The sequence below is a fragment of the Neisseria sp. HMSC070H10 genome (assembly GCF_001837635.1).
Lineage (GTDB): Bacteria > Pseudomonadota > Gammaproteobacteria > Burkholderiales > Neisseriaceae > Neisseria > Neisseria subflava_A.
In genome coordinates this window covers 10,547-125,889 of record NZ_KV833385.1, presented here as the reverse complement: position 1 = coordinate 125,889, position 115,343 = coordinate 10,547, and the positions used below count along the sequence as shown (strand labels likewise).

Sequence of the window (115,343 nt, the reverse complement as noted above, 5' to 3'; positions counted from 1 at the left end):
TTTGTATTCTGAGTAAATATTTGATCAGGAGAACTAATTATTTCATCATACATAGCACTTAAGCATAAACGCAACATTATTAATTCATCATTATATTTTTCTTTGAAATTTAAAATTTCTTCAATAGGTATAGATCTTTGTGGAATAGGAATAGCTTTATATAGTTCAAATTCAATCGTCCTTTGAAGAGTTTTCCTTATGTTTTTAGAAGCTTTAAAAGACAAATCTTTATGTAATTGTTGCAAACTCCAGAGATACTCTGTACCTTTATGATTATAATTATTAAAAATTTCTTCTTGAATATTCAAGAAGAAATCTTCATTTACCGAATAACTTCCTGTTAACCATACTTCTTCAATTGTTAGAATTTTTTCATTTTGAAGTAAATTAACATCATCTATATTGGAATAACTCATATAGAACATATTATTATTAGGTAAAATGATTTTATCCCAAAAAAAACAGTGCCATTCTAATTTCCTGTTCTAAATCAACTCCACCTCCAATGATCGTATTACCATTAACCTCGACAGGAGGTGCCATAATAATTCCACGCTTCTTCACTTCTTATCTCCAATATTTAACTCAAAGAGTAACAAATTTTGAATATTTAGATATAAAATCCATATTTGCAATAAATAAAAATAACATAAAAATACTGTATAACTATAATATACTCCCTTCTCTAAGTAAAATCATAACAACAGAAATAAAAATGCACAGGCCGTCTGAAAAATACTTTCAGACGGCCTGTGCATTTTTATTTCTCTTTACCGCAAGTTAAAACGACCTCACCAGCGACAAACCGACTTCGTTTTGTTTGTAGCTGTACAGCCAGTCGGTGTTGCCGTTGACGCGGCGGTGTTTATAGCTGAGGACGGGCTTAAGGTCGGCAAATTTCCAGCGGTCAGCGCCTATGCTGAGGCGGTAGGTTTGTTCTTTGTCGCTGCGGCGTTGTTCGAGGACGGCATTCTCTTCCCTATGGCTGCGGATACCGAAAGTCGCAGAAATCGAAGCATCGAAACCGGCTTCAAACATTTTTGCCGCACCCAGCCGTGCGGAAATTTGGCGATAGCTGTCCACAGGGTCTTTCGTTTTGCGTTGTTGCCAGTCTATGCCGCCGTAGAGCATCAGGTCGCTACGAGGGAAATAAGACAAGGTGTTGTAAACGGAGAGGAGGCTGCCGTCGAGCAAACGGGTTTTGTCTGCATAAGAAAGATGTTTCCACTCGGCTTCGGTGTTCCACGTCCAACTGCCCTTGTCGAGGTTCCATTCGCTGCGCACGCCATAGGCGCGGTTGAAGGTTTTGCCGCCGCTGCCGTTCCATTCGACGAGCGGGGCGAGGGCAACGGTGTGGCGGTGGTTTTCAAACTGGTAGCCTGCGCTGAGGTTGAGCGTGTGTTCGTTGAAGTCTTTATGGTCGCGGTAGAAGCGGCCGTAGCCGAGCGCGCGGGCGGCGATGCCGTGGTGTCCTTTAATCTGCCAGCGGCGGACGGCGGCGGCTTCGTATTTGATGCCGTTGGCGGAAATGGGTTTGTCGCCGGAAAATTCTTCCCAGCATTCGCCGTCGATTTCGGTTTTACACCACACTTTGCCGCTGCCTTCATTGATGTTGCTGTTGTGGACGGCACCGACGGAAAGGCTGCCCTTCCAGCTTTGACGTTGGTTCAAAGCATCTTGGAAATGGGTGATGTTTTCTTTGACGGCTTCGGGCAAGTCTTCGTTTTGAAGGCGTGCAAATTCAGAAGAGGCTTCGCGGTTCAGACGGCCTTCAAAAAGCAGGCGTGCGTAATCAAGCCGTCCGCGTGTGAAGTCGGGGTGGCGTTGCAGCAGGGTTTCGTATTCTTGTTTGGCTATTTTCCACTTGCCTTCGCCTCGTGCAAGAGAAGCACGGGCAAACGAAGCAATATCGGGATCGTATTCGCTTTGCTGGCTATGACGCTCCAGCAGAGGGCGAACGGTTTGCCAATCGCTGCGGTTGACGGCATTAAACAGTGCCTCGCCTTGGTCGGTTTCTGAGTCGCTCTTGGCTGTCTGCCCGGTATGCTGAGCAGAAATATCGAGATGATATTCGCGCACTTTTTGTTCCTGCTCCTGCATGGTTTGGCGGGTATCCTGCCACAAGCGTTGCGCGGTACGGTCGTCTGAAAAATCAGAACGCGGGGCGGCAAGGACGGGAGCAGAAAGAAGCAGAATCAGGCAGGCAGACGGTTTGTACATGGGATCGGCTTTCCGGTCGCAAGTTTCAGACGACCTTGAGAAATTTGGAGGCAAGTGTTTAAAAAAGCCTGCGGATGGCAGGCTTTATTTTACTTAAAGACGGATTTTAGCGTTTTACGCCGCCGTATGCCGTATCCAGATTGCGGTCAGTCTTAAATTTGGCAACACCAGCCAACGCGCTTGCACCGTTGCCGAAGAAGTGGCCTTCGGTTTTACCGAAGTGGCCGTTGGCGCGAGCATAGCCTTCAAATGATGCGCTGGATGGCTTGATGCGGGAATGGATGTCCATCTGTACAGCGTTATTTTTCATAGAACCGGTCAAGACACGTTGACCGAAGTCTGCGCGCAAAGTACCAACCATCGGGTTGTTGCCGGTGTAGTTGTTGATGCCTTTAACTGCGTAGTTGGCTACACCGGATACAGGCATAGAGGTAGCACGTTTGTCGCCGGAGTAGAAAACGCCGCGGTTAGAGCCTTTAGCGTATTCTTTGCCGACCCACTCGCCGTAGTATACTTCAGAGTCACCGCTCTTAATGGTGTTGAACGCATAGCGACCGAGGTTTTGATGGGTGTATGCGTCGTTAACCTGTACGGTTTTCACGCCGTTGCGGTCTGCATTGCCGGGCATACGGTTTACGTTGGTGTAGTACACGCCTGAACGGTAGGCAGCGTGTTTCATCACTTTTTCGCCTTCGGCTTCAGATGCAGGCTTGCCCCATTTTTTGCCGTATTTGTAGTTTTGGTAACCATAATCAAATGGGTTGTAGTAATTGTTGGCGGCAAATGCGCCTGCACTGAACAAAACAGCCAAAACAGCAGCGGTGGTTTTTTGCAGATTCAGTTTCATTGAACACTCCTTGAGGTAAAACGATGGTGGGGAAAATTATGTTTCGTTGTGAGTAGAACATATCGTTATGTGAGGAGGTCTTTTTGTTCTGCAAAGCATTTTATAGGGGAAGTGTTAGCATAGAATTAGTAAATGTCCTAACAATCCCCTATAAAGCGAAATTCTTTATTTTTAATTCGATACAGCCTGTATTACCTACCCAACAATGGCAAAGAATATATTGAAACTGCCTGCCCGATACACCATAATGACCCTATAAATACCCGGAAAAAAGGTTAACGCCATGTGCCAACTGCTCGGCATGAATTGCAACACTCCCACAGACATCATGTTTTCTTTTGAAGGCTTCCGCCGTCGTGGCGGCATTACCGACCACCACGCCGACGGCTTCGGTATCGGCTTTTTTGAAGGCAAAGGCGTGCGCTTGTTTCACGACGACAAGCCCAGCGCCAACTCGCCCGTTGCCGACTTGGTACGCGCCTACCAAATCAAATCTGAAAACGTTATCGCCCATATCCGCAAGGCCTCACAAGGCCAGACCTCATTGGCGAACACTCATCCCTTCATGCGCGAGATGTGGGGCGAATATTGGCTGTTTGCCCACAACGGCCATTTGATTGATTTTTTCCCCGAGCAGGGCGAGTACTACCATGCCGTTGGTTCAACCGATTCCGAACGCGCGTTCTGTTTTATTCTCAACCGCCTGCGCAGCCGCTTTGCCACCAAGCCCGAACCTGAAGTTTTGTTTGATGCCATCGCCGGCCTGACCCATGAAATCCGCCGCTATGGCTTGTTTAATTTCGTGATGTCCAACGGCGACTGCCTGTTTGCCCACGCCAGCACCTTGCTGCACTACATCGTGCGCAAAGCCCCGTTTGGCAAAGCACGCCTGCTGGACGATGATGTGATGGTCGATTTTTCAGAAGTGACCACACCGAACGATAAAGTTTCCGTCATCGCCACCCTGCCCCTGACGCGTGATGAAACTTGGTCGCAATTGGCAGTCAATGAATTGGTGATGTTTCAAGACGGCGATATCGTCCGCAGCGACCGTCCCGAGAATCCGGTTTATATGAGTGCGGAAGAAGGTTTGGAAATCGCCCGTGCCGTCGGCGTATCGGTTTAACGGTTGATTGACTGAAAAACTCAAGGCCGTCTGAAAGGCTCAACTTCTCTCAAGGTGCCCTTTCAGACGGCCTTTTTATACTTAATCCATAGTCAAAGCGTTTACTATACGAAAATAGCGCAATCCGCTACAATAATAGGTCACAAACAATAAATTCAATTGCTTAGCGACCTTGCCGAGCGTATGACAAGGAAACCCGATGAAGTGCCCGTTTTGCCAACACCCCAATACACAAGTAGCCGACTCGCGATGGCTGGAAGACACCAACAGCATCCGTCGCCGTCGCAAATGCTTGGAATGCGGACAACGCTTCAGCACCTTTGAAACCGTTGAAATGCGGATGCCGCAAGTCATCAAATCCAACGGCACACGGGTTCCCTTCAATCCACACAAACTGCAAACCAGCCTTGAGCGCGCGCTGCACAAACGCCCTGTCACACAAGAACAAATCGATGAAACCGTTGCCCTTATCGAGCAACGCCTCTACCGTTTGGGCAAAAAAGAAGTCGCTTCGCGCATCGTCGGAGAAATGGCGATGGAAGAGCTGGCAAAAATCGACCAAGTCGCTTATGTCCGCTTCGCGTCCGTCTATAAAAGCTTTAAAGACGTTTCCGAATTCACCCAAGTCATTGCCGAATGCAAAGCCAAATAAGGTCGTCTGAAACCATGTTTTCCGCACTTGATACCCAAATGATGCAAACCGCCCTCGAGCTGGCCAAGCTTGGGCGGTTTTCTACTTCCCCAAATCCCCGCGTCGGTTGCGTGATTGCACATGGCGCCCAAATCATCGGACAAGGTTTCCACGTCAAAGCAGGCGAGCCGCACGCTGAAGTTCACGCCTTGAGGCAGGCCCAAGCGGCGGCAAAAGGCGCAACAGCCTATGTCACGCTGGAACCTTGCAGCCATTACGGCCGCACACCCCCATGTGCCGAAGCGCTGGTTCATTCCGGCGTAACGCGCGTGGTCGCCGCCATGACCGACCCTAACCCATTGGTCGCAGGCAAAGGCTTATCCATGCTGGAAGCCGCCGGAATCCGTACAGAAAGCGGTTTGTTGGAAGCTCAGGCGCGCGAACTCAACCGCGGTTTCCTGTCGCGTATCGAACGCGGCAGACCATTTATCCGCCTCAAATGCGCCGCCAGTTTGGACGGTAAAACCGCCCTTTCAGACGGCCGCAGCTTTTGGATTACCGGCAAAGCAGCGCGCGAAGACGTACAAATTCTCCGCGCCGAAAGTTGCGCCGTTTTGACCGGTATCGGTACCGTACTTGCCGACAACCCGAAGCTCAACGTCCGCAGCTTCCCCACTCTGCGCCAACCTGCGCGTATCGTCTTGGACAGCCGACTGCAAATCCCTTTGGACTGCCACCTCGTTACCGATACCAACAGCCCGACCGTTATCGTTACCCTTTCCTCAGACGAACAACGTTTGCAGGCTCTAAGTGCATTTGAACATATCCGTATCATCAGGCCGTCTGAACACATCAACGGCCGCATCAATCTTCTTTCCCTCATGCCGCAACTGGCAGAGCTTGGCTTTGGCGAAGTTCTGGTAGAAGCCGGCTCAACACTTGCTTCAGCCTTCCTGAAGGATGACTTGGTGGATGAAATCGTCCTCTACCAAGCGCCGAAACTGTTAGGCGCAGGCAAACCTCTTTTCTCCCTCCCTGAAAATCCGGCCGCCATACTTTCAGACGGCCCTTGGCAAAGTCAATCGGTAGAAATCATCGGGCAGGACATTAAATGGATTCTCCGGAAAAAATCCATCTAATTGCCCAACTTAATAATTAAACCATTTCAATAGAATCCATATATCATTTATGTAGTAATAAATGTGCTTTTTTCGTCAATATATTACAATGACTATAACGTATTCCAATTTAAAACTTTGACTTGAGTTAACTATCCTCAAGCTGATTGTCTACAAATTTTCCTTTTTTTCATCACGAAAGAATGCATTATTAAGATAAGTTAAACCATGAAAATTTATTAAAAGTTTTTATTCTAGAAGGGTTTTAAACGGCATAAACGGTGGTTTAATTTCATGAACCATGCATTTGACAAAGAGATATTTAAAATTAAAACATTTAGTTGAGTGTAATTTCTAAAAATTCAATATTCAAAAATACCTTTTTCATACCTTACAGGCCGTCTGAACGACCGTTAAACTTTTTTGATTGAGACGAATCAGATAAGTGCTTATGATTCCGTCTAATGTAATTATAAGTATGGTTTTAAGGCTTCACACGATACGGCAGCCGGCTATGGCTATGCGGTTGCAGCAAACAACTCAGGCTTCGGGAAAACACTCCCGATTTACTCATTCATTAAACGAAAGACATCATGAAAAACGTTACGATACAAAAATTTGCCGATAAGACCGCAAAAATCGGCATCGTTGGCTTAGGCTACGTCGGTTTACCACTGATGTTGCGCTATGTGGATATCGGTTACCAAGTTTTGGGGTTCGACATTGACACCAACAAAGTCGACAAGCTCAACAAAGGCGAAAGCTACATTGAGCATATCCCTTCCGACAAAATTGCCGCTGCTTCCAACAGCCTGTTTGAAGCAACGACCGACTTCTCCCGCATTGGCGAAGTAGAAGCCGTCATTTTGTGCGTACCGACTCCGCTGAACAAATACCGTGAGCCGGACATGAGCTTTGTGATTGACACTACCGATGCGGTAAAACCTTACCTGCGCGCCGGTCAAGTGCTGTCTTTAGAATCCACCACCTACCCCGGTACTACCGAAGAAGAATTGCTGCCGCGCATGGAAGAAGGCGGCTTGAAAGTCGGTCAAGACGTGTTCTTAGTTTACTCTCCTGAGCGCGAAGACCCGGGTAACCCTAACTTTGAAACCCGTACCATTCCAAAAGTCATCGGCGGCCATACCCCTGCTTGTTTGGAAGTCGGCCTTGCACTGTACCAACCTGCCATCGATAAAGTTGTTCCAGTAAGCTCCACCAAAGCAGCCGAGCTGACCAAACTTTTGGAAAACATCCACCGCGCCGTAAACATCGGCCTGGTGAACGAGATGAAAATCGTTGCCGACAAAATGGGCATCGACATTCACGAAGTCATCAATGCCGCTGCAACCAAACCGTTCGGCTTCGTTGCTTATTACCCAGGTCCAGGCTTGGGTGGCCACTGTATCCCTATCGACCCGTTCTACCTGACTTGGAAAGCACGCGAATACGGCGTAAACACCCGCTTCATCGAGCTTGCCGGCGAAGTAAACTCCCACATGCCTGACTACGTTATCGAAAAAGTCGGCCTGGCTTTGAATAACCACAACCGTTCTATCAAAGACAGCAAAATCTTGGTATTGGGTATCGCCTACAAGAAAAACGTGGACGATATGCGCGAAAGCCCGTCTGTGGAAGTTATGGACCGCCTGCACAAACTGGGCGCAGTGGTTTCCTACTCTGACCCACACGTTCCAGAGTTCCCGCACATCCCCGGCCACCACTACTTCGACCTGAAGAGCGAAGCGCTGACCCCTGAAACTGTCGCTCAATACGATTGCGTAGTTCTGACCACCGATCACGACAAATTCGACTATGACATGATCACCGAACATGCCAAGCTGATTGTCGATACACGCGGCAAATTCCCAGTGAAAAATCCTAAAGTCATCAAAGCATAATCTTGCTTCAGACGCGTCCGGCTGCCTCCGGTTTCCCCAACTGGGACGGCGGCCGGTTTCCCAAGGCCATTTGTTTTTTCAGACGGCCTTGGCAAACCGGCAACGGTAACAACACATACCTTACGAAAAACGCTCAGCTCGAACTTCTGGCCGTCTGAAAACAAATAATATGAACGCGAAAAAAATCCTCGGCTACGCATTGGGCCCGCTAGGAAGCGCCGCCTTTGGCCTGCTTTCCCTGCCGCTCATCTCATGGTACTTCCCTGCGGAAGACATCGGCCGTATCGTACTCTTGCAGACCATTGCCGGACTGAGCATTCTGCTCTTGGGCTTGGGGCTGGACCAATCCTATATTCGCGACTATTACGCCGTTAAAGACAAGGCTGCGCTGTTCAAATCCGTTTTTTTATCGCCATTGATTCTGACTGTGACGGTTGTGGTTTTAGTGTTGCTGATAAACGCATCATGGCCGTCTGAAATCATTTTCGACATCCCCAGTGCGAATTTGGGGATTCTCTTCCTGATTTTCTTGGCCACCACGCTGATTATCCGTTTTTTAGCCTTGATTTTGCGGATGAAAGAGCAGGCATTGGCTTTTTCCGTCAGCCAGCTTGCGCCGAAATTCTTGATTTTGGTGTTGGTTTTTGCCGTGATTGCTTCCGGCTTGCCTACCAATACTACTTCGCTGGTTTTTACCTACACCGCAGCCCAAGTGCTGACCGTTGTACTGTTGATATATCAGCTGCGCCGAGACCTGCAAGCCGCTTCCCATGCGAAATGGTCGTCCGAGCTGCATCGGGACGGCCTGCGCTACGGCCTGCCGCTGGCATTCGGCAACTTGGCCTATTGGGGCCTGACTTCGATTGACCGCTTTGTCCTCAAAGACATCTCGGGTTTGGACGAATTGGGCATTTATTCGATGGCAGTCAGCTTTGGTGCCGTCGCCCTGATTTTCCAAAGTGTGTTTTCCACCATTTGGGCACCTTTGGTGTTCAAATGGGTAGAAGAAAAAACCAATCTGGACAAAATCGGCGATATCACGCTTTCCATGACCGTCCTCATCAGCGCAATGATTTGCCTCATTGGGATTTTCTCGCCGATGGTGACTTGGATACTGCCGGAAAAATACACGCAGGTTCAATTTATCCTGCTCTCGTGTATGCTCTTTCCCCTGTTTTACACGCTGACCGAAGTCAGCGGCATCGGTTTGAACGTCGTCCGCTCGACTTGGCTGATTACTGTCATCAACATCGTTGCCTTTATCGCCAATACCGCCCTGCTCTATCTGCTGGTACCGAAATTTGGTGCAAAAGGTGCGGCTATGGCCAGCGCAACGGCTTTTTGGCTGTTTTTCATCTTTAAAACCGAATTCTCTTCACGCCTGTGGCAACCTTTGCCGCGCCTGAAGATCTATACCAATTCAACGCTCTGCCTGATGATCTGCCTTGCCTATACTTGGCTGGGTACGCGCGACAACTACATCTGGTTTGCGCTGGCATGGGCAGTCGGGCTGGGTTTCCTGTTCCTAAAATACAAACAAGCACTATTTGCCGCGACCGAAAAAATCAAAGCCAAATTAAACCGTTCGGCAAAATAGCCAACCTGAGATTCATGTCTCTACGATAACAACAGAACGACTATGAAAATAAAACGTCTAAATTTATACACTTACATCCTATACATTATGTTTACAGCTTATATGCTGGGGCCGGCGCTGTCTTTTAAAATCGGCGTACCGCGCATCGATAATCCTTTATCGTTGTTGTTCGTATTGATTGGCCTTGCCGTATTCTTTTTGGAGGGCAAGCATATTCCGCGCAAAATTTTTGTCATGCTCTGCGCCCTGGCCGCCATGTGTATTTGGCCGGCCATCCACATGGGCATTACATCGCTGATACCGACTCAATACATGGACATCTTGTTTTTTATGGCGGTGCCGGTTTTTTTCTACTTGTTTTACCAAGTGCTTATGCGCGCTGAAAATCCATTGGGCGTTATTCAGAAGTTTTTATTGGTCTTTGCCCTTTATGTTGCCATTCCACCATTTGTGGAATTGATTACCGGCATTCAGTTTGTCAGTGCCAGTGATGAACTGGCCATTAAAGAAGGTTCGCTCAAAGGGCTGTTTTTCAATCCCAACAACCTTGCTGCCACTGCCGTTTGCCTCGCACCCGCCATCCTATTTTTCTTTCAACTGCAAGGACGCAAACACAAAGAGAAACTACTGGGCTGGGGATTATATTTACTACTAGGTATGGCCATTTTTGTTTGCGTATCACGCACAGCTATTGCCTGCTACCTTTTGATTTCACTCATTTATATAGCTTATCGTAAAAATGGTTTTATTACCGTTATTGCCACAGGACTGCTCGCGTTAACATTATCGATGATTCCATCCCGTGTCATCGCGGAATTTTTGCTGTCACTTAACGGCAACCCTTTTCTTGAACGTTTTTCCAGCCGCGTGTACCTTTTTCTATTCGATTTAGACAGCGACAACTCTGTGTCCTACCGTCAGGAGATTTACAACTATTTTTGGAATAATCCGCCCCTGTTGCTAACCGGCTACGGACCAAAAAATTTTCGCGACTATTTTGGCGGCCACTTGAGTAACAGCCTGGGTTTTGAAAATCCGCACAGTTTCATCATCGAACTGTATTTGGGTTTCGGCATAATTTCCCTGCTCGGTTTTATTGCATTTGTAGCGTTTTATTTCCTCTACACTACCTCAAGCCGTGCACTAACCAACAAATCACGCGTACTGGCTTGGGTAACTTTGGGCATTTTCTTGTTGGCAGGTTTTATTCCGTCCACCATTTTGCGTATGCCCTTCATCTGGCTACCCTGCCTGCTGATTTACATTTACAGCACATTTGTCGCATCCAAATTACAAAATCAGGCCGCTTACACATATAGCTATACCCCATCTAAAACAAAGGGAATATCATGAAAATCACCCTGACTACCTCCATGTCCGGCCTCGGTGGCACTGAAAACGCCACTTTCCGCCTTGGTCGCCTGCTCAAACAACGCGGACACGATATCGTATTGGCCTCTTCAGACGGCCCTTTGATTCAGGAAGCGCAAGCATTGGGCATCCGTTGGCAGCCGATTGATTTTTACCAAGGTGGTCTTTTGGGTTACGTCAAAGGCATGTTTGCCTATATGAAACTGCTGAAAAAAGAGAAGCCCGATGTGATTCACTGCCAAATGGCGCGTATCGTTCCAGCCTGTGCCATTGCAGCCAAGCTCGCTTCGCCGAAAACCAAAGTGTTCTACCACGCGCGCGGCCTTGATCCGGAAACTTATCCAAAAATCGCCAAGCTTTTCGACAAGCTGGGCGTGTACATCATCGGCAACTGCAAACACGAACGTGAAAAACTCATCCGTTACGGTTTCCCTGCCAACCGCATCACCTACACCTACAACGCCCTGCACAAAGTAGATTTCGTTCCTGAAAAAACAGTCAAAGACTATGTCCAACTGGGTACGCTTTCCCGTTTGGACACCGTCCGCGCCGTGCATCTGATGTTGGATATTTTGAAGAAAATGGTTGACCGTGGTATGCCTGTACGCCTCAACGTTGCAGGTATCGGCGAAGAAATGGACAACCTCAAAACCCAAGCCAAACGTTTAGGCATTGAAGACAAAGTCACCTTCCTCGGCGGCGTCCGCGACTTGACCGGCTACTTCAAAGAAGTCGATATTTTGGTGAACACGCCGCATTGCGTAGGCGACCACGGAGCAGGTGTCGGCAACAATATTTTGGAAGCCGGCCTTTACGACACGCCTGTCGTAACCTACAACATGGCGGGCATTTCGGAAATGGTCATTACCGGCCAAACCGGCTACTGCATTCCTTTCGGCGATGACGAAGCATTTATCGAAGCCGTCGATACACTCATCAAGCGTCCAGAGTTGCGCGGTCAAATGGGTAAAGCCCTGCACAAACACGTCGAAACCTTATGCTCCGACGACGAAATCTACCGCACCACCATGGCTGCGTACGAAATGTAAGGCTGTCTGAAACATGAATATTACCATCGTCGCCCCTTATTGCTCACTGCCGTCCGAGCCGCATTTCAACCGCTTCTGGTATCTTGCCGAGCTGTTGTCTCAGTCGCATGACGTGTTACTGATTACCAGCAACTTCAAGCACTATAACAAATCTTTCAGACGGCCCGAAGATGCCGAGGCCGCCTCACAAGGCCGTCTGAAAGTCATGCTGTTGGAAGAAAGCGGATACAGCAAAAACGTGTCTTTAGGACGCTTGGCCAGCCATCACCACTTCGTCAAACATTTTGAAAAATGGTTGGAAAACTGCCGTCCGGGCGAACAAGACGTCGTCTTTTCCGCCTATCCGCTGATTGCCACCAACCTGCTGTTGGGCAAACACAAAGCGCGTTTGGGTTACAAACTAATTGTCGATGTGCAGGACGTATGGCCGGAGTCTTTCTCCTCAGTCGTACCTTTTTTGAAAAAAGTACCGCACAACCTGCTGCCCTTTGCTTCACGCGCCAACCAAGCCTACCGCTACGCCGACGCGCTGGTTGCCGTATCGCAGACTTATCTCGACCGTGCCAAAGAAGCCAATCCGAATGTACCTGGCGAAGTCGTCTATATCGGTGCTGACTTTCCCAAACTCGATGCCGCGCCTGCCAAAGATTTTGGTGACGACAAAACCCGCTTTTTCTACTTGGGCACGCTCAGTTACAGCTATGACGTGGAAACCGTGTGCAAAGGCGTTCTCAAGCTGTTGGACGCCGGCGAAAACGTCGAGTTGCACATCATGGGCGGCGGCCCTGATTTGGACAGGCTCAAACAATACGCCTGCGACGACATCAAGTTTTACGGCTACATTCCCTATGCCGAAATGATGTCGGTTGCCAAGGGCTGCGACATTGCCATCAACGCCATCCAGTCCTATTCAATGGCATCGATTACCAACAAACTCTCCGACTATATGGCTTTGCAAAAACCGATTCTGAACAGCCAGGTCAACGACGAAGTTGCCAAAGTCCTTACCCTGCTGCCGCATGCGAACTACCGTTCCGGCGATGTGGACGGTTTCGTTCAAGCCGCCAAAGATATTTTGAAGCGCAAAAACGATCCTGTTCAGTCCGAAGAAATCGTCCGCCGTTTCAAGCGCGACGTTGCCTATCAAAAAATCGTCAACCTGATTGAAAGATTAGCTCATGAATAAATTTTTCAAACGCCTGTTTGACATTGTCGCCTCCGCTTCAGGACTGATTATCCTGTCGCCTGTGTTTTTGATTTCGGTGTACCTCATCCGCAAAAACCTAGGCTCGCCCGTGTTCTTCATCCAAGAGCGGCCGGGCAAAGATGGCAAGCCGTTTAAAATGATTAAATTCCGCTCCATGTGCGATGCAATCGACAAAGACGGCAACCCACTACCGGACAGCGAACGCCTGACTGATTTCGGCAAAAAATTACGTGCCACCAGTTTGGACGAACTTCCTGAATTATGGAATGTCTTAAAAGGTGAGATGAGTCTAGTTGGCCCTCGTCCGCTGCTGATGCACTACCTGCCGTTGTACAACGACTTCCAAAACCGCCGCCACGAAATGAAACCAGGCGTGACCGGTTGGGCTCAAGTCAATGGCCGCAACGCCATTTCATGGGATGAAAAATTCGCCCACGATGTTTGGTACATCGACAACTTTAGCTTTTGGCTGGATATCAAAATTTTGTTCCTGACAGTTAAAAAAGTCTTCGTCAAAGAAGGCATCTCAGCCGAAGGGGAAGCCACAATGCCTTATTTCACGGGTAACAAAACTGATGAAAAAAAATAATATACTGATTCTGTCGGCAGGTCGCCGTGTCGAATTGGTGCAGGACTTTCAAACCGAAGCCGCACGTTTTTCAGACGGCATCGGCGTTTTTGCCACTGACCTCAACCCCCACATGTCTTCTGCCTGCCATGTTGCCGACCGCGCTTTCAGCGTGCCGCGCATCGATGTAGCCGAATACATTGACAGCATTTTCGAGCTGGCCAAACAACACGACATCGGTCTGATTGTGCCAACCATCGATACCGAGCTGCTCAAACTGGCCGAAGTACGTGACCGTTTTGAAGCTGAAGGAATACATATTGTCATTTCCGATGCAAAGTTGATTACCCTGTGCCGCGACAAGCGCCTGACCTCAGGCCTATTTGCACAATACAGCATCCGTTCCCCTGAAATTTACGAACGGGACCACCTGGTTTTCCCATGTTTTGCCAAGCCTTATGACGGCAGCCGCGCCATCGGTGCGAAAAAAATCAACACACCGGCTGATTTGACTGTCGACATTACCGAAGACCCGAAAATGATGTTCACCCAATACATCGATATCGAGAATACTTTCTCCGAATTTACCGTTGATATGTATTACGACCGTCAAGGCCGTCTGAAATGCGCCATTCCTCGCGAACGTTTGGAAGTGCGCACCGGCGAAGTCAGCAAAGGTGCAACCCGACGCAATGCCCTGTATGAAGAGCTGGTTGAAAAAATGGCCGTATTGGAAGGCGCACGCGGCTGCATTACCGCGCAATTCTTCGTCAGCAAAACCGACAGCACGACCTACGGCGTGGAAATCAACCCTCGTTTCGGCGGCGGTTTCCCGCTGACTTACGCCGCAGGCGGCAACTATCCGGGCTGGCTGATTCAAGAATACATCGGCGGCCAAGACATCCCTTTCTCCGACGACTGGGAAAACAATTTAATCATGCTTCGTTATGATGCTAAGATTTTGGTAAGAGAACATGATTAAACCGGAAGAATCCGTCATCGTCTTCGATCTTGACGATACGCTTTACTCTGAGTACGACTACAAATGCTCCGGAATACAGGCAGTTGTAGGGACAATTACGTCGCTTTACCCGCAATACAATGTCGACGTACTAAATGAAATTGCAGACAATAAAAGTAAAGACTGGCTCGAAAATTTGTGTCATCATTGCAAATTAAACGAACTAGAGAAACAATCACTTTTGTGGCAATATCGACTACACCGGCCTGTTATCCGACCCTATGTCGAACCGTCTTTTTTACGTAAGCTGATGCGCCCTTTTGTCGCACGCGCCCTGATTACAGACGGTCGCAGTCTGACACAGCGTTTGAAAATACAGGCCTTGGGTTTGACCGATTTGTTTGACGACATTTTGATTTCGGAAGCCATACAATCGGAAAAACCCGACGATAAGCGTTTTGTCTTCCTGCAAAACAAATATCCGGCTGCAAAACGTTTCATCTACATCGGCGACAACATCAAAAAAGATTTTGTCGCACCCAACAAACTGGGTTGGCTCTCCATAGGCATCATGCCTAAGCCGCACAATATTCATCAAGCCGATCCCGAGCAATACGGTCGTGAATACCAGCCCACCCTTTGGATAAACACCCTGGAAGAATTGGCTACACTGACAACTTCCGCCACCGAAAAAGCAAATGCATAAGGGACATTTCTCCATGAAAATCTTATTTATGGGTCGTAAACAGGTTTCCGCCAACCTGCTTCGTTTTTTGACCAAACAAGACCATATCGAAATCGTCGGTGTCTTGACCGACAGCCATCTGCAAGGCTCGCCGACCACGGCTGCCGCGCAGGAATTGGGCTTGCCCCTGTACACCTTCGATACGGCTTTGGAAGCAATGCGAGAAGGCCGTCTGAAATACGATTTGGGCTTGTCTGTCCTTTACTGGCGCAAGCTGCGTGATGAATTCCTGAGCATTCCGACTTTAGGCACGATCAACTTCCACCCTGCGCTGTTGCCCGAATACAAAGGCACAGGCGGCTACAACCTGGCCATCATGGACGAGCTGAACGAATGGGGCAATACCGCCCACTACGTCGATGCTTCCATCGATACCGGCGAAATCATCGAAGTGGATCGTTTCCCTATCGAAGCTGAAACAGAAACCGCCCAATCTCTCGAACGCAAAACCATGCAGGCATTGGAAGATTTCGCGCGACGCATCATCACCCGCGCCATCGAGTCAAAAACCAAATTGCCGACTACGCCAAACATCGGTGGCCGCTACGTCAGCCGTGATGAGATGGAAGCCATGAAGCAAATCCGCGACGGCGACGATGTGGAGAAAAAAATCCGTGCGTTTTGGTTCCCGCCTTACGACGGCGCATACGTCGAAATCAAAGGTCAGAAATACACCCTGATCAACCGCCAATTGCTGGAAGAAATCGCCCCCAAAGGCTCAACCAGTCTTTTTGCAGGAAAAACAAATGCTTAATACATCACTCTCCCCATGGCCAAGCTTTACTCAAGAAGAAGCCGATGCCGTTTCCAAAGTCCTGCTGTCCAACAAAGTCAACTACTGGACAGGTACGGAATGTCGCGAATTTGAAAAAGAATTTGCCGCCTTTGTCGGCACGCAATACGCCGTCGCCCTTTCCAACGGTACGTTGGCTTTGGACGTAGCCCTCAAAGCAATGGGCATTGGCCAAGGCGATGATGTGATTGTCACTTCGCGCACTTTCTTGGCTTCCGCATCCTGCATCGTGACCGCCGGCGCAAATCCGGTGTTCGCCGATGTCGATTTGAACAGCCAAAACATCAGCGCCGAAACCATCAAAGCCGCTTTGACGCCAAACACCAAAGCCATCATCGTGGTTCACCTTGCCGGCATGCCTGCCGAAATGGACGACATCATGGCTTTGGCAAAAGAACATAACTTGTGGGTTATCGAAGACTGCGCCCAAGCGCACGGTGCGAAATACAAAGGCAAATCCGTCGGCTCTATCGGCCACGTCGGCGCTTGGTCGTTCTGCCAAGACAAAATCATGACCACCGGCGGCGAAGGCGGCATGGTCACCACCAACGACAAAGAGCTGTGGAGCAAAATGTGGTCATACAAAGACCACGGCAAAAGCTACGATGCCGTGTACAACCGTGAACACGCACCCGGTTTCCGCTGGTTGCACGAAAGCTTCGGCACCAACTGGCGCATGTTGGAAATGCAGGCTGTCATCGGCCGCATCCAGCTCAAACGCATGCCCGAATGGACGGCCCGCCGTCAAGCGCACGCCGCCAAACTGGCTGAAAGCTTGGGCAAATTTGCCAGCATCCGTTTGTTTGAAGTAGCCGATTACATCGAACACGCGCAATACAAGTTCTACGTTTTCGTCAAACCCGAACACCTCAAAGAAGGCTGGACACGCGACCGCATCGTGAACGAACTGAACGCGCGCAAAGTCCCATGCTATCAAGGCAGCTGCTCCGAAGTGTATTTGGAAAAAGCCTTCGACGACACGCCTTGGCGTCCGAAAGAGCGTTTGAAAAACGCTGTCGAGTTGGGCGACACCAGCCTGATGTTCTTGGTGCACCCAACCCTGACCGATGAAGAAATTGCGTTCTGCAAAGAAAACATCGAAGCCGTATTGACTGAAGCCACGTCATAATCATTTTCAGACGGCCTGCAACTTCAGGCCGTCTGAAAAAATAAAACAGCCTGCTTCAAACAATCCGTACCAAGCCACATTACAACACTCAGACACAAGAAATATAAAATGAACTTGGAAACCCTGCTGGCTCTGCCGCGCAACCTTAAAAAAACCTTCTTCGTCATCCACGATATCTTGATGATATTCGTGGCGTTTTGGTTTGCCCAAAGCCTCAAAGTGCAATATTCCGACGAATGGTTGAGTATCGCCAACTGGCTGGCTTTCGGCAGCACCGCTGTGCTGACCATCATCCTTTTCATCCGTATTGGCCTCTATCGCGCCGTAACACGCTTCGTCAGCATCCGCGTCCTGACCGCCGCCGCATTCGGCAGCATCATTTCAGCGGTCTTGTTCTGCCTGACCACCCTGATTTTTGAGCAAAAACTACACCTTGCCCTGCCTATCGTCTATTTCTTGGTCTTGGTGGTCGGCGTGACCAGCTCGCGCATGATCCTGCGCGCTATTCTGACCGACCATCACCGTAAACAGATGACCCCCGTCATCATCTACGGCGCAGGCCAATCCGGCCGCCAGTTGTTGGAAGCCATCAAACAGGTTAACGAATATTCGGCCATCGCCTTTGTCGATGACAACCCAAAAATCCAACGTACCGTCATCTATGACCTTGCCGTCTACAACCCCAACGAAATCCCGATGCTGATCAGCCGTTACGGCGTCCGCAAAATTCTGCTGGCGATTCCAAGTTCTACGCCTGAAGAACGCAAAGACATCATTCGCCGCCTCGAAGCATACAAATGCGAAGTCCTGACCATTCCGGGCATGAAGGATTTGGTGGACGGCAAAATCAACGTCAGCTCATTGAAAAAAATCTCTGTGGTCGATTTGCTCGGCCGCGCCCCTGTGACACCGCGCCCTGAATTAATGAGTGCCGACATCAGCGACAAAGTCGTGATGGTGACCGGCGCAGGCGGCTCTATCGGCTCCGAACTTTGCCGTCAGATTCTCAACTGCCGTCCGACCAAACTGCTGTTGTTTGAATTGTCCGAATTTGCCCTATACAGCATAGACAAAGAATTGCGCGAAACCCAAGCCGCGCAAGGCAGCCAAGTCGAAGTCGTACCGCTTTTGGGTTCGGTTCAAAACAAAGAACGCCTTAGCAGCATCATGAAGGCCTATCACGTCGACACCGTTTATCATGCCGCGGCCTACAAACACGTCCCTATGGTCGAGTTCAACACCATCGAAGGCATTCAAAACAACGTGTTCGGCACACTCTGCTGCGGACAGGCTGCCGTAGATGCGGGCGTTTCCACCTTTGTTTTGATTTCCACCGACAAAGCCGTCCGTCCGACCAACACCATGGGCGCCAGCAAACGCATGGCCGAACTCTGCCTGCAAGCGCTTGCCGCCGAGCCGGAGCAAAAAACACGCTTCTGCATGGTGCGTTTCGGCAATGTATTGGGTTCGTCCGGCTCCGTTGTCCCCGTATTTGAAAAACAAATTGCCGAAGGCGGCCCGATTACCCTGACCCACCAAGACATTACCCGCTACTTCATGACGATTCCCGAAGCGGCGCAACTGGTTATCCAAGCCGGCGCAATGGGTAAAGGTGGCGACGTATTCGTCCTCGACATGGGTGAATCCGTAAAAATCATCGACCTTGCCCGTCAAATGATTGTCCTCAGCGGCCTCAAAGTGAAAGACGAGCAACACCCACACGGCGACATCGAAATCAAGATTACCGGCCTGCGCCCGGGCGAGAAACTTTATGAAGAACTGCTCATCGGTGATGAGGTGCAAAAAACCACTCATCCCCGTATTATGACCGCCAGTGAAGTAATGCTTCCATGGACGCAATTATCTGACATACTGTCGGAACTCGAAACTGCTTGTCTCCAAAGCGACCAAAACAGCCTGCGCCAGCTTCTGTTACGCGCACCGACAGGCTTCGTACCTAAAGACGGTATCTGCGACTTGGTTTGGCAACAAAACAATAATGCCGTCTGAACATTTTCAGACAGCCCAGACACCATCCCGCAAGGACTACTACATGAAAAAAACACTCTCCCTGCTTACTCTATTAGCACTGACTGCCTGTAACAGCACGACAGTCATTCCTGGTTCAACCATCAAAACCAGAACCAAAACCATTGTTTACACCGATACCGACACCGCAGCCGATACCAACCTCGACAGCCGCGTTGCCGTTTACCCCATTACGCCCAATCTGATTGAAAAAATGCGCAAGCCGCCTGTACTTTCCCAAAACAACAAAGGTTTGGAGCAAAGCAAAAGTGCTTACCGCTACCGCATCGGCAGCGGCGACGTCCTCAATATCATGGTTTGGGCGCACTCCGACCTCAACTCCCCTATCCAGCAAAGCAACCCGCAAACCAACCAAGTCAGCCGCGGTGCCTGGGTAGATGAGGGCGGTTACATCACTTACCCATTGGCAGGCAAAATTCAAGCCAAAGGCAAAACTTTGGACGAATTGCAAAATACCCTAACCAACCTTCTGAAACGCTACATCAAAAATCCTCAAGTAGCCATCAACGTTACCGAATTCCGTTCGCAACGTATTTCAGTATCCGGTGCCATCAGCCAAGCAGGTCAGCTGCCGATTACCAATATCCCGATGACCATTTTGGATGCCATCAACCAAGCAGGCGGCGTCACCCAAAGTGCCGACACCCAACACATCAAATGGACGCACAACGGCGTCGACCGCACCCTCTCCCTGCAAGACATGCTGCAATACGGTGATATGTCGCAAAACCATCTTCTCAGCCATGGCGACATCGTTTACGTTCCTAACAGCAGCAACAACAAAATCTACATCATGGGTGAAGTCGGCAAACAAGCCACTCTGCCGATCGGCAATCACGGCCTCAACCTGACCCAAGCGCTCGGCGAAGTCGGCGGCATGAACCAAAACTATGCTGATGCAACCGGCGTATTCGTGATCCGCCGCGCACCAGAAGATGCGGCCAAACCTATCCACATCTATCAGCTCAACCTGAAAGATGCGACTTCTTACGCACTGGGCAGCGAATTCAAACTGCGTTCGGAAGATACCGTTTACGTTACCGCCGCCCCGGTTACCCGTTGGAACCGCGTAATGTCACAAATTACCAACTCCATCAGCAACGTCAACACCCTCGACAATACATTTAAATAAACAGTGGTTCCTGCTGTCAGACCCTTGTTTGACAGCAGGATACAAAATTACGCACAATCCAAACCAATTACATAAACGGCATACAAAAGCCGTACACACCACACAAACGGAAAAGCAGTATCTTATAGTCTGACTCACGCTTTTTTCAGACCATAAACCGAAAACAATATCATGTACCACAACATACTCATCGTCTGCCTAGGCAACATCTGCCGCTCCCCTACAGCAGAGCGGATCATGCAGAAAAAACTACCCGGCCATCAAATCAGCAGCGCCGGCATAAAAGCACTGGCAGGGAAGGATGCCGATTTCCAAGCCATTAAAACCGCACTCAAACACGGCGTTATCGTTGCAGGCCATACGGCACGCCAGCTGACCGCCCAAATGTGCGAGCAGGCCGATTTGATTCTTGTGATGGAGCCCAGTCAAATCGATATGGTGGCCGACATCCATTCGCCGGCACGCAGCAAAACCATGCTGTTTGCCCAATGGTTACCTAAAAAAACCGTACCTGACCCATACAAACAAAGCAGCGAAATGTTTGAAGCCGTTTTTGAACAGCTCAATGCTGCCGCAGACACTTGGAAAACCAAACTAAACGGAAAAACTCAACCGGTATAAAACCGGCATGAACAAGAAAGCAAGCAATGAAAAAAACGACCTACATACCTTACAGCGCAGACAACGACGACATCGACTTCGGCCAACAGCTGCGCGTAATTTGGACAAATAAATACAAAATCCTCGCTGCCCTGCTTGCAGGCGGCGTTCTTGGCGCAGCCTTCAGCTTGGCATCCACTCCGCAATACCGTGCCGATGCTATGCTGGAAATTGAAACGCGACAAAACCAAATCCTGACCGAAATCAACAGCATCTTCAACAACCAAACCACGCCGTCTGAAGCAGAAGTCGAGCTGGTTCAATCACGCTTGGTGCTGGGTAAAACCGTCGATGACCTTCAGCTTGACCAAGAAGTCAAAGCCAAATACACACCCGTTATCGGCAGCCTGATGCACAATATCAGCGGCGACCCCGATCCTAAATTGACCGTCGGCAGCTTTACCGTACAAGACGAATGGTTCAACAAAACCTTCACGCTGACCGCCAAAAGCAACAAGGCCTATACCCTTACCCTGCCTGACAAACGCGTCGTCGAAGGCAAGGTCGGCGTGCCTCTGAAAATCAACAATCACACCATCCTCAAAATCGATCAAATATTGGCCAATCCGGGTCAAGAATTTGCGTTGACCAAGTTCTCCCGCATCAGTGCGATCGAAAACATCCAAAACAAACTGGCTGTTATCAGCAAAGGTAAAACCAGCCCCATCATCAACCTTGCCTTTACCGGCACCGACCCTAAACGTACCAGCGTCATCCTCAACAGCATTGCCGACAACTACGTTGCGCAAAACCGTGAACGCGACGTCCAAGTTGCATCCAGCGGTTTGGCCTTCATCAGCGAAGAATTGCCACGCTTGAAAGAAACCTTGCAAGACGCTGAAAACAAACTCAATGCCTACCGCCAACAATCAGGCTCTCTCGACATTCCACTCGAGTCCAAAGGCGCATTGGAAAGCCTGACCAGCATCGAAACCCAAATTACCCTGCTCAAAACCGAAGAAGCAGGCTTAGCCGAGCTGTACACGCCGGAACACCCTTCCTATAAAGCCGTATTGGACAAACTTGCCGTTCTCGAGCGCGCTAAAAACAAAATTAATCAACAAATTGCCGAGTTACCGAATACCCAACAAGAAGTTATCCGCCTGACCCGCGACGTAGAAACCAACCAGGCTACCTACGTCCAACTGTTGAGCAAACAACAAGAACTCAACATCATGAAAGCCAGTGCGCAAGGTAATGTACGCATCGTCGATTATGCCTATGTTCCTGAAAACCCTGTTGCCCCGCGCAAAGCCGTCATCACACTCCTGAGCGCACTTGCCGCAGGTTCATTGACCGCTTTGTGGCTCATGATCGGCAACCGCATGAAAAACGGCATTACGTCATCTGCAGAAATCGAAAACCTCAATTTGGAAGTCGTCGCTCTTGTTCCGCACTCCAAAACCCAGCAAAAACGCGACTTCTTCAAAAGCAAATTCAAGAAAACCGGCGGCCGTTCCAACTATCTGCTGGCCAGTGAAGACCGCGCCGATACTGCCGTCGAAGCCATCCGCGCCCTACGCACCAATATCTACTTCTCCATGCTGGACGCGCCTAACAACATCCTCATGATTACCGGTGCCGCGCCTGAAGCAGGTAAATCCTTTATCTCCGCCAACCTCGCCACCGTAATGGCGCAGTCAGGCAAACGCGTTCTGCTTATCGATACCGATATGCGCAAAGGCTACCTCGACCGACTCTTCGGCCTTACCCCCGAGTTCGGCTTGTCTGACATCCTCAACGGCAAAGCGGCTCCGGCCAAAGCCGTACAAGAGACCGGCATTGAAAACCTCCACCTCATCAGCAGCGGCAGCTATCCTAGCAATCCGTCCGAGCTTTTGATGGACAAACGTTTCAACGAGTTGCTCACCCACGCGCGCCAACGCTACGATTACGTCATCTTGGACACGCCGCCCGTATTGGCCGTGACCGACGCCGTCATCATCGGCCAACATGCAGGCACCGTCCTGATGATCAGCCGTTATGCGCACACGCGTGTACGAGAGCTTGAGGCCAGCGTCGAACGCCTCAAACAAAACCACATCAACATCAAAGGTGTCGTCCTCAACGGCATGAAGCACGAAGCCAACAACAGCTACGACTACTACGCCTACGATGCCTACCATTCCGGTAACAATAAATCATAAACCGAAGCAGGCCGTCTGAACTTTCAGACGGCCTAAGGCTTTTTAAACGGCACAAAAAATTTTTCACAAACGCCGCCCTTGCACCCCAAAGCCGTTTGTTTTAAAGTAAGCCCCGTTCCCATATGGAAGAGAAACATGAAAATTACCGTCATCGGCGCAGGTTCGTGGGGTACAGCTCTCGCGTTGCACTTTGCGCACCACAACAATGAAGTTACCCTTTGGACACGCAATCCCGACCAAATCCGCACCCTGCAAGCAGATCGCGAAAACAAACGCGGCCTGCCCGGCTTCCCTTTCCCTGAGTCCCTGACCGCTCATGCCGATTTGGGCGAAGCGCTGAAAGACAGCCAACTTGCCCTGATCGTGACCTCCGTAGCCGGACTCAGAAGCAGCGCCGAGCTGCTCAAACAGCATAACGCCGCCGATATTCCCGTTCTCGCCGCCTGCAAAGGTTTTGAACAAGATACCGGCCTTCTGACTTTCCAAGTACTGAAAGAAGTCCTGCCTAACAATAAAAAAATCGGCGTTCTCTCAGGTCCGAGCTTTGCCCAAGAACTTGCAGCCCAACTGCCTTGCGCCGTCGTGCTTGCTTCCGAAAACAAAGACTGGGTGGAGGAAACCACTGCCCAACTGAACACCAACGTGATGCGTCTGTACGGCAGCACCGACGTCATCGGCGTCGCTGTGGGCGGTGCCGTTAAAAACGTCATGGCGATTGCCACCGGCCTTTCAGACGGCCTCGAATACGGCCTCAATGCACGCGCAGCCTTAGTAACACGCGGCCTTGCCGAAATCACCCGCCTTGCCATCGCCATGGGCGCACAACCCAAAACCATGATGGGCTTGGCAGGCATCGGCGACCTTATCCTGACCTGTACCGGCGCACTCTCGCGCAACCGCCGCGTCGGCCTCGGCCTCGCAGAAGGCAAAGAGTTGCATCAAGTGCTTGTCGAAATCGGCCACGTTTCCGAAGGCGTCAGCACCATTGAAGAAGTCTTCAACACCGCCGCCAAATACCAAATCGATATGCCTATCACTCAAACCCTGCTGCAACTCATCCGCAAAGAAATGACGCCGCAGCAAGTCGTTGAACGACTGATGGAACGAAGCGCGCGCTTCGAGTAAACGGTCGCACCGTCTGCCATTCAGACGGCCTGACGCACAATATGACGGCCATAAGGCCGTCTGAAGGGAAACACATGAACCAATCACTGAACAATCTGGAAATCAACGTTTACCAACTTGTCCAAAAATTTGAAACGCTGGTTTCAGAAAACCGCCGTCTCAACGAGGAAATCGACAGACTCAAACTCGAGCAAGAGCAACAAAAACGCCAACACGATGCGGCCATTGACGAACTCAGCGAAGCCTTGCTGGTTCAAGTCGGCAAACTCAAAGAAGACCTGCAAAGCAAAATTGACAACCTGACTGCCGAAAAAGAAAACTACCGCAACACGCTGGCCCAAAGTGCAGACCAAATCCGCAGCCTCATTGCCCGACTGCCCCAAGAAACACAACAATAAAAGGATGCCCCGTGAGTATCGAACAAGTCAATCTCGACATCATGAATGTCAACTTCACCATCAACACGCCGAGTGAAGAAAAAGCCACCCTCCTGCAAGCCGTTGAAATGCTAAACAAAAAAAGCGATGCGATTAAAGAAAGTGGCCGCATCGTCGGCACAGACAAAATCGTCGTCATGGCAGCCCTCAACGTCGTACACGACCTCTTAAAAACCACCCTCAACGACGATTTGGCAATCGGTGAATTTGAGCGTAGAATAACCGACATGAACAACGCGTGCCAAAAAGCACTGGCGCGCTTGGAGTAAAACTGATTTTCCCCTTTTCCCTGCGGTGTTCGCGAAGGCATACATTCCTTTGAACCAATACGTTCGCTTTAGGTTGCCGGGAGCTGTAGTGGGCGCGAGTGTCCGTTTATCGGACGCACCCGAAACTACCCGAGGTGACCGCCTTGTCAGCAAGGTTCAAGCGGATTCAGCCTAAACGGCACTCGTGGGGATTCCCTAAAAAAGCCATACCGACAGGTGTGGCTTTTCCCTTTCCAAGTAAAGACTTTCGTAAAGATTTCCGGCCGTCTGAAAAAACCGCATATTCATGCATCAAACACGTTCGATTAAGATTGACAAAAACCAATCTCCTCTTTAAAATCCATAACTTTCTATATATATCTGGATTCCAACCATGAAAACCTTCTCTGCAAAACCCCACGAGGTGAAGCGCGAATGGTTCGTCATTGACGCAGAAGACAAAGTTCTGGGTCGTGTCGCAGCCGAAGTCGCACACCGTCTGCGCGGCAAACACAAACCCGAATACACCCCTCACGTTGATACCGGCGATTACATCATCGTCATCAACGCAGACAAACTGCGCGTGACCGGTGCTAAATTCGAAGACAAAAAATACTTCCGTCACTCTGGTTTCCCAGGCGGCATCTACGAGCGCACTTTCCGCGAAATGCAAGAGCAATTCCCAGGCCGCGCTTTGGAACAAGCCGTAAAAGGTATGTTGCCTAAAGGTCCTCTGGGCTACGCCATGATCAAAAAACTGAAAGTGTACGCCGGCGCCGAACACGGCCACGCTGCACAACAACCTAAAGTTTTGGAACTGAAATAATAAGGACACGACATGAACGGTAAATACTACTACGGCACAGGCCGCCGCAAAAGTTCAGTGGCTCGTGTATTCTTGACTAAAGGTACCGGCCAAATCATCGTAAACGGCCGTCCCGTTGACGAATTTTTCGCACGTGAAACCAGCCGCATGGTTGTACGTCAACCTCTGGTTCTGACTGAAAATGCCGAATCTTTCGACATCAAAGTTAACGTAACCGGTGGTGGCGAAACTGGTCAATCCGGCGCCATCCGTCACGGCATCACCCGTGCACTGATCGACTTCGATGCAGCTCTGAAACCAGCCCTGTCTCAAGCAGGCTTCGTTACTCGCGATGCTCGTGAAGTTGAACGTAAAAAACCTGGTTTGCGCAAAGCACGTCGCGCAAAACAATTCTCCAAACGTTAATACGTTTTCAGAATCGAATCAAAAAGCCTTGCTTTGCAAGGCTTTTTTCATTTATCAAACAATAATCCAATATCCCCGCAATATATGATGAAAACCCTGCTCCACTACGCCAAATCATTGCTTCAGGCTGTGATTCTCTTCATCTTCTTATCCCTGATTGTCGACTGGGTGCGCAAGCCTGACCAACCTTTGCAGTCGGCAGCACAAACACTGACTTTAACCAATGGTCAAACCACTTCCCTCCAATCCTTCAGCCAAAATCGGGTTGCCGTCGTTTATTTTTGGGGCAGCTGGTGTCGTATTTGTTCATACACATCATCAACCATAGAAAAACTGCACCAAGACAATATCCCAACATTGGGCGTAGCCTTGCGCTCCGGAAGTGACGCGGACATTACCCACCATATGCAACAAAACAATCTATCCTTTCCAAACTTCAACGATTCAGACGGCCTGATGGCTCAAAAATGGAACATAGCCGTCACACCAACCATTATCATATTAAAAGATGGCAAAATGATTCATCACACATCCGGACTTTCCAGTTATATCGGATTAAAAATCAGAATTTACTTGGCAAATATCTTCAGCTAAATTCATTGAAAATCCACTAAAAATAGGAAATCTAAAGAATAATTTCACCTGAATACATTCAAACAATTCAATTTCATAAATAAATAAACTATCTCTTTCCCAATAACATATCATTTTGTTGAGATTATAAAGAAAATAGACTAAGATATAACCATAAGAACAATTGGAAACATTATTATCAAAACAAACTGTTAGAGATTCTCATCTAATATCGTGGCAGTGATGCTTTTGTTCCCATAGACCCGGCTGCCGATGGCAGCCTTAAAACAGCAATATTCGCCTTTATCAATCTACCTCACGCTTCAACGGTTTGATTTTTGATAACACCGGAGACTTAGTAATGCCCAACCAATCTAAACATGCATCTATCAATATCGGTCTGATTCAGGCACGGGAAGCATTGATGACCCAATTCCGCCCTATTCTGAACCAAGCCAATATTACTGACCAGCAATGGCGTATCATCCGGCTCTTAGCGGAAAACGGCACACTCGACTTTCAAGATTTGGCCAATCAGGCCTGCATCCTTCGCCCCAGCCTGACCGGCATTCTGACTCGCCTGGAAAAAGCAGGTTTGGCCGTTCGCCTGAAGCCTTCCAACGACCAACGCCGTGTTTATCTGAAACTAACGCCCGAAGGTGAGAAACTCTATGAATCCATCGGTGCATTGGTTGACGAACGCTACGATGCGATTGAAAAAGTTCTGTCCAAAGAAAAAATGGCACAACTCAAAGAACTCTTGGCAGAGCTGGCAAAAATCGAACAGGCATTAAAATAAAGAAAGTCGGATGACAGACTCAACACACACACTCAAGGGACCATTTCGAGATGCCATGGCCTCCTGTGCCGCCGGCGTACACGTTATCACGACAGACGGCGAAACGGGACGCTATGGCATTACTATGACTGCCGTAACTGCCATTACCGATGAGCCGCCGACGGTCATGCTGTGCATCAACCGCCAATCCGCCATCATTCCCATCCTGCAAGGCAACCGTGACTTGTGCATCAACACGCTCAACGACAGCCAACAGGATGTTGCTGAACACTTTGCCGGACTGACCGACCTCTCGCCCGAAGAACGCTTCGAATACCATATTTGGCACAGGGGACAAACCGGACAGCTTGAAGTCGAAGGTGCGCTGGCGCACCTGCACGGCAGCATTGTCGATCAACGCGAAATCGGCACGCATTACGTCTTTTTCGTTCAGCTCAACGAAATCCGCAATACCGACACGCAGGCACCGGCATTGCTGTATTTTCGTAGGCAATTCAAATCTTTGGCATAAATAAAGGTCTCAGGCCGTCTGAAACATCGGTTTCATTTTTTCAGACGGCCTGAGACTTTTTCTGTTTCACACATTATAGGCACACCCATGAAAGCAATGATATTGGCCGCCGGTCGCGGCGAACGCATGCGCCCGCTGACCGACCACACGCCAAAACCCTTACTCGAAGTGGCAGGCATGCCGCTTATCGGCTGGCACTTACGCCGCCTGCGGAAGGCCGGCTTTACTGAAATCGTCATCAACCATGCCTGGCTTGGCCAGCAAATCGAAGACACCTTGAAAGACGGTTCGGACTACGGCGTGCGCATTGCCTATTCTCCAGAACTCGCCGGAGGCCTGGAAACCGCCGGTGGCATTGCCACCGCCCTGCCTCTTTTGGGCGACGAGCCGTTTTTGGTCGTCAATGGCGATGTGTTGACTGACATTGATTTCCAAGCTGCACGACTGGCTGCCCAGCGTATGCAGGAACACAACCTTCTCGCCCATTTGTGGCTGGTGGACAATCCGCCCCATCACCCCGAAGGCGACTTCGGCCTGCTTTCAGACGGCCTGGTATCCGCCTCATCCTCAGACGGCCAAGCCCTAACTTTCAGCGGCGTGGGCGTTTATCATCCCGCACTTTTCAAAGATACCCCGGCGCATCAGGCTGCCAAACTTGCCCCTCTGTTACGTCAGGCCATGAGCCAAAGCCAAATCAGCGGCGAACACCACAACGGCCTTTGGTTGGACGTCGGCACAGTCGAACGCCTGCAAGAAGCCGACCGTATTGCCCAAAGCTGGTAAAACAAAAGGGACGTATCCGATACATCCCTTTCAATATCAAAGGCCGTCTGAAAATATTGGTCAACCCATTTTTCAGACGGCCTCAATCTATCATCAAGCTTTAGCCAATTTCTTTTCTTTCTTCATTCCCAACAAGCCATTGACAATCATCACGCACAATCCCGACCAAATCAGGCCATAGCCGATCAATGCGCCTTTTTGCACCGGCTCACCCAGCCATACAATCGACACAATAAAAAGCAATACAGGCTCCAAATAGCTCAACATGCCGAACACCGCAACCTGCAACAACTGACTCGCCTTCAAATTCAAATGCATAGATATTGCGCTATTGAAGCCTAGCAACACAATAAAGAAAATTAAAACCGGTTTGGCCGCAATCATCGCCGGCGTATCCGTTGCAAATATAATATACGCCAACGCAAATGGCGTAATCATCATCAAATCAAAAGTCAGACCGATTAAAGAAGGCACACCCAGTTTTCGGCGTGGCAGATAATAAAACGGATAGGTGCCGAACACCCATACAGTCGTCCACGAAAACGCACCCGACCGTACCAATTCACATGCCACGCCTGCACACGCCAACGCAACGGCAACCGTCTGCAATCGGTTTAAACGCTCTTTAAACCAAATCCGTCCACCCAGCATCATCGCCAAAGGAAACAGGAAATAACCCATGGCGATGTTTACCCCTTCCCCGTTGACCGGCCCCCAGACAAACAGCCACAACTGGCTGGCAAATATCGGCGTCGGCAATACAATCAATAGCCACCGCTTCCAATCGCGGCCGATATTGCTCGCAAACCGCGCCGCCGCCCGCCAACCGTTGACCATCGTCATCAGCACGCATAAAGCCGACAACATCGCCACCATACGCCACGCGAAAATTTCTGTGCCACTCATCGGCTGCATCCATACGCCGTACAGAAACAGCATGGCAAACAACACATTGGACGTTATGGCCGCCAGCAAACCTTTGGATAAATTCGTCATTTCAGACGGCCTTCCTCAATAAATCAATATTGATATTGTAAAGAAAATGTGTGAAAAAATTTCTCATATTTTTTTATATTACAACGATAATTTTTCTATTATGATTAAAAAATCAAAAAATATTACATTCAAAGGCCGTCTGAAATGGAGCTGGACAAACTCGACCGCAATATCCTCACCATTCTCCAAACACGTGCAGACATTCCGCTGAAAGAATTGGCCGCACAAGTGCATTCGTCGATTGCCACTTGCCAGCGGCGCATCAAAAACCTGACCGAACAAGGCGTCATCCTCCGCCAAGCCGCCATCGTCTCGCCGCAGGCAGTCGGTTTGAACATTAGCGTCTTTGTCCAAGTTGACCTCGAACGCCAGTACCATGATGTGCAAGAAGCATTTGAACGCAGTATGCAGCGCGAGCCGCAAGTTGTCGGGTGTTATGAAATTTCCGGCAATTATGATTTCTTGCTGTTGGTGCATTGCACCGATATGCCCGCTTATCACGCCTTCACGCGCCGCGTGCTCACTTCCGTCAACAGAGTACGCAATTTCAAAAGCCAATTTGTAATGAATTTCGCGAAAACGGAAACCAAAATCGAAATTCCGGGATAACCGGTATTCCTTTGTTTACAAAGAGACTTCACAACATAAATCCATTTAGTTAAATGGCCGTCTGAAAACCCTGTCTTTAGGTTTTCAGACGGCCTTTCATTGCACCGAAACAGTCTAATTATCAACCCTGCTTCACAATATCCGACAGCGGCCAGCGCGGTTTGACATTGAATGCGCCGACAGCCTGACGCTCGGCAAGACGCATCGCACCGGCAAAGGCAATCATTGCGCCGTTGTCGGTACAGTATGCCATCGGCGGGAAATAAACATTGATTTTTTCTTCCTGCGGTTTGGGTTTGCCTTTTTCAGACGGCACTTTGACGGTTAAGCGCGAAAATTCATCGCGCAGTTTCCAGTTTGCACCCACGCCGCCGGCAACCACCAAAGTTCTGAAGCCGGTATCCAACAACGCTTTTTTGGCTTTGGCCGCCAATACGTCAACTACCGCATCTTGGAAAGCGCGGCAAATGTCGTTGCGTGTTTGTTCCGAAATTTCATCGCTTCCGGTTTCAGCACAGACTTTTTCGACAGCGGTCAAAACGGCTGTTTTCAAACCGGAAAAGCTCATCTGCAAATCGTGCGAATGGAGCATGGGGCGTGGGAATGTGAAGGCATCAGGCGTACCGAGTTTGGCCAGCTCGGATAATTTGGCACCGCCGGGATAAGGCAGGCCCAAGAGCTTGGCTGTTTTATCAAATGCCTCGCCTGCCGCATCATCCACACTTTCACCCAGCAAGGTGTAATCGCCGATACCGCGTACAGCCATAAATTGCGTATGTCCGCCCGACACCAGCAAAGCAACAAATGGAAATTCAGGCTTGTCGTCTGCCAACAAGGGCGAGAGCAAATGGCCTTCAAGATGGTGAACAGGGATAACGGGCTTGCCGATGGCAAATGCCAAGGCATTGGCGAAGCCTGAACCAGCCAGCAATGCGCCGCCCAAGCCCGGGCCTTGCGTAAAGGCAACCGCGTCAATATCGGCATAGCCAACGCCGGCTTCCTTCAAGCAACCTTGCGTCAACGGCACGACACGGCGGATATGGTCGCGGCTGGCCAACTCGGGGACAACGCCGCCGTATTCGGCATGCATCGCCATCTGTGTGTGCAAATGATGCGCCAACAAGCCGCGCTCAGTATCGTAGAGCGCAACGCCGGTTTCGTCGCAAGATGATTCAATTCCTAATACCAACATGGTTTGAGGCCGTCTGAAAAAATGATTAAAAACGATTCAGACGGCGTTTTCTCCGAAAACGGAAAAAGGCCGTCTGAAATAAAGTGTGGGATAGGCTGCTTACAAAGTGCCGTAAGAATGCAGGCCGCTCAAGAACATATTCACGCCGATAAAGGCAAAGGCGGTAATGATCAGGCCGATGACCGCCCACCAAGCCAACACTTTGCCGCGCCAGCCTGCCACCAGCCGCAAATGCAACCAGACCGCGTAATTCAGCCAAACGATGAATGCCCAAGTTTCTTTCGGGTCCCAGCTCCAATAGCGGCCCCACGCGTCAGCCGCCCACAATGCGCCGAGAATGGTGGCAATCGTGAAGAACAGGAAACCGACGGCAATCGCTTTGTACATCACTTCTTCAATGACTTGCGAGTGCGGCAGCCATGATTTTTTGCCTGCATCTTCTTTTCTGAGTGCCAGCAGTTCGGCAATACCCAACATGGCGGCGATACAGAATGCGCCGTAGCCGATAAAGTTGGCCGGAACGTGGATTTTCATCCACCAAGACTGCAAAGCAGGGATCAGCGGCTGGATGGTATGCGCCTCGCGTGAAACGCTGTACCACAAGACAAATCCGACCACAATCGCCATAAAGCTGAACACGAAGCCGCCCAGTTTTTGTACGGCAAAACGACCTTCGTAATAGAGGTACATCAGCGCCGTAATAACCAAGAACAAGATGAATACTTCGTAAAGGTTGGAGACCGGAATATGGCCGGCATCGGGACGCAGCAGATAGCTTTCATGCCAGCGCACCAGCAAACCGACAAAGCCCGCCATCGCGGAAACCCACGCAAACACGGTACCCATGCCCAAAAGCGTATTGGACGGCACATTTTTGCGCACCGCCGCTATCGCGCCGACGATATAGGCAAACAAGGCAAAGAACACAAACGCGCATTGCCACATAATCGCCGACTGGCTGCTTAACAGGTATTTGAGCAGGAAACCGTCTGCGCGTTTGATGTCGCCGCCATACAAATCAACGGCCAAATACGCCAAGCACACGCCCAAAGGGATAAACCAGCGCATCGGTTTGAAAAACCAACCCAGAAAAACGGCAATACCGGCACTCACCCACAAAATTACCATTTCGTAGATGTCCATATGCAGACCAGCCTGGGTTTGGGCAATAAACGCACCGACTGCAATCAGCAGCGCGAATGCCCAGTCGAAAAGGTTGAGGTTTCGGATAAATGATTTGTGTGTCAGAAGCTCATGCTCGGGCAAGGCCTGATGTTTGTTATTCATGGTTCAAATCCTTGGCAAGCTGCTGCAATTGCCGTGTGTGTTGCGGAAATTCTTTCTGCAAGTCGCGTTCGTTGCGGCTGGAAGACATGGCAAAACGGATACGGCCGTCTGAAAACAGCAGCCAAGCACGTTTTTCACGAATATAGAACATAAACACCGTACCCAACACCAGCAATACCGAACCCAAATACACCAAGAATGCGCCCGGCGAACGGGTCATCTGCAGGCCGGAAGAGCGTACTTCGGTAAAACTTTCCAGTTGCAGCAGCATCGGCGCGGGATATTCGGTCAAACCGGTGTAAGCATCCATTGCATGCAGCAGGAAGCGGTTGCGTTTTTCATCTTGCGGCCAAACCGGCAGATTGTATGTGCTGATCGTATCTTCCAGAGCGGCATTCATCACGCCATAGAGCATCTCATAGAAATAGCCCTGCATTTTTTCCTGCTGCTCTTTCGGAATGTTGGTGGTAACAAATTCGTCCAAAGCCAAATAGCCGCCTTTGGCAAAAATCGACAAGGTGTTTTCCGCCGCCGCCATGAATTGCTCACGGATTTCGGCAGGCGCGCCTTTAACGGCGTTGGCAATGGTTTTACGGCGTGCCGCATCGTCTTTCAGATATTGACGCAAAGCCATAAAGGTGTCGATTTGGCCGTTTTTATCCATCGGAATACGCAACCAGCGGTATTGCTGCGCCAAGCCGCTGCGTGTGCCGGTAATGAAGAAATAGTCTTCATCTTGTTTTACCGGCAACATGTAATTTTTATATTCGACAGCCTGCCCTGCTTTGTCGCGGATGCGGTAAACGATAGACGGGCCGATGTTGGTGTATTTTTTTCCTTCTTGACGGACAGAGCGAACATCGTTGATGGCGGATTTCAGGTTTTGCTCTTTTTCAGACGGCTCGCTCATGTCTTCGACGTTCATCGAAGTAAACTGGTCGAATTCCAGTTTATAAGAGGTCTTGCCCAAATCCAGCGGAAACTCGCGCATGGAAGTTGCTTTGAGTTTGACCGGAGTGCGGTCGGCATCAGCCAGATTCCAGGCTTTAAACGTCAAGTCAGAGCCGCCGTCGGCAAAACTTGCCTGATAAACCGTAATACCGTGCAGCGTCAAAGGATGGTTGACGCGGATAGTGTGTTCGCTGACTTTTCCGGTCGCCTTGTCCGTTACTTCCAAGTCGCTGGCAAAATCACGCGGCATACCGGTATCGTAAAAGTCGATATGGAATTTCTTTAATTTGACCGAAAACGGCAGGTCTTGCACCAGCATGCCGTTATCCGCATTGAGAAACACCACATCCGCGCTCTGCCCTTCCGCGATATTGACATTACCCCTAAACGACAGGTTGGATTCACCCAACACGCTTTCGGGCTTAAAGTCTTTGGCGTAAACCGCAGTATTGTCCGGCATGACTTGGCCGGTGAGCATGCCGATTTTCAGCAGGATATTGCTGTCTATCAAACCGCCCAAACAAATCACAATCAGCGCGGCATGGGCAAAGATATAGCCCCATTTGTTCATCGCGCCTTTTTTCGCCGCCACCAAAACCGAACCGTCTTCACGCGTAACGGTTTTGCAGCCGTAGCCTTGTACTTCCAAATACCGTTGCGCGACTTCGGGCGTCACCTGTCCGTCTAAAACGATGGAATGGCGCATTGCCGCCAATGATTTTTCCTTCGCGTTTTCACGAAAGGAACGAATCTCGCGCAAAAACGGCGGAACATTGCGAATCAGGCACAATCCGGTGGAAATCACCAAAAACATCATGATGATAACGAACCACGCCGAGGCGTACACGTCGTACAGGCCCAAAAAGCCGAAAATGTGCGACCAAAACGGGCCGAATTTCACCAAATAATCGACTTGTGGCTGGTTTTGCTGCAAGACCGTACCGATAATCGAAGCCACGCCCAGCAGGCTGAGCAGAGCAACGGCAAAGCGCATGGAGCTGAAAAAGGCAAACCATGGTCTACGGATAAGTGGGACGGATGATGAAGATTTACTCATGTTTCAACTGTCGGCTTTGAACAACCCAATCAATCGGGCTACGATGGACGTTATGATGCGAAAGGAAGAATACTGCATATTGTAGTCAAAATCTTGCTGTCGCTATTTGAAAAAACCAATCAGGCTTATCGACATATATTGGCTAAGGCCGTCTGAAGGGTTTTCAGACGGCCTGTATCAATAAGCTCGTTTCAAAACGAAATTAGTGCAAACCTTGGATGAAGTTGGCTACTGCGTTCAACTCTTCTTCGCTCAGGCGGTTGGCAATATCGGCCATGATGGCGTTTTTGCGTTGGCCGGATTGGTAAGCTTTCATTTGCTCGACAACGTAAGCTTTGTGCTGGCCGCCCAGACGAGGATAGGCTTGGATTTCAGTACCGCCGCCAGGGATACCTGCGCCGCTAGGACCGTGGCAAGACATACATGCCGGCAGTTTTTTAGCGCTCAGGCCGCCGCGATAGATTTTCGCGCCCAGCTCTGGGTTTTCTTTAGGATTGGCTTCGCCCGGTTTGCCTTGTTGTTTGGCATAGTAGGCGGCAGCGTCGCGGATGTCTTGTTCGGACAAGTTCATCACCATCGGTTTCATCACGCCGGCAGCACCGTGGGTACGGGTACCGTCTTTGATGGCCATGGTTTGACCGTAGGTGTAGGCCGCGGCCTGACCTGCCAGTTTAGGATAAGTTGCGATACCGCTGTTACCATCGGCTGCGTGACACGCCGCACAGATAGTAGTCGCTACCTGTTTGCCTTTTTCAGCATCTGCTTTAGGGGCAGCGGAAACCGCACCGGCAGCCAATACCAAGGCCAATAAAGTCAATCGTTTCATGGAGTGCTCCTGATTACAGCATTGCGTACCGCGTCAATGCCTTTTTTATACTCAAATACCGGGGAATTTTCCCGATTAAAACCGATAATTCTATAAACGTGCTATTCTATACCAAGTTTACATTAAATTACTACTCAAATTACCAAACTGCTGCAACATAAATGCCCGATACAAATTATGATGTTGCAGTTTTGTTTCCATGCAAGGAAATGCTGATGAACCTTTTTCAAAACGCCAAATTTTTTACTACGGTCAACCATCTGAAAGACCTGCCCAACACGCCGGCCGAGATTGCCTTTGTCGGCCGAAGCAATGCCGGCAAATCCAGCGCCATCAATACTTTAACCAATCATGTGCGTCTTGCCTACGTTTCCAAAACACCGGGCCGCACCCAACACATCAATTTCTTTGAGCTGGAAAACGGCAATTTCATGGTCGACTTGCCCGGCTACGGCTACGCGCAAGTACCGGAGGCCATTCGTGCGCACTGGGTCAAACTCTTGGGCGACTACCTGCAACAACGCCGCCAACTGATCGGCCTGATTTTGATTATGGACTCGCGCCATCCGCTCAAAGCTTTAGACATTCAAATGCTGGACTTCTTCCACATCACCGGCCGTCCTGTGCATATCCTGCTGTCAAAAGCAGACAAGCTGTCTAAAAACGACCAGATTAAAACTTTGGCGGCGGTTAAAAAATCACTCAAACCCTACACCGAGCGCCAAAAAATCAGCGTTCAACTGTTCTCCAGCCTGAAAAAGCAAGGCATGGACGAAGTCAATCAAGTGGTCGGCTCATGGTTTGACGCGCATCGCGAAGAAATCGAAAATCTTGCGGGCGAAACATCGCCTGAGTGATTGTAAAACAAGGCGGAATGAGATGAGTTGACCAACCGCAAATCTTATTCCGTCATTTGTTTTCCATAATGCCGTTTTCTATCTAACTTTCAAAGGGTATGTATACGCATACCCTTTTTTATTGCGTTTTTTTTTATTTTCTTATCGCAAACTAAAAACAACGACGTATCAGTGAAAATTCTTAAAAAGCATGGTGTTATTCAACTAAACCTTTTTCAGACGGCCTTTGCACCATCTTCGCCATCAGTCCAACCTGCTTCTTTCAATTTCCGCTGTTGCGCGTCATATTGGGCTTTTTCCACCCAATACATTGTCTGAATACAGGCATCACCACATTCGCTGCCGCAACATTCCCACGACTCGGGGCGGACAGGTTCGTCTAAAAGCGGTTCGCCCAAGATGGCTTCGGCTTTATTCTTCAGGGTCGTATCCATCGGCAATTTCCAAGCGTGCGCCGTCAAACTCAATCACTTCGCCGCCGCGTATTTTGGCGGTCTTACGGGTTTCGGTTTCGCCGTTGCGCAACACCAGCCCTTCGGCGATAAATGCTTTTGCCTGTCCGCCGCTTTCGGCAAGGCCGGCCAATTTCAATAAGTCGCACAACGCGATGTATTCGTTGTCTTCAAGATAGACAGTTGCTTCCATCATTTAATCCTTTTCAATAATGGCGATATTTTAACATGGCCGTCTGAAAGAAAGCCCCCTTCTGTTTTATTTGCTTTATCCAACCCCATTACATTTGGTTTTCAGACGGCCTTTAACTGCCAACCCTGCTACAATACGCCTTTTATTGTTCACGCCGATTTTGCCATGACCGAGCCGACCTACATCCCCCTGCGCCTGCATACCGAATTCTCGATTACCGACGGTATGGTGCGGATTAAAAAACTGATTGCCAAAGCGCAGGAATACGGTTTGCCTGCTTTGGGCATCAGCGATTTGATGAACGAATTCGGCTTGGTGAAATTCTATAAAGCCTGCCGCGGTGCAGGGATTAAGCCCATCGGCGCGGCGGACGTGTGGATAGGCAATCCGAATGCGCCCGACAAGCCGTTTCGCGCCATGCTGATTATCCGCAACGATGCGGGCTATCTGCGCTTGAGCGAGCTTTTGACGGAGGCCTATGTCGGCAAAGACCGCAATATCCATCATGCGGAACTCAACCCCGAATGGCTGGCAAACGGCGACAACAGCGGCTTGATTTGTTTGAGCGGCGCGCATTACGGCGAAGTGGGCGTGAATCTATTGAACGGCAATGAAGAAGCGGCGCGGGCGGCAGCGTTGAAGTATGCGGCGTGGTTTCCCGATGCGTTTTATTTAGAGTTGCAACGCCTGCCCGAACGCCCCGAATGGGAGGCTTGCGTTTCCGGCAGCGTGAAGCTGGCGGAGGAACTGGGTTTGCCGGTAGTGGCGACGCATCCGACCCAGTTTATGAGCAGCGACGATTTCAACGCGCACGAGGCGCGGGTGTGCATCGCGGGCGGTTGGGTGCTGACGGACAAGAAACGTCCGCGCGATTTCACGCCGAGCCAGTTTTTCATTCCGCCGGAAACGATGCTGGAGCGTTTCTCCGATTTGCCTGAAGCCCTCGAAAACACAGTAGAAATTGCCAAACGCTGCAATCTGCACATCACATTGGGCAAAAACTTCCTGCCGCTCTTCCCTACTCCAGACGGCCTGTCGCTGGATGATTATTTGATCAAGCTCTCCAACGAAGGCTTGCAAGAACGCATGGTTCAGCTTTATCCCGACGAGGCGGAGCGTGCGGCAAAAATGCCGGAATATCAGGAACGTTTGGATTTTGAGTTGAACATCATCATCCAGATGAAATTCCCCGGCTATTTCCTTATCGTACAAGACTTTATCAACTGGGCGAAAACACACGGCTGTCCGGTAGGACCGGGTCGTGGCTCGGGTGCAGGTTCGCTGGTGGCGTATTCATTGAAGATTACCGACCTTGATCCGCTCAAATACGCGCTGCTGTTCGAGCGTTTCTTAAACCCTGAACGCGTCTCCATGCCCGACTTCGACGTGGATTTCTGTCAAGCAAACCGTGGCCGTGTGATTGAATATGTGCGCGAGAAATACGGCGCGGAGGCGGTCAGCCAGATTGTCACCTTCGGCACGATGTCGTCCAAAGCGGTCATCCGCGACGTGGGACGCGTGCTGGAACTGCCGTTCATGCTGTGCGACAAACTGTCCAAGCTGATTCCGTTAGAAGCCAACAAACCCCTGAGTTTGGAAAAAGCCATGGAGGCCGAACCGCAAATTCAGGAATTAATCGAAGCGGAAGAAGCAGACGAACTGATTACGCTGGCGAAAAAGCTGGAAGATTTGACACGCGGTTTGGGTATGCACGCAGGCGGCGTGTTGATTGCACCGGGCAAGATTTCCGATTACAGCCCCGTGTATCAAGCGGACGAATCCGCCTCGCCCGTATCCATGTACGACAAGGGCGACGTGGAAGACGTGGGTTTGGTGAAATTCGACTTTTTGGGTCTGCGCAACTTAACCATTATCGAAATGGCGCAGAACAACATCAAAAACACCACCGGCGATATCGTCGATGTTGGCAAGATTCCGCTTGACGACCAGGCCGCCTACCAAATCTTCCGCGATGCGAACACCACCGCCGTCTTCCAGTTCGAGTCGACCGGCATGAAAAAAATGCTGAAAACGGCGCACACGACCAAGTTTGAAGAACTCATCGCCTTCGTATCGCTCTACCGCCCCGGCCCGATGGACAACATCCCCGACTTCGTCGCGCGTATGAAGGGACAGGAATTCCAATACATCCACCCGCTGCTCGAAGGCATCCTTGCGCCGACTTACGGGATTATGGTGTATCAGGAACAAGTGATGCAGGCGGCGCAGATTATCGGCGGCTACTCACTCGGTGGTGCAGACTTGTTGCGCCGCGCCATGGGTAAGAAAAAACCCGAAGAAATGGTGAAACACCGCGAAATCTTCGCTGAAGGCGCGGCCAAACAAGGGATTTCGCGCGAAAAATCCGACGAAATCTTTAACTACATGGAAAAATTCGCCGGCTACGGTTTCAACAAATCCCACGCCGCTGCCTACGCCCTGATTTCCTACCAGACTGCATGGCTCAAAGCGCACTACCCCGCCGAATTTATGGCGGCAACCATGTCGTCTGAATTGGACAACACCGACCAACTCAAGCATTTCTACGACGACTGCCGCGCCAACGGTATCGAGTTCCTGCCGCCCGACATCAACGAATCCGACTACCGCTTCACGCCGTATCCGAACATGAAAATCCGCTACGCACTCGGCGCGATTAAAGGCACGGGTGAAGCAGCCGTCGAATCCATCATCGCCGCGCGGCAAAGCGGCGGCAAGTTTACCGGCCTCTTGGACTTCTGCGAGCGCGTCGGCAAAGAGCACATGAACCGCCGCACCCTCGAAGCCCTGATACGCGGCGGCGCGTTCGACAGCATCGAACCCAACCGCGCCATGCTCTTGGCGAACATTGACCTTGCCATGAACAACGCCGACCAAAAAGCCGCCAACGCCAATCAGGGCGGACTTTTCGACATGATGGAAGACGCCATCGAACCGGTGCAACTCGTTGACGTGCCCATGTGGAGTGAGTCGGAAAAACTCGCCGAAGAAAAAACCGTCATCGGCTTTTATCTGTCCGGACACCCGTTCGGCCCATATGCCCAAGAAGTCCGCCAAATCGCCCCGACCAAATTAGGCCGTCTGAAACCGCAAGACAGCGTGCGCCTCGCTGGGTTCGTGACCGCCGTGCGCACCATGATGGGCAAGCGCGGCAAAATCGCCTTCGTCAGCCTTGAAGATTTGAGCGGTCTGGTGGAAATCATGGTCAGCGGCCACACGCTGGAAAACTGCGCCGACTACCTCAAGTCCGACCAAGTGCTGATTATCGAATCCAAAGTCAGCCGTGACGACTACGGCGGCGGCGATGGGCTGCGCATCATGGCCAACCAAGTCATGACACTGCAAATGGCGCGCGAACGCTACGCCCGCAGCCTCAGCCTCGCCCTCTCCCCCGGCCACGACATCGCACACCTCGCCGCAATCCTTACCGCCCACCGCCTGCCCGACACGTCGCACATCCCGCTGCAACTGTCGTACAGCAACGGCAAAGCATCAGGCAAATTGAAAATTGCACCCAAATGGATGGTAACGCCAAGCACCGCCTTGTTTGACGAACTGGAAACATTGCTCGGCAGCAGGGCAGTTCGTGTGAATTGGTAACACTAAAGGCCGTCTGAAACTATACGTTCAGACGGCCTTTAATTTAAAAAGCGCTTTAAAAACATAAATCAAATACGGATTGAGGCTTTCAGACGACCTTATTGTATAGAGAGATTATCTGAAAAGTTTATTGCAAGAGACTTTGGCTAATAGGAAAAGATAGCCCACAAAAAAAGGGGGGGGAAAATACACCCCCTTTTTCTATAGAAGCCCCATATCAAAGGCCGTCTGAAAAACAGTTTTATTTAACGATTTCAACCGGGCCGTGGTCGTCGCAGTGATCTCCGTGTTGGTGATGCAGACGGCCGTTGACGATGTAGTCGACGTGATCGCCGTGCGGTACAGCTTCGTGGCCGCAACCTTCGCCGTGAACGTGGCCGTGGCAGGTGTCAACCGGATGGCAGCCGTCAGGGTTGGTTTCATTGACGCTCAGGGCGTGCTCGTCGTAGTGGCCGTTGTGTTCATGGTGCAGGTGACCGTCGTGCAGATAATCGACGTGGCCTTCATGTTTGATGGCAGTGTGGCCGCAGTTTGCGCCGTGAACGTGGTCATGATGTTCGTGGGTTTTACAGGTCATTTTTCTCTCCTAATGTTCAGTGAATAGCAATCTTTCTCGATTGATTTTTTCATCTTATCTTTTTTTGATGCAAACGTAAAAAAATTTACAGTTATTAATATATTGTTACGATATATCATCTATTGATATATCAGCCTATTTTGTTTTTCAGACGGCCTTTTATTTATCATTCATTTATTTTCAGTGGGTAATTTAACCCTTTCCGCCTATGCTGAATATCGAATTTTTCAGCCGTAACGGGTAATATTGAAACCAAGGGATAAATCCTTCAAACAAACAGGTACTGCAATGGGAAAACAAGCCAGACTTTATATGGTTCGCAGCACGCAAGGTGCGCTTTATGACGTATTTTTCGAGCGCGGTGTGGCGGCGTTGGCCTGGCCTATGCTGGCCGAAGCGGCGGCAAAAGGCTTTGGCCGTGAGGAGCTGACGGATATTTACCGTTCGGCCGTGCCGGATGTGAAGTTGAGAACGGCGCAATCGGGCGCGGCTCAGGTGTGGCGGTTTGTCAACGAGTTGGCCGATGAAGATGCCGTACTGACCTACTCGCCTGCCCTGCGCCGTTATCGGGTCGGCAGGATTACGGGCGGCGCGGTGCATTGTCCGCAATGGGACGATGAAAAAATGTCGCTGGTGCGGCCGGTTGAGTGGCTGGGCGAAGTGTGCCGCGACGATTTGAGTGCGGCGGTGCAACGGGCTTTGGGCAGCGTAGCGACTTTGTTTGCGGTATCGGAGGCGTGTGCGGCAGAAATTTTTGAACGCGTGGGTTTTCAGACGGCCTAAGAAGGGAAAGGAAACAGGATTATGTGGAACACCATGCATGAATGGCTGAACGCTTTGCCTGTCAGTGAAGAAATCATCAAATCGGCATTGATGTCGGTATTGATGATTGTGGCCGTCATTGCCGGGCGCAGCATTTTGCTCTCGGCGCATTTTCGCAGCCATCCGGATTTGAGCATTGAAAACAAACGCCGCTCGCTGGTGTTCAGCCGTAACGTAACCATGCTGCTGATCCTGCTCGGGCTGGCGATGATTTGGGCGGCGCAGATTCAAACTTTGGCCTTGTCGATGTTTGCAGTGGCCGCGGCGATTGTGGTGGCAACCAAAGAGCTGATTATGTGTTTGTCCGGCAGCATCCTGCGCTCGGTAACCAAACAATACTCCATCGGCGACTACATCGAAATCAACGGCCTGCGCGGACGGGTGGTCGATATCAATATGCTGAACACGCTGATGATGCAAATCGGCCCTAATCCGTTGATCGGCCAGCTTTCCGGCAAAACACTCTCGTTTCCCAACAGCCTGCTTTTGAGCCATACCGTGCGCCGCGACAATATTTTGGGCAATTATGTGATTCATACGGTGGAAATCCCCGTGCCGATTCATTTGGATTCGGACGAAATCATAGGCCGTCTGAAAGCTGTGCTTGAGCCGTTGTGCGCGGCCTATGTTCCCGTTATCCAACAATATTTGGAAAACGTTCAAGCGCAAAAACTCTTTATTACCCCCGCCGCCCAGCCGCGCGTGTCCCGCGTGCCGCACGATGACAAGGTGTACCACATCATCGTACGCTTCGCCTCCCCCGTTTCCAAACGGCTGGAAATACAACAGGCCGTCTTAGACGAATTTTTGCGCACGCAATACCGACTGATCAACCAAACAAAATAGTACGGTGTGTTTATTGATACAATCAAATCCCTTACAATAATAAAGTTCACAATCAACAATAAGGAAAAGTCATGTTGCCCGAATCAGCCCTTGCCGAAATGTACCCCGTCATTATGACCCCCAGCCATGACGGCAAATATTTCCACAACTACACCCTCTCGCTTCTGAACATCGTCCACACCAACGCCTCCCTCGGCCTGCCGCTGCAAGTAATGATGCAGCGCGGCGAAAGCCTGATTACGCGCGCGCGCAACAACTGCGTGGCCAAATTTTTGGAAAACAAAGAATGGACGCATTTATTCTGGATTGACTCCGACATCGGCTTCTCTCCCGACTCATTCTACCGCCTGCTCTTGGCCGATAAAGACGTTGTGGCCGGCGTTTATCCGCTCAAACGCGAAAACTGGCCCCAAGCAGGCCTTCCTGCCGGCATGACCCAAGCCGATTTCGAGCGCATGTACACTTCTTACACCGTCAATACCAACGACAAAAATGAAAACGGCGAAATCGTCCTGAAAGTCGATGAAGAAGGCTTTATGAAGGTTCATGACGCGCCAACCGGCTTCATGGTTATCAAACGCAGCGTATTTGAAAAAATGATAGAGGCTTATCCCGAGTTGAACTACGTCTCCGACAGCGACTACAGCCCGGAAAACAAAGGCCTGCACTACCGTTTCTTCGACTGCATGGTCGATCCCGAAAGCAAACGCTACCTGTCCGAAGACTACACCTTCTGCCACCTCTGGCGTCAAATCGGCGGCGAAGTGTACGTCGACGTACAATCTAACCTGACCCACCAAGGCGCAAAAGTGTATCGCGGCTCGTTTGCCGAATCCCTGCAAACCAATGTTGCCAATGCCGTATTTGCCCCGAAAGGCACACCAATGCGCCTCGAACTGGCTGCGCCATTGCACGCCAATCCGCGCGGCGCAGAATAAAATTGGCCGACAGGCAGACAAGACACTTTAATTCTATCTGTCTGCCACCATATAACGCCTATCGTTTTCTTTTCAGACGGCCACAAGGCCGTCTGAATCCATCTTATTCAGGAGAAACCATATGAGCGACAACGTCCTGCTCCACTTGGGCGAAGAACCCCGTTTCGACCAAATCAAAACCGAAGACATCAAACCCGCCCTGCAAACCGCCATTGCCGAAGCACGCGAACAAATCGCCGCCATCAAAGCGCAAACGCACACCGACTGGGCCAACACCGTCGAAAAACTGACCGACATTACCGAACGCGTCGGCCGCATTTGGAGCGTGGTTTCCCATCTCAATTCCGTGGTCGATACGCCCGAGCTGCGTGCCGTATACAACGAATTGATGCCTGAAATCACCATTTTCTTTACCGAAATCGGTCAAGACATCGAGTTGTACAACCGCTTCAAAATCATCAAAAATTCTGCCGAATTCGACACCCTCTCCCCTGCGCAGCAAACCAAGCTCAACCACGACTTGCGCGATTTCGTCCTCAGCGGTGCCGAATTACCGCCCGAACAGCAGGCAGAACTGGCGCAACTGCAAACCGAAGGCGCGCAACTGGGTGCCAAATTCGCACAAAACGTCCAAGACGCGACCGACGCTTTCGGCATTTACTTTGACGATGCCGCGCCGCTTGCCGGCATTCCTGAAGACTCCATCGCCATGTTTGCCGCCGCCGCGCAAAGCGAAGGCAAAACAGGCTACAAAATCGGCCTGCAGATTCCGCACTACCTCGCCGTTATCCAATACGCCGACAACCGCGAATTGCGCGAACAAATCTACCGCGCCTACGTTACCCGTGCCAGCGAATTGTCTGACGAAGGCAAATTCGACAACACGGCCAACGTCGAACAAACGCTTGCAAACGCGCTGAAAACCGCCAAACTGCTCGGCTTCAAAAACTACGCCGAGCTGTCACTGGCCACCAAAATGGCGGATACGCCCGAACAGGTTCTGAACTTCCTGCACGACCTTGCCCGCCGCGCCAAACCGTTTGCCGAAAAAGACTTTGCCGAAATCAAAGCCTTTGCGCGAGAAAACCTGAATATCGAAGATCCGCAATCTTGGGATTTGAGCTACGCCGCCGAAAAACTGCGCCAAGCCAAATACGCCTTCAGCGAAACCGAAGTGAAAAAATACTTCCCTATCAGCAAAGTATTGGCAGGCCTGTTTGCCCAAATCAAAAAACTCTACGGCATCGAGCTGGCTGAAAAAACCGTCCCCGTTTGGCACAAAGACGTGCGCTATTTCGAGCTAAAACAAGACGGCCAAACCATCGGCGGCGTTTACATGGACTTGTACGCACGCGAAGGCAAACGCGGCGGCGCATGGATGGACGGCTACAAAGGCCGCCGCCGTTTCGCCGACGGTACGCTGCAACTGCCGACCGCCTACCTCGTCTGCAACTTCACCCCGCCGGTCGGCGACAAAGAGGCACGTCTGAGCCACGACGAAATCATCACCCTCTTCCATGAAACCGGCCACGGCCTGCACCACTTGTTGACCCAAGTTGACGAAGTGGGCGTATCCGGCATCAACGGCGTCGAATGGGACGCGGTCGAGCTGCCTAGTCAATTCATGGAAAACTTCGTTTGGGAATACGACGTATTGGCGCAAATGTCCTCGCACGAAGAAACCGGCGCGGTATTACCGAAAGAGCTGTTCGACAAAATGCACGCGGCCAAAAACTTCCAACGCGGTATGTTCCTCGTCCGTCAAATGGAATTTGCCCTCTTCGACATGGAAATCTACCATCAGGAAGATGAAGGCCGTCTGAAAGAATGGCCGCAAATCTTGGACAAAGTGCGTCAAGAAGTCGCCGTGACCCAACCGCCGGCATACAACCGCTTTGCCTTGAGCTTCAGCCACATCTTCGCCGGCGGCTACTCCGCAGGCTATTACAGCTACGCATGGGCGGAAGTTTTGAGTGCAGACGCTTACGCAGCATTTGAAGAAAGCGACGATGTGGCCGAAACCGGCCGCCGCTTCTGGAAAGAAATACTGGCCGTCGGCGGTTCGCGCAGCGCAGCAGAATCCTTCAAAGCCTTCCGCGGCCGCGAACCAAGCCTGGATGCCCTGCTCCGCCACAGCGGTTTTGACAACGCAGCTTGATTTGAAAATCCGCCGTTTTAATTGCTGATTCAAAGTTAAAGGCCGTCTGAAATGTTTCAGATGGCCTTTTTATAATCAATTCAATATTTTCAGCAAAACAAATATAAAACCATTCAGCCGATAAAACCACCCAGCGCGGAACGCCGCAACGGTTGCCAAGCTCAATATTTTCCCAATGCGGACAAGCCGCCCATAAAAACAGGGCATGTTCCCATGCCCTATCATTTGAATTTCAGACGGCCTTTCGGTTGTCAAAACTTATTAGGAACAATAAGTAAGTCCTGCCCCTAACAAGATTTTTGAGAAAACAGAAGTCCAGATTTCAAACTTCTATCTCCCCCTACCCATCGCTAAAATTAGTTTTTGCCCTTTTTATCACCGGCATCCAAGCGCATATTGATAAATTCCATCATCAAATCTTTTTTCGTCCAGAAAAAGGTTTTCATTTTTTCCAAAGAATAGATTTTCCGAATCATCGCCGGCAATCCTGCATGAACGATGGCGGCGACTTCACCATTGGTTGTTTCATTATCCATGGCGGCTTTGAGGCTTAGATTGTGCGTATTCAGGTAGTTGCTAAGCTCTTTCCTGACGCTGTTGCTGATTTCAAATTGTTTCATGTTTTCCGTCCATAATGTTTTTATAATTAAATAGCATAGGATTTTAACAAGTTTTTTGCATTGTGCATATATCAACTTGCATATTGTTGCGAAATTTACAATTTGGTTTTTGGGTAAAATCGCGCCTGCAACACATTGTTGTGGCGAACTAAATCAGATTGTTTTGACTATTTTATTTTGGCTCGGGCCGTATTGCGGATAAAATAATGGTTTTAGGTTTTGGGGCCGTCTGAAATGTATTTGTGGTTTAAGCTGTTACACATATTTTTTGTGATTTCTTGGTTTGCCGGACTGTTTTATCTGCCGCGGATTTATGTGAATCTGGCGCAATTAGAGCCTGGTAGCGTGGAATATGTACGGCTGACGGATATGTCGCGCAGGCTGTACCGCTTTATGTCGCCTTTGGGCTGGGGAACGCTGATATTTGGCGCGGCCATCGGGTTTGTAAATAATTGGTGGGGCAACGGCTGGCTGGCGGTTAAATTATTGTGCGGCCTGCTGCTCTTGGCTTACCAGCTTTATTGCGGTCTGCTGCTGCGCCGTTTTCAAAACGGTAGCAATGTGTATTCGCACCGCTGGTATCGGGTATTCAACGAACTCCCCGTATTGATGATGGTGGCCGCGCTTTATATGGTGGTTTTCAAGCCGTTTTAATCTTCAGACGGCCTGTTTGGTAAATAAGGAAAGAATTCATGACGGTCGAAATCGAACGCCGCTTTTTGCTGGCGGATGACAGTTGGCGCGAAGCGGCAAGCGAGCCGCTGGTGTTGCAACAGGGCTATTTGAGCGTGGAAAAAGAGCGCACCATCCGCGTGCGGATTATCGGTTCGCAAGCATGGCTGACCCTGAAAGGCTATATTTCCGACATGACGCGCAGCGAGTTTGAATACGAAATCCCGCTGGCTCACGCGCAAGCAATGATGGCGGACATGTGCCCGTTTAAAATGGAAAAATACCGCTATCGGGTCGAATTTGAAGGCTTTGTATATGAAATCGATGAATATTTCGGCGACAATGCACCATTGATTGTGGCGGAAATTGAATTGCCGTCTGAAGATACCGAGTTCCCCAAACCGTCTTGGCTGGGTCAGGAAATCACGTCAGACGGGAAATTCACCAATGCGTATCTGAGCAAACATCCGTATTCGTCTTGGACGGAATAAGGGCGACAACCTCTCTGCACATACAAAAAAGGCATGTATCGAACATGCCTTTTTTCTTTTCAGACGGCCTGATTTGCCTTACCGATATTTGAATCAAGTTGCTTTCGACATACCGTTTCAAATATCGGGCTAGCCCGTGTGTTTTATCAGTTGAATCTTACGCTGGACGGCAGGCAACCATATAGTTGACCTCGGTCGAGTCGCACAGGGAATAACGGCCGCTCAACAAATTATAGGTCATACCCTTGCTGCCGACGGTATCCAATCCGGCTTGGCGGCACATGCGCGCGAGTTCTGCCGGCGTGATGAATTTTTTCCAGTCGTGCGTGCCTTTGGGGACGAATTTCAACAGATATTCTGCGCCGACAATCAGATGCAGATAAGATTTGGGATTGCGGTTGATGGTGGAGAAAAACACCATGCCGTCGGGTTTGACCAGTTTCGCGCAGGCTTGAACGATGGCAGACGGATCGGGAACGTGTTCCATCATTTCCATACACGTTACCACGTCAAAGCTGTGCGGCTCTTCGGCAGCGAGGTCTTCGACGCGGATGCAGCGGTAATCGATATTGGCAACGTGTTGAGCGGCCGCATGGGCAGCGGCAGTTTGCAGGGATTTTTCCGCCATATCGATGCCGGTAACGTGTTCTGCACCGCGTTTGGCCATGCTTTCCGACAAAATACCGCCGCCGCAGCCTACATCTAACACACGTTTACCTGCCAATCCGGCATAGCCGTCGATATAGTCGAGGCGTAAGGGGTTGATGTCATGCAGGGGTTTGAATTCGCCGTTTTTATCCCACCATTTATCGGCGATTTGGCTGAACTTGGCGATTTCGCCGGCATCTACGTTGTCGTGTTGATTGCTCATGGTTTGCTCCTGCATAAAATAATTCGCCTGATTTTAGCCGATTGTGCTTCAAAATAAAATGTTTCAGACGGCCTTTGCCTGTTTATCGGCCCTATTTCAACTTTCATCCGCCTGAATATAAAAAACGCACCTTGTGGCAAGGTGCGTTTCAATCGGTGCGATTTAGAATTTAGCGCCGGATTCGTTGGCCATGTAGTCAACTGCGGCTTTCACTTCATCATCGCTCAGGCTGCCGTTACCGCCTTTGGCAGGCATGGCATTGAAGCCTTCGAGGGCGTGTTTGTGCAGAGTGTCTTGGCCTTGTTTGATGCGAGGAGCCCAGTCTTCTTTTTTGCCTACGGCAGGAGCGCCGGGAATCAAGCCGCTGTGGCATGCTTTACAGTTCGCTTCAAAAACAGCTTTGCCGTCCACTTTGGCGGCTTCTGCAGGCTTGGCTTCAGCGGCAGGCGCTTCGGCTTTCTCTTCGGGCTTGGCAGCTTCTTCAGGTTTAGCGGCTTCCTCTGCTTTGCTGGCAGCGGCTTCTACTTTATCGGCAGCTTCTTGAGCGGCAGATGCAGTAGCATCGGCGGCAGAAGCAACTTCGTTTTTAACTTCAGATGCAACGGCTTGAGCAGCCTCTTGAGTCTCCTGTTTAGCCTCTTGGGAACAAGCTGTCAGACCAGCCATCATCATTACGGCAATCAGTAATTTGTTCATGTTCTGTCTTTCCTTAGTTTTAGTTTAAATTACTGTTTTATATAAACAGCTTAAAAATTCTAACATAGAAACTAATACCTTCGACCTACACTATAATAAATATTGGTATAAATCAGATTTTGTCACAAAAACAGGAAAAACATATTGACACCACACCTCTACTCAGATAGAAATTTACGCTCATTTGTCATTTAGCGTAATAATTTTCATTTTATTGTTCAAACAGTTATCCCCTTATTTTTAAAGTTTCTTTTTAAATTCAACTTTTTACAAGCTTTCCATATAATACAATAAGCATTAAACCGCCTCTTATCCTAAAAAGGCCGTCTGAACCCAAATCAGGTTTCAGACGGCCTTTTTGAATCATGTTAATAAACATTTGCCGCTTGGCTATGCAAAAGACACCAGCAGGCTTACTTGTTTATGTGGTTATTCATATCCCGACTACAATTTAATCCATTGCCGCCATTAACCTTTTGCCAATATTTCAGCTTCCGCCCACAATCCCCGCTTCTGCTCTGCCGTCAATTTCTTAATGCCTATTTCCCGTTTCAGCGCTTCACTTTTATTCAGGCCGTCTGAAACGATGCGCATCTCGACAGGCTTGTTCAACCGCGTGTATTTCGCGCCTTTTCCTGACAAGTGCGCCGCAAATCGCTCTTGAGGACGGTTGCTGATGCCGCAATAAAACGCACCGTTTTCGCACAAAATCAGGTAAACGCTCCAATTTTCCGCGCTCATAAATCCCCTTCCTTGGCAAAACTCTCGGTAAAAATGCGCACGGCAGCCTCGGTTTTGGCAGACTGCACACGATAAGGCGTCACCAAATAAAGGCTAACCGGCGGCAATGTCCATTCGGGCAAAACCGCTTTCAGACGGCCTTGTGCAATTTTTTCCCTCACTTCGCCGCCCACCTGCAAAGACAAACCAAATCCACTTTCGGTCAGGCTGCGGACAGCGGCAAGATGCGTGCAGGCAATGCTGTCGGCGACGTCGAGGTAATAGCTTTCTTCACCGTTTTGCAAGGTGGTGCGAACAGGTAAAAAATGCAGCCAGCGGTGAGCGTGAAGCTGCGAGGGATGGGTAATGGGCGGATGCCGGTCGAGATAATCGGGCGCGGCGCAAATGGTGGACTGCCAGGTAACGAGATGACGCGCGATAAGATTGGGATCGTCCAAAGCGCGGTCGCCGCCGCGTATGGCGATGTCGGTCTGATTGTGTTGCAGGTCGTCCAAGGTATCGCTGAAATTGAGGACGGGGCGGATTTTTGGGAACTCGGTTTGCAATCGCGAAAAGGCCGTCTGAAAAGCGCGGGAACCGATGACGGTGGAAGTCAGGGAAATACGTAATTCGCCGACGGGTTCGGTTTTCAGATTGTCGATAACAGTACGCGTATCGGCAAGCGTGGTGGCGAGACGGCGGCAGTATTCGCCCAAGGCGCGGCCGGCATCGGTAGGCGCAAGGCTGCGCGTGCTGCGGTTTAACAGCTTAATGCCGTGCAGGGTTTCGAGGCGATTGATGTGCTGGCTGACGGCAGACGGCGTCATGCCCAGCGCGGCCGCAGCGGCGTTCATGCTGCCGTGTTCAAGGACGGTAGCGAAAACAAGCAGGGGTTTGATGTCTTGCATTTGGAAATAATTGTTTAGTTCAACTTCACAATCATAACAGCAAATCAGGGATTATCAAGCGTTTCAGACGGCCTTACAATGCACTCATCTAATTAATCACATCACCACAAGGAGTTAAATATGAAAATCGCAGTTATCGGTGCAACAGGTTATGTCGGCAACGCAGTCGTTCAAGAATTGGCAGACCGCGGTCATGAAGTGACCGCTTTCGCCCGCAACACAGACAAAGTGTTCCAAGCGCAAAATGTTGCCGCAGTCTCCGCAGATGTCAACGCAGCAGATTTTGCCGACAAACTGGCCGGTTTTGATGCCGTAGTCAGCGCGTTCAACCCGGGCTGGACCAATCCCAACATCGGCGCGGATTTCACACGCGGCGCAAACAGCATCGTCGAAGCGGCAAAAGCAGCGCAAGTGTCTTATTTATTCGTCGGCGGCGCGGGCAGCCTGTATGTGGCACCCGGTTTGCAAGTTATCGATACGCCTGACTTCCCGAAAGAAATTTTCGACGGCGCCAATGCCGCACGCCATCTCTTGGCAGAACTCCTGCCGCGCCGCGACGTGAACTGGTCTTTCGTTTCCCCTCCGGCACGACTGGGTGCAGACGGCGGTTTCAGCGAAGACAAAACCGGCAAATACCGCTTGGGCAAAGACGATTTGCTGATGGACGGTGAAATTCCGGCAGGCATCAGCGTGGCCGATTTGGCAGTCGCCATCGCCGACGATGTGGAAAACAAAGCGCATTTGTTTGAACGTTTTACCGTCGCCGCTGTTTAATCATCTTAATTTAAAGGCCGTCTGAAACCCAAAGTTTCAGACGGCCTTTTCATATTCGGATCGATAGAAATAAATATTTAATTACAATTTTGCTATAGCAAACATAACTAACTTCCGATATTTCAAGGCTTCCAACCTCGTCAGTCCCACCTGCGCGGAAATGACGGCAATAGGTATTGCGTATCGAAAATAAAGTAATTGGGCTATATAAAACAAAAACCACCGTTTCCACCCACCTCAAACGGCAGGCGGTTTTAATTCAATTTGATTTTTCGAGCCACCACCAATTTCGTTATCTATAAAATCATTGAATTGTTGACGGAACTCCATTGGTCGGGCGATATAAGGAATCGGAGCATGACTGCCGCCCGTCCCTCTGACCACTACGGAGCCATAATTGAAAATCCTGCCCCAAAAACCTTGATTTACCGAAATACTTTCGATACGGTTGATATTTATCTCAATTGTTTGCCGGCGGATAAAGCCAAACTTAGCGATAACCCTTTTGTTAGTTAAAGCAAGCTCGGTTGTCATTACATTCAATACCGCGAACACTATAAATACGATACCGATTACCCACATCAACAGCAGGATACCGAAAAAAATCCTCCAGAATTGGGAAAACCACGATACTTGCGCTTTATAAACAATACGTTCACCTCGCCCTAAAGAGCTTTCAATATAACTTGCCATTTAACGTTCTCCACATTAGATATTTTCCAAAAATACGGATTATAATCCGTGGATAAATAAGCGTCAAAATTGGATATTTTGAGATTTGTGAAGACAAATCTCATGAGTAAAATCAGTGTTTTGATAGGTATAAAAATCCGAGAAATCCGCAAACAATCCAATATCAACCAAGAAAGCTTAGCCTTACTTGCCGATATAGACAGAAGCTATATGGGTAGAATAGAAAGGGGGGAGGTCAACATAACGGTTGATAAACTATATCAACTGTCTTCTGCTTTAAACTGTTCCGTACACGACTTACTACCGGATGATTTGGAAATTAAAAATACTTGAACCGTTCAAGTAGTACGCCCACATTGCCAATCTGCTAAAAAGGTCGTCTGAAACCCCAAAACCCAAAGTTTCAGACGGCCTTTTGCTATAATACGCACATTAAATTTATCTATACGCGAGTTCTCATGTCCGCAACCCAACCCACCATCGCCGCCATCGCCACCGCCCCCGGACGCGGCGGCGTCGGCGTGATCCGTCTTTCCGGCAAAAACCTGCTGCCTTTGGCGCAAACCCTCAGCGGCGGTAAAACACCCAAACCGCGCACCGCGCTTTACACCGACTTTCTCGGCGGCGACGGGCAGCCGATAGACAACGGCATCCTGCTCTACTTCGCCGCCCCCGCCAGCTTCACCGGCGAAGACGTGATTGAATTGCAGGGACACGGCGGCCCCGTCGTAATGGACATGCTGCTCTCGCGCTGCCTCGAACTGGGCGCGCGCATGGCCGAGCCGGGCGAATTTACCAAACGCGCCTTCCTCAACAACAAACTCGACCTTGCCCAAGCCGAAAGCGTCGCCGACCTTATCGACGCCTCCAGCAAGTCCGCCGCACGCATGGCGTTGCGTTCGCTCAAAGGCGCGTTTTCCCAACACATACACGAGCTGGTGGACGACCTTATTACCTTACGGATGTTGGTCGAAGCTACGCTGGACTTCCCCGAAGAAGACATCGATTTTCTCGAAGCCGCCGACGCGCGCGGCAAGCTCCAAGCCCTGCAAGGTCGTCTGAAAACCGTGCTCGCCAGCGCGGAACAAGGCGCGATTTTGCGCGAAGGCATGAACGTCGTCCTCGTTGGCGCACCCAACGTCGGCAAATCCAGCCTGCTCAACGCCTTGGCTGGTGACGACATCGCCATCGTAACCGACATCGCCGGCACCACCCGCGACACCGTGCGCGAACAAATCACCCTCGACGGCGTACCCGTCCACATCATCGACACCGCCGGCTTGCGCGAAACCGACGACGTGGTCGAACAAATCGGCATCGAACGCAGCCGCAAAGCCGTCTCCGAAGCCGATGTCGCCCTGATTCTGATTGACCCGCGAGAAGGCGTGAACGCCAAAACCCAAGCCATTTTGAACAGCCTGCCCGAAGGTTTGAAAAAAATCGAAATCCACAACAAAGCCGACCTGACCGGCGAACCCGTCGCCGTCCGTTCAGACGGCCTCGCGCAAACTAGCGCGGACACCGTCATCAGCCTGTCCGCCAAAACCGGCGCGGGTCTCGACTTGCTCAAACACGCGCTGTTGCAGGAAGTCGGCTGGCAGGGCGAAAGCGAAAGCCTGTTCCTCGCCCGCAGCCGTCACCTCAATGCCTTGCACGAAGCCGACGCCGAGCTGGAAAATGCCGCCCTCTGCAACAACAACCAAATCGAGCTTTTCGCCGAACACCTGCGCCTCGCCCAAAACGCGTGCAGCGAAATCACCGGCGAATTTACCGCCGACGATTTGCTGGGCGTGATTTTCTCGCGCTTCTGCATCGGCAAATAAAACGGTTTGCCATCAAATACAAAGGCCGTCTGAATGTTCAGACGGCCTTTTTTATCACCAAAACAAGCTTAATTTCACTTGCGTTTATTTATTGGCAGCTTCTGCCATATTTTTTGCGATTTTGGTTGCGCCAACTGTCAAACCAGACATGCCGATCAAAGAAGCTGCGGCCAATTTAATTAATGTTTTCATTTTAACTCTTTTCTGTGTATTTAAGGGTGTGTTGTGTATTTTTTATTTGTCGGCATCAGCCATATTGTGGGCGATATTGGTTGCACCGACGGTCAGGCCAGACATACCGATTAAAGAGGCTGCTGCCAGTTTGATTAAAGTTTTCATTGTTTGTCTCACTTTCTTGTCTGTCGGCCGAAAAACGGCCTAAGTTGCGTTTTCTGAGGTATTGTCATCAATTCGTTTATGATTGAATTATTTGTGTACTACCGTTTCAATATTGTAGGCAACGCCGAGGGCGGAGGCCGGTATCCCCGACATGCCGATTAAAGAAGCGGCGGCAAGTGTTATTAAATGTCCCATTTTAAGTAGCCCTTTTTCATAGATACAAAATGTTATTTAACAACATACACATTTTTTCGCCGGCATCTACGTTGCCGACAGGACGAATCATACTGTGTTAATCGTTAATTAATACAACCTTTCCGTAAAGATAAAATGCTAAAAATATACATAATAAATGTTTTAGTTAATTTATATTTTGTTTTGAAAATGACACCGATGTCTTTTTCAATGACACCGATGTCTTAATTACATACACACTACAAACGTATCTGACTGCGCCCATAAAATCCCTCCTTTTTTGTTGCAAAATCGCACTCTAAATTAAATATATTTTTAAATTCAAAATGTTATAAATCTATCTTTTTCACAGTCCAAATCTTCACTTAGTCAAAACCAATACCTTTGATAGCTTCCTTTAAAGAAAACACACGCTTCTAGCGCATATCCGACCATAAAATGCGCTGCAAATATATGATATAGTGAAACATTCTGCGTATTGACTATTTCCAGCATGAACAACACCCTAATTCTGACCGGCGCGGCCGCATTTTTTATCGGCGCGCTGTTTGCTTGGCTGATAACACGCTACCAAGCCCAAAGCCGACACTTTATTGTTTTGCAAGAATTGGCCGAAAGCCGCCGCCTGCATGAGTTTGCCGAACAGGTGCAGGCTCAAACTGCGGCGGACTTGGCGCAAAGCCGCCATACCGTGCAGGAATTGCAAGACGAATTGCAGGAAACGGGCAACCGCTTTGCCGCAGCCGAAAAACAGATTGCCTATCTGCAAGATTGCGAGGCCGAAGCCGAAGCTTTAAAACACGAATGTGCAAAATGGCAGCAAAGCGCGCAAAACCTGCAAATCAACAACGAACGCCTCAACACTCAACTGGTTCAAGAACAAGCATTGAGTGCGGATAAAAATACGCTTTTGCAACAGCAGGAAACGGAAAAAGGTCGTCTGAAACAAGACTACGACACGCTGTTGGAGCAAAACCATGCGCTGCAAGTCCAAAACGAACGCCTCTCCACACAATTGACGCAAGAAAAAGCCAATATCGACGACAAAAACAGCCTTTTACAGCAACAGGAAGCCGAAAAAAGCCGTCTGAAACAAGAATACGCCGCCCTTTTGGAGCAAAATCACGCGCTTCAAGTCCAAAACGAGCGCCTCAACACCCAATCGGAAAAAGACCGTCAGGCTGCCGAAGAAAAACTGGCCCTGCTGGCAGATGCGCGTAAAAACCTGAGCGACCAGTTCCAAAACCTCGCCAACACTATTCTGGAAGAGAAAAGCCGCCGCTTTACCGAGCAAAACCACGACCATCTCCAACAACTGCTCAATCCGCTCAACGAACGCATCCACGGCTTTAGCGAGCTGGTTCAGCAGACTTATGAAAAAGAAGCCAAAGAACGCCTGACCATCGAAAACGAGCTCAAACGCCTGCAAACACTCAACACCCAGCTCCACCACGATGCCAAAGCGCTGACCACCGCGCTGACCGGCACGCAAAACAAAACCCAAGGCAACTGGGGCGAGATGATTTTGGAAAGCGTATTGGAAAATTCCGGCCTGCAAAAAGGCCGCGAATACATCGTCCAAGCTTCCAGCGTCCGCCACGAAGCAGACGGCACCCAACGCCGCCTCCAGCCCGACGTCCTCATCAATCTGCCCGACAACAAACAAATCGTCATCGACTCCAAAGTATCGCTGACCGCCTACGTCCGCTATACGCAAAGCACCGGCGCAGAAGCAGAACGCGAGCTTGCCAACCACGTCGCCAGCATCCGCGCCCACATCAAAAGCTTGGCAGCGAAGGATTACACCGACCTTGAGGGCGTCAAAACGCTGGACTTCGTCTTTATGTTCGTCCCTGTCGAACCGGCCTACCTCCTCGCCCTGCAACATGATCCAAACCTCTTCCAAGAGTGTTTCGACAAACGCATCATGCTGACCGGCCCCAGCACCCTGCTCGCTACCCTGCGCACCGTTGCCAACATCTGGCGCAACGAGCAGCAAAACCAAAACGCGCTGGCGATTGCCGAGGCAGGCAGCAAACTCTATGACAAATTTGTCGGCTTTGTCGAAAGCATGGACGGCATCAATAAAGCGCTTGGTCAGGCTCAATCCCAATTTCAGACGGCCTATGGCCGCTTGGTTTCCGGCAGGGGCAATCTCATCAGCAGCACCGAAAAACTGCGCAAATTGGGCATCAAAGCCGGCAAACAGCTGCAACGCGATTTATTAGAAAAAGCCATGTCGGAAAACGAAGACCACGCCACCTTGCCGACCGCGCAAGACCAAGAAAATGACTGATAAAACTTAAGACATTGCAAATAAAGGGAATTTAACCAATGAGCAACATCACCATCGTCCTTGCCGCCGATACCGGCTATGCCGAGCAAGTTCATACCCTGATGAAATCCATCTGTACTCACAACACAAATGTCAATTTCTACCTCATGCACAATACCTTCAGGCGGGAATGGATCGACTATACCAACCAAAAGCTCGCAGCCAGCGGCAGCCGTCTGAATGATGTCAAAATCGAGATGGACTTCAGCCAATATCGCCGCCTACCCCATATTTCGGATGCCGCATTTTTCCGTCTGATGATGCAACATCTGCCTGTCGATCGCGCCCTGTATCTCGACAGCGATATGGTGGTTACCCAATCCCTGCATGATTTGTTCAACCTCGATATGCGCGGTTATCCCGTTGCAGCGGTACAAGACTCCTTTCTTGCCCGTACCGAATGGAATCACCCGACCGGCCTGCACACTACGCCCTATTTCAATTCCGGTATGTTGTTGGTCGACCTGGCGCAATGGCGGGAACACAATATCGCAGCGCAACTGCTGCAAACTGCTACCACCATTGACAAATCCGTTCCCTACGGCGACCAATGCTTTCTAAACACCGTATTTCAAAAAAACTGGCTGCAACTAGAAGAATCTTGGAACTTCCAAACCGGCGCAGTCGAATACTTCCAAAAACGAAACCTCGGCGAAGTATTCCCCAAACCCGACACTGTCCCGCCCGTTATCCACTACACCACACGCGCCAAACCTTGGTTGTGCGATTACGGCGAAATTCCTTTTATCGAAGTCTATTGGCAATACTATTGCGCCGACTGGCCGAAAGCATAATTTCAGGCAAAGCCCCTCTCCTTCGATGACTCTTAAACAACCCATCATCAAAAACAAAAGGCCGTCTGAAATCGCTTCAGACGGCCTTTAAGCCATAAAAAACAGGCAGAACATTCTGCCTGTTTTGTGTTCACACCCGACCGTAAAGCAGGCTTTGCCCCCACCCTCAGTCGGCATCATCGTTATCCGATTAGATACCGCGCAACAATTCGTTCACGCTGGTTTTCGCACGGGTTTGCGCGTCCACGCGTTTGACAATAACTGCGCAGTAGAGGCTGTGGCTGCCGTCTTTGGAAGGCATGCTGCCAGATACGACAACCGAACCAGCCGGTACGCGGCCTTGATAGATTTCGCCGGTCGTACGGTCAAAGATTTTGGTGGATTGACCGATGAACACGCCCATAGAAATCACGCTGCCTTCTTCGACAATCACGCCTTCAACAATTTCAGAACGCGCACCGATGAAGCAGTTGTCTTCAATAATGGTCGGGCTGGCTTGCAGAGGCTCGAGTACGCCGCCGATGCCGACGCCGCCGCTCAAGTGCACGTTTTTACCGATTTGCGCGCAAGAGCCGACAGTCGCCCAAGTATCGACCATCGCACCTTCGTCAACGTATGCGCCAATATTGACATAAGAAGGCATCAACACGACATTTTTCGCTACAAAGCTGCCGCGGCGGGCAACGGCACCCGGAACTGCGCGGAAACCTGCGCTGCGGAATTCGTCTTCAGACCAATCGGCAAATTTAGTCGGTACTTTGTCGAAGTATTTGTTCACACCGTCGTTGAGGATTTCATTGTCCTGAATGCGGAAAGACAGCAATACGGCTTTTTTCGCCCATTCGTTGACTTTCCATTCGCCCACGCCCAAACGCTCGGCAACGCGCAGTTTGCCGGAGTCGAGTTGATGAATGGTTTCCAAAACCGCTTCACGCACTTCTGGGGTAACGGTATTCGGATTGATTTCGGCACGGTTTTCAAAAGCCGTTTCAATGATGTTTTGCAAAGACATGTTGATTCCTTCAAGAGATCAGGGCCGTCTGAAACCTATTCAGGCCGCCCTATTACAAATATTTAACTCGTTATTTTGCCATGTAAAAGCGATTTCGTCAGCTATTAACATGATGAGCGCCGAGCATTACACTGCAGGATTTCGGTTAAACCAAGATTTTCAGACGGCCTATTCAAGTGAATTGAATCGCATTAATTTTCTAACTAATTTTCCAGCTACGATATACAGACTATCGCTTCTGCCGACACGCCGTGCCGATAAATCAATCTTCGCCGCCAATCTTTTACAGAAGATTTTCAGCCACCACGCCGCATTCGATATTCCGCCTTAACGGTTTCGCGTTCCAACCCTTCAAGGCCGTCTGAAAGTCGGCAAAATCCATCAACTGTGAACCGAAACGGCGCATATGTTCGGTATCCTGCTGACAGTCTATCAGCGCAACGCCCAAATCCTCCAAAAACGGGACGGCGCAGGCAAACGCAATCTTGGACGCATCGGGACGTAAGGCAAACATCGATTCGCCATAAAACACGCAGCCGATTTGCACGCCGTAAAACCCGCCTGCCAACTGCATTTCGCCTTGCTCATCCGGCAGCCAGCATTCAAACGAATGCGCATGCCCCTGATGGTACAGCTTCAAATAGGCCGTCTGAAACGCAGGTTCTATCCACGTTCCGTCCTGTTCCGGACGCGGCACATTGGCACAATGGGCAATCACTTTCTCAAAACAGCGGTTGACCGTTACCCGATACGGCTTGTGACGCAAAGTTTTGGCGAGCGAACGGCCGATATGCAGGCTTCCCGGCACAATCACGGCTCGCGGCGCAACCGCATACCAGAAAAACCAACCGTAGCGGCTAAACCACGGAAAAATCCCCTGCCCATACGCCGACAACAGCCGCCCCGTATCCAAATCGCCGCTGACGCCGACCAAGCCGTCACATTCTGCCAAAGCATAAGACGGGTCGGGGAAACGATAATCCCGTGGCGCAAGAAAAGGAATCTTCATCGCAAAGCCCATAAAGTTTCAGACGGCCTCAGGCTGAAAATGCCCAAGGCCGTCTGAAAAATCAACATACAAACTGATTAACGTTTGGTTTTGGTTTGGCATTCGCCGCATACGCCGTACATATACAGCGCGTGATCGACGATGCGGTAGCCGTTTTCTTCGGCGATTTTGTCTTGCAGCGCTTCGATTTCCGGATTGTGGAATTCGGTTACTTCGCCGCATTTCACGCAGACGATGTGGTCGTGGTGGTCACCTTTGTCCAATTCGTAAACCGCTTTGCCGGTTTCAAAATGGTGGCGTTGCAAAATGCCGGCCTGTTCAAACTGGGTCAGCACACGGTAAATCGTCGCCACGCCGATTTCCACGCCCTCTTCCAACAGGATACGGTACACATCTTCCGCACTCAAATGCTCCTCGGCATGAGTCTCGAACAAGTCCAAAATTTTCAAACGTGGACCAGTAACTTTCAAACCGCTGTCTTTCAATTGCGCAATGTTGCTGAATTTTTCCATAATATTCAATATCCCTGTAAGGTAATAACCGTTATAATACGCACTTTCCGCCCGTTTGCCCACTATTGGGCCGTTAAAGGGCGGCAATCTGCCGCCGGTCTTGCAATTGAAAATCGGCGAAAAGAAAAATTAAGAAGATGATTATCGTTTGCTTTTTAAAAATATTCAAGCGATGATAAACATCTTTCCCGAAATGACACAGAAAGGTAAGCCCGTGAATAAAGCCTTATGCCTTGCCATCGCCGCTATTTTAGGTCTGGCCTCATGCAGTGCCGAGCGCGTATCCAACTTTCCATCCTACAAACTCAAAATCATTCAAGGTAACGAGCTCAATCCCCGCGCCGTGGTTTCCCTGCGCCAAGGTATGACCCGCGACCAAGTCCAACTGCTGCTCGGTACGCCGCTCCTGCGCGACGCCTTCCATGCCGACCGCTGGGATTACACTTTCAACACCAGCCGCAACGGCATCATCAAAGAACAAAGCAACCTGACCCTGTACTTTGAAAACGACGTCCTCGCACGCGCCGAAGGCGATGCCATTCAAAAATCCATCGAAGCGGTTCAAGCCGGACAAAACGTCGTTCCGACCACCGAAACCAAGCCGCAATAAGGAAGCCCCATGAGCGCATTGAAAATCGCCATTGCCGGCGTCAACGGCCGCATGGGTCGCGTTTTGGTTGAAGCGGTCAACAACCATCCCGATACTGTCCTCTCCGGCGCACTCGAACATTCCGGTTCGGAAGTATTGGGTTTGGATGCAGGCTTCGCCTCCGGCCTCAAAACCGGCGTTGCCATTTCAGACGACGTGGATGCCGTACTGGCTCAAAGCGATGTCCTCATCGACTTTACCCGTCCCGAGCCAACCCTGAAACACCTGCAAAAATGCGTGGAAAAAGGCGTCAACATCATCATCGGCACCACCGGTTTCGACGACGCAGGCAAAGCCGCCATCCAAGCCGCAGGCGAGAAAACAGGCGTTGTCTTCGCAGCCAACTTCAGCGTCGGCGTCAATCTGACCTTCCATATCCTCGACACCGTCGCCCGCGTATTAAACGAAGGCTACGACATCGAAATCATCGAAGGCCACCACCGCCACAAAGTCGATGCCCCAAGCGGCACCGCGTTACGCATGGGTGAAGTCATTGCCGACGCACTCGGCCGCGACCTCAAAGAATGCGCCGTTTACGGCCGCGAAGGCCACACCGGCCCACGCGATCCGTCCACCATCGGTTTTGCCACCGTCCGTGCAGGCGACATCGTCGGCGACCACACCGCCCTCTTCGCCACCGACGGCGAGCGCGTGGAAATCACCCACAAGGCCAGCAGCCGCATGACCTTTGCCGCCGGTGCTGTACGCGCCGCAGTTTGGGCAAACGGCAAAAAAGGTCTGTACGATATGCAAGACGTACTGGGTTTGAAAAACCGATAAACCCGCATCATCAGGTTTCATACCTTACAAGGCCGTCTGAAAGCACAACGTCGATTTTCAGACGGCCTTATTAAAAAAGAAAGCCCCACTATGTCCTATCAACAAATCACCATCAACGTCAACGATGCTGTCGCCGAACGCCTTGCCGACGCGCTGATGGAACACGGCGCATTGTCCGCCGCCATTGAAGATGCCTACGCCGGTACAGAAAACGAGCAGGCCATTTTCGGCGAGCCGGGCATGCCGACCGAACAAATCTGGCAACAAAGCAAAGTCATCGCCCTTTTCGGCGAAAGCGACGATGCCGCTTCCATTATCGAAGCCGCCGCGCAGGAATGCAGTTTGAACGATTTGAAATACACCGGCGAAATCCTTGAAGATCAAGACTGGGTGCGCCTGACCCAAGCGCAATTCGACCCAATTCAAATTTCCGACCGCCTGTGGATTACCCCGTCTTGGCACGAAGCGCCCAACGGCGACGCCGTCAACCTGCAACTCGACCCGGGCCTTGCCTTCGGCACCGGCAGCCATCCAACCACCCGCCTCTGCCTCAAATGGCTGGACACGCAGCTCAAAGGCGGCGAAAGCGTATTGGACTACGGCTGCGGCTCAGGCATTTTGGCCATTGCCGCCCTCAAACTCGGCGCAGGCTCCGCCATCGGCGTAGACATTGACGAACAAGCCATCCGCGCCAGTAAAGACAATGCCGCGCAAAACAACGTCGATGCGCAGTTCTACCTGCCGGACGGCTTGCCGCAAGGCCAATTTGATGTCGTTGTCGCCAACATTCTGGCAAATCCGTTGCGTATGCTCGGCGAAATGCTTGCCGCGCGTACCAAACAAGGCGGCCGCATTGTTTTATCCGGCCTTTTGGACGAACAAGTCGAAGAACTCAGCGGCATTTACAGTCAATGGTTCGACATTGAGCCTGCCGAAATCGAAGAAGGCTGGGCGCGATTGAGCGGTGTCAAACGCTAAACCCGTTTTCCGATACAAAGGCCGTCTGAAATTTAATCTTTCAGACGGCCTTTTTGCACTTAAAACGCTGAATATTCCAGCAAAATCAGGTATAATTGCCTATTATTTTGACCTTTCGGAACACATCCGCCGCGCCCGTTTGACATTTCATTGCGCGCACGGAAAAATTCCTTGAAATTCAGCAAGAAAAGACCATGACTGACCAAAAACACGAAGAATACGGCGCCGACAGCATACAAGTGCTGGAAGGCTTGGAAGCGGTACGCAAACGCCCCGGTATGTATATCGGCGACACGCAGGACGGCAGCGGCCTGCACCACATGGTGTTCGAGGTGCTCGACAACGCCATTGACGAAGCGCTCGCCGGACATTGCGACAAAATCACCGTAACCATCCATGCCGACAATTCCGTCAGCGTGGCCGACAACGGGCGCGGTATGCCGACCGGCATCCACCCGAAAGAAGGACGCTCTGCCGCCGAAGTCATCATGACCGTATTGCACGCGGGCGGCAAGTTCGACAACAACAGCTACAAAATCTCCGGCGGCCTGCACGGCGTGGGCGTGTCCGTCGTCAACGCGCTGTCCGACTGGGTAACGCTGACCATCTACCGCGACGGCAAAGAACACTTCGTCCGCTTCGTACGCGGCGAAACCGAAGAGCCGTTGAAGGTTGTCGGCGATTCCGACAAAAAAGGCACAACCGTACGCTTCCTCGCCAGTAGCGAAACCTTCGGCAATGTCGAATACAGCTTCGACATCCTCGCCAAACGCATCCGCGAACTTTCGTTCCTGAACAACGGCGTGGACATTGAATTGACCGACGAACGCGACGGCAAACACGAAAGCTTCGCCCTCTCCGGCGGCGTGGCCGGCTTCGTGCAATACATGAACCGCAAAAAAACGCCGTTGCACGAAAAAATCTTCTACGCGTTCGGCGAAAAAGACGGCATGAGCGTCGAATGCGCGATGCAATGGAACGACAGCTACCAAGAAAGCGTGCAATGTTTTACCAACAACATTCCGCAACGCGATGGCGGTACGCACTTGACCGCGCTGCGCCAAGTGATGACCCGCACCATCAACAACTATATCGAAGCCAACGAAGTGGCCAAAAAAGCCAAAGTGGAAACCGCCGGCGACGATATGCGTGAAGGCCTGACCTGCGTTTTGTCCGTCAAACTGCCCGACCCGAAATTCTCATCGCAAACTAAAGACAAACTGGTTTCCAGCGAAATCGGCCCCGTTGTCAACGAAGTCATCAACCAAGCCTTGACCGACTTCCTTGAAGAAAACCCGACCGAAGCCAAAATCATCACCAGCAAAATCGTCGATGCCGCGCGCGCGCGCGAAGCCGCCCGCAAAGCACGCGAAATTACCCGCCGCAAAGGTGTGATGGACGGTTTGGGCCTGCCGGGCAAACTTGCCGACTGCCAAGAAAAAGACCCTGCCCTGTCCGAACTCTACCTCGTCGAGGGCGACTCTGCAGGCGGTTCCGCCATGCAAGGCCGCGACCGCAAATTCCAAGCGATTTTGCCGCTCAAAGGTAAAATTTTGAACGTCGAAAAAGCACGTTTTGAAAAAATGCTGGCCAGCCAAGAAGTCGCCACGCTGATCACCGCTCTAGGCGCAGGCATCGGCAAAGAAGAATTCAATGCCGAAAAACTGCGCTACCACCGCATCATCATCATGACCGATGCCGACGTGGACGGCGCGCACATCCGCACCCTGCTCCTGACCTTCTTCTACCGCCAAATGCCCGAGCTGGTCGAACGCGGCTACATCTACATCGCCCAGCCGCCTTTGTACAAAGCCAAATACGGCAAACAAGAGCGCTATCTCAAAGACGAATTGGAAAAAGACCAATGGCTGCTCGGCTTGGCCTTGGAAAAAGCCAAAATCGTTTCAGACGGCCGCACCATCGAAGGCGAAGAGCTTGCCAATACCGCCAAACAATTCCTGTTGGCCAAAACCGTCATCGAGCAAGAAAGCCGCATCATTGACGAACTCGTCCTGCATGCCATGCTGCATGCTTCGCCGGTCGATCTCAGCACAGCAGAAAGCGCAGACCGCGCCGTTGCTGAATTGAGCGGCCTCTTGGACGAAAAAGAAGTCGCACTCGAACGCATCGAAGGCCACGAAGGACACCAGTTCATCAAAATCACACGCAAGCTGCACGGCAATGTGATGGTGAGCTACCTCGAGCCTAAGTTCCTCAACAGCAAAGCCTACCAAACCCTTACCCAAACCGCCGCCGCACTCAAAGGCATGGTCGGCAAAGGGGCGAAGCTCTACAAAGGCGACAATGAATACGACATCGACAGCTTTGAAGGCGCTTTGGACATCTTGATGAGCGTTGCCCAAAAAGGCATGTCCATCCAACGATACAAAGGCTTGGGCGAGATGAACCCGGAACAACTTTGGGAAACCACGATGGATCCTACCGTCCGCCGCCTCCTGAAAGTCCGCATCGAAGACGCCATCGCCGCCGACGAAGTGTTCGTCACCCTGATGGGCGACGAAGTCGAACCGCGCCGCGCCTTCATCGAAAACAACGCCCTGCTGGCACAAAACATCGACGCCTAAGCATGGAAAGATAAAAGGCCGTCTGAAAAACTATTTTCAGACGGCCTTTTTGTTTTTGTACTTTATTTCTTACAACTAAAATCCCAACAACTTCGCGTGTTTTAATAGAGCATTTCAACTGATTCAGATTCGGGACAACCCAAATAACCAGTTTGAAACGCTCCAATCCGCTTCAAATTTATTCCACTTTCCCCAAAATCATCGCATCGCCATAGCTGAAAAAGCGGTATTCCTGTTCCACCGCATGACGGTAAACGCTGCGGATATGCTCCATGCCCGAAAACGCGCTGACGAGCATCAGCAAGGTTGATTTGGGCAGGTGGAAGTTGGTAATCAATCGGTCGGTAACATTGAAGCGGTAGCCTGGCGTAATGAAAATATCGGTATCGCCGCGACCGGCTCTCAGACGGCCTGTTTCGCGTGCGGCGGATTCCAAGGCGCGCATGGAGGTTGTGCCCACCGCCCACACCTTATTGCCGCGCGCTTTGGCGGCTTCAACGGCAGCAACGGTCTCGGCTGGTACGTCAAACCACTCGCTGTGCATTTTGTGTTCTTCAATTTTATCGACGCGCACGGGTTGGAATGTTCCGGCACCGACGTGCAGGGTTACTTCCGCGGTTTCTACGCCTTTGGCTTTCAGACGGCCCAACAACTCATCGGTAAAGTGCAAACCTGCCGTCGGCGCGGCCACTGCGCCTTGATACTTGGCGTACACGGTCTGATAGCGGCTGTCGTCTTCATCATCGGCCGCGCGTTCGATATAAGGCGGCAAGGGCAGATGGCCGTTTTGCTCTAAAAGTTCGTAAACGGTTTGCTCGCCTTTAAATTTCAGGCAAAACAATTCTTCCGCGCGCTCCATCATGACGGCACGGATATCGCCTTCAAAAATCAATTCTGTACCCGGTTTCGGCGATTTGGACGAGCGGATATGCGCCAATGCGGTATGCGCGTCCAATACCCGTTCAATCAGGGCTTCGATTTTGCCCCCACTGGCTTTTTGACCGAACAGGCGTGCCTTCATCACTTTGGTATTGTTAAACACCAGCACATCGCCCGGAGCGACATAATCGGGTAAATCGCCGAAATGTTTGTCTTCAATCGGCAATGTAGGCAAGGCAACCAGAAGCCTGCTACTGCCGCGCACTTCCGGAGGATGCTGAGCAATCAGTTTTTCGGGCAATTCAAAATCAAAATCGGAAATATCCATTGTCGTGCATACTTTAAAAAAACAGGCGCCATTATACGCGCAAAGTTGGTTTTCAGACGGCATGTTTTGTCGAAAAACCAATAAATTAGAATAAACGCTCTTGAAAAAATCACTTTTTAACGAAAATCAGCGTTCCTTTCTTTTTTCGCCGAAAAACGCCTTTTTTCTATCTTTTACTGGACATTTACCGACAAGTTCGGGAAAATAACCAGATTCATTTCTCAGGCTCCGCCCTGTTCCGACATTATTTAAACGCCGGATGGCAAACCTACCTTCCGACGTCTCAGGAAATCATCTAAAACCACAGCGGCGCATACCCAATATGCACTTTATGCCGCGCTAAAAAGGAAAAGCAATGGATTTGCGTAAATTAAAAAAACTGATTGATTTGGTCGAAGAATCAGGCATTGCAGAAATTGAAGTTACCGAAGGCGAAGAAAAAGTCCGCATTACGCGTACCACTGCCGCCGCAGCGCCTATTTATGCTGCTCCGGCACCTGCCGCAGCCGCTCCGGTTGCCGCCCCTGCTGCTCCGGCCGCAGCCGCTCCGGCCGCCGCCCCTGCCGCTCGCGATTTGTCCAACGCGCAAAAATCGCCTATGGTAGGTACGTTCTATCGCGCTCCCGGCCCGAACGCCGCAGCTTTCGTTGAAGTAGGTAAACAAGTAAAAGCCGGCGATACTTTGTGCATTATCGAAGCCATGAAGCTGATGAATGAAATCGAAGCCGAGAAATCCGGTGTCGTTAAAGAAATTCTGGTTGAAAACGGTACCCCAGTCGAATACGGCGAGCCGCTCTTTATCATTGAATAATCCGCTTTTTCAGACGGCCTTTATCTTCAAGGCCGTCTGAAATTCCTTTTTCTGTTCATTAAGGACAAACCATGCGTCTGATTTTGGCTATTTTCTTGCCATGGCTTCAGTTTTTCACCATCGGCCGTCCGTTTGCAGGCATCATCTGTCTGATTCTGCAGTGTACGCTGGTTGGCTGGATACCGGCAGCCATGTGGTCGGTTTACGCCTTGAGCCAATACAAAACCGACCAGAAAATCCGCAACGCATTAGGCGGCCGCTGAGGCCGTCTGAACCATCCGGAAAGATTATCATGCTGAAAAAAGTATTGATCGCCAACCGGGGCGAAATCGCCCTGCGCGTCCTGCGTGCCTGCCGTGAAATGGGCATCGCCACCGTCGCCGTCCATTCCGAAGCCGACAAAGACAGCCTGCACGTCAAACTCGCCGACGAATCCGTGTGCATCGGCCCTGCCGCATCTGCACAAAGCTACCTCAACATTCCCGCCCTCATTGCTGCCGCCGAAGTAACCGAAGCCGACGGCATCCACCCAGGTTACGGCTTCCTCGCCGAAAACGCCAATTTTGCCGAACAAGTCGAACAATCCGGCTTTGTCTTCATCGGCCCTAAAGCCGACACCATCCGTCTGATGGGCGACAAAGTATCCGCCAAACACGCCATGATCGAAGCCGGCGTGCCTTGCGTTCCCGGTTCTGACGGCGCATTGCCGGACGATGGCGAAGAAATCCTCAAAATCGCCGATAAAGTCGGTTATCCCGTCATTATCAAAGCCTCCGGCGGCGGCGGCGGTCGCGGTATGCGCGTCGTCGAGAAAAAAGAAGACCTCCTCCAGTCTGTCGAAATGACCAAAGCCGAAGCAGGCGCGGCATTCGGCAACCCGATGGTTTACATGGAACGCTATCTGCAACGTCCGCGCCACGTCGAAATCCAAGTGATTGCCGACGAACACGGCAACGCCATCTACCTCGCCGAGCGCGACTGCTCCATGCAGCGCCGCCACCAAAAAGTCATCGAAGAAGCACCGGCCCCGTTCATCACTGAAGAAGAACGCGCCAAAATCGGCAAAGCCTGTGCCGACGCTTGCAAACGCATCGGCTATCGCGGCGCAGGTACGTTTGAATTCCTGTACGAAGACGGCGAATTCTTCTTTATCGAGATGAACACACGCGTTCAGGTTGAGCATCCGGTTACCGAGCTCATTACCGGCGTTGACATCGTCCAAGAGCAATTACGCATCGCATCCGGCCTACCTTTGCAATACAAACAGGAAGACATTCAAGTCGAAGGCCACGCGTTTGAGTGCCGTATCAATGCCGAAGACCCGTACAACTTCATTCCAAGCCCGGGCCTGATTGAAAGCTGCCACCTGCCCGGCGGCTTCGGCATCCGCGTCGACAGCCACATCTACCAAGGCTACCGCATCCCTCCTTACTACGACAGCCTGATCGGCAAAATCTGCGTCGTCGGTAAAGACCGCGACCAAGCCATAGCAAAAATGCGCGTAGCCCTTGCCGAGCTGGCGATTACCGGCATCAAAACCAATACGCCGCTGCACCGCGACTTGTTCAGCGATCCGGGTTTCCAAAAAGGTGGTGTCAGCATCCACTACTTGGAACATTGGTTGGAAGAACGCAAAGCCAAACTGGATAAATAATCCCTTGTTTTGACTAAAAATAAGGCCGTCTGAAACACAAAATAAAGTTTCAGACGGCCTTTTTTCACAATCAAATTATTTATTAAAACTAATGATATTTAATAATTGATTTATTATATCTACTCTAAATCGGTTTCATAGTTCCAATAGTTAAAACCTTTCTGTATAGTTGTTTTAATAGTTAACAGCAAAAGGAAATAAAATGTCGATACAAGAAATTTATGAATGCCAAGAAACCGGCTACGAATATGCCTTCCGGCAAATCGTTTTATAAACCACTGACCATTTTGCAAAGGAAACCATCATGACTACCTCCAAATGCCCTGTTACCCACCTGACCATGAACAACGGCGCGCCTGTTGCCGACAATCAAAACAGTCTGACCGCAGGTCCACGCGGCCCACTGCTGGCGCAGGACTTATGGCTGAATGAAAAACTCGCCGACTTCGTGCGCGAAGTCATCCCCGAACGCCGTATGCACGCCAAAGGTTCAGGTGCGTTCGGTACGTTTACCGTAACACACGACATCACAAAATACACCCGCGCCAAAATCTTCAGCGAAGTCGGCAAAAAAACCGAGATGTTTGCCCGTTTCACCACCGTGGCAGGCGAACGCGGCTCAGCCGATGCGGAACGCGACATCCGCGGCTTTGCGTTGAAGTTCTATACCGAAGAAGGCAACTGGGATATGGTCGGCAACAACACGCCCGTATTCTTCCTGCGCGACCCGCGTAAATTCCCCGACCTGAACAAAGCCGTCAAACGCGACCCGCGCACCAATATGCGCTCCGCCACGAACAACTGGGATTTCTGGACGCTGCTGCCCGAAGCCCTACACCAAGTCACCATCGTCATGAGCGACCGCGGCATCCCCGCCAGCTACCGCCATATGCACGGCTTCGGTTCGCATACATACAGCTTCTGGAACGAAGCGGGCGAGCGTTTTTGGGTGAAATTCCACTTCCACAGCCAGCAAGGCATTAAAAACCTAACCAACGAAGAAGCCGCAAAAATCATCGCCGACGACCGCGAAAGCCACCAGCGCGACTTGTACGAAGCCATCGAACGCGGCGAGTTTCCGAAATGGACGATGTACATCCAAGTCATGCCTGAAGCAGATGCGGAAAAAGTGCCGTATCATCCCTTCGACCTGACCAAAGTTTGGCCGAAAAAAGACTATCCGCTGATTGAAGTGGGCGAATTTGAGTTGAACCGCAATCCCGAAAACTTCTTCGCCGATGTGGAACAATCCGCCTTTGCACCGAGCAACCTGGTACCCGGTATCGGCGCCAGCCCCGACAAAATGCTGCAAGCGCGTTTGTTCAATTACGCCGACGCGCAACGCTACCGTTTGGGCGTAAACTTCCGCCAAATCCCCGTCAACCGTCCACGTTGCCCCGTTCACAGCAACCAGCGCGACGGGCAAGGCCGCGCCGACGGCAACTACGGCAGCCTGCCGCACTACGAACCCAACAGCTTCGGCCAATGGCAGCAACAACCCGACTTTGCCGAACCTCCTTTGAAAATCAACGGCGACGCAGCGCACTGGGACTACCGCCAAGACGATGACGACTACTTCAGCCAACCGCGTGCTTTGTTCAATCTGATGAGCGACGCACAGAAACAGGCTTTGTTCGACAACACCGCCGCAGCCATGGGCGATGCACCAGACTTCATCAAATACCGCCACATCCGCAACTGCTACCGTTGCGATCCGGCATACGGTGAAGGCGTAGCCAAAGCCCTTGGACTGACTGTCGAAGATGCTCAAGCGGCACGAGCTAACGACCCGGCTTTAGGTCAACCTGGTTTACTGTAAGGAGGCATTATGTGGATAGAAATTGAAGAAATCTTGTCTCAAGCTGTCCGATACAGCCGTTCGGGCAAAAAGTAACGGTTTAAATCATTAAGCAGGCCGTCTGAAACATAAAATAAAGTTTCAGACGGCCTTTTTTGATGATGAAGTTTATTTGATTACTTCTAATTAAATTGAACTGGCTACCCTTATTTCTCTGCAAATCATGGCATACCCCCTCACCATCTCACGCTTCTACTGGCAAATAAAAAACCGCACGGCTGATTACCGTGCGGTTTTGCTTTTTGTCTGAAGGTTTCAGACGGCCTTACATCATGCCGCCCATACCACCCATGCCGCCCATATCAGGCATAGCAGGTTTTTCTTCAGGGATTTCGGCAATCATGCAGTCTGTGGTCAGCATCAGGCCGGCGATAGATGCGGCGTGTTGCAGTGCAGAACGGGTTACTTTGGCAGGGTCGAGTACGCCCATTTCAATCATGTCGCCGTATTCGCCGGAGCCTGCGTTGTAACCGTAGTTGCCTTCGCCTTCCAACACTTTGTTCACAACCACGCTAGGTTCGCCGCCTGCGTTGGCAACGATTTGGCGCAGCGGGGATTCAACGGCGCGCAAGACGATTTGTACGCCTGCGTCTTGGTCGGCATTGCCGGTGTGCAGGTTTTCCAAAGCGGCACGGGCACGCAACAGGGCTACGCCGCCGCCTGCAACCACGCCTTCTTCAACGGCTGCGCGGGTAGCGTGCAGCGCGTCTTCCACGCGGTCTTTTTTCTCTTTCATTTCCACTTCGGTAGCGGCACCGACTTTGATCACTGCCACACCGCCGGCCAATTTAGCCACGCGCTCTTGCAGTTTTTCTTTGTCGTATTCGCTGGTTGCGGTTTCGATTTGTTGGCGAATTTCGGCAACACGCGCTTCGATTTGGGCTGCGTCGCCGAAGCCGTCGATGATGGTGGTGTTTTCTTTACCGATTTCGATGCGTTTGGCTTGACCCAAGTCGTCCAAAGTCGCTTTTTCCAGAGACAGGCCGACTTCTTCGGAAATCACCACACCGCCGGTCAGGATGGCGATGTCTTGCAACATGGCTTTGCGACGGTCGCCGAAGCCAGGGGCTTTAACGGCAACGGTTTTCAGGATGCCGCGAATGTTGTTTACCACCAAAGTCGCCAAGGCTTCGCCTTCTACGTCTTCAGCGATAATCAACAGCGGACGGCTGGCTTTGGCCACTTGTTCCAAAACAGGCAACAAATCGCGGATGTTGCTGATTTTTTTGTCGAACAACAATACAAACGGATTGTCCAAAGCAGCGATTTGTTTTTCAGCGTCGTTGATGAAGTAAGGAGACAGGTAACCGCGATCGAACTGCATACCTTCAACCACGTCCAGCTCGTTTTCCAAAGATTTGCCGTCTTCAACGGTAATCACGCCTTCTTTGCCGACTTTTTCCATCGCTTCGGCGATAATTGCGCCGACTTGTTCGTCAGAGTTGGCGGAAATCGAGCCGACTTGGGCGATTTCTTTAGAAGTGTCGCAAGGTTTGGCGATGTTTTTCAGCTCGTCAACCAAAGCGGCAACGGCTTTGTCGATACCGCGTTTCAGGTCGGTCGGGTTCATGCCGGCGGTCACGTATTTCATGCCTTCGGCAACGATGGATTGCGCCAATACGGTTGCAGTAGTGGTACCGTCGCCGGCTACGTCGTTGGTTTTAGACGCCACTTCTTTCACCATTTGCGCGCCCATGTTTTCGAATTTGTCTTTCAATTCGATTTCTTTTGCAACAGACACACCGTCTTTAGTGATGTGCGGGCCGCCGAAAGCGCGGTCGAGTACCACGTTGCGGCCTTTAGGGCCCAAAGTTACGCGTACGGCATTTGCCAATACGTTGACGCCGTTTACCATTTTTTGGCGAACTTCATTGCCGAATTGTACGTCTTTTGCTGCCATTTAAATTCTCCAAATCAATATTAAAAATCTGTTCGAGGCCGTCTGAAAACTTCATGTTTGATTCAGACGGCCTTTGGTTCTGAAACTTAATTCAACAATTATTCAACGATACCGAAGATATCTTCTTCACGCATTACCAACAGCTCTTCGCCGTCGGCTTTTACAGTTTGGCCGCTGTATTTGCCGAAGATCACTTTGTCGCCGACTTTGACATCCAGTGGACGGCGCGCGCCGTCTTTACCGATTTTGCCCGCACCCACGGCGATCACTTCGCCCATATCGGGTTTTTCAGCGGCCGCACCCGGCAAAACGATGCCAGAGGCGGTTTTTTCTTCAGCTTCCAAGCGTTTGACGACGACGCGGTCGTGTAAAGGACGGATAGTCATGTTTTATGCTCCGATAAATAGTTTGAAAACAATCATCTGCCTTCATCCGGCAGATACGGTTTGAAAAAGTAGGCGGCAAGTTTGTCGACAAACTTACCTGAACACAGCGACAAATTAGGGTTCGCCCCGATAAATTCAAGAGAATAATGTAAAAATTTTCTATTTAAGGCCGTCTGAAAACAGACACGATAATTTCTCACCCTCTTTCCCTATTTTCCACGCCGGCCAAACTGGCAAATTTTTTCAGACGGCCTTTTACCAAAAGCAAACGCCAAACGTCCCAATCAGAGAAAGACACTGTTAAGTACAAACCTATGCACACCTTTACAAAATAATATCCTAGCTTTAAAATAATAAATAGAAATTATTATTAATAAATATTTTTTGTTGAAGAACTAAACTTATCCCCAAAAGGAAATTTCTATGACTTCACCCCTGTTCCGATTCAGCCTGCTTTCACTGGCACTCGCCGCCGGCTTTGCCCACGCGGAAGACGAAGCGAAAGAAAGCGTTACCCTTGATACTGTTACCGTGAAAGGTGACCGCCAAGGCAGCAAGATCAAAACCAATATCGTCACTCTTCGTCAAAAAGACGAAAGCACATCAACCGATTTGCGCGAATTGTTAAAAGAAGAACCTGCCATCGATTTCGGCGGCGGCAACGGCACGTCCCAATTCCTGACGCTGCGCGGCATGGGACAGAACTCAGTAGATATTAAGGTGGACAACGCCTATTCCGACAGCCAAATACTATATCACCAAGGCCGTTTCATCATCGACCCTGCGCTGGTCAAAATCGTCTCCGTACAGAAAGGCGCAGGCTCGGCATCTGCCGGTATCGGTGCGACCAACGGCGCGATTATTACCAAAACCGTCGATGCCGAAGACTTGCTCAAAGGTTTGGATAAAAACTGGGGCGTGCGCCTCAGCAGCGGTTATGCCAGCAATGACGGCGTAAACTACGGTGCCAGCGTGTTCGGAAAAGCCGGCAACTTCGACGGTTTGTTCTCTTACAGCCGCAACGATGAAAAAGATTACAAAGCAGGTAAAGGCTACACCAACCAATACGGTGCAAACAAAGTCTTAAAAAGCGGATTGGACAAACGCAGCTACCTCGCCAAAATTGGTGCAACCTTCGACGACCACCGCATTGTCTTAAGCCATATGCAGGATCAACACCGTGGCGAACGCTTCATCCGAGAAGAATTCGGTTGGCAGGCCTTTACCCGTCCGGACGGCAGGAAAGCTGACAATACACCCATTTACCGCGAAACTACCCAATCCAACACCAACTTAGAGTACACGGGTAAAAACCTGGGCTTTGTCGAAAAACTGAATGCCAACGCCTATGTATTGGAAAACGAGCGCTATTCTGCCGATGACAAAGGTAACGGCTACGCAGGCAATGTGGCAGGCCCGACCACAACCAAAATCACCACCAAAGGTGCAAATATCAACTTCGACAGCCGCCTTGCCGAAAAAACCCTGTTGAAATACGGTGTCAACTACCGCCATCAGGAAATCAAACCCCATGCCTTCCTGAATTCGCAATACACCAACACCGATGCCGCCCTGCAACGTCTGGTACGCGGATACAGCCTGACCAACCCGACCAAAACCGATTACGGCGTGTATGTCGAAGCCATCCAAGATATCGGCGATGTTACCCTGACCGGTGGTCTGCGTTACGACCATTTCGAGGTCAAAACCCATGACGGCAAATCGGTTTCAGACGGCAAAGTCAACCCGAGTCTGGGCGTAATTTACCAACCTGCCGAAAACTTGAGCTTCAGCGCAAGTCACAACTACGCCAGCCGCAGCCCGCGCCTGTACGACGCGCTGCTGACCCACGGCCGCCGAGGCATCGTTTCCATTGCAGACGGCACAGTAGCCGAACGCGCGCGCAATACCGAAATCGGCTTCAACTACAACGATGGTACATTTGCCGCAAACGGCAGCTACTTCTGGCAAAAAATCAGCGACGCCATCGCCAATCCGCAAGACCGCCACGGCGCGGCATTTAAAGAAACTGCCAATGCGGGCTACATCAAAAACCATGGCTATGAATTGGGCGCATCCTACCGCACAGGTGGCCTGCTGGCTAAAGTCGGCGTCAGCCACAGCAAACCGCGCATCTACGACACCCATCCTAAAAAACTGTTAAGCGAAAACCCCGAATTTGCCGTACAAACCGGCCGCACTTGGACGACCTCCCTCTCCTACCGCTTCCAAAATCCGAATTTGGAAATCGGCTGGCGTGGTCGTTACCTCCAAAAAGCCTCCGGTTCAGTATTGGTACGCGACAAGGGTGAAGTCAAACGTAAAGGCTACGGCGTGAACGATGTATTCGCCAACTGGAAACCCCTGGGCAAAGACACGCTCAATGTCAACTTTGCCGTCAACAACGTGTTTAACAAGTTCTACTATCCGCACAGCCAACGCGGTGAAACCTTACCCGGTATCGGCCGCGATGTCCGCTTGGGTGTGAACTACCGCTTCTAAGCAATCAGCTTGAAAAGGCCGTCTGAAAGCAGAAGTTTTCAGACGGCGTCTGGCTTTATAGTCCGATACAAGTTATCATTTCGATTTACTTTATTCCCGACCACGGAGAAACCCTATGTTACGTTTGACCGCTTTAGCCGTATGCTGCACCCTTGCTTTGGGTGCGTGTTCACCAAAAGATTCTGCTTCCAACCAAGCCCAAACTGCTTCCGCTTCTGCCGCCCAAACCGAAGGCGCAGGCCTGACCGTGAAAACGGCGCGCGGCGATGCGAAAGTGCCGCAAAATCCTGAACGCATCGCTGTTTACGATTTGGGCATGCTCGATACTTTAAACAAATTGGGTGTGAAAACCGGTTTGTCCATCGACAAAAACCTGCTGCCTTATTTGGACGAATATTTCAAAACGACCAAACCCGCCGGTACGCTGTTTGAGCCGGATTACGAAGCACTCAACGCTTACAAGCCGCAGCTCATCATCATCGGCAGCCGTGCAGCCAAAGCGTTTGACAAGTTGAACGAGATTGCGCCGACCATTGAGATGACCGCTGAAACCGCCAATCTGAAAGAAAGCTCAAAAGAGCGCATCGACGCACTGGGGCAAATCTTCGGCAAACAGGCCGAAGCGGACAAGCTGAAAGCGGAAATCGATGCTTCATTTGAAGCGGCGAAAACTGCTGCGCAAGGCAAAGGCAAGGGTTTGGTGGTATTGGTCAACGGCGGTAAGATGTCGGCTTTCGGCCCTTCCTCACGTTTGGGCGGTTGGTTGCATAAAGACATCGGCGTTCCCGCTGTTGATGAATCAATTAAAGAAGGCAGCCACGGCCAGCCTATCAGCTTTGAATACCTGAAAGAGAAAAACCCTGATTGGTTGTTCGTCCTTGACCGCGGCGCGGCCATCGGCGAAGAAGGCCAGGCGGCAAAAGATGTGCTGAACAATCCGCTGGTTGCCGAAACAACCGCTTGGAAAAAAGGACAGGTGGTTTACCTTGTTCCTGAAACCTATCTGGCGGCCGGTGGCGCACAAGAATTGCTGAACGCTTCCAAACAGGTTGCCGACGCATTCAACGCGGCGAAATAATTGTTTCGGCGGGCGGCAATGCCCACCCTTCCGTTTCACGGCATCCGGACGGCCTTTGCCCAAGCTGTATTTTGGTCATCAGGCCGTCTGAAATGGGCATTCTTGCCCGTTTGCTTCGTTATCTTTGAAAACGATACAACTATAAAATAATGCCTTTGTTTCTTTTACGACCTTATCGTTTATGTTTCACAAGCCCTTTTATTTGAACCTTATCAACGGCATCGCGCTTCTGATATTGTTTGCCGTCAGCCTGTCGGTCGGCGTGGCCGAATTCAAATGGTCCGCCCTGTTTTCGCTATCCGACAGTCAACAGGTTATGTTCATCAGCCGCCTGCCGCGCACGTTTGCGATTGTGCTGACGGGTGCGTCGATGGCGGTGGCCGGCATGATTATGCAGATTTTGATGCGCAACCGTTTTGTCGAACCGTCGATGGTGGGCGCAAGCCAAAGCGCGGCTTTGGGTTTGCTGTTGATGACCCTGCTGCTACCGGCTGCGCCGCTGCTGGCAAAAATGTCGGTTGCCGCCGTTGCCGCACTGATCGGGATGTTGGTCTTTATGCTGCTGATCCGCCGCCTGCCGCCGACCGCGCAACTGATGGTGCCTTTGGTCGGGATTATTTTCGGTGGTGTGATTGAAGCGGTGGCCACCTTTATCGCGTATGAAAACGAAATGCTGCAAATGCTCGGCGTGTGGCAACAGGGCGATTTTTCCGGCGTGTTGCTCGGGCGGTATGAATTGTTGTGGGCAACGGGGATTTTGGCTTTGTTTGCCTATTTGATTGCCGACCAGCTGACGATTTTGGGTTTGGGCGAAACGGTAAGCGTGAATTTGGGGCTGAACCGGACGGCGATTCTGTGGTCGGGGCTGATTATTGTGGCGCTGATTACGTCTTTGGTGGTCGTGACGGTCGGCAATATTCCGTTTATCGGCTTGGTCGTGCCGAACATCATCAGCCGCCTGATGGGCGACAAGCTGCGCCAAAGCCTGCCTGCAGTGGCCTTGCTGGGCGCGTCTTTGGTGTTGCTGTGCGATATTGTCGGACGCGTGATTGTGTTTCCGTTTGAAATTCCGGTCTCTACGGTTTTTGGCGTAATGGGGACGGCTTTGTTTTTGTGGCTTTTATTAAGGAAACCTGCTCATGCCGTCTGAAAAAAATATCGGTTTTATGGCAGGAAGCAGCCGTCCGTTGTGGGTCGCCTTTGCGCTGTTGCTGGTTTCCTGCGTCCTGTTTATGACGCTCAACGTCAAAGGCGATTGGGACTTTGTCTTGCACCTGCGCCTGACCAAGCTTGCCGCGCTGCTGATGGTCGCCTATGCGGTCGGCGTGTCCACGCAACTCTTCCAAACGCTGACCAACAACCCGATTCTGACCCCTTCGATTTTGGGTTTCGATTCGCTGTATGTGTTTTTGCAGACCTTGCTGGTGTTTACGCTCGGCGGCGTGGGCTATTCTTCCCTGCCGTTGACGGGCAAATTCGGCTTTGAGCTGGTCATCATGATGGGCGGCTCGCTGCTGTTGTTCTACACGCTCATCAAACAGGGCGGGCGCGATTTGTCGCGCATGATTTTAATCGGCGTGATTTTCGGGATTTTGTTCCGCAGCCTGTCGTCGCTGCTTTCGCGCATGATTGACCCCGAAGAATTTACCGCGGCGCAGGCGAATATGTTTGCCACCTTCAATACCGTCCACTCGGAATTGTTGGGTATCGGCGCAATCGTGTTGCTCATCAGCGCCGCCGTGATCTGGCGCGAACGCCATCGCCTCGACGTTTACCTGCTCGGCCGCAATCAGGCCATCAATTTGGGCATCAACTACTCGCGCAATACCTTATGGCTGCTGCTCTGGATTGCCGCGCTGGTTGCAACCGCGACCGCCGTTGTCGGCCCGGTAAGCTTTTTCGGCCTGCTGGTTGCCGCGCTGGCCAACCATTTTTCCCCGTCGGTCAAACATTCCGTCCGCCTGCCGATGACTTTTTGTGTCGGCGGCATCCTGTTGGTCGGCGGGCAAACCATTTTCGAACACTTCCTCGGCATGCAGGCCGTATTGAGCGTAGTCGTCGAATTTGCAGGCGGATTGGTATTTTTATATTTGGTGTTGAAAAAGAAATAAATTAAACGTGCCCAAACGCTCGCAAAAATAAATTCAGGCCGTCTGAAACCTTCAGACGGCCTAAGCAAACCTATAAAGGACAACCCTCATGACACAAGAACGCCTCCCTTCATTCTTCGATGACGCCCCGACCATCACCGTCCAAGACGCATTGGCCAACTTCCTCGGTGCAGCCGAACACGGCATCCTCACTTACCACTACGCCGATGCCGTACGCCTGTGCGGCCACTCCTGCCCGACTGTCGCCGGTGCCTACCTGATGGTCATCAAAGGCCTGAAAGCCCTTTACGGCGAAGAGCTGCCGCAACGCGGCGACATCGAAGCCTTCATGCAGGGCGAGCGTGACGAAGGCACAACCGGCGTGACCGCTTCCGTCGTCCAACTCCTTACCGGCGCGGCACCCGAAACCGGCTTTGGCGGCGTAGGCCCTGCCGGACGCTTTGCCCGCCGCCATTTATTGTCCTTTGGTGCAGGCGAAATCAACGGCACACTCGCGCTCCGCCGCCGCGATACCGGAAAAACCGTTGCCGTCAGCCTCAACGCCGCGCTCCAACCCTTTGCGCCGCAAATGCGCGACATCATGCCCAAAGCCGTTAGCGGCAGCGCAAGTGCCGACGAACTCAAACAATTCGGCGAGCTTTGGCAAGAACGCGTCCGCGCCTTCCTGATTGACCAAGCCGACAATCCCGAATTTGTTACCGTCAGCGAAATCTAACCACACCATACAGGAATAAAATTCAGACGGCCTCACGCCAAAAGGCCGTCTGAAACCCCAAGTTTTCCATACTCGAATCCGCCTATGATTACCATCCGCAACGTCAGCCACACCATCGGCAGCAACCTCATCCTCAACGACGTCAGCCTCGACATCCCCGAAGGCGGCATTACCGCGCTAATCGGCCCGAACGGCGCAGGCAAGTCCACCCTCCTCTCCTTTATGGCACGCCTACAGCCCTTGGTACACGGCGACATCAGCTACGCAGGCAAAGACATCAAAACCACGCCCACCGCCGAACTCGCCCGCACGCTCTCCATCCTCACCCAAGAAAACAGCATCATGAGCCGCATTACCGTGCGCGACCTGCTCATGTTCGGCCGCTATCCCTACCACCAAGGCAGGCCTTCTGAAACGGATAAAACCATCGTCGAAGAAGCGCTTGCCGAGTTCCACCTGCAAGGCTTTGCTGACCGCTACCTGACCGAGCTTTCCGGCGGTCAACGCCAACGCGCCATGATTGCCATGGTGTTCTGCCAGCGCACCGACTACGTTTTGCTGGACGAGCCGCTGAACAACCTCGACATGTATCATGCCCGCTCCCTCATGCAAATCCTGCGCCGGCTGACCGACGAACACAAGCGCACCACCGTCGTCGTCCTGCACGACATCAACCAGGCCGCCGCCTACGCCGACCACGTTGTCGCCATGAAAAACGGCCAAGTCGCCATGCAAGGCGCGCCCAACGATATTTTTACCGCCGAAAACATCAAAACCCTATTCGATATGGACGTCAACGTCCTCGATTACGAAGGCAAAAAACTGGTTATCCACCACGTTTGAATCCAATAAAAAAGGCCGTCTGAAACCCGATTGCTCAGGTTTCAGACGGCCCTTGTCTATTCAAAGCGTTTATTTTTTATCGTACAAACCGCGCACCACGCGACCGATCGCGGCAATGCCTTTTTCCAGCGTTTCCGCGTCCTGCGCAATGCTCATGCGGATGCACTCGTGCGTGTGCAGATAATCCCGCGTGTCGATGCCGACGAAGAAATGTTCGCCCGGAATAATCAGCGTGCCCTCGGCCTTGAGCATTTCGTACAGGGTGTGCGACGAAACCGGCAGGTTTTCAAACCAAAGCCACAAGAAAATCGCACCTTCAGGCTTGTGGATTTTCAACGGATACGCACCCAATTCGCGTTTGAGCAGGGAAACCGCCGTTTGTGCCTGCTGACGGTAAAACGGCTGAATCACTTGGTCGGCCAACTGTTTCAGACGGCCGTCGTTTAACAGCGGCGCCGCAATCGCCGCGCCGAAACGAGTTGGCGACAGGTTCACAATCGCATTCAAACTGCTGACGGCTTTGACCACTTCCGGCGCGGCTACAATAATGCCGGTACGCACACCGGGCAGGCCGATTTTAGAAAGGCTGAAGCAGAGGATGATGTTTTCGTGCCAGTTGAGCGTCACATCGCTGTAAATAATATTCGGGAACGGCATTCCGTAAGCGTTGTCGATAATCAGCGGAATCCCGTGTTCCTGCGCCAAAGCATCCAAACGTGCCATCTCGCCGTCGGTCAACACATTGCCGGTCGGGTTGGTCGGGCGCGAACAGCAAATCGCACCGATTTTGCCCTCTTTCAATTCAGGCAGGCTCTCCAGCGCGCCAAAGTCCACGCGGTATTTGAAAAAGCCCGCTTCGCCTTCGTGTTCGACATTTTCGATTTTCGGCTTCACCGAAATAAAATGCTGCCCTTCGACATGCACGTCGGCATAACCGATATATTCAGGCGCAAGCGGCAACAAAATGGCTTTCTCAGCCGTTTGGCCGTCTGAAAGATTGAATTTGCCGCCAAATAGGTTAAACAAATAGAAAAACGCGTTTTGCGAACCATTGGTCAGCGCGATATTGTCCGCCGTCAGATTCCAGCCGTATTCGCGGTTGAGAAACTTAGTCAAAGCCGCAATCAGCGCCGCATCGCCCTGCGGATTGGAATAATTGCCGATATTCTCAACAGCATGTTCCGCCGCCAGCTTGGAAAACACATCAGCGAACACCGCATTGACTTCAGCAATCTTCGCCGGATTACCGCCGCCAAGCATATTGACGGGCTTGTCGCTTTTGAGCGCGTCGCCCAAATCGTCCATCAACTGCAAAATACCGCTGTGTTGTGTGAATTTTTCGCCGAATGCTGAAAACTGCATGGAAACTCCGTTGCTGGGTGTGTAAAAAATAAACCGCTATTATAAGAACAAAGGCCGTCTGAAAACCAGTTATCCTGATTTTTCAGACGGCCTATTTGACGGAGTAGTGGCTTGATACAACCTTATTGGTCTACAGGTATTATTTCTTCCTGCCAAAAATCAGTGATATCACCGACAAGATCAAGAAACCGGCAAATAAAATTTTGGCTATGCCTGCCGCACTACCTGCAATGCCACCGAAACCTAATACAGCTGCAATAATAGCGATTATAAAGAAAACGATCGAATAATGAAGCATGATTTTTTCCTTTCGGTTTAATATAAAAACGGTCGAGGGAGAGACGACCGTTTATGGTGAAATTCAACGGTCTTAGTTGTTCAACCAATCATCAATTTCTTTTTCAGCTTCATCTTTAGTGCGACCGTAACGCTCTTGGATTTTACCAGCCAACTGATCGCGCTTGCCTTCGATGATGTCCAAATCGTCGTTTGTCAACTCGCCCCATTTTTCTTTGGCTTTACCTTTAAGCTGCTCCCATTTTCCTTTGATAATATCTTCGTTCATGGTTATACCATCCTATCTTATTGATTAATATTTAACTCACGGATAAAACCGCTTGCATTTAACCTTACTTGATAATTTATTAATTTTCAAGCAAAGACAATGCTGGTTTTCTAATCAATCAACCAATATCTTATTAATCTATTAATTAATCAATAAGTTACACAAAACTGTTAAATTTTGAAAATATTAAGATATTATTGATTACCGCCTTTTAAGTGTATTCTTTAAATCAATCGACCTCACTATAAAAAACAGGCCGTCTGAAAATCTTTCAGACGGTCTGTACTATTCAATCTTTCCTTTAACGGCCAAAATTCTCGCGGCGTTCGCGCCAGTCTTGGCGGATGGAGCCGCTTTTACCGACCGGTGTGTCTTGTTCGACTTCCCAAATAAAATTCGTTCCGCCGCCAATCGGATGCGAGCCGCGTAAACCGATGTGGCTGCCTTGGTCGGCAACGGCGGTTCGGCTGTATGTTTGGCCGCCGAAACGGGTTTGCGAGGTTTCGATGCCGCTTTTGATGCTGCCGTAAAGCTGTACGTCGGCATGTGCGGCAAGTGCGGCGGTGGAAAGTGCGGCAGTGAGGAGAAGTTTTAAGTTCATGGTTTATCCTTTTTTGGAGAGGAATTGTGTGACGATTGTATCGGCCTTGTGCGTAAACAAGTTACAATTCTTGCAAAATCTGACAGGAGTTTTGATGATGCGCTCTTTACACGCCGCCGCTGTGCAAATGGTGTCGTCCACCGACCCAGAAACCAATATTGCCACCATGAAGCGCCTTGTCTGCGAGGCTGCCGAACAAGGGGCGGATTGGGTGTTGCTGCCCGAATATTGGCCGCTGATGGGCAAAAACGATACGGACAAGCTGGCATTTGCCGAGCCTTTGGACGATGGACGAGTTGGCGAAACCTGCCACACCCGTTTTCAGATGGCCTTAAGCGAAACGGCAAGGGAATGCGGCGTGGTGTTGCTTGGCGGTACGGTTCCGCTTCAAAGCCCAGACGCTGGCAAGGTGATGAACACAATGCTGGTGTATGACCGCGACGGCAACCGAGTCGGGCTTTACCACAAAATGCATCTTTTCGGCTTTTCCGGTTTGGGCGAACGCTACGCCGAAGCCGATACGATACTGGCAGGAAGCGATGTGCCGAAGTTAAGCGTGGACGATGTTCCGCTTGCAGTCGGCGTCTGCTACGATTTGCGCTTTCCTGAGTTTTTCCGCGCGCAGCAGCCGTTTGATGTTTTGCTGTTGCCGGCCGCGTTTACCTACACGACCGGCAAGGCGCATTGGGAATTGCTGCTGCGCGCCCGTGCGGTGGAAAACCAATGCTACGTCATTGCGTCGGCACAAGGCGGACTGCATGAAAGCGGCCGCCGCACATTCGGCCACAGTATGATTATTGACCCTTGGGGCGATGTATTGGCGACGTTGCCGGAAGGCGAAGGCGTGATTTGTGCCGATTTGGATACTGCGCGCCTGCAAAGCGTGCGCACGCGCCTGCCTGCCCTGAAACACCGATTACTTTAAACACGCACTATGTCCCAGTTCCAACCCACACGCATTCTTGGCATCGACCCTGGCAGCCGCGTGACCGGCTTCGGCGTGATTGATGTCCACGGCCGCGAGCATTATTATGTTGCTTCCGGCTGTATCAAAACGCCGACCGGCGCGTCGCTTTCCGAACGCATCGCCGTGATTGTCCACCATATCGACGAAATCATCCGCCACTATCAGCCTCATCAGGCAGCCATCGAGCAAGTATTCGTCAACGTCAATCCGGCCGCAACGTTAATGCTCGGTCAGGCGCGCGGTGCAGCGATTGCCGCTTTGGTCATGCACGATTTGCCCGTGTTTGAATACACCGCTCTTCAGGTCAAGCAGGCTGTGGTCGGCAAGGGCAAGGCCTCCAAAGAGCAAGTGCAGCATATGGTGGTCCAAATGCTTGCACTTTCAGGCACGCCGCAAGCTGATGCCGCCGACGGACTCGCCGTCGCCCTCACCCACGCCCTGCGCAATCACGGATTGGCTTCGCAACTCAACCCCGACGGACTGCAGGTCAAACGCGGCCGCTTCCAATGGTAAGCCGACATTCAGGCCGTCTGAAATAGTGTTCCAGCCCGTTTTCAGACGGCCTTTCGGTTATAATAGCCCTTTGCCCACATACAGCGAGCCTTCATGAAAGCCGCCTTCCTTTTTCTCTACCTCATCCGCCTGCTGCCTTTTTGCGTGTTGCACAAGATTGCCGACGCGATCGGTATTCTCGCCTATTACGCAGTCAAACCGCGCCGCAAAGTCGGCGAGGTCAACCTTAAAAAATGCTTTCCCGAGCTGAACGACAGCCAGCGCACTGCCCTGCTCAAACGCCACTTCCAACACATGGCAAAGCTGATGCTCGAATACGGCCTCTACTGGTACGCACCTGCGGACAAGCTGCGCTCGTTGGTACGCTATCAAGACAAACACCATCTTGACGAAGCCCTCGCCACCGGCGAAAAAGTCATCATCCTCTATCCGCACTTTACCGCATTTGAAATGGCGGTTTACACGCTCAATCAGGATGTGCCGCTGACCAGTATGTATTCGCACCAAAAAAACAAAACCCTGGACGAGCAAATCCTGAAAGGCCGCCACCGCTACAACAATGTTTTCCTGATCGGCCGCACAGAAGGCCTGCGCGCCATCATCAAACACCTGCGCAAAAGCGATGCTCCCTTTCTTTATCTGCCCGACCAAGACTTCGGCCGCAACGATTCCATTTTCGTTAATTTCTTCGGCATTCAGACGGCCACGGTTACCGGCCTCAGCCGTATCGCCGGCATGACCAAAGCCAAAATCATTCCCGCCATCCCCACGCGTGAAGCCGACAATACCGTAACCCTGCGCTTCTATCCGGCTTGGGACAATTTCCCGACCGAAAATGTCGAAGCCGACACCCAGCGCATGAACGACTTCATCGAAGAGCGGGTACGCGAGCATCCCGAACAATATTTCTGGCTGCACAAACGCTTCAAAACCCGTCCCGAAGGCGAAAGCAGCTTTTACTGACTACATAAAATTACAATTTAAGCATGAAGAAGCGGCAAAACCTTTCTTTTGCCGCTTTTTCATTTTAATTGTATCAAACCCAAGCTCAGCTTCAATTTCAAACAATCAAATCAAATTCCACTTTAAATGCTTTAAAAACAACTTTTTTCAAGGCAATTGAAACTTTCAAACAACCTTATATTTTTCTCAAATAAAAAATGCCCCAGCCAATACCCTTTTCATTTATATGTTAAATTTAATTTCATTTAAAAACAAAATGTTATAGAATAACTTTTAAAATAAAACAAATTTTAATCATTCGAAATATGAAATTAAATTAAATTTAAAGCAAGAAACACAAAATAAACATCTAATTTTAAATTAATTATGAAATTTAATTGCAAAAATATGACAATAACCTCAATTTATCCTAAACCAAACTTCCAGAAAAAAATACTTGGCAAACTGTAAAATTTCGCGTAAATTTCACTACATCAAATTACAAGACATTCAGACGGCATCGGCTGGTTTTAAATGTTTTTGTAAGCAGTTTTCTGATATTGCGAGCAATTGCAGTATTTTTAGAGGATTTCGGTGCAATGCCCGAAATGAAAGTTTACCGGTGCAGAGTTGAGCTGCATCTGTAAAGCCGCAGGTGAAAGCCTGTATTGTTTGTGAAGCGTAAATCTCTGATTTGAGGTATTGGGGCAATCCTGTGGGGGATTGCCTCTTTTTTTATCTGCGCCGTCATGCCACAATGGCATCATTCCTTATCCAACCCGATCACGCCATGACCCCGATACTCGCCTTCGACATCGAAACCATTCCCGACGTAAACGGCATCCGCCTGCTTTACGATTTGCCTGCCGATTTGCCCGACAACGAAGTCGTCCTGTTTGCCCAACAGCAACGCCGCGCCAAGACCGGCAGCGACTTTATGCAACACCATCTGCACCAAGTCGTCGCCATCTCCTGCTGTATGCGCTGGGGTCAGGACAAAATCCGCGTCAGCACCATCGGCGATCCCGAAGACAGCGAAGAAGTCATGATTGCCAAATTCTTCGAGGTTATCGAAAACTATACGCCGCAACTCGTCAGCTGGAACGGCGGCGGTTTCGACCTGCCCGTCCTCCACTACCGCGCCCTGATACACGGCATCAGCGCCGCCCGATATTGGGACATGGGCGACGGCGATTTTGGCGACAGCCGCGACTTTAAGTGGAACAACTACATCAGCCGCTACCACACCCGCCATTGCGACCTGATGGATTTGCTCGCCCTCTACCAACCGCGCGCCAGCGTGCCTTTGGACGATATGGCCAAACTCTGCGGCTTTCCCGGCAAACTGGGCATGGACGGCAGCAAAGTTTGGGACGCTTATCATGCAGGCCGTCTGAAAGACATCCGCGACTATTGCGAAACCGATGCCGCCAATACCTACCTGATGTATATGCGCTTTCGCATGATGAGCGGCGCGCTCGATGCCGACGAATACGAAGTCGAAATCAAACGCATCAAACACTATCTGGCCGTACAAGCCGAAGAAAAACAACACTGGGCGGAGTTCGTCGCTGCTTGGCGTTAAACCAGGCCGTCTGAACAGCTAAACCGGAAAACCAAAAGGGCGTGATCGACACGCCCTCTTTTAATTCCGATAAGCCATGCCCGCTAAGCAGGCAAACGCCCCAGCGTAACCCTGTCCAATCCTGCCAAATCCTGTTCGGTTGCCACTTCGGCAAAACCGTTCTCCAGCATAATGTTCCGCACTGCTTCGCCTTGATCATAGCCGTGTTCAAACAGCAGCCAACCGTTGGCTTTCAGGTATTTGGGGGCTTCTTGGGTAATATGGCGGATATGGCTGAGGCCGTCTGAAAAGTCGGTCAGCGCGTTTTGCGGTTCGAACCTCAAATCGCCTTGTGATAAATGTTCATCGCCGTCCTCGATATACGGCGGATTGGAAACAATCACATCGTATCGGCCTTCAGACGGCCTGTCGGTATCAAACCACGAACCCTGCGCAAACTCGACTTTTGCGCCCAATTCGGCCGCATTTTGACGGGCAGTATCCAAAGCACCGACGCTGATGTCGGATGCGCGAACATCGGCATCAACGCGTTCAAGCGCGACGGTCACGGCAATGGCGCCGCTGCCCGTTCCCAAATCCCACACGCGGCCTTGCGGCGGCAAGCGTTTGAGCACGGCTTCCACCAAATGCTCGGTTTCAGGACGGGGAATCAGCACATGGGGATTGACGGCAAAGCGTCGTCCGTAGAACTCGCGTTCGCCCAACAGATAGGCCATCGGCTCGCCTTTCAGACGGCGTTGAGCCAAAGCCTCCAAGGTTTGCAGGGCAGATTCCGCCAAATCGTCCGTACCGCGTGTAACCAGCTGCGCGCGCGTGTAACCCAGCACATATTGCAACAACATCCGCGCTTCATTTTTGGGCAGTGCCGATTGGCGCAGCCATTCATCAAGCGTCATTTTTCGTCCCATCTGCCATCATTGTGGCTTTTCTTTCCTTATTCTTTCCGGCAAACGTGCCAATGGTGGCAACCGCAAATGCGGCATACCACAAATAAAATCCTGCACCGTAGCGCACGATATCCGATGTATTCCCTGCTTCATCGACGTGTACGGCTTTCACACTGAAAGCCACCAGCGCCAAGCCCCAAAGTGCCGCATGGACAGGCATGACTTTCTTCCGCAACGCCAGCAACACAATGGCCGCCAACCAAACATAATTCGCATAGGCCGCACAATACCTGATATCCAAAGAAGCAAATATCGACCCCAAAATCAAAACGGTCACACCCTTCATGCTTTCATGATTGCCCAAATAAAATGCAACATTGGACAAAGACGCTATCCACAGGGCAACCGACACCAGCAACATCACTATGGGAAAACTTGATTTCCGATTCTCTTCCTGCATGGTTTTACCCTAATGTAAAAGGCCGTCTGAAAACCTTTCAGACGGCCTGCCGTTTAAATTTCGCTACCGCCGACGGTCAGTCCGGCATCAATCCTCAGGGTCGGTTGTCCGACGCCGACAGGAACGCTTTGCCCTTCTTTGCCGCAGACGCCGATGCCGCTATCGAGCGCGGAGTCGTTGCCTATCATGGAAACGTGTTTCAGCACTTCAGGGCCGTTGCCGATGATGGTTGCACCTTTGACAGGGTATTGCAGCTTGCCGCCTTCCACCCACCACGCTTCGGATGCGCTGAACACAAACTTGCCGCTGGTAATGTCCACTTGTCCGCCGCCGAAGTTGACCGCGTAAATGCCCTTGTCGATGGACGCAATGATTTCTTCCGGCTCATAGCCGCCGTTTTCCATAAAGGTATTGGTCATGCGCGGCATAGGCGCAGAAGCGTAACTTTCGCGGCGGCCGTTGCCGGTCGATTGCGTGCCCATCAGGCGGGCATTGGTTTCATCCTGCATATAGCCGACCAAAATCCCGTCTTCAATCAATACCGTGCGGCGGGTTTCGTTGCCTTCATCATCGATATTGAGCGAACCGCGTCTGTCGGCAATATCGCCTTGATCCACAACGGTCACGCCTTTGGCGGCCACGCGCTCGCCGATACGGCCGGAGAAAACGCTGGTTTCTTTACGGTTGAAATCGCCTTCCAAACCGTGTCCGACCGCCTCGTGCAACAACACGCCCGGCCAGCCGTTGCCCAAAACGACGGTCATCTCGCCGGCAGGCGCAGGACGGGATTCGAGATTGGTCAGCACTTGTTTGACGGCGGAATCGACAAACCGATGCACCAAGTTTTCATCGAAATACGCCAAATCATAACGTCCGCCGCCGCCCGCGCTGCCCTGCTCGCGACGCTCGCCCTGCTTGGCGATGACGGTAACGTTCATGCGCACCATCGGGCGGATATCCGCAGCGTGTTTACCGTCCAGACGGGCGATGTACACCATGTCGTATTCGCAGGTCAAACCGGCCATCACTTGCACGATACGCGGATCGGCAGCTTTGGCCAGCGTTTCGACTTTGTTCAACAGCGCGACTTTGGCAGCGGAATCGAGACTGGCAATAGGGTCAATCGCCATATGGACAGGCTTGCCGTAGGCAGGTGTCGGCACTTTGACGCTGGCCTCGCCACCGGCCGCACCAATCACGCGCACAGCTTTGGCAGAGCGGTTGATCGAATCGATACACAGGCTGTCGGCGTAGGCAAAAGCAGTTTTATCGCCCGAAACGGCACGCACGCCCACGCCCTGATCGATTTGGAAACTGCCCGATTTGACGATGCCTTCTTCCAAATGCCAGCTTTCATAGGCAGTACGCTGACAATAGATGTCGGCATAATCGACATGGTTGGCGCCGATAATGCTCAGGCTTTGGGCGAGCAAATCGGGGGAAAGATGGTTGGCTTCGAGCAAATCTCGCTGTACGGCGGCATAGGTTTGTTGCATAATTTTTCAGACGGCCCGACGAGCAGGCAAAGTTAATTTGGCCTTGATTATACGGTATTTTATATGGCTTTGGATATGTTGATTGCTTGGGTTTATGAGCGATTGAAACAAATCAAAAGGCCGTCTGAAATATAGGAATATAGGGTTGAAACGTTTGCTTTGCCCTATTTCAACTGGCCTGTTTGTTTGACGTTCAGACAGCCTTTTCAATCATGGCAAAACCAACACCAAAACTTAATTCCCATACAAAACAATCTACTGCAAAAAAATTCCTTATTTTTTTAGTTTTGCTATTGATAATAGTTATTATTAGCGTATAATCAAACCCACTCGGAAGACGTCCTAATCCGAGCCATTAAACGACAGATTTTATCCCCCTCTTCCCCATTATCTCTTGATACTCGGAGTGCGCATATACGAAACATACCTGTTCCCCTTTATATCAGATACTCAAAACCGAAAAACATGAAACCCACTGCCGATACAGTGGGTTTCGTGTTTTACGGCGTTCGGTTTATCAGGCTTGGCCGACTGCTGATCAGGCCGTCTGAAACCGAACGGCCTGATTATCGACAGGTTTTCATGTTCAATTTGCCATAACGGCCGACAATGTTTCTGATGTCTTGGGCATCGCGCTCGTCAACCGCCATAAAGACCACGGTCATGCGCGCTACGCTCAAACCGGTATCGGGCGCGCTTCTGTCTTCCTGCTCGACAATGCGCGCGCCGCCGAAACCTGCGCTGGACAAGCGTGAAATCAAAACTTGGGCGGAAGAGCGGCTGCGTGTTACGTCAATGCTGATTTCGCCGTTGTGAATGCTGCCGCTAAAGCCGCGGCTGCCTAAGGCGTCAAGCTGGGCAGAAGTGTCGCCGTCGGCAGGCAAGACCACGCGGAAGGTTTTGGAAGAAGTTTCGCCACCGGATGCGCCGTTGCGTTTTTCGATACTGCGGCTGGCCGCATGGGGCCATTTGCCCAACAGGCCTTTGATGCGGTGGTAATCGTCTTCGTCCATTACCACGGTGGCGCTGCTGGTACACAAGCGTTCCACGCCGGCCGCGTCCATCTCTTCTTCGGCGGCGCGGCGTTCTTGCGCTTCTTTCTCGCGGCGCATTTTTTCTTTTTTCTCTTTCAACTGCTGCGCTTCTTGTTTTTTACGCAAGGCTTCCGCTTCTTCGGATTCGGGTTCGGCCATGATCAGGCCGTCTGATTCATCCGCCACCCAATCGGGCTGCGATGCCTGCTGCGGCTCGGCTTTGGGCGCGTCCAAAGAAGATGGGCGCAATAATTCGTGCGTGCCGCCTTCCAAGGCAGATTCGGGTTTGGCAGTTTTATGCTGTGTCCGATAGGCAACCATGCTGCCAAAAACAATGATGTTGAGTGCGACCAAGACCGCAAACAGCCATTTCATGATGCGTTTTCCTTTTTATTGTCCGTTGCGATGGGCAATCCAATGCAAGAGCCCGTGAATCACGAGATTATCGACGATTTTCACTTGATTGTCATGAACAAATGCCTCGGGCAAGGCTTGCACGACTCTGGCCGCACCGCCGCCCGTGATAATAATATCGACCGGTTTGCCCCCGCACGTTTTGTCTTTCAGACGGCCATGCATCATCATCAACGCGCCGCAAACGGCATCCATCATGCCGCTGGCAATGGCGTTCGGCGTTGTGGTTGGGAAAGGATATACTTTGCCGATGGGGCGGTTGAGGTTGGCGGTTTTGAGTGCCATCGCCTCTTTCATCAAGTGGAAGCCGGGCATGATGGTGCCGCCGAGATAATGATTGTCTTCCGTCAGCGCGTCGGTGGTTACGGCGGTGCCGCAGCTGACGACGACGCAGGCGTTTTGCGTGAAGCGGCGGCTGCCCAGCGCATTAAACCAGCGGTCGGAACCATGTTCTTCAGGGCGGCGGTAATGGTTGCGGATGCCCAAAGCCTGCGGCATGGAAGACAGCCATTCGACCGGACGGGTTAATTGTTCTTCCACCATCGCTTTTTTGACCGAACCGCACACGGCGCAACCGACAATCTTCACATCATCATCGGAAAATTGCAGCCATTCTTCGCCCAGCTGTGTCAAATCACGATACGGCGCGCGGCCGACTTCGGAAAATGTGCCGTTCTCCACCCACGCCCATTTCAACTGGCTGTTGCCGCCGTCCAGCAGCAAAAAGCGTTCCGGCTTGGCGGCGGCTGGTTGTGCCGGACGATTATCCGGACGCAAACTGATTTCGCCGCTAACAATGGTTTTCTCGCCCTTGTTCGTCTGCAAACGCAACGCGCCTTGCGCATCCACGCCTTTGACCACGCCTTCATGTACAACGCGTCCTTCCTGAAGCAGCAACACCGGCCTGTCCGTATCACGGTTGGCGGCATTGTATTCGCCGACACATGACGCAAATCCGTCTTGCGCGTATTCGTTCAACAGCGCATCGAGTTGCGCCAATACCGCATTCAATAAGGTTTTGACGCTTACGCCCTGCTTAGAGGCCGTCTGAAACAAAGCCTGCACGGAAGTGGCGTTTTCAACTTCTTTCGGCAATACAAAATTGATGCCGATGCCGATGATGGCGACAGTCTTATTCTCTACCCTCGCCGTTTCAATCAAAATACCGGCCAATTTATCGTTGGCCACGACTAAATCGTTCGGCCACTTGATATTTACGTCCAAACCAATATCGGCAAGCGCACGGCGGCAAGCCAATGCCACCACCAACGCCAGCGAACCCAGCTCATATTGCGGCTTGTCAAACGTCCAGCCCAAGCTGAACATCAGACATTCGCCCTGTCGGTTGACCCAACTCCGCCCTTGCCGTCCGCGGCCTTTGGTTTGGAAATGCGCTACACACAAGGCCTTATGCGCCAAATCTGCCGACTGGCGCGCCAATGCCATGATTTCATCGTTGCTGGACGAACATTCGTGTTTCAACTGCGCACGAAAACCCTGTTTTCCGGCCATTTGTTGCAAAGATTCTTCTGAAAACACAGCCAAAGGGCGCACCAAGCGCCATTGCCCGTCATGCTGGCGTAGCAAACCGCGGATATGGCCCGGCATCTGCTGCCAGAATCCGTTTAATTGTTGCGGCTTCATCCCGACCACTCGCGCCAACTGAGAAACGTGTTGCGGCAGGCCGTCTGAAAGCGCGGCGAGCAATGCCCAATGGCGGCTGTTCAAATCCGTCATTCGCCTCCTCCGGCTTCGCGGATTTTCGCCAAAGTTTTGGTGGTCGAAGTCTGGTGTAAAAACGGAATCGAAAATACTTTGCCGCCACGCGCAAACGTCTCGGCCGCACCGACAATCTTATCCACAGGCCAATCGCCGCCTTTAATCAATACATCGGGTTTGACCATTTCAATCAACGCGGCCGGCGTGTCGTCATCAAACCAAGTAACCAAATCCACGCTCGCCAATGCCGCTGCCACTGCCGCGCGGTTTTCCAAAGGATTAATCGGGCGGTCGTCACCTTTGCCCTGACGGCGCACCGAAGCATCGGTATTCAACGCCAATACCAAAGCCGCACCGGCCGATCGCGCCTGCGCCAGATAGGTTACATGGCCCCTATGGAGAATATCGAAACAGCCGTTGGTAAACACCAGCGGACGGGGCAATGCCGCCAAACGCTCCGCCAGCTTTTCGGGCGGACAGATTTTGGATTCAAATTCTGGAGCTGGCCATTCGGACATGATGCGGTTCCTTTGGGAATGAAACAGAAAATAATCGGGGTATTATAAAGGATAACGGCAAAACGCCATAAAAAGATACCGAACGGTACAATATTCGGGCTTGACTGCGTATTCATTGACATTTGATAACACGGCAAATGCCATTTTTGCCGATGCCATGATGAAACGGTTTGATAAATACTTTTTTGAAACCCAATTAAATCTGAAGTAAAATTCGGGTATAAACGGAAAAAAGCCTGCATACAATATGCAGGCTTTCATCTGGGGTGGCTGATGGGGCTCGAACCCACGACAACTGGAATCACAATCCAGGGCTTCTACCAACTGAGCTACAGCCACCGTAAAAACTGGCACGCCCGACAGGAATCGAACCTGTAACCCCCGACTTAGAAGGTCGGTGCTCTATCCGGTTGAGCTACGGGCGCTCATGCCGATTCGTGCTAAGAATTTTGTGGTCGGGGCGGTGGGATTCGAACTCACGACCCTCTGCTCCCAAAGCAGATGCGCTAACCGGGCTGCGCTACGCCCCGACTGAAGACCTGAACTATACAGACCCTTTTCAGTCCGGTCAACACTTACTTTGCTTTATTTTTTCATTTTTTGGTTATCTTATTATTTTTAATCGTTATTTATTTTTATGCTTCACAATCAGGGCTACTCTTTTGTGTCAGGCCGTCTGAAAAATGCGATAATTTGAACGCAATATTTGTCCCTATTTAGAAGGAAAATCATGACTGCTCAACTTATAGACGGAAAAAAAATCTCCCAGCAACGCATCGAGGCGGTCGCGCAGGCGGTAAAGGCGCGTCAGGAAAAAGGTTTGCACACACCTTGTTTGGCGGTGGTATTGGTCGGCGACGACCCTGCCAGCGCGGTTTATGTACGCAATAAAAAACTGGCCTGCCAAAAAAGCGGCATCGAATCGCGCTCTTACGAGCTGCCGTCTGAAACCACGCAGGACGATTTGTTGAAACTGGTGGACGAATTGAACGGCGACCCTGCCGTTGACGGTATTTTGGTGCAACTGCCGCTGCCGGCACACATCGACAGCCAAGCGGTTTTGGAGCGTATCGAGCCGCATAAGGATGTGGACGGCTTCCACCCTTACAACGTCGGCCGCCTGGTCGTCAAAATGCCGCTGATGCGCCCTTGCACACCAAAAGGCGTGATGACTTTGTTGGAAGCCTACGGCATCGACCCGAAAGGCAAAAAAGCGGTCGTCGTCGGCGCATCCAATATTGTCGGCCGTCCGCAGGCGTTGGAATTGCTGCTGTCCCGCGCGACGGTAACCATTTGCCACAGCGCTACGCAAAACCTTGCCGATGAAGTTGCCGCCGCAGATATTTTGGTGGTCGGCGTAGGCATTCCGAATTTCGTTAAAGGCGAATGGGTCAAACCCGGCGCCGTCGTTATCGATGTGGGCATCAACCGCTTAGACGACGGCAGCCTGTGCGGCGATGTGGAGTTTGATGTCGCCAAAGAACGCGCATCCATGATTACGCCCGTTCCCGGCGGTGTCGGCCCGATGACGATTGCCACTTTGTTGGAAAACACGCTACATGCGGCCTCATTGCACGATTAATCGCTGTCATTAAGTTAGGCCGTCTGAACATGGTTTTTCAGACGGCCTGACCTACTTTTTTGCTTTTTACCTTATTGGCTCCACATGTCCTTACTCTCTTCCCACACCGACAACCCGACTTTCCGCAATGCTTCCTATATCCTGATGGGTTTGGCTTTGCTGATTGTCTTGCACTACCATTTTCTGCCGCTGCTGCTGTCGGTTATCCTGACCTATATCTTTATTACGCGCACCAATGGCGTGATCCTCAAACTCCGCCGCCGTGTTTTGCCGCGCAACACGCGGCTGCATAAATCGCTCAACGCGCACAATATCAACCTAATTTCCACCATGCTGACGCTGGCCATCGTGTTCAGCATCATTGCAATGATGTCTTTGGGCATTTACCACCTGATACACGGCGGCCATGTCGGTTTTATGCTGGCCAAGCTGGCGGCGATTTTGGAAGACACCAAAAACAGCCAAGACCTGCCTGCGGCCATTCTCAATATGCTGCCCAACAATATGGCCGAAATCAAAGCCTCGGCAATCAAGCTGATTGAAGAATACCGTGCCGCTCTGACCCGTATCAGTAAAAACAGCATCACGTCCTTCGTATACATCCTCATCGGCATCATCATCGGCGCCATGCTCAGCTTCCACCGCCTGGAAATGCGCAAAAACCGCCATAAAATGCCGCTGTTTAAAGCCGAATTGATGCGGCGCATCGTCAATTTTGAAACCAGCTTTGAACGCGTATTCCTCGCACAAGTCAAAATCTCGCTGATCGACACCTTCCTGACCGGCCTGTACCTCTACTTGGTTTTGCCGCTGTTCGGCGTTGACCTGCCGTTTAAAATGACCGTCCTGATCGTCGCCTTTATCGTCGGCCTGATTCCGGTGGCGGGCAACCTGATTTCCAACACCATCATCATTATTTTGAGCCTCGGCGCATCGCTGTACGTCGCCCTCGCCTCGCTGGTTTTCCTTGTTGTCATCCATAAGCTCGAATATTTCCTCAACGCCAAAATCATCGGCTCGGAAATCGAATCCAGCGCATGGGAATTGCTGGTAGCGATGGTCGTCTTTGAACGCATTTTCGGCATCGGCGGCATCATCGTCGCGCCGGTTTATTACGCCTACCTGAAAAACGAATTGAAACTGCGAAAATTGATTTAATCAGTTGCATTTATACACATCAAAGGCCATCTGAAAACGACAATCGGGTTTTCAGACGGCCTTTGCTTTACCTTTTCTTACACTTTACGGCATAATGGCAGCCACACATTTCTAGAAGAAAGATAAACAATGTCAACCAAAACCCCTTCCCTATTCGGCGGCGCGATGATTATCGCCGGTACGGTTATCGGCGCAGGCATGCTTGCCAACCCGACCGCCACATCCGGCGTATGGTTTGCCGGCTCGCTGGTCGTGTTGCTGTACACCTGGTTTTCCATGCTCTCCAGCGGCCTGATGATTTTGGAAGTCAACACCCATTATCCGCACGGCGCCAGCTTCGACACCATGGTCAAAGACCTGCTCGGCCCGGCTTGGAACATCATCAACGGCGTTGCCGTCGCTTTCGTTTTATACCTGCTCACCTACGCCTACATCTTCGTCGGCGGTGATTTGACCGCCAAAGGCATCGGCAGCGCGGTAGGCGGCGAAATTTCGCTCTCCATCGGCCAACTCGTCTTCTTCGGCATTCTCGCCTTTTGCGTTTGGGCATCCGCTCGCTTGGTTGACCGCTTCACCAGCATCCTCATCGGCGGCATGGTATTGACCTTTATTTGGGCAACCAGCGGCCTGATTGCCGATGCCAAAATGCCTGTTTTGTTTGACACCCAAGCCCCTGCCGGTACCAGTTACTGGATGTATGCCGCCACCGCCCTGCCCGTCTGCCTTGCGTCATTCGGCTTCCACGGCAACGTCTCCAGCCTGCTCAAATACTTCAAAGGCGACGCGCCCAAAGTGGCCAAATCCCTGTGGGCAGGTACGCTGATTGCCTTGGTAATTTACGTCCTCTGGCAAATCGCCATCCAAGGCAACCTGCCGCGCAGCGAGTTCGCACCGGTTATCGCCGCAGAAGGACAAGTTTCCGTCCTGATCGAAACGCTGTCCAAGTTCGCCCAAACCGGCAATATGGACAAAGTGTTGACCCTGTTCTCCTACATGGCGATTGCAACCTCCTTCCTCGGAGTAACGCTCGGCCTGTTCGACTACATTGCCGACATCTTCAAATGGAACGACAGCATCTCCGGCCGCACCAAAACCGCCGCACTGACCTTCCTGCCGCCTTTGATTTCCTGCCTGCTCTTCCCTACCGGCTTCGTTACCGCCATCGGCTACGTCGGCCTAGCCGCAACCATCTGGACAGGCATCATCCCCGCCATGCTGCTCTACCGCTCGCGCCATAAATTCGGCGCCGGCAAAAACTACAAAGTTTACGGCGGATTCTGGCTGATGGTTTGGGTCTTCCTCTTCGGCATCATCAACATTGCCGCCCAAATATTGAGCCAAATGGAACTTGTTCCCGTATTTAAAGGTTAAATTCCCTTAAGGCCGTCTGAAACACCCTCTTTCAGACGGCCTAATTCATTATTTTCCGCTACAATACCCCCTTTCCCCCCAACGAACACCGTCCATGTACGACAATATCCGCTTCCATCTCGACGAAGACTATCCCGACCAGCTCCCACCCGAAAACGCCGCCACCCATATCGGCATGTACTGGCAGTGGGCGGCGCAGACAGGCCTCGTCAACCCCGTCTGGCAAACCGCCCCCGAAACCGCAGCCGACTTCGCTGCCATGACCTCGGGCAAAATCAGCGGACGGCACTTCCTGCTCAAACACATGGACGGCGCATTGACGGCGGACGACTTTACCGAACTCGGCCAACGGTTTACCGAGTTCTACTACACCGACGAAGAAGACGGCTACGGCGCATTTATGGAAGACTACGTCCTCGCCCTCGACACGCCCTCGCTCGGCGGCTTTTACCACGTCAAAAACACCCCGGAAACCTTCGCCAAACTGACACCCGTTTTTCAGACGGCCTTTGAAAAATGGAAAAGCAGTTTGAAAGCAGAAAAATAAGAGCCCACACCATGAAACTCATCATCCTCGACCGCGACGGCGTTATCAATCAAGACCGCGACGATTTCGTCAAATCCGTTGACGAATGGATTCCCATCGAAGGCAGCATGGATGCCATCGCCTTTTTAACGCAGGCAGGCTACACCATCGCCGTGGCCACCAACCAATCCGGTATTGGCCGCAAATACTTTACCGTGCAAGACCTGACCGAAATGCACGCAAAAATGCACCGCCTTGCCGTTCAAGCAGGCGGTACCATCGATGGCATTTGGTTTTGCCCGCACACTGCCGCCGACAACTGCGAATGCCGCAAACCCAAGCCCGGCATGATTATCGACATCATCGAACGCTTCAAAGCCAATGCCGCCGAAACCTGGCTGGTCGGCGACAGCCTGCGCGACCTGCAAGCCATTGATGCCGCAGGCGGCAAATCCGCGCTCGTCCTGACCGGCAAAGGTAAAAAAACGCTGGCCAAACACGAGCAAGAACTGCCCGAACACACCCAAGTCTTCGACAACCTGCTGGCTTTCTCGCAATACATCATGCGTGAAAACACACAAATCGAAGAAGCCGCGCAAGCCATCCTATAAACAACAAGGCCGTCTGAAAACTGCCGACAATGGCGTTCAGACGGCCTTCAAACGACAGACTTTTCCCCGATATGCTGATTATCCGCAACCTGATTTACTGGTTCATCCTTTCCTCTAGCATTATTTTGCTGTTCCCATTTATGCTGCTTGCCCTGCCCTTCCAAGGCGGCGCACACAAAATGGCGCAAATTTGGGTGCGCATCCTCAACTGGTCGCTCAAGCACGTCATCGGTTTGAACTACACCTTAAGCGGCGCAGAAAACATTCCCGACCACCCTGCCATCATCTGCGCCAAACACCAAAGCGGCTGGGAAACCCTCGCCCTGCAAGAGATTTTTCCGCCGCAAGTCTATGTTGCCAAACGCGAACTGTTCAAAATCCCTTTCTTCGGCTGGGGCTTGAAGCTGGTTAAAACCATCGGCATCGACCGCAGCAACAGCCGCGAAGCCAACAAACAACTCTTAGAACAAGGCCTTGCGCGTAAAAACGAAGGCTATTGGATTACCATTTTTCCTGAAGGCACACGCCTGCCGCCCGGTGAAAAAGGCCGCTACAAGCTCGGCGGCGCGCGCATGGCAAAAATGTTTGAGATGGACATCGTCCCCGTCGCGCTCAACAGCGGCGAATTTTGGCCGCGCAACTCCTTCCTCAAATACCCCGGCACGGTCAGCGTCATCATCGGCAAACCCATTGCCCACAACAACGGCAATGAAGCCGAACTCATGGCCCAATGCGAGCAATGGATCGAAAGCCAACAGCCCCTGATTACCGGACAAGGCCCGTTCGCGCCCAAAACCAAATAAATCATTCCATCGGGTGGGCCGCTATACCCGCCCTTACCATGCCGTCCAATATTTTTCTCAATATCATGCCCCACCTCCATACCCACACCCTTTCAGACGGCCTCACCATTCATATCCAGCTCAAACACAGTGCCAAGAAAAACCTCATCTTGCGCCCCGTTTCCGCCGATACCGTCAGCATCAATATCCCTCCGTTTGTTACCCAGCGCACCTTTACCCAATGGCTGAACGACAACGAAGCCATCCTGCGCCGTACCCTAAACAAAACACCGGCCCGACAAACACCTACAGACACGCTTCCCGAATGGATTTGGTATCAAGGCGTTCAGACGGCCTTGTCCGTCCACACGGCAAACCACATCCAAATCAGGCCGTCTGAAATCCTGTTGCCCGAAAAAGAAACCGCTATCCAACTCACCCATTTGCGCCGCCTTCTGCACGAGCGTGCGCGCGAGTATCTGCTGCCGCGCCTCGAAGGCCATATCCGAACCACCCGCCTAACCCCGAGCGCCATTTCCCTTTCCAACGCCAAAACTTTCTGGGGTGTATGCCGCCACACTACCGGCATCCGCCTCAACTGGCGGCTCATCGGCGCGCCCGAATATGTCGCCGACTACGTCTGCCTGCACGAACTCGCCCACCTGCGCCATCCCGACCACAGCCCTGCGTTTTGGGCTCTGACCCACTCGATCACGCCGCATGTTGACCAAGCCGAACAATGGCTGAAGGCGCACGGCAGCGAATTGTTCCGCCTCGGCTAAGTCTTATCCGGCAGCATTTTTCCGCAGGCAAACACCAGCCCAAAGCAAAGAATCAATGCCCTCCAAACAAATCATGTAGCCGCGCGTAAAATCAGGTTTATCCGCTTGCCGCCACTCATACCTACCGATAAGATGATGCCATTCTCAAAACCCTTTTCAGAAAGGAAAACCGATGACCAAAGCAAAATCGTTACTGGCCACCGGCATTTTGGCTCTTTTCTCCGCCACGGCATTCGCCTCCCCGCTGCCTTCCGAAATCTACCGTCCGGCAGGCGCGCACACCATCAAAGCCGATCATCAAGGCGACGGCGAATTTGAATACGAAGCCGAACTTTCCGGCCAACGCAATTCCATTCCTTCCTTGGCCAAAAAAGTGATTGCCCACGCGCGCAGCAAAGGTTTCCATGTGGTTGAGTCTGAAATCAAACACGACGATGCCGATCTGAAATTCAAACGCGGCAAACAAGAGCTGGACGTTTCCATCGAAGACAAAGGCCAAGGCCGTATCGAATACAAAGCCGATTTGGATTTGGACTTGGACCAAAACTAAATCCGACTCGCAAATAAAGGCCGTCTGAAATCCCATCGGGTTTCAGATGGCCTTTTGTCGTCTTTATCAGATATAATGGCACTCGGTTTGTAAAATTTCTGACTCAAAACATTGTACAATCTGCCCACTTATACCGATAACATCCCAAACATTGCCATGAAAAAACGTCTGCTCCTCCTCGCCATCCTTCCCCTTTCCCTTCACGCCGCCGATGTGCCGCCTGATGTGAAACCCGAGCTTCAAGTCAACACAGCCGAACCCCAACAACCCGAAACGCACAACATCACTGCCGAGCAGACAAACAGGCCGTCTGAAAAAATCATCAACGTCGATGCCGATACCCTGCTTGCCAACACCGAATTACTGGCACGCGCCATGTATTCCGCCGTCGTCGCCCACAACATCCCCGGCATCAAAGCCGTTTTGCCCATTTACGAACAATGGCCAGAACACGACCGCGCCATGGCACGCTATGCCAAAGGTTTGCTTGCCCAATCCGAAGGACGCGCCGCCGAAGCCATCGGCCATTACCGCCGCTTTATCGCCGAGCAACCCGATGCCTCCGCCGTCCGCTGGCAGCTTGCGACCGCCTTGTTTGAAGACAAACAAAACGAAGCCGCAGCCGACCAGTTCGACAAACTACAAACCGAATCCCTCCCGCCTGCCTTGCAAGAACGCATCGAAACCTACCGCAAAGCCCTGCGCGAACGCGACTCATGGCAATTCAATGCCGGCTTGAACATCACGCGCGAACAAAACATCAACCAAGCCCCCGGCCAACGCCGTCTGGGCAACCACCTGAGCGATGAACAATGCCGCGCCGTGCGCCTAGCCTATCCCGACGACGACTGCTTCCGAGGCTGGACATTCCCCGAGCCCATCGATGCCACCGCCGTCCACTACCAAATCGGCGCAGAAAAAAAATGGTCGCTGCCCCGCGGCTTCTATGCCACGGCAGGCGCAGACCATTACGGCAAAATCTATCCCAAACACACCAACTACAACGACCTCACCACACGCTTTTCGGCAGGCATCGGCTATGCCGACCAGCGCAACGATATCGGCATGACCCCGTTCCATGAACGCCGCTTCTACGGCAACGACCCCTACACCTACACCAACGGCGCACGCCTCCACTACAACCATTGGTGGCAACCCAAGCTGCAAACCCTCAGCGCATTTGAAGCAGGCCGTCTGAAAAACGGCCGCCGCGAGCATTCCAACAACACCAGCCAACTGCTCAGCAACTCCATCGTGTACTACCGCAACGCGCGCCAATACTGGGTAGCCGGTATCGACCTCTACCGCGAACGCAACCGCGACGACAAAAGCGACAGCTTCAACCGCTACGCCCTGCGCACCACATGGGGACAAGAATGGCCCAAAGGCCTCTCCACCGTCCTACGCCTCAGCGCCGCCCAACGCCATTACCAAGCCCCCAGCTTCTTCAGCAACGAACAAAACCGCCGCGACAAAGAAGCCTCCGCCTCCCTAAGCGTATGGCACCGCGCCCTCCATTTCAAAGGTATCACCCCGCGCCTGACCATTGCCCACAACAAAACATGGAGCAACGACAAGTTCTACGAATACGGCAAAACCAAAATGTTTGTCGAATTGAGCAAAACGTTCTGACAAATAGAACTAATCTGGGGATCAAGCAAAAATATCGGTCCTGCATACTGATTTACAAGGCAGATTCAAACTTTTACAGATACCGGATAAATAGGATTTTCAAGGCATAATTCCTCATTAAATTTATATTTATCAAATAGATAAATCCAAGCCAATATTACTTCACAGCGCAACGCACAACACTACATAACGTTACAAAAAATCAGGCCGTCTGAAACCCAACTTGGCGTTTCAGACGGCCTTAGTATTGGTTATCGTATCCGTTTACCTCTTCAACACAACACCGCTGCCAACGCCGAAATCGCGGACGAAGAAACCATCAAAATCATGAACCCGCTCAACTACATCGGCAAACCGGGCGTAAACCTGCCGCAAAACTGGCGCATCCGCGCCGGCACCAATGACCGCGACACCTCACTGGCAGTCTCCGCCGTCTTAGCCGCCAAACTGCAAAACAACGGCCAAACCGTCGACTACGCCCTGCCTTGGGATATCGGCCACAGCGGCGATTATGACTTGGACGAACTGTTTGCCTGGATGAAACAAGTTAGCAATTCTGCAAAATAATTGTTCGCAATATAGATTGAGATGAGATTGGGTATCCTGTTTTAATTAAAGAAAGGCCGTCTGAACTTTTTCAGACGGCCTGTATTTTGATAAAAACTCAAAGCCCTTTATTATATAAATGAAATTTTTAATAGCATTAAATTCTAATTTAAATAAATAAACTGATTTTAAATTCCATAAAATAATTTAAATAAAGAAATTTTAGAATAAAATTGCTAAAACAAAAAATCAAGCCTTGTTTAATTCTGCTAAAACCTGTAACCTGTATCAAAAATAAACAAGAGAGTCCATCATGTCCCAACACTACCCTACCGACGATATTAAGATCAAAGAAGTCAAAGAGTTACTCCCTCCAATCGCACATTTGTATGAGCTGCCTGTTACACCTCAGGTTGCCAATTTGGTTTATAAAACACGTCATGAGATTGCGGATTTGGTTCACGGCCGTGACAACCGTTTGCTGGTCATCATCGGCCCATGCTCGATTCACGATACTAAGGCGGCGGTAGAATATGCGCAAAAATTGCTGCCCTTGCGCAAAAAATATGAGAAAGAGCTGCTGATTGTAATGCGCGTGTATTTTGAAAAACCGCGTACAACCGTTGGCTGGAAAGGTCTGATTAACGATCCGCACTTGGACGGTACGTTTGACATCAACTACGGCCTGCGCCAAGCGCGTCAGTTGTTGCTTACTTTGAACGAAATGGGCATGCCTGCTTCGACTGAATTCTTGGACATGATTACGCCGCAATACTACGCCGACCTGATTTCTTGGGGCGCGATTGGGGCGCGTACGACTGAAAGCCAGGTACACCGCGAATTGGCCAGCGGCCTCTCCTGCCCTGTCGGTTTTAAAAACGGTACGGACGGCAATCTGAAAATCGCCATCGACGCCATCGGTGCCGCCAATCATCCGCACCACTTCCTGTCTGTAACCAAAGCCGGTCATTCCGCGATTGTCCACACCAGCGGCAATCCTGACTGCCATGCGATTTTGCGTGGCGGTAAAGAGCCTAATTACAGCGCGGAGCACGTTAAAGACGCGGTTGCGCAGCTTCAAAAAGCCGGCGTGAGCAGCAAACTGATGGTGGACTGCAGCCATGCCAACAGCCGTAAAGACTTCCGCAAACAAATGGATGTAGCTCGCGATGTTGCGGCGCAGCTGAAAGCCGGTGAAGAAAACATCATGGGCGTGATGGTGGAAAGCCACTTGGTTGAAGGCCGTCAAGACAAGCCTGAAGTTTACGGTCAAAGTATTACGGATGCCTGCATCGGTTGGGATACGACTGAAGAATTGCTGGCCCTGCTTGCCGAAGCGAAAGGTTACCAAGCGTAAATGCGAAACCATTAATAAAGACCGGATATGTTCCGGTCTTTATTATGCCTGTTATTTTGATTTCTTTGCTAAAGTTTATAATAAAAACAGTATGTTAAAAAATCAGGCCGTCTGAAACAATTAAAAGACAGTTTCAGACGGCCTACTCAATCCGTTTATGCCGCACCAACGCTATACGTTTCGTCCTTGCTGTCCGCTTGGCCGACAATGGCAGCAACGGCAGCGGCCAAGCCGTTGCGCGTCATGTATTTTTGCGGAATTTCTTGGGCATTTTGTGTCAAGGTATAGGCATTATCTTCGCCATCGGCAAGGCCGCAGGGGCGCAAGATAGTCCAATTCAAACCGCTTTGTTTGAGATAGATTTCGGCTTCCGTTTTGGCACGGACGGCTTCGCCGAGTGCCTGTTTGAACGGCTCGCTCATCATGTCCCATTGTTCACCGCAGCCCATGCTGGTAATCAGTACAAAGCGGGCTTGCGGATTAGCGGCTTTCGTAGCGGCAATGATGTTGATATTGCCCAGCGCATCGCTGCGGATACCCTCTTCGTTTTTGCCTCCGACAAAACTGATCACGGTATCGGGACGGTATTGTGCCAACGCTTTATCGAGTGCGTCGGCATCAAGCGCATCGGCGACGACGGTTTGAATATTGTGTTCGGCAAAAAAGCTGTCTTCAGACGGCCTTCTCAATACGGCGACGGTATCGGCTGAGTCAGTCAATGTGCGGATATAGGCGCGGCCGGACGGGCCGTTGGCTCCGAAGATGAGTTGCATGTTTGAGATTCCTTTGTATGGTAGATGTTTGTTGTTAGAAAATCCGCTCCTCTATGCAACAAGGAACGGATTTTCAGACCGTCTGAAACCGTTTAAGCGGCATCAAACAGTTTGCGCATGGCTTCGATTTGGTGTTGTTTCAACTCGCCTGCTTCATCACGGCCGACGAAAATTTTAAACATGGCGCCACCGTTGCGGTTGATAAAGTTGAGCGAGCAAGTGGCTTTACCCATGAACGGGCGTTCCAAAAGGTAGATGGAGGCGCAGTTTTCATAGTAGATGTGGCCGTGTACGCCGCCGTCGGTTTCGGGATGGTCAAAGTTGTAGAAACCGCGGCCGACTTTGCCGTTCGGCAGTTTGCCGCTGACTTCGACGATGGCATCGGGGGTATGGGCGATGAAGGTAACGGATTCATCCCATGCGGCGATGGCTTGGAGAATTTCGACAATGCGGCTGCCTTCGGTTTGGCGCACATTCTCTTCAGGCAGGCAGCGGATAACGTCTTCAAAACTGCATTGGTTTTGCGCGGCCAGCATTTCCAGCACTTGGCCGGGATTTTTTTCCAATGATTGGCGCAACATGGTTTGTTGTTCGGCTGAAAGTTTTTGCATGGTTTGATCCTTTTCTTGAGTCGGAAGAGTGAGCATGAGTTTGCGGATAAGGGTGGGCGACCAATAACGGCCGCTGGTATTCAAACGGATAATGCCGTCTGAATCGGGTTCTTTAAAAAGCTGCATTTCCTGCCATTGGGCAATCAGCTTTTGCGCTGCTTTGTTGCCGTCGAACAATAATGGATTCAGACGGCCTGTTTCAATATCGTGCTGGACTTTGCTGAGAAGTGCTTTATTTGGACTATGACCGCTCATAAATGCGATGTTTTTCTCGCCTTTCGGCGTGGCGAGATAACTCTCCAAATCGCCCTGCACCTGATAGCTGAAACCGCCGAAGTTACCCCCTGCGCCGGAGCCGAACGCCAAACAGGGAATGTCGGATTTGATCAGGGTATTGTAGCGGTTACGTTCGCCGCGACCGGGATAGGCGAAGTGGCTGTTGCTGACCTGTTCCCAGCCTTTTTCCAGCAGTGTTTCAACCGTGTAGGCATATTGATCTGCCTGAATATCAAAGCCCGGCGGTGTCGGAAATGCGCCTTTTTCAATCATGCGGTTGATGGGCAGCATGGGATAAAGGTTGAATGCATACGTATCCAAACCTGACAGAGGCAGCTCGGCGGCGCGGGCAATATCGTTTTGCCAAACTTCATCGGTTTGATTGGGCAGGCCAAACATCAAATCGGCCACAATCACGGCATCGAGTTCGCACAATTTTGCCAAATATTCAAACGCCTCGTCGCCGCTGTGTTTGCGGCCGAGACGGCGGCGGATGGCGGTATTGAAGGTTTGCACGCCGATGGAAATACGGTTGGCCCCTGCTTCGAGACAAGCCTGTGCTTTTTCCAAATCAAAATGGCTCATGCGCCCTTCTATGGTGAACTCGCAGTCTTCGGCAAGCGGCAGATATTGGTAGCAGGCACGAATCAGGCGGACGAGGTCTTCCGTAAGCAACGCGGTCGGCGTACCGCCCCCGAAATAAACGGCTCGGATTTTTCCCTTGCCTGTACGGACTTCGGCTTCAGCGGCCATTTCTTCAATAATTTTGTCGGTGTACACGCTGCTTTGGCTGTCCTTCCACGCATTACGGTAGAAGCCGCAAAAAACGCAATGGTTGGCGCAAAATGGAATATGCAGATAAGCAAGCGCGTCCATATCCGTGGCATGGGGAAGCTTTTTCTTCCAAATGTTCTGCCACTGGGGACGCGGCATTGGAACGCCGCCCCAAACGGGCATTAATGCCTGACGTTCGGGAAATGCCTTGGGCGCGGATTGTTTCGGAGTCCAAACAAGCTGCTGTACCATGATAATGATTAATAAAAGTTATTAATAAGATTTATATATTAAATAACCATCATCATTTTCTTGTCAATATTTTTACGTAATTAAAAATCAGTATTATTTTAAAATATTGTATTCTATAAATAATAAAATGTATTTATATTTGATGGAAATCGGCATTTTACTTGTGAAATGTGCAAAATCTGCTTCTTCAAGTCGGGGACATCCTCCCATCTCGTTTTATTTTTGAACGATAAAATAAATTTTCTTTATCGTTTTTCAGACGGCCTTTTGGTGCTCAGCTTCTGAAATAAAACCCTGCCTCATCTTCGCAACGGCGTATCTGCCAACCGTAAACCGATTCAAGCAAGTCGGAGTGCATCACTTCGCCCACCTTGCCTGCTGCAACGACTTTTCCCTTATTTATCAAGATAATATGTTCCGCATAACGCGCGGCGAGGTTCAAATCGTGTAATACCAGTATTGATGAGGCACGGCTTGAATGCCCGACCAAATACTGCATCAGGCGGTGTTGATGGCGGATATCGAGATGGTTGCACGGTTCGTCCAAAAGCAAGACCGGCGCGTTTTGCAACAGGGCGCGGATGATGTTGGCGCGTTGCTGTTCGCCGCCTGAGAGCTTGCCGATGCGCTTATCCGCCAATGCCGTCAAATCAAAATAATCGAGCAACTCGTCCGCCCATTCATGGTTCAGACGGCCTTTTTGTACGAATGACGCCAACGCAATGTATTCGCGTACGGTCATCGGCATATTGTAACGGCCATGCTGCCCGACCCATGCCACCCTGCCCGTGCGGATTTGCGGCGCAACGGCCTCACCGAAAAGCATGATTCCCCCCTGCCCTGTTTGCCCGATTAAGGCCCGCAGCAAAGTAGATTTGCCTGCACCATTCGGGCCGATAATGACGGTCATGCCCGAAGGTATATCCAGTTGATCGATTTCAAGCAGGGTTTTGTCTTGGACGCGGACGGAAAGATTACAGATTTGAAATAAGGTGTGCATAGAAAAGATATGGGGCAATAAAGTTTCAGACGGCCTGTTTAAGCATCAACGGCTTTTCAAAGGCTTGATAAACAAATACATAAAAAACGGTCCGCCCAATAAGGCAATCACGATACCGACCGGCAGATCGACAGGGTATGTCAGCCAGCGCGCCGCGCCGTCCACCACCATCAAAAACACTGCGCCCAACCAAGCCGACAGCGTAATCAGTTTGCGGCGGCTGCCGCCGACGGTTTGCGCCAGCACATTGGGGATCATCATGCCGAGAAAACCGATGATGCCCGAAAGCGATACCGCTGCCCCTGTCATCAATGCCGCGCCGATTACGGTTTGCACACGCAATGCCCCGACCGACACCCCCATACTGGCAGCCGTGTCTTCGCCCGTCATCAAAACGTCCAACCGCCTGCCTGCGGATAACAAAATCAGAAAACCTGGCAACATGACTGCGATTGCCGCAACAGGCGATGAGAAACCGGCTTCGGCAAGGCTGCCCGACAGCCATGTGGTCGCGCTGCGCAATACCAAATCGTCCGATAAAAACAAAATCATACTGACTACCGCGCCCGAAAACGCGCTCAACACAAAACCCAACACCAGCAATCCTAAAGTACCGCCGCCGAGCAGTTTGTGCACTGCCAAAATCAGCAGGCACACACCCAATGCACCAAGAAAAGCCGCCGCCGGTACACCCATCGCGCCGCCACCCAAAGCCAATAACACAATCACGCCCAAGGCCGCCCCGCCCGACGTCCCGATCAAACTCGGATCGGCCAGCGGGTTCTCGAATAAAGCCTGCAATGCCGCACCCGAAGCGGACAAACCGGCCCCGACCAAAAGCGCGGTATAGATGCGCGGTAAACGGATTTGGCGGACGGTTTCATCCATCGCCAGCGGCGACTCCCACGCGCCAAAACCGATGCCGCAGCACAAATAAACGGCGGTGGCAGTAAGCAGCAGGCAAAGGGTAAGGGTATGCGGTTTCATGACATCATGCGGTTTAAACGGATTGAGGAACGGTTTCAGACGGCATTTTTAAGACAACCGTTTTGCTTCCTCCTCAATAAGAAGGAACAAATCAAGGCCGTCTGAAAACAAAAATCGGGCAGGCTTTTCAAAACAGGTGCGTTTATTTCGCTAAACCGTGCAAACGCTGAATCACTTGCGGCGTATCCAGTCCGTAACGGAACATATCGTTGGCCTTCCACAAATAAATCTTGCCGTTTTTCGCGGCAGGCGAGCCAGCGATTTCGGGGCGTGCGGCAAAGGTTTTGACGTTGCCTATCATGGCGGTGTTGTGGTCGGCAATAATGATGATGTCAGGTTTGGCCGCAATCCATGCCTCACGCGTCATCGGTTTGAGGCCGTCAATGGCGGCTGCGGCATTGATACCGCCGGCACGGCGGATGATTTCGTCGGCGGCAGTATTTTTGCCCGATACGATGCGCCCGTCGTAGCTGAAGAGGTAGCGTTTGCCGCTGGAAGGCTGCTGTTTCATATCCGCCTGCCACTTACTGGCCAACTTGTCCGCCTGTGCGCTTTTACCGATAAGCTGACCGATGTTGCGGATACTTTGCGGATAGGCGGCGATGCTGTCATCGGGCGCAACATTGACGGCTTTAATGCCTGCTTTTTGCAGGTGGGCAAAAATATCGGCAGGCTGCGCCATCCATGAACCGATGGCGATGTCGGGTTTAGCGGCCACAATCGGTTCAACCGTCAGACGGCGATGAATGCCGATACTGGGCTTGTTTTTCAACGCCGGATTTTGAACGGTCTGATCGCGGCCGACGATTTCGTCCAATGCGCCGAGCGCGGCAACGATGTCTGCCGTATCGGGGGTCAACACGACGATGCGTTGCGCGTGTGCAGTGCCGGCCAACGAAATAAACGCGGAAAGCAGGAGGAGTTTGAGTTTCATTGTTTTTCCTTGTCGAATGCTTTCAGACGGCCTGCTCGTTTTCTCAGGCCGTCTGAAAACGGTTGAATCACATTAGAACTTCAGTTGTACGGTTGCGGCGAAATTGCGGCCGGTTTCGGTGTACAAGTCCATCACACTGGTACGGCTCATGCCGGCAACGTCTGCGTGCTGCCAGTATTTTTTGTTGCCGACGTTGTAGATGTTTGCGCCGATTTCGAGGTTTTTAAACGGCTTGTACCACGCGCCGATATCCCATACGCCATAACCCGGCGCTTGGAAAACAGTGTCGCTGCTGACGCGGCTGTGTTTTTTCGACCAGCGCAGCTTGGTGCCGACACCCCATTTTTCCTGCGTGTAGTCCAAACCCAAAACACCGTTGAGCGGATAAGCGGAATCCAACGGTTTGCCGTCCTGCTGCTCACCGCGCATCCAAGCGATGCTGCCGGAGACTTGCCAGCCCGGCAGGAATTTGTAGGCGGCAGAAGCTTCGGCACCGTAGGTTTTGACGTGATCAAGGTTTTGATATTGGTACTGGATAATCGGGCGTCTGCCAACGGTGGAGGTACCGATTTCAGTGCGGTTGATGAAGTTACGGTAACGGTTGTAGAACGCGGTGACTTGCGCACGGGCGCGTTCGTTTTTGAATTTCATCCCCAATTCAAAGCTATTGGAGCGTTCGGATTTGAGGTTGGCATTGGGAATGACCGCATAGCCGTAGGTCGTATTGGCAAACGCCATGGTCGCGCTGTCAAACGGCGGCGTGCGGAAGCCTTGGGAATAAGTGGCAAAACCGGTGAACTGCTCACCCATCGGCACACTCAGGCGCAGGCTGGGCGTAAACGCGGAATCGCTGAAGCGCGTCGCCGTTCCGCCGGGATTGGCATTGAGATAGGCTTGGTCGGTCGACGTGTTCAGCTTGTCTTTTTCGTAACGTAAGGCCGGAGTTAGGACGATGCCGTTGCCGAAGGTTAGGCTGTCTTGTGCGTAAACGCTGAACGTTTTGCGCTTGCTGTCAGGGAAAGTTTTATTCGGATAGGTGCTGCCTGCATAAACTTTGCTGACGGCGCCGGTCAGATTGTCCACTGTCAGGCTGTCGCGCGGACGGGCGGTCTCGGTGTGTTTGTATTCGGCGCCGGCAACGACGGTTTGTTTGACCGTGCCGTCAAATTCCCACACGCCGCGCCCGTTCAGCCCGCGTATGGTCTGATTGAAACCGTAGTCGGAATAACGGGTCGAATTACCTAATTGGCGCGCGCCCATACGCGTAATGCTCGCATCGACGGCATCGTCTTCCGTACGCAGTTTTTGCTGATAGGCAGTCAGGTTCGCTTCTTTCAGATGGCCTTCGCCAGTGTAGCGGTAGCCCGCTTCGATACGTTGACGGCGGATACGGTCGCGGGCATTGCTCTCAGATGTTGCGATGGTTACCGGTCCGCGCGATTGCGAACCCAAGCCGTTTGCCAATACGGTATCGTTGGCGTGGTAATACTGTTCGTACAACGTTTCAAAGCGGTGGTGTTCGTTGCCGATATTGCCTTTCGCCAAGATATTGTAGGCATTGTTTTTCTGTGGATTGGTGGCAGTACGCGCAGTCGAGTAGCTGGTATCGCTGCCCATGTTTTCGGTTTCATGACCTTGACGGCGCGTCAGCATCAGCAGACCTTCGGCGTTTTCATGGAAACCTGCCACAGTCGCCGTCACGCCATGGCTGCGGTCGCGACTGCGGTAGCCGTGTTTCAAACCGAAATGACCGCGTTTGCCCGCATCGACAAAATCGCTCGGTGAGAGCGTCACCATGTTCACCACGCCGCCGAGCGCGTCGCTGCCGTACAGCGCGGAATAAGGGCCTTTGACAATATCGACCTGCTTGAGCGTGTCGCTTTCGACCATATCGCGTCCCGAAATCGCGCCGTTGGAGCCGCCACCTGCATAAGATTCGGGAATGCGCACGCCGTCCACCATCATCAGAATGCGGTTGCCGTCTATGCCTCGGATATTGATACCGGCATGACCGCGGCGGTTATTGTCTGACGGCACGCTGACGCCGGATTCATACATCACGATATCGTCCAAATTCTGCGCCGAGGCTTGATTCAAGGTTTTGCGTCCGATAACCGACACATTCGGCGCGGCTTTATCCAAGGTTTGCGCATTACGGTCGGCCGTGACCACCACAGGCTCTATTTCTGCCTGAGCCACTGGCATCTGAGCCGCATATAACTGTCCGGAAAAAACCGCCCCTATTACACAGGCAATCGCTTTCTTTTTCATTACATAACCTTATTATTTGAATAATAATGGTTTACATTTATAAAACAAACAGACGGTTTTTGCAAGTTTAAGATATAAACAAAAGGCCGTCTGAAAACCCGATAATTTAGGTTTTCAGACGGCCTGTCCTACTTTTCTTTTCAATTAGAACGTATGTTTAACCGTTGCAGTCACACTACGCGGCGTGCCGTAAACGTGAATATCCGGCATGGTGCGATAGCGTTTGTTAAAGACGTTTTCAAAGTCCAAACTGATGCGGGTAGATTTGCCGATTTTGTAATGACCGGTCAAGTCCAGCGTTGCGTACGGACGTTGGGTCAACGCGGCCGCGGCAGCCGGATTGATGTCTGCAGGGTATTCATCCAGCGTGTGGCTGCGGCTTTGCCAGTTGACGTTGGCACCCAGGTTCAAACGGTCGGTTACGTCATACGCGGTAAAGAGTTTAAACAAATGAACCGGATAAGACGGATGCAGTTGAACTCCTTCGCTGTCTTTGATTTTGGAACGTGCATAAGACGCATTCAACAGCCATTTATCGCTCAGGCGGCCGCCGACAGAGAGTTCCACGCCTTTTGTTGTGGTGTTGTCGGCTGCACGGTAGTATTCCTCGCCATTCGCGAATTTGCCTGCAACCACGCCCAAATGGTCGCGTTTGTTCATAAAGACGGAGGCGGAAGCATTCAGACGGCCTTCAAACCATGACGCTTTCAAACCGGTCTCGTAGGTTTTGCCGCGCTGCGGTTTGAGCGCCGCGCCGTCTTTGGTCAGGTAACGTACTTGCGGACGGAAAATGGTGGTGTAAGATGCATAGGCGGTCAGATTGTCGCCGATGTCGTAGGTTACGCCCAAATAAGGAATGAAAACATTTTGTTTGTGGCTGCTGTGTGCGAATTTGTTACGGCTGGTGCTGTAACGGTAACGCCAATCCACAAAACGGCTGCCGCCGATAAAGGCGAGTTTATCGGTCAGTTTGAAACGGGTCGAGCCGTAAACCGACAGGTTTTTCATGCGTGAAAAACCATCGCGCAGATACGGCATATCGGGTTTGGCGATATTGCCGTTAAAGAGGCGCAAATCAGGAATCGTCGATTCGCCTTCTTCATAGAAAGACAGGTTTTCTTTGTTGTCCTGATAGCTGATGCCCGCATTGAACTCATGCGAACGGCCCAACGCTGGATAATTGCCGTCCAAGGTCAATGAAAAATTCTGGTCGCGGTATTTGCTGCGGTCGCGGTCTGAAGTGAAAAGTGCAGAGTAATCGGAATTGATTTCAAATGTACCGGCAATGCCTGAAACGATGTCGTTTTTACCCGAAACATGGCTGTAATCGCCTGTCAGTTTCCAGCCGTTGTCAAACTCATGGCTGAGGGAAGTGAATACTTCGGCACTGGTGTCTTTGCCGTATGCCCAGCGTGCGGACGAATTGCTACGCGGCGAAGACTCAAACGGTATGAATCCAGTACGGCGCGAACCTGCTGCGGTCAGATAGCTGAAACGCGAGCTGCCGGTATTGCGGAAACGGTGTATTTCCGTACCGAGGCGCCATTGGGTTTGTGGCGTGATATCGTAAGACAAAGTGCCGTAGAAAGTGTGATTGTGGCGCGAAGTGTTCGGCAGGTAATCGCCGCCATGGTCGCTGACCAAAATAGCGCGGCCGCGCAAGGTATTGTCTGCATTCAAAGGCTGATTGGCATCAAGGACGAAGCGGTAGTGGTTCCACGAACCGACTCCGGCTTCTACGCTGACGGCAGGTTTGGCAGTCGGTTTTTTGCGTTCCAAAGCAACCGTACCGCCCGGCTCGCCCATACCGCCGTTGGACAAACCGCTTGCGCCGCGTACGACGACGACTTGTTCGTACAATGTGCTGTCCAGATTGTTGGTGCCGCGGCGGATGGCTTTACCGTCGTAAAGGAATTTGGGCGCGCCGTCCACGGAAATGCTGTCAATCGCCTGACTGCGCGAAATAAATTGGCTGTGGCCGGATACGTTGTTGCCCATTTTGCTGTGGAATACGCCCGGTGTTTGTTTCAATACGTCCTGCAGGCTGTCCAAGCCTTGGTCTTCGATTTGTTTTGCCGTTACGACAGACAGGGACTGCGGCGTTTCACGCTGGGTCAGGCGGATACCTGTCGCGGCGGAGGAAGCGGGAATGGTGTAGTTGGAAGTAGTCTGTTTACCGACTCCTTGGACGGTAACTGTCGGTAAATCGACACGCTCTTGCGGCTGGGTATTTTCTACTTCGGTCGCGAAAGAATACGCCGAACACAGCGCCAGACTGACGGCAAAACTTAATTTGCCATAGGGAAATACAGGTAGTGACATAGCCTCTCCAATTAGCTTATCTTTACAATTTGGTCGCAGATTCTATCAAAAAGATGTAGCCCGATGGAACTATGTTTTAATCATTATTTTCTAAGTATTTTGTTTAATTCAAAATATTTATTTTCTATCTAGTCCCAATTAACTAAAAAGGCCATCTGAAACCCATATCATCAGGTTTTCAGACGGCCTTAATCTTTTTATGATAAGGCAATCAGTCTGCCAACTTTCGTGCCAATTCTGCCAAACGTTTACCTTGAGCAAAGGCAATATCATTTTCTTCGGCAGTCAATACCGGCTTGCTGTCGTGGCCGGAAACATGGCTTGCGCCGTAAGGCGTGCCGCC

General features: G+C 51.2%; 108 protein-coding genes, 3 tRNA genes, 1 other RNA gene and 2 pseudogenes (1 of these 114 cut by a window edge). 70 read left to right on the top strand and 44 right to left on the bottom strand.

The genetic code is table 11. The features are described 5' to 3' along the window. The 3 genes from HMPREF2606_RS09320 to HMPREF2606_RS09310 all read right to left on the bottom strand — a co-directional run. A protein-coding gene (locus HMPREF2606_RS09320; protein ID WP_283122362.1) for a DUF6236 family protein crosses the window boundary here: on the bottom strand, positions 1–446 show its 5' portion. It extends 319 nt beyond the left edge of the window; the window shows 446 of its 765 coding nt (coding positions 1–446); the start codon lies at positions 444–446; the stop codon falls past the left edge of the window. 334 nt (positions 447–780) lie between these two features. Beyond that, complete coding sequence (locus HMPREF2606_RS09315) at positions 781–2,220, bottom strand: surface lipoprotein assembly modifier (RefSeq protein ID WP_070843558.1); 1,440 nt, start codon at positions 2,218–2,220, stop codon at positions 781–783. A 106-nt stretch (positions 2,221–2,326) separates the two neighbouring features. Further along, entirely contained in the window at positions 2,327–3,067 is a 741-nt protein-coding gene (locus tag HMPREF2606_RS09310; RefSeq protein ID WP_070843557.1) for a Slam-dependent surface lipoprotein, read from the bottom strand. A gap of 283 nt (positions 3,068–3,350) precedes the next feature. On the opposite strand from HMPREF2606_RS09310, the gene HMPREF2606_RS09305 reads away from it, so the two are divergent. From HMPREF2606_RS09305 to murU, 27 genes are all read left to right on the top strand, one after another. Then, positions 3,351–4,193 (top strand): class II glutamine amidotransferase, encoded by an 843-nt coding sequence (locus HMPREF2606_RS09305; protein ID WP_070713678.1) that lies wholly within the window; start codon positions 3,351–3,353, stop codon positions 4,191–4,193. 199 nt (positions 4,194–4,392) lie between these two features. After that, the gene (nrdR, locus tag HMPREF2606_RS09300; RefSeq protein WP_070584707.1) at positions 4,393–4,845 is read left to right on the top strand and encodes a transcriptional regulator NrdR; all 453 of its coding nucleotides are present in this window, start codon (positions 4,393–4,395) and stop codon (positions 4,843–4,845) included. Positions 4,846–4,859: 14 nt separating this feature from the next. Further along, positions 4,860–5,963 (top strand): bifunctional diaminohydroxyphosphoribosylaminopyrimidine deaminase/5-amino-6-(5-phosphoribosylamino)uracil reductase RibD, encoded by a 1,104-nt coding sequence (gene ribD / locus HMPREF2606_RS09295; RefSeq protein ID WP_070713682.1) that lies wholly within the window; start codon positions 4,860–4,862, stop codon positions 5,961–5,963. Positions 5,964–6,535: 572 nt separating this feature from the next. After that, positions 6,536–7,843 (top strand): nucleotide sugar dehydrogenase, encoded by a 1,308-nt coding sequence (locus HMPREF2606_RS09290; RefSeq protein ID WP_070713685.1) that lies wholly within the window; start codon positions 6,536–6,538, stop codon positions 7,841–7,843. A gap of 169 nt (positions 7,844–8,012) precedes the next feature. Continuing rightward, positions 8,013–9,440 carry an oligosaccharide flippase family protein gene (locus tag HMPREF2606_RS09285; protein ID WP_070713687.1) on the top strand — a complete coding sequence of 476 codons (1,428 nt, stop codon included), beginning with the start codon at positions 8,013–8,015 and terminating at the stop codon, positions 9,438–9,440. A gap of 42 nt (positions 9,441–9,482) precedes the next feature. Further along, positions 9,483–10,793 (top strand): O-antigen ligase family protein, encoded by a 1,311-nt coding sequence (locus tag HMPREF2606_RS09280; RefSeq protein WP_070713690.1) that lies wholly within the window; start codon positions 9,483–9,485, stop codon positions 10,791–10,793. Further along, the gene (locus HMPREF2606_RS09275) at positions 10,790–11,860 is read left to right on the top strand and encodes a glycosyltransferase family 4 protein (protein ID WP_070713692.1); all 1,071 of its coding nucleotides are present in this window, start codon (positions 10,790–10,792) and stop codon (positions 11,858–11,860) included. Before HMPREF2606_RS09280 ends, HMPREF2606_RS09275 begins: the two co-directional genes overlap by 4 nt. Before the next feature lie 13 nt (positions 11,861–11,873). Further along, positions 11,874–13,046: a glycosyltransferase gene (locus tag HMPREF2606_RS09270; RefSeq protein ID WP_070713695.1), complete on the top strand. Its 1,173-nt coding sequence runs from the start codon at positions 11,874–11,876 to the stop codon at positions 13,044–13,046. Further along, a complete protein-coding gene (locus tag HMPREF2606_RS09265) occupies positions 13,039–13,656 on the top strand; it encodes a sugar transferase (RefSeq protein WP_070713697.1) in 618 nt (205 codons plus the stop codon). The genes HMPREF2606_RS09270 and HMPREF2606_RS09265 overlap by 8 nt, the downstream gene beginning before the upstream one ends. Beyond that, the gene (locus HMPREF2606_RS09260; protein ID WP_070843556.1) at positions 13,643–14,617 is read left to right on the top strand and encodes an ATP-grasp domain-containing protein; all 975 of its coding nucleotides are present in this window, start codon (positions 13,643–13,645) and stop codon (positions 14,615–14,617) included. Before HMPREF2606_RS09265 ends, HMPREF2606_RS09260 begins: the two co-directional genes overlap by 14 nt. Further along, positions 14,610–15,302 carry an HAD family hydrolase gene (locus tag HMPREF2606_RS09255; protein ID WP_070713702.1) on the top strand — a complete coding sequence of 231 codons (693 nt, stop codon included), beginning with the start codon at positions 14,610–14,612 and terminating at the stop codon, positions 15,300–15,302. The genes HMPREF2606_RS09260 and HMPREF2606_RS09255 overlap by 8 nt, the downstream gene beginning before the upstream one ends. A gap of 13 nt (positions 15,303–15,315) precedes the next feature. Continuing rightward, positions 15,316–16,095, top strand: a complete 780-nt coding sequence (locus HMPREF2606_RS09250; protein ID WP_070713705.1) for a methionyl-tRNA formyltransferase — start codon at positions 15,316–15,318, stop codon at positions 16,093–16,095. Further along, the gene (locus HMPREF2606_RS09245; RefSeq protein WP_070843555.1) at positions 16,088–17,263 is read left to right on the top strand and encodes a DegT/DnrJ/EryC1/StrS family aminotransferase; all 1,176 of its coding nucleotides are present in this window, start codon (positions 16,088–16,090) and stop codon (positions 17,261–17,263) included. Before HMPREF2606_RS09250 ends, HMPREF2606_RS09245 begins: the two co-directional genes overlap by 8 nt. Before the next feature lie 108 nt (positions 17,264–17,371). Further along, complete coding sequence (locus HMPREF2606_RS09240) at positions 17,372–19,273, top strand: polysaccharide biosynthesis protein (protein WP_070584694.1); 1,902 nt, start codon at positions 17,372–17,374, stop codon at positions 19,271–19,273. Positions 19,274–19,316: 43 nt separating this feature from the next. Continuing rightward, positions 19,317–20,444 (top strand): polysaccharide export protein, encoded by a 1,128-nt coding sequence (locus HMPREF2606_RS09235; RefSeq protein ID WP_070713711.1) that lies wholly within the window; start codon positions 19,317–19,319, stop codon positions 20,442–20,444. A gap of 171 nt (positions 20,445–20,615) precedes the next feature. Beyond that, positions 20,616–21,065 (top strand): low molecular weight protein-tyrosine-phosphatase, encoded by a 450-nt coding sequence (locus tag HMPREF2606_RS09230; RefSeq protein ID WP_070584690.1) that lies wholly within the window; start codon positions 20,616–20,618, stop codon positions 21,063–21,065. 26 nt (positions 21,066–21,091) lie between these two features. Then, on the top strand, positions 21,092–23,251 hold the full coding sequence (locus tag HMPREF2606_RS09225) for a polysaccharide biosynthesis tyrosine autokinase (RefSeq protein WP_070713713.1): 2,160 nt from the start codon (positions 21,092–21,094) through the stop codon (positions 23,249–23,251). Between the two features lie 135 nt (positions 23,252–23,386). Then, a complete protein-coding gene (locus HMPREF2606_RS09220; protein ID WP_070713716.1) occupies positions 23,387–24,376 on the top strand; it encodes an NAD(P)H-dependent glycerol-3-phosphate dehydrogenase in 990 nt (329 codons plus the stop codon). Positions 24,377–24,450: 74 nt separating this feature from the next. Next, positions 24,451–24,774, top strand: a complete 324-nt coding sequence (locus HMPREF2606_RS09215; RefSeq protein ID WP_070713718.1) for a hypothetical protein — start codon at positions 24,451–24,453, stop codon at positions 24,772–24,774. An 11-nt stretch (positions 24,775–24,785) separates the two neighbouring features. Continuing rightward, positions 24,786–25,082 (top strand): cell division protein ZapA, encoded by a 297-nt coding sequence (gene zapA / locus HMPREF2606_RS09210; RefSeq protein WP_070713721.1) that lies wholly within the window; start codon positions 24,786–24,788, stop codon positions 25,080–25,082. 14 nt (positions 25,083–25,096) lie between these two features. Beyond that, positions 25,097–25,277: non-coding RNA, 6S RNA (gene ssrS / locus HMPREF2606_RS09205), on the top strand. A 178-nt stretch (positions 25,278–25,455) separates the two neighbouring features. Continuing rightward, complete coding sequence (gene rplM, locus HMPREF2606_RS09200; protein WP_003684605.1) at positions 25,456–25,887, top strand: 50S ribosomal protein L13; 432 nt, start codon at positions 25,456–25,458, stop codon at positions 25,885–25,887. A 12-nt stretch (positions 25,888–25,899) separates the two neighbouring features. After that, a complete protein-coding gene (gene rpsI, locus HMPREF2606_RS09195) occupies positions 25,900–26,292 on the top strand; it encodes a 30S ribosomal protein S9 (protein ID WP_003681515.1) in 393 nt (130 codons plus the stop codon). 84 nt (positions 26,293–26,376) lie between these two features. Next, entirely contained in the window at positions 26,377–26,886 is a 510-nt protein-coding gene (locus tag HMPREF2606_RS09190) for a protein disulfide oxidoreductase (protein WP_210399763.1), read from the top strand. A gap of 340 nt (positions 26,887–27,226) precedes the next feature. After that, the gene (hpaR, locus tag HMPREF2606_RS09185) at positions 27,227–27,664 is read left to right on the top strand and encodes a homoprotocatechuate degradation operon regulator HpaR (protein ID WP_003684610.1); all 438 of its coding nucleotides are present in this window, start codon (positions 27,227–27,229) and stop codon (positions 27,662–27,664) included. Between the two features lie 10 nt (positions 27,665–27,674). Next, a complete protein-coding gene (gene hpaC, locus HMPREF2606_RS09180) occupies positions 27,675–28,175 on the top strand; it encodes a 4-hydroxyphenylacetate 3-monooxygenase, reductase component (RefSeq protein WP_070584680.1) in 501 nt (166 codons plus the stop codon). An 87-nt stretch (positions 28,176–28,262) separates the two neighbouring features. Further along, complete coding sequence (gene murU / locus HMPREF2606_RS09175) at positions 28,263–28,958, top strand: N-acetylmuramate alpha-1-phosphate uridylyltransferase MurU (RefSeq protein WP_070713729.1); 696 nt, start codon at positions 28,263–28,265, stop codon at positions 28,956–28,958. A gap of 93 nt (positions 28,959–29,051) precedes the next feature. Here murU and rarD read toward each other — a convergent pair whose 3' ends face one another. Beyond that, positions 29,052–29,954, bottom strand: a complete 903-nt coding sequence (gene rarD / locus HMPREF2606_RS09170; RefSeq protein ID WP_070584678.1) for an EamA family transporter RarD — start codon at positions 29,952–29,954, stop codon at positions 29,052–29,054. 144 nt (positions 29,955–30,098) lie between these two features. On the opposite strand from rarD, the gene HMPREF2606_RS09165 reads away from it, so the two are divergent. Further along, positions 30,099–30,563, top strand: a complete 465-nt coding sequence (locus tag HMPREF2606_RS09165) for an Lrp/AsnC family transcriptional regulator (protein WP_070584677.1) — start codon at positions 30,099–30,101, stop codon at positions 30,561–30,563. Between the two features lie 121 nt (positions 30,564–30,684). On the opposite strand, the gene tsaD is transcribed toward HMPREF2606_RS09165, so the two are convergent. The 4 genes from tsaD to HMPREF2606_RS09145 all read right to left on the bottom strand — a co-directional run bounded on the left by tsaD (position 30,685) and on the right by HMPREF2606_RS09145 (position 35,876). Then, the gene (gene tsaD, locus HMPREF2606_RS09160) at positions 30,685–31,755 is read right to left on the bottom strand and encodes a tRNA (adenosine(37)-N6)-threonylcarbamoyltransferase complex transferase subunit TsaD (RefSeq protein WP_070584675.1); all 1,071 of its coding nucleotides are present in this window, start codon (positions 31,753–31,755) and stop codon (positions 30,685–30,687) included. 99 nt (positions 31,756–31,854) lie between these two features. Further along, positions 31,855–33,042, bottom strand: coding sequence for a c-type cytochrome biogenesis protein CcsB (gene ccsB / locus HMPREF2606_RS09155; RefSeq protein ID WP_070584672.1), 1,188 nt, complete (start codon positions 33,040–33,042; stop codon positions 31,855–31,857). Beyond that, positions 33,035–34,987 carry a cytochrome c biogenesis protein ResB gene (locus tag HMPREF2606_RS09150; protein WP_070584671.1) on the bottom strand — a complete coding sequence of 651 codons (1,953 nt, stop codon included), beginning with the start codon at positions 34,985–34,987 and terminating at the stop codon, positions 33,035–33,037. The genes ccsB and HMPREF2606_RS09150 overlap by 8 nt, the downstream gene beginning before the upstream one ends. Before the next feature lie 265 nt (positions 34,988–35,252). Further along, positions 35,253–35,876 carry a c-type cytochrome gene (locus HMPREF2606_RS09145; RefSeq protein ID WP_003684518.1) on the bottom strand — a complete coding sequence of 208 codons (624 nt, stop codon included), beginning with the start codon at positions 35,874–35,876 and terminating at the stop codon, positions 35,253–35,255. A gap of 215 nt (positions 35,877–36,091) precedes the next feature. Between HMPREF2606_RS09145 and yihA the strand changes: the two genes are divergently transcribed. Next, on the top strand, positions 36,092–36,733 hold the full coding sequence (yihA, locus tag HMPREF2606_RS09140; protein ID WP_070713733.1) for a ribosome biogenesis GTP-binding protein YihA/YsxC: 642 nt from the start codon (positions 36,092–36,094) through the stop codon (positions 36,731–36,733). 215 nt (positions 36,734–36,948) lie between these two features. Here the strand turns inward: yihA and HMPREF2606_RS09135 are convergent, their stop codons facing one another. Both HMPREF2606_RS09135 and HMPREF2606_RS09130 read right to left on the bottom strand, forming a co-directional pair. Further along, positions 36,949–37,167 (bottom strand): hypothetical protein, encoded by a 219-nt coding sequence (locus tag HMPREF2606_RS09135; RefSeq protein ID WP_070713735.1) that lies wholly within the window; start codon positions 37,165–37,167, stop codon positions 36,949–36,951. Continuing rightward, entirely contained in the window at positions 37,145–37,378 is a 234-nt protein-coding gene (locus HMPREF2606_RS09130; RefSeq protein ID WP_002221492.1) for an RNA-binding S4 domain-containing protein, read from the bottom strand. Before HMPREF2606_RS09130 ends, HMPREF2606_RS09135 begins: the two co-directional genes overlap by 23 nt. A 165-nt stretch (positions 37,379–37,543) precedes the next feature. On the opposite strand from HMPREF2606_RS09130, the gene dnaE reads away from it, so the two are divergent. Then, on the top strand, positions 37,544–40,978 hold the full coding sequence (dnaE, locus tag HMPREF2606_RS09125) for a DNA polymerase III subunit alpha (RefSeq protein WP_070713738.1): 3,435 nt from the start codon (positions 37,544–37,546) through the stop codon (positions 40,976–40,978). A 241-nt stretch (positions 40,979–41,219) separates the two neighbouring features. Here the strand turns inward: dnaE and HMPREF2606_RS09120 are convergent, their stop codons facing one another. Beyond that, the gene (locus HMPREF2606_RS09120) at positions 41,220–41,555 is read right to left on the bottom strand and encodes a hypothetical protein (RefSeq protein WP_003684489.1); all 336 of its coding nucleotides are present in this window, start codon (positions 41,553–41,555) and stop codon (positions 41,220–41,222) included. 288 nt (positions 41,556–41,843) lie between these two features. On the opposite strand from HMPREF2606_RS09120, the gene HMPREF2606_RS09115 reads away from it, so the two are divergent. The 4 genes from HMPREF2606_RS09115 (at position 41,844) to HMPREF2606_RS09100 (ending at position 46,319) form a co-directional block, all read left to right on the top strand. Then, positions 41,844–42,338 (top strand): restriction endonuclease, encoded by a 495-nt coding sequence (locus HMPREF2606_RS09115; RefSeq protein WP_070713743.1) that lies wholly within the window; start codon positions 41,844–41,846, stop codon positions 42,336–42,338. 21 nt (positions 42,339–42,359) lie between these two features. Further along, positions 42,360–43,223, top strand: a complete 864-nt coding sequence (locus HMPREF2606_RS09110) for a mechanosensitive ion channel family protein (protein ID WP_004520900.1) — start codon at positions 42,360–42,362, stop codon at positions 43,221–43,223. A gap of 71 nt (positions 43,224–43,294) precedes the next feature. Next, positions 43,295–44,161 carry a trafficking protein particle complex subunit gene (locus HMPREF2606_RS09105; protein ID WP_070713745.1) on the top strand — a complete coding sequence of 289 codons (867 nt, stop codon included), beginning with the start codon at positions 43,295–43,297 and terminating at the stop codon, positions 44,159–44,161. 121 nt (positions 44,162–44,282) lie between these two features. Next, on the top strand, positions 44,283–46,319 hold the full coding sequence (locus HMPREF2606_RS09100) for a M3 family metallopeptidase (RefSeq protein ID WP_070713747.1): 2,037 nt from the start codon (positions 44,283–44,285) through the stop codon (positions 46,317–46,319). 356 nt (positions 46,320–46,675) lie between these two features. On the opposite strand, the gene HMPREF2606_RS09095 is transcribed toward HMPREF2606_RS09100, so the two are convergent. Next, positions 46,676–46,939 (bottom strand): hypothetical protein, encoded by a 264-nt coding sequence (locus HMPREF2606_RS09095; protein WP_070713750.1) that lies wholly within the window; start codon positions 46,937–46,939, stop codon positions 46,676–46,678. Positions 46,940–47,173: 234 nt separating this feature from the next. Between HMPREF2606_RS09095 and HMPREF2606_RS09090 the strand changes: the two genes are divergently transcribed. Continuing rightward, positions 47,174–47,593 carry a CopD family protein gene (locus HMPREF2606_RS09090; protein WP_004520906.1) on the top strand — a complete coding sequence of 140 codons (420 nt, stop codon included), beginning with the start codon at positions 47,174–47,176 and terminating at the stop codon, positions 47,591–47,593. A 38-nt stretch (positions 47,594–47,631) separates the two neighbouring features. Then, complete coding sequence (locus tag HMPREF2606_RS09085; protein ID WP_049328324.1) at positions 47,632–48,102, top strand: CYTH domain-containing protein; 471 nt, start codon at positions 47,632–47,634, stop codon at positions 48,100–48,102. A 157-nt stretch (positions 48,103–48,259) separates the two neighbouring features. Here the strand turns inward: HMPREF2606_RS09085 and ubiG are convergent, their stop codons facing one another. The 4 genes from ubiG to HMPREF2606_RS09065 form a co-directional block, all read right to left on the bottom strand. Continuing rightward, positions 48,260–48,973, bottom strand: a complete 714-nt coding sequence (ubiG, locus tag HMPREF2606_RS09080) for a bifunctional 2-polyprenyl-6-hydroxyphenol methylase/3-demethylubiquinol 3-O-methyltransferase UbiG (RefSeq protein WP_191620627.1) — start codon at positions 48,971–48,973, stop codon at positions 48,260–48,262. Positions 48,974–49,135: 162 nt separating this feature from the next. After that, positions 49,136–49,669, bottom strand: a complete 534-nt coding sequence (locus tag HMPREF2606_RS09075; protein WP_070713754.1) for a c-type cytochrome — start codon at positions 49,667–49,669, stop codon at positions 49,136–49,138. A 468-nt stretch (positions 49,670–50,137) separates the two neighbouring features. After that, a complete protein-coding gene (locus tag HMPREF2606_RS09070; protein ID WP_070713757.1) occupies positions 50,138–50,410 on the bottom strand; it encodes a GIY-YIG nuclease family protein in 273 nt (90 codons plus the stop codon). After that, complete coding sequence (locus HMPREF2606_RS09065; protein ID WP_070843554.1) at positions 50,407–51,297, bottom strand: LysR family transcriptional regulator; 891 nt, start codon at positions 51,295–51,297, stop codon at positions 50,407–50,409. The genes HMPREF2606_RS09070 and HMPREF2606_RS09065 overlap by 4 nt, the downstream gene beginning before the upstream one ends. A 120-nt stretch (positions 51,298–51,417) precedes the next feature. Between HMPREF2606_RS09065 and HMPREF2606_RS09060 the strand changes: the two genes are divergently transcribed. After that, positions 51,418–52,071 (top strand): NAD(P)-dependent oxidoreductase, encoded by a 654-nt coding sequence (locus HMPREF2606_RS09060; protein WP_070713765.1) that lies wholly within the window; start codon positions 51,418–51,420, stop codon positions 52,069–52,071. A gap of 237 nt (positions 52,072–52,308) precedes the next feature. On the opposite strand, the gene HMPREF2606_RS09055 is transcribed toward HMPREF2606_RS09060, so the two are convergent. Beyond that, complete coding sequence (locus HMPREF2606_RS09055) at positions 52,309–52,764, bottom strand: PH domain-containing protein (RefSeq protein ID WP_049344311.1); 456 nt, start codon at positions 52,762–52,764, stop codon at positions 52,309–52,311. Between the two features lie 102 nt (positions 52,765–52,866). Between HMPREF2606_RS09055 and HMPREF2606_RS09050 the strand changes: the two genes are divergently transcribed. The 4 genes from HMPREF2606_RS09050 to HMPREF2606_RS09035 all read left to right on the top strand — a co-directional run bounded on the left by HMPREF2606_RS09050 (position 52,867) and on the right by HMPREF2606_RS09035 (position 58,250). After that, positions 52,867–53,097 (top strand): helix-turn-helix domain-containing protein, encoded by a 231-nt coding sequence (locus tag HMPREF2606_RS09050; protein WP_049344313.1) that lies wholly within the window; start codon positions 52,867–52,869, stop codon positions 53,095–53,097. Between the two features lie 125 nt (positions 53,098–53,222). Beyond that, a complete protein-coding gene (mnmE, locus tag HMPREF2606_RS09045; RefSeq protein ID WP_070843553.1) occupies positions 53,223–54,587 on the top strand; it encodes a tRNA uridine-5-carboxymethylaminomethyl(34) synthesis GTPase MnmE in 1,365 nt (454 codons plus the stop codon). Between the two features lie 1,027 nt (positions 54,588–55,614). Continuing rightward, positions 55,615–57,417, top strand: a complete 1,803-nt coding sequence (gene rmuC, locus HMPREF2606_RS09040) for a DNA recombination protein RmuC (protein ID WP_070713771.1) — start codon at positions 55,615–55,617, stop codon at positions 57,415–57,417. A gap of 38 nt (positions 57,418–57,455) precedes the next feature. Then, entirely contained in the window at positions 57,456–58,250 is a 795-nt protein-coding gene (locus tag HMPREF2606_RS09035; RefSeq protein ID WP_070713774.1) for a glycosyltransferase family 8 protein, read from the top strand. A 190-nt stretch (positions 58,251–58,440) separates the two neighbouring features. Here HMPREF2606_RS09035 and dapD read toward each other — a convergent pair whose 3' ends face one another. The 3 genes from dapD to fur form a co-directional block, all read right to left on the bottom strand. Next, positions 58,441–59,262 (bottom strand): 2,3,4,5-tetrahydropyridine-2,6-dicarboxylate N-succinyltransferase, encoded by an 822-nt coding sequence (dapD, locus tag HMPREF2606_RS09030; protein ID WP_004520923.1) that lies wholly within the window; start codon positions 59,260–59,262, stop codon positions 58,441–58,443. 283 nt (positions 59,263–59,545) lie between these two features. Further along, positions 59,546–60,271 (bottom strand): leucyl/phenylalanyl-tRNA--protein transferase, encoded by a 726-nt coding sequence (gene aat / locus HMPREF2606_RS09025; protein WP_070843593.1) that lies wholly within the window; start codon positions 60,269–60,271, stop codon positions 59,546–59,548. A 77-nt stretch (positions 60,272–60,348) separates the two neighbouring features. Beyond that, positions 60,349–60,846: a ferric iron uptake transcriptional regulator gene (gene fur, locus HMPREF2606_RS09020; RefSeq protein WP_003682812.1), complete on the bottom strand. Its 498-nt coding sequence runs from the start codon at positions 60,844–60,846 to the stop codon at positions 60,349–60,351. Positions 60,847–60,997: 151 nt separating this feature from the next. On the opposite strand from fur, the gene HMPREF2606_RS09015 reads away from it, so the two are divergent. From HMPREF2606_RS09015 to gyrB, 4 genes are all read left to right on the top strand, one after another. Continuing rightward, on the top strand, positions 60,998–61,393 hold the full coding sequence (locus HMPREF2606_RS09015; protein WP_003682810.1) for an outer membrane protein assembly factor BamE: 396 nt from the start codon (positions 60,998–61,000) through the stop codon (positions 61,391–61,393). Between the two features lie 9 nt (positions 61,394–61,402). Next, complete coding sequence (dapB, locus tag HMPREF2606_RS09010; protein ID WP_049322641.1) at positions 61,403–62,212, top strand: 4-hydroxy-tetrahydrodipicolinate reductase; 810 nt, start codon at positions 61,403–61,405, stop codon at positions 62,210–62,212. A 90-nt stretch (positions 62,213–62,302) separates the two neighbouring features. Continuing rightward, positions 62,303–63,190, top strand: a complete 888-nt coding sequence (gene prmA / locus HMPREF2606_RS09005; RefSeq protein ID WP_070584631.1) for a 50S ribosomal protein L11 methyltransferase — start codon at positions 62,303–62,305, stop codon at positions 63,188–63,190. Between the two features lie 194 nt (positions 63,191–63,384). Then, positions 63,385–65,775, top strand: coding sequence for a DNA topoisomerase (ATP-hydrolyzing) subunit B (gene gyrB / locus HMPREF2606_RS08995; RefSeq protein WP_070647255.1), 2,391 nt, complete (start codon positions 63,385–63,387; stop codon positions 65,773–65,775). A 178-nt stretch (positions 65,776–65,953) separates the two neighbouring features. Here gyrB and queA read toward each other — a convergent pair whose 3' ends face one another. Beyond that, entirely contained in the window at positions 65,954–66,982 is a 1,029-nt protein-coding gene (gene queA, locus HMPREF2606_RS08990) for a tRNA preQ1(34) S-adenosylmethionine ribosyltransferase-isomerase QueA (RefSeq protein WP_070713778.1), read from the bottom strand. Positions 66,983–67,337: 355 nt separating this feature from the next. Between queA and accB the strand changes: the two genes are divergently transcribed. The 4 genes from accB (at position 67,338) to katA (ending at position 71,266) form a co-directional block, all read left to right on the top strand. Then, on the top strand, positions 67,338–67,793 hold the full coding sequence (gene accB, locus HMPREF2606_RS08985) for an acetyl-CoA carboxylase biotin carboxyl carrier protein (protein WP_070584624.1): 456 nt from the start codon (positions 67,338–67,340) through the stop codon (positions 67,791–67,793). 71 nt (positions 67,794–67,864) lie between these two features. Then, the gene (locus HMPREF2606_RS08980) at positions 67,865–68,056 is read left to right on the top strand and encodes a YqaE/Pmp3 family membrane protein (protein ID WP_003680299.1); all 192 of its coding nucleotides are present in this window, start codon (positions 67,865–67,867) and stop codon (positions 68,054–68,056) included. A gap of 29 nt (positions 68,057–68,085) precedes the next feature. After that, complete coding sequence (gene accC, locus HMPREF2606_RS08975; protein WP_070713782.1) at positions 68,086–69,447, top strand: acetyl-CoA carboxylase biotin carboxylase subunit; 1,362 nt, start codon at positions 68,086–68,088, stop codon at positions 69,445–69,447. 304 nt (positions 69,448–69,751) lie between these two features. Continuing rightward, positions 69,752–71,266, top strand: a complete 1,515-nt coding sequence (gene katA, locus HMPREF2606_RS08970) for a catalase KatA (RefSeq protein WP_070713785.1) — start codon at positions 69,752–69,754, stop codon at positions 71,264–71,266. A 304-nt stretch (positions 71,267–71,570) separates the two neighbouring features. Here the strand turns inward: katA and groL are convergent, their stop codons facing one another. Beyond that, complete coding sequence (gene groL / locus HMPREF2606_RS08965; protein WP_070843552.1) at positions 71,571–73,205, bottom strand: chaperonin GroEL; 1,635 nt, start codon at positions 73,203–73,205, stop codon at positions 71,571–71,573. Positions 73,206–73,303: 98 nt separating this feature from the next. Continuing rightward, positions 73,304–73,591 carry a co-chaperone GroES gene (groES, locus tag HMPREF2606_RS08960; protein ID WP_003744509.1) on the bottom strand — a complete coding sequence of 96 codons (288 nt, stop codon included), beginning with the start codon at positions 73,589–73,591 and terminating at the stop codon, positions 73,304–73,306. 423 nt (positions 73,592–74,014) lie between these two features. Here groES and HMPREF2606_RS08955 point away from each other — a divergent pair, with 423 nt between their 5' ends. From HMPREF2606_RS08955 to HMPREF2606_RS08930, 6 genes are all read left to right on the top strand, one after another. Continuing rightward, positions 74,015–76,093, top strand: a complete 2,079-nt coding sequence (locus HMPREF2606_RS08955) for a TonB-dependent siderophore receptor (protein ID WP_070843551.1) — start codon at positions 74,015–74,017, stop codon at positions 76,091–76,093. Between the two features lie 115 nt (positions 76,094–76,208). Continuing rightward, complete coding sequence (locus HMPREF2606_RS08950; protein WP_070843550.1) at positions 76,209–77,171, top strand: siderophore ABC transporter substrate-binding protein; 963 nt, start codon at positions 76,209–76,211, stop codon at positions 77,169–77,171. A gap of 181 nt (positions 77,172–77,352) precedes the next feature. Beyond that, on the top strand, positions 77,353–78,321 hold the full coding sequence (locus tag HMPREF2606_RS08945) for an ABC transporter permease (RefSeq protein ID WP_070843549.1): 969 nt from the start codon (positions 77,353–77,355) through the stop codon (positions 78,319–78,321). Beyond that, complete coding sequence (locus tag HMPREF2606_RS08940) at positions 78,311–79,282, top strand: iron chelate uptake ABC transporter family permease subunit (RefSeq protein WP_070843548.1); 972 nt, start codon at positions 78,311–78,313, stop codon at positions 79,280–79,282. Before HMPREF2606_RS08945 ends, HMPREF2606_RS08940 begins: the two co-directional genes overlap by 11 nt. An 88-nt stretch (positions 79,283–79,370) precedes the next feature. After that, entirely contained in the window at positions 79,371–79,997 is a 627-nt protein-coding gene (locus tag HMPREF2606_RS08935; protein WP_070843547.1) for an FmdE family protein, read from the top strand. An 84-nt stretch (positions 79,998–80,081) separates the two neighbouring features. After that, positions 80,082–80,840 carry an iron ABC transporter ATP-binding protein gene (locus HMPREF2606_RS08930; RefSeq protein WP_070843546.1) on the top strand — a complete coding sequence of 253 codons (759 nt, stop codon included), beginning with the start codon at positions 80,082–80,084 and terminating at the stop codon, positions 80,838–80,840. Positions 80,841–80,909: 69 nt separating this feature from the next. Here HMPREF2606_RS08930 and HMPREF2606_RS08925 read toward each other — a convergent pair whose 3' ends face one another. From HMPREF2606_RS08925 to HMPREF2606_RS08910, 4 genes are all read right to left on the bottom strand, one after another. Further along, positions 80,910–82,202: a valine--pyruvate transaminase gene (locus tag HMPREF2606_RS08925; protein ID WP_070843545.1), complete on the bottom strand. Its 1,293-nt coding sequence runs from the start codon at positions 82,200–82,202 to the stop codon at positions 80,910–80,912. A gap of 139 nt (positions 82,203–82,341) precedes the next feature. After that, positions 82,342–82,500, bottom strand: a complete 159-nt coding sequence (locus HMPREF2606_RS08920; RefSeq protein WP_039862543.1) for a DUF1328 domain-containing protein — start codon at positions 82,498–82,500, stop codon at positions 82,342–82,344. Between the two features lie 72 nt (positions 82,501–82,572). Continuing rightward, positions 82,573–82,767 carry a CsbD family protein gene (locus tag HMPREF2606_RS08915; RefSeq protein ID WP_070584611.1) on the bottom strand — a complete coding sequence of 65 codons (195 nt, stop codon included), beginning with the start codon at positions 82,765–82,767 and terminating at the stop codon, positions 82,573–82,575. A 301-nt stretch (positions 82,768–83,068) separates the two neighbouring features. After that, positions 83,069–83,368 carry a porin gene (locus HMPREF2606_RS08910; RefSeq protein WP_063068318.1) on the bottom strand — a complete coding sequence of 100 codons (300 nt, stop codon included), beginning with the start codon at positions 83,366–83,368 and terminating at the stop codon, positions 83,069–83,071. Positions 83,369–83,462: 94 nt separating this feature from the next. Between HMPREF2606_RS08910 and HMPREF2606_RS08905 the strand changes: the two genes are divergently transcribed. The 4 genes from HMPREF2606_RS08905 to HMPREF2606_RS08890 all read left to right on the top strand — a co-directional run bounded on the left by HMPREF2606_RS08905 (position 83,463) and on the right by HMPREF2606_RS08890 (position 87,375). Next, positions 83,463–84,293, top strand: coding sequence for a carbon-nitrogen hydrolase family protein (locus tag HMPREF2606_RS08905; RefSeq protein WP_070843544.1), 831 nt, complete (start codon positions 83,463–83,465; stop codon positions 84,291–84,293). Between the two features lie 9 nt (positions 84,294–84,302). Further along, a complete protein-coding gene (gene ruvC, locus HMPREF2606_RS08900; RefSeq protein WP_070713805.1) occupies positions 84,303–84,848 on the top strand; it encodes a crossover junction endodeoxyribonuclease RuvC in 546 nt (181 codons plus the stop codon). Positions 84,849–84,926: 78 nt separating this feature from the next. Then, positions 84,927–85,811: a lipid A biosynthesis lauroyl acyltransferase gene (locus HMPREF2606_RS08895; RefSeq protein ID WP_283122361.1), complete on the top strand. Its 885-nt coding sequence runs from the start codon at positions 84,927–84,929 to the stop codon at positions 85,809–85,811. A gap of 769 nt (positions 85,812–86,580) precedes the next feature. Beyond that, positions 86,581–87,375, top strand: coding sequence for a 3'-5' exonuclease (locus HMPREF2606_RS08890; protein ID WP_070713811.1), 795 nt, complete (start codon positions 86,581–86,583; stop codon positions 87,373–87,375). 83 nt (positions 87,376–87,458) lie between these two features. Here the strand turns inward: HMPREF2606_RS08890 and prmC are convergent, their stop codons facing one another. From prmC to HMPREF2606_RS08845, 9 genes are all read right to left on the bottom strand, one after another. Beyond that, positions 87,459–88,271, bottom strand: coding sequence for a peptide chain release factor N(5)-glutamine methyltransferase (prmC, locus tag HMPREF2606_RS08885; RefSeq protein ID WP_070843543.1), 813 nt, complete (start codon positions 88,269–88,271; stop codon positions 87,459–87,461). Further along, positions 88,261–88,722 (bottom strand): hypothetical protein, encoded by a 462-nt coding sequence (locus HMPREF2606_RS08880; protein ID WP_070843542.1) that lies wholly within the window; start codon positions 88,720–88,722, stop codon positions 88,261–88,263. The genes prmC and HMPREF2606_RS08880 overlap by 11 nt, the downstream gene beginning before the upstream one ends. Positions 88,723–88,775: 53 nt before the next feature. Then, the gene (gene tldD, locus HMPREF2606_RS08875; RefSeq protein ID WP_070713819.1) at positions 88,776–90,218 is read right to left on the bottom strand and encodes a metalloprotease TldD; all 1,443 of its coding nucleotides are present in this window, start codon (positions 90,216–90,218) and stop codon (positions 88,776–88,778) included. A gap of 566 nt (positions 90,219–90,784) precedes the next feature. Beyond that, on the bottom strand, positions 90,785–91,627 hold the full coding sequence (locus HMPREF2606_RS08870; RefSeq protein ID WP_004520957.1) for a hypothetical protein: 843 nt from the start codon (positions 91,625–91,627) through the stop codon (positions 90,785–90,787). 15 nt (positions 91,628–91,642) lie between these two features. Continuing rightward, complete coding sequence (locus tag HMPREF2606_RS08865; protein ID WP_070713822.1) at positions 91,643–93,403, bottom strand: bifunctional biotin--[acetyl-CoA-carboxylase] ligase/type III pantothenate kinase; 1,761 nt, start codon at positions 93,401–93,403, stop codon at positions 91,643–91,645. Next, positions 93,400–93,906, bottom strand: coding sequence for an adenylyltransferase/cytidyltransferase family protein (locus HMPREF2606_RS08860; protein WP_188212340.1), 507 nt, complete (start codon positions 93,904–93,906; stop codon positions 93,400–93,402). Before HMPREF2606_RS08860 ends, HMPREF2606_RS08865 begins: the two co-directional genes overlap by 4 nt. 259 nt (positions 93,907–94,165) lie before the next feature. Further along, positions 94,166–94,242: transfer RNA gene (locus HMPREF2606_RS08855), tRNA-His, on the bottom strand. Between the two features lie 9 nt (positions 94,243–94,251). After that, positions 94,252–94,328: transfer RNA gene (locus HMPREF2606_RS08850), tRNA-Arg, on the bottom strand. Positions 94,329–94,355: 27 nt separating this feature from the next. Further along, a tRNA-Pro gene (locus tag HMPREF2606_RS08845) sits at positions 94,356–94,433 on the bottom strand. A 200-nt stretch (positions 94,434–94,633) separates the two neighbouring features. Between HMPREF2606_RS08845 and folD the strand changes: the two genes are divergently transcribed. From folD to aroG, 11 genes and pseudogenes are all read left to right on the top strand, one after another. Further along, entirely contained in the window at positions 94,634–95,485 is an 852-nt protein-coding gene (gene folD / locus HMPREF2606_RS08840; protein ID WP_070843541.1) for a bifunctional methylenetetrahydrofolate dehydrogenase/methenyltetrahydrofolate cyclohydrolase FolD, read from the top strand. An 84-nt stretch (positions 95,486–95,569) separates the two neighbouring features. Continuing rightward, a complete protein-coding gene (locus tag HMPREF2606_RS08835; protein ID WP_070843540.1) occupies positions 95,570–96,643 on the top strand; it encodes an AI-2E family transporter in 1,074 nt (357 codons plus the stop codon). A 129-nt stretch (positions 96,644–96,772) separates the two neighbouring features. Continuing rightward, on the top strand, positions 96,773–98,014 hold the full coding sequence (locus tag HMPREF2606_RS08830; RefSeq protein ID WP_070843539.1) for an aromatic amino acid transporter: 1,242 nt from the start codon (positions 96,773–96,775) through the stop codon (positions 98,012–98,014). A gap of 94 nt (positions 98,015–98,108) precedes the next feature. Beyond that, positions 98,109–98,561 carry a DUF7832 domain-containing protein gene (locus HMPREF2606_RS08825; protein WP_070584590.1) on the top strand — a complete coding sequence of 151 codons (453 nt, stop codon included), beginning with the start codon at positions 98,109–98,111 and terminating at the stop codon, positions 98,559–98,561. Between the two features lie 11 nt (positions 98,562–98,572). Continuing rightward, complete coding sequence (gene gmhB / locus HMPREF2606_RS08820) at positions 98,573–99,151, top strand: D-glycero-beta-D-manno-heptose 1,7-bisphosphate 7-phosphatase (RefSeq protein ID WP_070584588.1); 579 nt, start codon at positions 98,573–98,575, stop codon at positions 99,149–99,151. Positions 99,152–99,222: 71 nt separating this feature from the next. After that, a complete protein-coding gene (locus HMPREF2606_RS08815; protein WP_070584586.1) occupies positions 99,223–99,954 on the top strand; it encodes a lysophospholipid acyltransferase family protein in 732 nt (243 codons plus the stop codon). Positions 99,955–100,019: 65 nt separating this feature from the next. After that, on the top strand, positions 100,020–100,715 hold the full coding sequence (locus HMPREF2606_RS08810) for a M48 family metallopeptidase (protein ID WP_070584834.1): 696 nt from the start codon (positions 100,020–100,022) through the stop codon (positions 100,713–100,715). A gap of 172 nt (positions 100,716–100,887) precedes the next feature. Continuing rightward, positions 100,888–101,265, top strand: a complete 378-nt coding sequence (locus HMPREF2606_RS08805) for a hypothetical protein (protein ID WP_070584584.1) — start codon at positions 100,888–100,890, stop codon at positions 101,263–101,265. Positions 101,266–101,421: 156 nt separating this feature from the next. Beyond that, positions 101,422–102,897, top strand: coding sequence for a surface lipoprotein assembly modifier (locus tag HMPREF2606_RS08800; protein WP_070584582.1), 1,476 nt, complete (start codon positions 101,422–101,424; stop codon positions 102,895–102,897). 270 nt (positions 102,898–103,167) lie between these two features. Beyond that, positions 103,168–103,464: pseudogene (locus HMPREF2606_RS08795) on the top strand (alpha/beta hydrolase); the annotation flags it as partial. Positions 103,465–103,756: 292 nt separating this feature from the next. Next, complete coding sequence (aroG, locus tag HMPREF2606_RS08790; protein WP_070713844.1) at positions 103,757–104,800, top strand: 3-deoxy-7-phosphoheptulonate synthase AroG; 1,044 nt, start codon at positions 103,757–103,759, stop codon at positions 104,798–104,800. Positions 104,801–104,955: 155 nt separating this feature from the next. On the opposite strand, the gene HMPREF2606_RS08785 is transcribed toward aroG, so the two are convergent. From HMPREF2606_RS08785 to HMPREF2606_RS11270, 8 genes and pseudogenes are all read right to left on the bottom strand, one after another. Continuing rightward, the gene (locus tag HMPREF2606_RS08785; protein WP_070843538.1) at positions 104,956–105,573 is read right to left on the bottom strand and encodes an NAD(P)H-binding protein; all 618 of its coding nucleotides are present in this window, start codon (positions 105,571–105,573) and stop codon (positions 104,956–104,958) included. 92 nt (positions 105,574–105,665) lie between these two features. Then, positions 105,666–107,486 carry a heme anaerobic degradation radical SAM methyltransferase ChuW/HutW gene (gene hutW, locus HMPREF2606_RS08780; RefSeq protein ID WP_070713849.1) on the bottom strand — a complete coding sequence of 607 codons (1,821 nt, stop codon included), beginning with the start codon at positions 107,484–107,486 and terminating at the stop codon, positions 105,666–105,668. A 274-nt stretch (positions 107,487–107,760) separates the two neighbouring features. Then, positions 107,761–108,486 carry an ABC transporter ATP-binding protein gene (locus HMPREF2606_RS08775; RefSeq protein WP_070713852.1) on the bottom strand — a complete coding sequence of 242 codons (726 nt, stop codon included), beginning with the start codon at positions 108,484–108,486 and terminating at the stop codon, positions 107,761–107,763. A gap of 45 nt (positions 108,487–108,531) precedes the next feature. After that, positions 108,532–109,473, bottom strand: a complete 942-nt coding sequence (locus tag HMPREF2606_RS08770) for a FecCD family ABC transporter permease (RefSeq protein ID WP_070713854.1) — start codon at positions 109,471–109,473, stop codon at positions 108,532–108,534. A 142-nt stretch (positions 109,474–109,615) separates the two neighbouring features. Further along, the gene (locus tag HMPREF2606_RS08765) at positions 109,616–110,407 is read right to left on the bottom strand and encodes a heme/hemin ABC transporter substrate-binding protein (protein WP_049249087.1); all 792 of its coding nucleotides are present in this window, start codon (positions 110,405–110,407) and stop codon (positions 109,616–109,618) included. A 72-nt stretch (positions 110,408–110,479) separates the two neighbouring features. Then, the gene (locus HMPREF2606_RS08760; RefSeq protein WP_070843537.1) at positions 110,480–112,678 is read right to left on the bottom strand and encodes a TonB-dependent hemoglobin/transferrin/lactoferrin family receptor; all 2,199 of its coding nucleotides are present in this window, start codon (positions 112,676–112,678) and stop codon (positions 110,480–110,482) included. A 144-nt stretch (positions 112,679–112,822) separates the two neighbouring features. After that, on the bottom strand, positions 112,823–115,000 hold the full coding sequence (locus tag HMPREF2606_RS08755; protein ID WP_070843536.1) for a TonB-dependent siderophore receptor: 2,178 nt from the start codon (positions 114,998–115,000) through the stop codon (positions 112,823–112,825). 211 nt (positions 115,001–115,211) lie between these two features. Further along, positions 115,212–115,343 (bottom strand): annotated as a pseudogene (locus HMPREF2606_RS11270) (NAD(P)H-quinone oxidoreductase); the annotation flags it as partial.

Coding starts and splice junctions, on each gene's coding strand:
- HMPREF2606_RS09285 (WP_070713687.1), top strand. CDS start 8,013: ATGAACGCGAAAAAAATCCTCGGCTACGCATTGGGCCCGCTAGGAAGC.
- HMPREF2606_RS09075 (WP_070713754.1), bottom strand. CDS start 49,669: ATGAACAAATTACTGATTGCCGTAATGATGATGGCTGGTCTGACAGCT.
- HMPREF2606_RS09060 (WP_070713765.1), top strand. CDS start 51,418: ATGAAAATCGCAGTTATCGGTGCAACAGGTTATGTCGGCAACGCAGTC.
- rpsI (WP_003681515.1), top strand. CDS start 25,900: ATGAACGGTAAATACTACTACGGCACAGGCCGCCGCAAAAGTTCAGTG.
- HMPREF2606_RS09095 (WP_070713750.1), bottom strand. CDS start 46,939: ATGAAACAATTTGAAATCAGCAACAGCGTCAGGAAAGAGCTTAGCAAC.
- rplM (WP_003684605.1), top strand. CDS start 25,456: ATGAAAACCTTCTCTGCAAAACCCCACGAGGTGAAGCGCGAATGGTTC.
- HMPREF2606_RS08830 (WP_070843539.1), top strand. CDS start 96,773: ATGTCAACCAAAACCCCTTCCCTATTCGGCGGCGCGATGATTATCGCC.
- tldD (WP_070713819.1), bottom strand. CDS start 90,218: ATGCAACAAACCTATGCCGCCGTACAGCGAGATTTGCTCGAAGCCAAC.
- HMPREF2606_RS08880 (WP_070843542.1), bottom strand. CDS start 88,722: ATGCAGGAAGAGAATCGGAAATCAAGTTTTCCCATAGTGATGTTGCTG.
- HMPREF2606_RS08785 (WP_070843538.1), bottom strand. CDS start 105,573: ATGCAACTCATCTTCGGAGCCAACGGCCCGTCCGGCCGCGCCTATATC.
- tsaD (WP_070584675.1), bottom strand. CDS start 31,755: ATGTTGGTATTAGGAATTGAATCATCTTGCGACGAAACCGGCGTTGCG.
- groL (WP_070843552.1), bottom strand. CDS start 73,205: ATGGCAGCAAAAGACGTACAATTCGGCAATGAAGTTCGCCAAAAAATG.
- HMPREF2606_RS09165 (WP_070584677.1), top strand. CDS start 30,099: ATGGAGCTGGACAAACTCGACCGCAATATCCTCACCATTCTCCAAACA.
- HMPREF2606_RS09260 (WP_070843556.1), top strand. CDS start 13,643: ATGAAAAAAAATAATATACTGATTCTGTCGGCAGGTCGCCGTGTCGAA.
- gyrB (WP_070647255.1), top strand. CDS start 63,385: ATGACTGACCAAAAACACGAAGAATACGGCGCCGACAGCATACAAGTG.
- HMPREF2606_RS09225 (WP_070713713.1), top strand. CDS start 21,092: ATGAAAAAAACGACCTACATACCTTACAGCGCAGACAACGACGACATC.
- rarD (WP_070584678.1), bottom strand. CDS start 29,954: ATGACGAATTTATCCAAAGGTTTGCTGGCGGCCATAACGTCCAATGTG.
- HMPREF2606_RS08870 (WP_004520957.1), bottom strand. CDS start 91,627: ATGAAATGGCTGTTTGCGGTCTTGGTCGCACTCAACATCATTGTTTTT.
- HMPREF2606_RS09220 (WP_070713716.1), top strand. CDS start 23,387: ATGAAAATTACCGTCATCGGCGCAGGTTCGTGGGGTACAGCTCTCGCG.
- HMPREF2606_RS09150 (WP_070584671.1), bottom strand. CDS start 34,987: ATGCGCTTTGCCGTTGCTCTGCTCAGCCTGCTGGGCGTGGCTTCGATT.
- HMPREF2606_RS08920 (WP_039862543.1), bottom strand. CDS start 82,500: ATGCTTCATTATTCGATCGTTTTCTTTATAATCGCTATTATTGCAGCT.
- HMPREF2606_RS08930 (WP_070843546.1), top strand. CDS start 80,082: ATGATTACCATCCGCAACGTCAGCCACACCATCGGCAGCAACCTCATC.
- ubiG (WP_191620627.1), bottom strand. CDS start 48,973: ATGAGCAATCAACACGACAACGTAGATGCCGGCGAAATCGCCAAGTTC.
- HMPREF2606_RS09280 (WP_070713690.1), top strand. CDS start 9,483: ATGAAAATAAAACGTCTAAATTTATACACTTACATCCTATACATTATG.
- prmA (WP_070584631.1), top strand. CDS start 62,303: ATGTCCTATCAACAAATCACCATCAACGTCAACGATGCTGTCGCCGAA.
- HMPREF2606_RS08955 (WP_070843551.1), top strand. CDS start 74,015: ATGACTTCACCCCTGTTCCGATTCAGCCTGCTTTCACTGGCACTCGCC.
- hpaR (WP_003684610.1), top strand. CDS start 27,227: ATGCCCAACCAATCTAAACATGCATCTATCAATATCGGTCTGATTCAG.
- HMPREF2606_RS08770 (WP_070713854.1), bottom strand. CDS start 109,473: ATGAAACCGCATACCCTTACCCTTTGCCTGCTGCTTACTGCCACCGCC.
- HMPREF2606_RS09115 (WP_070713743.1), top strand. CDS start 41,844: ATGGGAAAACAAGCCAGACTTTATATGGTTCGCAGCACGCAAGGTGCG.
- HMPREF2606_RS08940 (WP_070843548.1), top strand. CDS start 78,311: ATGCCGTCTGAAAAAAATATCGGTTTTATGGCAGGAAGCAGCCGTCCG.
- aat (WP_070843593.1), bottom strand. CDS start 60,271: ATGAAGATTCCTTTTCTTGCGCCACGGGATTATCGTTTCCCCGACCCG.
- HMPREF2606_RS08950 (WP_070843550.1), top strand. CDS start 76,209: ATGTTACGTTTGACCGCTTTAGCCGTATGCTGCACCCTTGCTTTGGGT.
- katA (WP_070713785.1), top strand. CDS start 69,752: ATGACTACCTCCAAATGCCCTGTTACCCACCTGACCATGAACAACGGC.
- folD (WP_070843541.1), top strand. CDS start 94,634: ATGACTGCTCAACTTATAGACGGAAAAAAAATCTCCCAGCAACGCATC.
- HMPREF2606_RS09055 (WP_049344311.1), bottom strand. CDS start 52,764: ATGGCAAGTTATATTGAAAGCTCTTTAGGGCGAGGTGAACGTATTGTT.
- gmhB (WP_070584588.1), top strand. CDS start 98,573: ATGAAACTCATCATCCTCGACCGCGACGGCGTTATCAATCAAGACCGC.
- rmuC (WP_070713771.1), top strand. CDS start 55,615: ATGAACAACACCCTAATTCTGACCGGCGCGGCCGCATTTTTTATCGGC.
- HMPREF2606_RS09130 (WP_002221492.1), bottom strand. CDS start 37,378: ATGGAAGCAACTGTCTATCTTGAAGACAACGAATACATCGCGTTGTGC.
- HMPREF2606_RS09085 (WP_049328324.1), top strand. CDS start 47,632: ATGACGGTCGAAATCGAACGCCGCTTTTTGCTGGCGGATGACAGTTGG.
- HMPREF2606_RS08760 (WP_070843537.1), bottom strand. CDS start 112,678: ATGAAAAAGAAAGCGATTGCCTGTGTAATAGGGGCGGTTTTTTCCGGA.
- HMPREF2606_RS08945 (WP_070843549.1), top strand. CDS start 77,353: ATGTTTCACAAGCCCTTTTATTTGAACCTTATCAACGGCATCGCGCTT.
- HMPREF2606_RS09100 (WP_070713747.1), top strand. CDS start 44,283: ATGAGCGACAACGTCCTGCTCCACTTGGGCGAAGAACCCCGTTTCGAC.
- HMPREF2606_RS08935 (WP_070843547.1), top strand. CDS start 79,371: ATGACACAAGAACGCCTCCCTTCATTCTTCGATGACGCCCCGACCATC.
- HMPREF2606_RS09310 (WP_070843557.1), bottom strand. CDS start 3,067: ATGAAACTGAATCTGCAAAAAACCACCGCTGCTGTTTTGGCTGTTTTG.
- HMPREF2606_RS08905 (WP_070843544.1), top strand. CDS start 83,463: ATGATGCGCTCTTTACACGCCGCCGCTGTGCAAATGGTGTCGTCCACC.
- HMPREF2606_RS09265 (WP_070713697.1), top strand. CDS start 13,039: ATGAATAAATTTTTCAAACGCCTGTTTGACATTGTCGCCTCCGCTTCA.
- HMPREF2606_RS09270 (WP_070713695.1), top strand. CDS start 11,874: ATGAATATTACCATCGTCGCCCCTTATTGCTCACTGCCGTCCGAGCCG.
- HMPREF2606_RS08980 (WP_003680299.1), top strand. CDS start 67,865: ATGCGTCTGATTTTGGCTATTTTCTTGCCATGGCTTCAGTTTTTCACC.
- aroG (WP_070713844.1), top strand. CDS start 103,757: ATGTCCCAACACTACCCTACCGACGATATTAAGATCAAAGAAGTCAAA.
- mnmE (WP_070843553.1), top strand. CDS start 53,223: ATGTCCGCAACCCAACCCACCATCGCCGCCATCGCCACCGCCCCCGGA.
- HMPREF2606_RS09190 (WP_210399763.1), top strand. CDS start 26,377: ATGATGAAAACCCTGCTCCACTACGCCAAATCATTGCTTCAGGCTGTG.
- accC (WP_070713782.1), top strand. CDS start 68,086: ATGCTGAAAAAAGTATTGATCGCCAACCGGGGCGAAATCGCCCTGCGC.
- HMPREF2606_RS09315 (WP_070843558.1), bottom strand. CDS start 2,220: ATGTACAAACCGTCTGCCTGCCTGATTCTGCTTCTTTCTGCTCCCGTC.
- HMPREF2606_RS08910 (WP_063068318.1), bottom strand. CDS start 83,368: ATGAACTTAAAACTTCTCCTCACTGCCGCACTTTCCACCGCCGCACTT.
- accB (WP_070584624.1), top strand. CDS start 67,338: ATGGATTTGCGTAAATTAAAAAAACTGATTGATTTGGTCGAAGAATCA.
- HMPREF2606_RS09135 (WP_070713735.1), bottom strand. CDS start 37,167: ATGGATACGACCCTGAAGAATAAAGCCGAAGCCATCTTGGGCGAACCG.
- HMPREF2606_RS08810 (WP_070584834.1), top strand. CDS start 100,020: ATGCCCCACCTCCATACCCACACCCTTTCAGACGGCCTCACCATTCAT.
- HMPREF2606_RS09145 (WP_003684518.1), bottom strand. CDS start 35,876: ATGAAACGATTGACTTTATTGGCCTTGGTATTGGCTGCCGGTGCGGTT.
- HMPREF2606_RS08835 (WP_070843540.1), top strand. CDS start 95,570: ATGTCCTTACTCTCTTCCCACACCGACAACCCGACTTTCCGCAATGCT.
- HMPREF2606_RS08805 (WP_070584584.1), top strand. CDS start 100,888: ATGACCAAAGCAAAATCGTTACTGGCCACCGGCATTTTGGCTCTTTTC.
- nrdR (WP_070584707.1), top strand. CDS start 4,393: ATGAAGTGCCCGTTTTGCCAACACCCCAATACACAAGTAGCCGACTCG.
- ruvC (WP_070713805.1), top strand. CDS start 84,303: ATGTCCCAGTTCCAACCCACACGCATTCTTGGCATCGACCCTGGCAGC.
- hutW (WP_070713849.1), bottom strand. CDS start 107,486: ATGGTACAGCAGCTTGTTTGGACTCCGAAACAATCCGCGCCCAAGGCA.
- murU (WP_070713729.1), top strand. CDS start 28,263: ATGAAAGCAATGATATTGGCCGCCGGTCGCGGCGAACGCATGCGCCCG.
- HMPREF2606_RS08825 (WP_070584590.1), top strand. CDS start 98,109: ATGTACGACAATATCCGCTTCCATCTCGACGAAGACTATCCCGACCAG.
- ccsB (WP_070584672.1), bottom strand. CDS start 33,042: ATGAATAACAAACATCAGGCCTTGCCCGAGCATGAGCTTCTGACACAC.
- HMPREF2606_RS09245 (WP_070843555.1), top strand. CDS start 16,088: ATGCTTAATACATCACTCTCCCCATGGCCAAGCTTTACTCAAGAAGAA.
- HMPREF2606_RS08755 (WP_070843536.1), bottom strand. CDS start 115,000: ATGTCACTACCTGTATTTCCCTATGGCAAATTAAGTTTTGCCGTCAGT.
- HMPREF2606_RS09105 (WP_070713745.1), top strand. CDS start 43,295: ATGTTGCCCGAATCAGCCCTTGCCGAAATGTACCCCGTCATTATGACC.
- HMPREF2606_RS09050 (WP_049344313.1), top strand. CDS start 52,867: ATGAGTAAAATCAGTGTTTTGATAGGTATAAAAATCCGAGAAATCCGC.
- HMPREF2606_RS08800 (WP_070584582.1), top strand. CDS start 101,422: ATGAAAAAACGTCTGCTCCTCCTCGCCATCCTTCCCCTTTCCCTTCAC.
- yihA (WP_070713733.1), top strand. CDS start 36,092: ATGAACCTTTTTCAAAACGCCAAATTTTTTACTACGGTCAACCATCTG.
- dapD (WP_004520923.1), bottom strand. CDS start 59,262: ATGTCTTTGCAAAACATCATTGAAACGGCTTTTGAAAACCGTGCCGAA.
- HMPREF2606_RS09290 (WP_070713685.1), top strand. CDS start 6,536: ATGAAAAACGTTACGATACAAAAATTTGCCGATAAGACCGCAAAAATC.
- HMPREF2606_RS09110 (WP_004520900.1), top strand. CDS start 42,360: ATGTGGAACACCATGCATGAATGGCTGAACGCTTTGCCTGTCAGTGAA.
- HMPREF2606_RS08865 (WP_070713822.1), bottom strand. CDS start 93,403: ATGACGGATTTGAACAGCCGCCATTGGGCATTGCTCGCCGCGCTTTCA.
- HMPREF2606_RS09120 (WP_003684489.1), bottom strand. CDS start 41,555: ATGACCTGTAAAACCCACGAACATCATGACCACGTTCACGGCGCAAAC.
- HMPREF2606_RS08765 (WP_049249087.1), bottom strand. CDS start 110,407: ATGAAACTCAAACTCCTCCTGCTTTCCGCGTTTATTTCGTTGGCCGGC.
- HMPREF2606_RS08775 (WP_070713852.1), bottom strand. CDS start 108,486: ATGCACACCTTATTTCAAATCTGTAATCTTTCCGTCCGCGTCCAAGAC.
- HMPREF2606_RS09255 (WP_070713702.1), top strand. CDS start 14,610: ATGATTAAACCGGAAGAATCCGTCATCGTCTTCGATCTTGACGATACG.
- HMPREF2606_RS08915 (WP_070584611.1), bottom strand. CDS start 82,767: ATGAACGAAGATATTATCAAAGGAAAATGGGAGCAGCTTAAAGGTAAA.
- groES (WP_003744509.1), bottom strand. CDS start 73,591: ATGACTATCCGTCCTTTACACGACCGCGTCGTCGTCAAACGCTTGGAA.
- HMPREF2606_RS09275 (WP_070713692.1), top strand. CDS start 10,790: ATGAAAATCACCCTGACTACCTCCATGTCCGGCCTCGGTGGCACTGAA.
- HMPREF2606_RS09070 (WP_070713757.1), bottom strand. CDS start 50,410: ATGAGCGCGGAAAATTGGAGCGTTTACCTGATTTTGTGCGAAAACGGT.
- hpaC (WP_070584680.1), top strand. CDS start 27,675: ATGACAGACTCAACACACACACTCAAGGGACCATTTCGAGATGCCATG.
- HMPREF2606_RS08890 (WP_070713811.1), top strand. CDS start 86,581: ATGACCCCGATACTCGCCTTCGACATCGAAACCATTCCCGACGTAAAC.
- dnaE (WP_070713738.1), top strand. CDS start 37,544: ATGACCGAGCCGACCTACATCCCCCTGCGCCTGCATACCGAATTCTCG.
- queA (WP_070713778.1), bottom strand. CDS start 66,982: ATGGATATTTCCGATTTTGATTTTGAATTGCCCGAAAAACTGATTGCT.
- HMPREF2606_RS09240 (WP_070584694.1), top strand. CDS start 17,372: ATGAACTTGGAAACCCTGCTGGCTCTGCCGCGCAACCTTAAAAAAACC.
- HMPREF2606_RS08925 (WP_070843545.1), bottom strand. CDS start 82,202: ATGCAGTTTTCAGCATTCGGCGAAAAATTCACACAACACAGCGGTATT.
- HMPREF2606_RS09235 (WP_070713711.1), top strand. CDS start 19,317: ATGAAAAAAACACTCTCCCTGCTTACTCTATTAGCACTGACTGCCTGT.
- HMPREF2606_RS09215 (WP_070713718.1), top strand. CDS start 24,451: ATGAACCAATCACTGAACAATCTGGAAATCAACGTTTACCAACTTGTC.
- ribD (WP_070713682.1), top strand. CDS start 4,860: ATGTTTTCCGCACTTGATACCCAAATGATGCAAACCGCCCTCGAGCTG.
- HMPREF2606_RS09230 (WP_070584690.1), top strand. CDS start 20,616: ATGTACCACAACATACTCATCGTCTGCCTAGGCAACATCTGCCGCTCC.
- HMPREF2606_RS09035 (WP_070713774.1), top strand. CDS start 57,456: ATGAGCAACATCACCATCGTCCTTGCCGCCGATACCGGCTATGCCGAG.
- HMPREF2606_RS09250 (WP_070713705.1), top strand. CDS start 15,316: ATGAAAATCTTATTTATGGGTCGTAAACAGGTTTCCGCCAACCTGCTT.
- dapB (WP_049322641.1), top strand. CDS start 61,403: ATGAGCGCATTGAAAATCGCCATTGCCGGCGTCAACGGCCGCATGGGT.
- HMPREF2606_RS09065 (WP_070843554.1), bottom strand. CDS start 51,297: ATGCAAGACATCAAACCCCTGCTTGTTTTCGCTACCGTCCTTGAACAC.
- HMPREF2606_RS09305 (WP_070713678.1), top strand. CDS start 3,351: ATGTGCCAACTGCTCGGCATGAATTGCAACACTCCCACAGACATCATG.
- HMPREF2606_RS09090 (WP_004520906.1), top strand. CDS start 47,174: ATGTATTTGTGGTTTAAGCTGTTACACATATTTTTTGTGATTTCTTGG.
- HMPREF2606_RS08815 (WP_070584586.1), top strand. CDS start 99,223: ATGCTGATTATCCGCAACCTGATTTACTGGTTCATCCTTTCCTCTAGC.
- prmC (WP_070843543.1), bottom strand. CDS start 88,271: ATGACGCTTGATGAATGGCTGCGCCAATCGGCACTGCCCAAAAATGAA.